At 60.7% G+C, this 113,663-nt stretch carries 105 protein-coding genes and 2 pseudogenes (1 of these 107 running past the window's edge); 49 read left to right on the top strand and 58 right to left on the bottom strand.

Translation table 11 applies throughout. From position 1 onward, the window contains the following. From BFP92_RS11640 to BFP92_RS11630, 3 genes are all read right to left on the bottom strand, one after another. On the bottom strand, positions 1–207 hold the 5' portion of the coding sequence (locus tag BFP92_RS11640; RefSeq protein WP_065929598.1) for a hypothetical protein. Its footprint begins 195 nt before the window's first position; the window shows 207 of its 402 coding nt (coding positions 1–207); it begins with the start codon at positions 205–207; its stop codon lies off the left edge, out of view. A gap of 79 nt (positions 208–286) precedes the next feature. Further along, entirely contained in the window at positions 287–664 is a 378-nt protein-coding gene (locus BFP92_RS11635; protein WP_065929597.1) for a DUF6678 family protein, read from the bottom strand. A 167-nt stretch (positions 665–831) separates the two neighbouring features. Beyond that, on the bottom strand, positions 832–1,719 hold the full coding sequence (locus tag BFP92_RS11630) for a LysR substrate-binding domain-containing protein (RefSeq protein WP_065929596.1): 888 nt from the start codon (positions 1,717–1,719) through the stop codon (positions 832–834). A 110-nt stretch (positions 1,720–1,829) separates the two neighbouring features. Between BFP92_RS11630 and BFP92_RS11625 the strand changes: the two genes are divergently transcribed. Together BFP92_RS11625 and BFP92_RS11620 are read left to right on the top strand one after the other, a co-directional pair. Beyond that, a complete protein-coding gene (locus tag BFP92_RS11625; protein ID WP_065929595.1) occupies positions 1,830–2,165 on the top strand; it encodes a carboxymuconolactone decarboxylase family protein in 336 nt (111 codons plus the stop codon). Positions 2,166–2,171: 6 nt separating this feature from the next. Continuing rightward, positions 2,172–2,546: a tautomerase family protein gene (locus BFP92_RS11620; RefSeq protein WP_065929594.1), complete on the top strand. Its 375-nt coding sequence runs from the start codon at positions 2,172–2,174 to the stop codon at positions 2,544–2,546. Positions 2,547–2,598: 52 nt separating this feature from the next. Here BFP92_RS11620 and BFP92_RS11615 read toward each other — a convergent pair whose 3' ends face one another. From BFP92_RS11615 to BFP92_RS11605, 3 genes are all read right to left on the bottom strand, one after another. Then, positions 2,599–2,814: a hypothetical protein gene (locus tag BFP92_RS11615; RefSeq protein ID WP_139114055.1), complete on the bottom strand. Its 216-nt coding sequence runs from the start codon at positions 2,812–2,814 to the stop codon at positions 2,599–2,601. 103 nt (positions 2,815–2,917) lie between these two features. Beyond that, a complete protein-coding gene (locus BFP92_RS11610) occupies positions 2,918–4,309 on the bottom strand; it encodes an MFS transporter (RefSeq protein ID WP_065929592.1) in 1,392 nt (463 codons plus the stop codon). 108 nt (positions 4,310–4,417) lie between these two features. Next, complete coding sequence (locus tag BFP92_RS11605; protein ID WP_065929591.1) at positions 4,418–5,470, bottom strand: Gfo/Idh/MocA family protein; 1,053 nt, start codon at positions 5,468–5,470, stop codon at positions 4,418–4,420. A gap of 110 nt (positions 5,471–5,580) precedes the next feature. On the opposite strand from BFP92_RS11605, the gene BFP92_RS11600 reads away from it, so the two are divergent. Together BFP92_RS11600 and BFP92_RS11595 are read left to right on the top strand one after the other, a co-directional pair. Continuing rightward, entirely contained in the window at positions 5,581–6,522 is a 942-nt protein-coding gene (locus BFP92_RS11600; RefSeq protein WP_065929590.1) for a LysR substrate-binding domain-containing protein, read from the top strand. Positions 6,523–6,737: 215 nt separating this feature from the next. Beyond that, positions 6,738–7,338, top strand: a pseudogene (locus BFP92_RS11595) (IS3 family transposase); the annotation flags it as partial. A gap of 109 nt (positions 7,339–7,447) precedes the next feature. Here the strand turns inward: BFP92_RS11595 and BFP92_RS11590 are convergent. Beyond that, complete coding sequence (locus BFP92_RS11590) at positions 7,448–7,654, bottom strand: hypothetical protein (protein WP_065929589.1); 207 nt, start codon at positions 7,652–7,654, stop codon at positions 7,448–7,450. Positions 7,655–8,145: 491 nt separating this feature from the next. Between BFP92_RS11590 and BFP92_RS11585 the strand changes: the two genes are divergently transcribed. Next, positions 8,146–9,120 carry a hypothetical protein gene (locus tag BFP92_RS11585; RefSeq protein WP_065929588.1) on the top strand — a complete coding sequence of 325 codons (975 nt, stop codon included), beginning with the start codon at positions 8,146–8,148 and terminating at the stop codon, positions 9,118–9,120. 434 nt (positions 9,121–9,554) lie between these two features. After that, positions 9,555–10,035: pseudogene (locus BFP92_RS11575) on the top strand (GNAT family N-acetyltransferase). On the opposite strand, the gene BFP92_RS11570 reads toward BFP92_RS11575, so the two are convergent. After that, complete coding sequence (locus BFP92_RS11570; RefSeq protein WP_065929586.1) at positions 10,032–11,213, bottom strand: MFS transporter; 1,182 nt, start codon at positions 11,211–11,213, stop codon at positions 10,032–10,034. The pseudogene BFP92_RS11575 and the gene BFP92_RS11570 overlap by 4 nt on opposite strands. A gap of 94 nt (positions 11,214–11,307) precedes the next feature. Between BFP92_RS11570 and BFP92_RS11565 the strand changes: the two genes are divergently transcribed. The 3 genes from BFP92_RS11565 (at position 11,308) to BFP92_RS11555 (ending at position 14,565) form a co-directional block, all read left to right on the top strand. Continuing rightward, positions 11,308–12,201, top strand: a complete 894-nt coding sequence (locus tag BFP92_RS11565) for a LysR family transcriptional regulator (protein WP_170875834.1) — start codon at positions 11,308–11,310, stop codon at positions 12,199–12,201. 181 nt (positions 12,202–12,382) lie between these two features. Then, entirely contained in the window at positions 12,383–13,888 is a 1,506-nt protein-coding gene (locus BFP92_RS11560) for a sensor domain-containing diguanylate cyclase (protein ID WP_065929605.1), read from the top strand. A 332-nt stretch (positions 13,889–14,220) separates the two neighbouring features. After that, positions 14,221–14,565 carry a hypothetical protein gene (locus tag BFP92_RS11555; RefSeq protein ID WP_065929585.1) on the top strand — a complete coding sequence of 115 codons (345 nt, stop codon included), beginning with the start codon at positions 14,221–14,223 and terminating at the stop codon, positions 14,563–14,565. Between the two features lie 124 nt (positions 14,566–14,689). Here the strand turns inward: BFP92_RS11555 and BFP92_RS11550 are convergent, their stop codons facing one another. Further along, positions 14,690–16,105, bottom strand: a complete 1,416-nt coding sequence (locus BFP92_RS11550) for a purine-cytosine permease family protein (protein ID WP_065929584.1) — start codon at positions 16,103–16,105, stop codon at positions 14,690–14,692. A gap of 250 nt (positions 16,106–16,355) precedes the next feature. Here BFP92_RS11550 and BFP92_RS11545 point away from each other — a divergent pair, with 250 nt between their 5' ends. Next, entirely contained in the window at positions 16,356–17,267 is a 912-nt protein-coding gene (locus tag BFP92_RS11545) for a LysR substrate-binding domain-containing protein (RefSeq protein ID WP_065929583.1), read from the top strand. Positions 17,268–17,507: 240 nt separating this feature from the next. On the opposite strand, the gene BFP92_RS11540 is transcribed toward BFP92_RS11545, so the two are convergent. Next, the gene (locus BFP92_RS11540; protein ID WP_239694255.1) at positions 17,508–18,233 is read right to left on the bottom strand and encodes a type III effector; all 726 of its coding nucleotides are present in this window, start codon (positions 18,231–18,233) and stop codon (positions 17,508–17,510) included. 389 nt (positions 18,234–18,622) lie between these two features. Between BFP92_RS11540 and BFP92_RS11535 the strand changes: the two genes are divergently transcribed. Beyond that, on the top strand, positions 18,623–19,849 hold the full coding sequence (locus BFP92_RS11535) for a hypothetical protein (protein ID WP_065929582.1): 1,227 nt from the start codon (positions 18,623–18,625) through the stop codon (positions 19,847–19,849). A gap of 115 nt (positions 19,850–19,964) precedes the next feature. Here BFP92_RS11535 and argE read toward each other — a convergent pair whose 3' ends face one another. Genes argE through BFP92_RS11515 form a run of 4 tightly spaced genes read right to left on the bottom strand, consistent with a single transcriptional unit; the run spans position 19,965 to position 23,537 of the window. Continuing rightward, entirely contained in the window at positions 19,965–21,110 is a 1,146-nt protein-coding gene (gene argE, locus BFP92_RS11530; RefSeq protein ID WP_065929581.1) for an acetylornithine deacetylase, read from the bottom strand. A 14-nt stretch (positions 21,111–21,124) separates the two neighbouring features. Then, positions 21,125–21,802 carry a DUF1028 domain-containing protein gene (locus BFP92_RS11525; protein ID WP_058421955.1) on the bottom strand — a complete coding sequence of 226 codons (678 nt, stop codon included), beginning with the start codon at positions 21,800–21,802 and terminating at the stop codon, positions 21,125–21,127. Positions 21,803–21,812: 10 nt separating this feature from the next. Further along, positions 21,813–22,223, bottom strand: a complete 411-nt coding sequence (locus tag BFP92_RS11520; protein WP_003207327.1) for a RidA family protein — start codon at positions 22,221–22,223, stop codon at positions 21,813–21,815. A gap of 24 nt (positions 22,224–22,247) precedes the next feature. After that, positions 22,248–23,537 (bottom strand): flavin-containing monooxygenase, encoded by a 1,290-nt coding sequence (locus BFP92_RS11515; RefSeq protein WP_065929580.1) that lies wholly within the window; start codon positions 23,535–23,537, stop codon positions 22,248–22,250. A gap of 265 nt (positions 23,538–23,802) precedes the next feature. Here BFP92_RS11515 and BFP92_RS11510 point away from each other — a divergent pair, with 265 nt between their 5' ends. Beyond that, positions 23,803–24,237: a GNAT family N-acetyltransferase gene (locus BFP92_RS11510; protein WP_065929603.1), complete on the top strand. Its 435-nt coding sequence runs from the start codon at positions 23,803–23,805 to the stop codon at positions 24,235–24,237. On the opposite strand, the gene BFP92_RS11505 is transcribed toward BFP92_RS11510, so the two are convergent. Continuing rightward, on the bottom strand, positions 24,234–24,836 hold the full coding sequence (locus tag BFP92_RS11505) for a response regulator transcription factor (RefSeq protein ID WP_065929579.1): 603 nt from the start codon (positions 24,834–24,836) through the stop codon (positions 24,234–24,236). The two genes, BFP92_RS11510 and BFP92_RS11505, sit on opposite strands and share 4 nt — an antisense overlap. Positions 24,837–24,932: 96 nt before the next feature. Here BFP92_RS11505 and BFP92_RS11500 point away from each other — a divergent pair, with 96 nt between their 5' ends. After that, entirely contained in the window at positions 24,933–26,546 is a 1,614-nt protein-coding gene (locus BFP92_RS11500) for an ATP-binding response regulator (protein WP_065929578.1), read from the top strand. Here BFP92_RS11500 and BFP92_RS11495 read toward each other — a convergent pair. Then, a complete protein-coding gene (locus tag BFP92_RS11495) occupies positions 26,536–26,871 on the bottom strand; it encodes a hypothetical protein (protein ID WP_065929577.1) in 336 nt (111 codons plus the stop codon). The genes BFP92_RS11500 and BFP92_RS11495 overlap by 11 nt on opposite strands. A 179-nt stretch (positions 26,872–27,050) precedes the next feature. On the opposite strand from BFP92_RS11495, the gene BFP92_RS11490 reads away from it, so the two are divergent. Next, positions 27,051–27,515 (top strand): GNAT family N-acetyltransferase, encoded by a 465-nt coding sequence (locus BFP92_RS11490; protein ID WP_065929576.1) that lies wholly within the window; start codon positions 27,051–27,053, stop codon positions 27,513–27,515. Between the two features lie 109 nt (positions 27,516–27,624). On the opposite strand, the gene BFP92_RS11485 is transcribed toward BFP92_RS11490, so the two are convergent. The 5 genes from BFP92_RS11485 to BFP92_RS11465 form a co-directional block, all read right to left on the bottom strand. Beyond that, positions 27,625–28,173, bottom strand: coding sequence for an HIT family protein (locus BFP92_RS11485; RefSeq protein ID WP_239694254.1), 549 nt, complete (start codon positions 28,171–28,173; stop codon positions 27,625–27,627). A gap of 43 nt (positions 28,174–28,216) precedes the next feature. Then, positions 28,217–29,131 carry a LysR family transcriptional regulator gene (locus tag BFP92_RS11480; RefSeq protein ID WP_065929575.1) on the bottom strand — a complete coding sequence of 305 codons (915 nt, stop codon included), beginning with the start codon at positions 29,129–29,131 and terminating at the stop codon, positions 28,217–28,219. A gap of 91 nt (positions 29,132–29,222) precedes the next feature. Next, positions 29,223–30,851, bottom strand: a complete 1,629-nt coding sequence (locus tag BFP92_RS11475; RefSeq protein ID WP_239694253.1) for an argininosuccinate lyase — start codon at positions 30,849–30,851, stop codon at positions 29,223–29,225. 280 nt (positions 30,852–31,131) lie between these two features. Continuing rightward, on the bottom strand, positions 31,132–31,608 hold the full coding sequence (locus BFP92_RS11470) for a copper chaperone PCu(A)C (protein WP_065929574.1): 477 nt from the start codon (positions 31,606–31,608) through the stop codon (positions 31,132–31,134). Beyond that, the gene (locus BFP92_RS11465) at positions 31,608–32,216 is read right to left on the bottom strand and encodes an SCO family protein (protein WP_017134494.1); all 609 of its coding nucleotides are present in this window, start codon (positions 32,214–32,216) and stop codon (positions 31,608–31,610) included. The genes BFP92_RS11470 and BFP92_RS11465 overlap by 1 nt, the downstream gene beginning before the upstream one ends. A gap of 180 nt (positions 32,217–32,396) precedes the next feature. On the opposite strand from BFP92_RS11465, the gene BFP92_RS11460 reads away from it, so the two are divergent. Further along, positions 32,397–32,780 carry a DUF2946 domain-containing protein gene (locus BFP92_RS11460; protein ID WP_065929573.1) on the top strand — a complete coding sequence of 128 codons (384 nt, stop codon included), beginning with the start codon at positions 32,397–32,399 and terminating at the stop codon, positions 32,778–32,780. Between the two features lie 62 nt (positions 32,781–32,842). Next, the gene (locus BFP92_RS11455) at positions 32,843–33,385 is read left to right on the top strand and encodes a putative natural product biosynthesis protein (protein WP_065929572.1); all 543 of its coding nucleotides are present in this window, start codon (positions 32,843–32,845) and stop codon (positions 33,383–33,385) included. Between the two features lie 96 nt (positions 33,386–33,481). On the opposite strand, the gene BFP92_RS11450 is transcribed toward BFP92_RS11455, so the two are convergent. After that, the gene (locus tag BFP92_RS11450; protein ID WP_065929571.1) at positions 33,482–33,736 is read right to left on the bottom strand and encodes a hypothetical protein; all 255 of its coding nucleotides are present in this window, start codon (positions 33,734–33,736) and stop codon (positions 33,482–33,484) included. A gap of 201 nt (positions 33,737–33,937) precedes the next feature. Here BFP92_RS11450 and BFP92_RS11445 point away from each other — a divergent pair, with 201 nt between their 5' ends. Continuing rightward, entirely contained in the window at positions 33,938–34,141 is a 204-nt protein-coding gene (locus tag BFP92_RS11445) for a hypothetical protein (protein ID WP_056859555.1), read from the top strand. 78 nt (positions 34,142–34,219) lie between these two features. Here the strand turns inward: BFP92_RS11445 and BFP92_RS11440 are convergent, their stop codons facing one another. Beyond that, the gene (locus BFP92_RS11440; protein WP_065929570.1) at positions 34,220–34,780 is read right to left on the bottom strand and encodes a type 1 glutamine amidotransferase domain-containing protein; all 561 of its coding nucleotides are present in this window, start codon (positions 34,778–34,780) and stop codon (positions 34,220–34,222) included. Positions 34,781–34,993: 213 nt separating this feature from the next. Here BFP92_RS11440 and BFP92_RS11435 point away from each other — a divergent pair, with 213 nt between their 5' ends. From BFP92_RS11435 to BFP92_RS11425, 3 genes are read left to right on the top strand one after another with little or no spacing between them, the layout of a single operon-like run. Next, positions 34,994–35,218: a hypothetical protein gene (locus BFP92_RS11435; RefSeq protein WP_065929569.1), complete on the top strand. Its 225-nt coding sequence runs from the start codon at positions 34,994–34,996 to the stop codon at positions 35,216–35,218. A 2-nt stretch (positions 35,219–35,220) separates the two neighbouring features. Further along, positions 35,221–35,652 carry a DNA methylase gene (locus BFP92_RS11430; RefSeq protein WP_065929568.1) on the top strand — a complete coding sequence of 144 codons (432 nt, stop codon included), beginning with the start codon at positions 35,221–35,223 and terminating at the stop codon, positions 35,650–35,652. Further along, a complete protein-coding gene (locus tag BFP92_RS11425) occupies positions 35,652–36,377 on the top strand; it encodes a DUF72 domain-containing protein (protein WP_065929567.1) in 726 nt (241 codons plus the stop codon). Before BFP92_RS11430 ends, BFP92_RS11425 begins: the two co-directional genes overlap by 1 nt. Here the strand turns inward: BFP92_RS11425 and BFP92_RS11420 are convergent. Then, positions 36,342–37,127 (bottom strand): DeoR/GlpR family DNA-binding transcription regulator, encoded by a 786-nt coding sequence (locus BFP92_RS11420; protein ID WP_065929566.1) that lies wholly within the window; start codon positions 37,125–37,127, stop codon positions 36,342–36,344. The genes BFP92_RS11425 and BFP92_RS11420 overlap by 36 nt on opposite strands. A gap of 121 nt (positions 37,128–37,248) precedes the next feature. On the opposite strand from BFP92_RS11420, the gene BFP92_RS11415 reads away from it, so the two are divergent. Then, positions 37,249–38,409, top strand: a complete 1,161-nt coding sequence (locus BFP92_RS11415) for an alpha-hydroxy acid oxidase (protein WP_065929565.1) — start codon at positions 37,249–37,251, stop codon at positions 38,407–38,409. 192 nt (positions 38,410–38,601) lie between these two features. On the opposite strand, the gene BFP92_RS11410 is transcribed toward BFP92_RS11415, so the two are convergent. After that, on the bottom strand, positions 38,602–39,540 hold the full coding sequence (locus BFP92_RS11410) for an alpha/beta hydrolase (RefSeq protein ID WP_065929564.1): 939 nt from the start codon (positions 39,538–39,540) through the stop codon (positions 38,602–38,604). A 162-nt stretch (positions 39,541–39,702) separates the two neighbouring features. Between BFP92_RS11410 and BFP92_RS11405 the strand changes: the two genes are divergently transcribed. The 8 genes from BFP92_RS11405 to uvrA all read left to right on the top strand — a co-directional run bounded on the left by BFP92_RS11405 (position 39,703) and on the right by uvrA (position 51,801). Next, a complete protein-coding gene (locus BFP92_RS11405; RefSeq protein ID WP_065929563.1) occupies positions 39,703–40,554 on the top strand; it encodes an SDR family NAD(P)-dependent oxidoreductase in 852 nt (283 codons plus the stop codon). 67 nt (positions 40,555–40,621) lie between these two features. Beyond that, on the top strand, positions 40,622–41,209 hold the full coding sequence (locus BFP92_RS11400) for an NUDIX domain-containing protein (RefSeq protein WP_065929601.1): 588 nt from the start codon (positions 40,622–40,624) through the stop codon (positions 41,207–41,209). Between the two features lie 533 nt (positions 41,210–41,742). Then, a complete protein-coding gene (lexA, locus tag BFP92_RS11395) occupies positions 41,743–42,360 on the top strand; it encodes a transcriptional repressor LexA (RefSeq protein ID WP_058422526.1) in 618 nt (205 codons plus the stop codon). Further along, positions 42,360–42,974, top strand: coding sequence for a translesion DNA synthesis-associated protein ImuA (gene imuA / locus BFP92_RS11390; protein WP_065929562.1), 615 nt, complete (start codon positions 42,360–42,362; stop codon positions 42,972–42,974). Before lexA ends, imuA begins: the two co-directional genes overlap by 1 nt. A 7-nt stretch (positions 42,975–42,981) precedes the next feature. Continuing rightward, complete coding sequence (locus BFP92_RS11385; protein WP_065929561.1) at positions 42,982–44,394, top strand: Y-family DNA polymerase; 1,413 nt, start codon at positions 42,982–42,984, stop codon at positions 44,392–44,394. After that, positions 44,391–47,462, top strand: coding sequence for an error-prone DNA polymerase (locus BFP92_RS11380; protein ID WP_065929560.1), 3,072 nt, complete (start codon positions 44,391–44,393; stop codon positions 47,460–47,462). The genes BFP92_RS11385 and BFP92_RS11380 overlap by 4 nt, the downstream gene beginning before the upstream one ends. 110 nt (positions 47,463–47,572) lie before the next feature. Continuing rightward, complete coding sequence (locus tag BFP92_RS11375) at positions 47,573–49,285, top strand: ATP-binding protein (RefSeq protein ID WP_065929559.1); 1,713 nt, start codon at positions 47,573–47,575, stop codon at positions 49,283–49,285. Next, positions 49,282–51,801 carry an excinuclease ABC subunit UvrA gene (gene uvrA / locus BFP92_RS11370; protein ID WP_065929558.1) on the top strand — a complete coding sequence of 840 codons (2,520 nt, stop codon included), beginning with the start codon at positions 49,282–49,284 and terminating at the stop codon, positions 51,799–51,801. The genes BFP92_RS11375 and uvrA overlap by 4 nt, the downstream gene beginning before the upstream one ends. A 212-nt stretch (positions 51,802–52,013) precedes the next feature. Here uvrA and tkt read toward each other — a convergent pair whose 3' ends face one another. Continuing rightward, positions 52,014–54,077, bottom strand: coding sequence for a transketolase (gene tkt / locus BFP92_RS11365; protein WP_065929557.1), 2,064 nt, complete (start codon positions 54,075–54,077; stop codon positions 52,014–52,016). Positions 54,078–54,251: 174 nt separating this feature from the next. Here tkt and BFP92_RS11360 point away from each other — a divergent pair, with 174 nt between their 5' ends. Then, positions 54,252–54,476, top strand: a complete 225-nt coding sequence (locus BFP92_RS11360; RefSeq protein WP_056860349.1) for a DUF465 domain-containing protein — start codon at positions 54,252–54,254, stop codon at positions 54,474–54,476. Positions 54,477–54,622: 146 nt separating this feature from the next. Here BFP92_RS11360 and BFP92_RS11355 read toward each other — a convergent pair whose 3' ends face one another. Beyond that, positions 54,623–55,999, bottom strand: coding sequence for a 2-oxoadipate dioxygenase/decarboxylase HglS (locus BFP92_RS11355; protein ID WP_065929556.1), 1,377 nt, complete (start codon positions 55,997–55,999; stop codon positions 54,623–54,625). Positions 56,000–56,287: 288 nt separating this feature from the next. Between BFP92_RS11355 and BFP92_RS11350 the strand changes: the two genes are divergently transcribed. The 3 genes from BFP92_RS11350 (at position 56,288) to BFP92_RS11340 (ending at position 61,252) form a co-directional block, all read left to right on the top strand. Continuing rightward, on the top strand, positions 56,288–57,697 hold the full coding sequence (locus BFP92_RS11350; RefSeq protein ID WP_065929555.1) for an OprD family outer membrane porin: 1,410 nt from the start codon (positions 56,288–56,290) through the stop codon (positions 57,695–57,697). 131 nt (positions 57,698–57,828) lie between these two features. After that, on the top strand, positions 57,829–60,465 hold the full coding sequence (locus BFP92_RS11345; RefSeq protein WP_065929554.1) for an MGH1-like glycoside hydrolase domain-containing protein: 2,637 nt from the start codon (positions 57,829–57,831) through the stop codon (positions 60,463–60,465). Positions 60,466–60,658: 193 nt separating this feature from the next. Further along, the gene (locus BFP92_RS11340; protein WP_065929553.1) at positions 60,659–61,252 is read left to right on the top strand and encodes a hypothetical protein; all 594 of its coding nucleotides are present in this window, start codon (positions 60,659–60,661) and stop codon (positions 61,250–61,252) included. 62 nt (positions 61,253–61,314) lie between these two features. Here BFP92_RS11340 and BFP92_RS11335 read toward each other — a convergent pair whose 3' ends face one another. After that, positions 61,315–61,629, bottom strand: a complete 315-nt coding sequence (locus BFP92_RS11335; RefSeq protein WP_010210990.1) for an SCP2 sterol-binding domain-containing protein — start codon at positions 61,627–61,629, stop codon at positions 61,315–61,317. A 56-nt stretch (positions 61,630–61,685) separates the two neighbouring features. Then, on the bottom strand, positions 61,686–62,396 hold the full coding sequence (locus BFP92_RS11330) for a histidine phosphatase family protein (RefSeq protein ID WP_065929552.1): 711 nt from the start codon (positions 62,394–62,396) through the stop codon (positions 61,686–61,688). 192 nt (positions 62,397–62,588) lie between these two features. On the opposite strand from BFP92_RS11330, the gene sohB reads away from it, so the two are divergent. After that, entirely contained in the window at positions 62,589–63,614 is a 1,026-nt protein-coding gene (gene sohB, locus BFP92_RS11325) for a protease SohB (protein WP_065929551.1), read from the top strand. 114 nt (positions 63,615–63,728) lie between these two features. On the opposite strand, the gene BFP92_RS11320 is transcribed toward sohB, so the two are convergent. After that, on the bottom strand, positions 63,729–65,243 hold the full coding sequence (locus BFP92_RS11320) for an MFS transporter (RefSeq protein WP_065929550.1): 1,515 nt from the start codon (positions 65,241–65,243) through the stop codon (positions 63,729–63,731). Positions 65,244–65,393: 150 nt separating this feature from the next. Here BFP92_RS11320 and BFP92_RS11315 point away from each other — a divergent pair, with 150 nt between their 5' ends. Further along, the gene (locus BFP92_RS11315) at positions 65,394–66,290 is read left to right on the top strand and encodes a LysR family transcriptional regulator (RefSeq protein WP_065929549.1); all 897 of its coding nucleotides are present in this window, start codon (positions 65,394–65,396) and stop codon (positions 66,288–66,290) included. Here the strand turns inward: BFP92_RS11315 and dhaL are convergent. From dhaL to BFP92_RS11280, 7 genes are all read right to left on the bottom strand, one after another. After that, a complete protein-coding gene (gene dhaL, locus BFP92_RS11310) occupies positions 66,247–66,894 on the bottom strand; it encodes a dihydroxyacetone kinase subunit DhaL (protein ID WP_056860357.1) in 648 nt (215 codons plus the stop codon). The two genes, BFP92_RS11315 and dhaL, sit on opposite strands and share 44 nt — an antisense overlap. A 3-nt stretch (positions 66,895–66,897) precedes the next feature. Continuing rightward, positions 66,898–67,899: a dihydroxyacetone kinase subunit DhaK gene (locus BFP92_RS11305; protein WP_065929548.1), complete on the bottom strand. Its 1,002-nt coding sequence runs from the start codon at positions 67,897–67,899 to the stop codon at positions 66,898–66,900. 58 nt (positions 67,900–67,957) lie between these two features. Next, positions 67,958–69,073: an MDR/zinc-dependent alcohol dehydrogenase-like family protein gene (locus BFP92_RS11300; RefSeq protein ID WP_065929547.1), complete on the bottom strand. Its 1,116-nt coding sequence runs from the start codon at positions 69,071–69,073 to the stop codon at positions 67,958–67,960. A 27-nt stretch (positions 69,074–69,100) separates the two neighbouring features. Then, on the bottom strand, positions 69,101–69,856 hold the full coding sequence (locus tag BFP92_RS11295; protein ID WP_065929546.1) for an SDR family oxidoreductase: 756 nt from the start codon (positions 69,854–69,856) through the stop codon (positions 69,101–69,103). Positions 69,857–69,994: 138 nt separating this feature from the next. Next, positions 69,995–71,002 carry a substrate-binding domain-containing protein gene (locus BFP92_RS11290; protein WP_065929545.1) on the bottom strand — a complete coding sequence of 336 codons (1,008 nt, stop codon included), beginning with the start codon at positions 71,000–71,002 and terminating at the stop codon, positions 69,995–69,997. Between the two features lie 34 nt (positions 71,003–71,036). After that, positions 71,037–72,014, bottom strand: a complete 978-nt coding sequence (locus BFP92_RS11285) for an ABC transporter permease (protein ID WP_065929544.1) — start codon at positions 72,012–72,014, stop codon at positions 71,037–71,039. Next, positions 72,011–73,498 (bottom strand): sugar ABC transporter ATP-binding protein, encoded by a 1,488-nt coding sequence (locus tag BFP92_RS11280; RefSeq protein ID WP_065929543.1) that lies wholly within the window; start codon positions 73,496–73,498, stop codon positions 72,011–72,013. Before BFP92_RS11280 ends, BFP92_RS11285 begins: the two co-directional genes overlap by 4 nt. A 283-nt stretch (positions 73,499–73,781) precedes the next feature. Between BFP92_RS11280 and rpiB the strand changes: the two genes are divergently transcribed. The 3 genes from rpiB to BFP92_RS11265 all read left to right on the top strand — a co-directional run bounded on the left by rpiB (position 73,782) and on the right by BFP92_RS11265 (position 77,223). Then, the gene (gene rpiB, locus BFP92_RS11275) at positions 73,782–74,243 is read left to right on the top strand and encodes a ribose 5-phosphate isomerase B (protein ID WP_016969738.1); all 462 of its coding nucleotides are present in this window, start codon (positions 73,782–73,784) and stop codon (positions 74,241–74,243) included. Between the two features lie 63 nt (positions 74,244–74,306). After that, positions 74,307–75,287, top strand: coding sequence for a sugar-binding transcriptional regulator (locus BFP92_RS11270; protein WP_017135920.1), 981 nt, complete (start codon positions 74,307–74,309; stop codon positions 75,285–75,287). Between the two features lie 370 nt (positions 75,288–75,657). Continuing rightward, a complete protein-coding gene (locus BFP92_RS11265; RefSeq protein ID WP_065929542.1) occupies positions 75,658–77,223 on the top strand; it encodes a TerC family protein in 1,566 nt (521 codons plus the stop codon). Here BFP92_RS11265 and BFP92_RS11260 read toward each other — a convergent pair. Together BFP92_RS11260 and BFP92_RS11255 are read right to left on the bottom strand one after the other, a co-directional pair. Further along, the gene (locus BFP92_RS11260) at positions 77,204–77,536 is read right to left on the bottom strand and encodes a thioredoxin family protein (RefSeq protein ID WP_065929541.1); all 333 of its coding nucleotides are present in this window, start codon (positions 77,534–77,536) and stop codon (positions 77,204–77,206) included. The two genes, BFP92_RS11265 and BFP92_RS11260, sit on opposite strands and share 20 nt — an antisense overlap. A gap of 93 nt (positions 77,537–77,629) precedes the next feature. After that, positions 77,630–77,878, bottom strand: coding sequence for a hypothetical protein (locus BFP92_RS11255; RefSeq protein WP_065929540.1), 249 nt, complete (start codon positions 77,876–77,878; stop codon positions 77,630–77,632). Between the two features lie 334 nt (positions 77,879–78,212). Here BFP92_RS11255 and BFP92_RS11250 point away from each other — a divergent pair, with 334 nt between their 5' ends. The 8 genes from BFP92_RS11250 (at position 78,213) to BFP92_RS11215 (ending at position 84,764) form a co-directional block, all read left to right on the top strand. Next, positions 78,213–79,061, top strand: a complete 849-nt coding sequence (locus tag BFP92_RS11250) for a transporter substrate-binding domain-containing protein (protein ID WP_065929539.1) — start codon at positions 78,213–78,215, stop codon at positions 79,059–79,061. 52 nt (positions 79,062–79,113) lie between these two features. After that, positions 79,114–79,776: an amino acid ABC transporter permease gene (locus BFP92_RS11245; RefSeq protein ID WP_056859510.1), complete on the top strand. Its 663-nt coding sequence runs from the start codon at positions 79,114–79,116 to the stop codon at positions 79,774–79,776. Positions 79,777–79,787: 11 nt separating this feature from the next. Continuing rightward, positions 79,788–80,450 (top strand): amino acid ABC transporter permease, encoded by a 663-nt coding sequence (locus BFP92_RS11240; protein WP_056859509.1) that lies wholly within the window; start codon positions 79,788–79,790, stop codon positions 80,448–80,450. Beyond that, positions 80,447–81,229, top strand: a complete 783-nt coding sequence (locus tag BFP92_RS11235) for an amino acid ABC transporter ATP-binding protein (RefSeq protein WP_065929538.1) — start codon at positions 80,447–80,449, stop codon at positions 81,227–81,229. The genes BFP92_RS11240 and BFP92_RS11235 overlap by 4 nt, the downstream gene beginning before the upstream one ends. 15 nt (positions 81,230–81,244) lie before the next feature. Continuing rightward, positions 81,245–81,634, top strand: a complete 390-nt coding sequence (locus tag BFP92_RS11230) for a RidA family protein (RefSeq protein WP_010210958.1) — start codon at positions 81,245–81,247, stop codon at positions 81,632–81,634. A gap of 129 nt (positions 81,635–81,763) precedes the next feature. Next, positions 81,764–82,528 carry an IclR family transcriptional regulator gene (locus BFP92_RS11225; RefSeq protein WP_056859507.1) on the top strand — a complete coding sequence of 255 codons (765 nt, stop codon included), beginning with the start codon at positions 81,764–81,766 and terminating at the stop codon, positions 82,526–82,528. Between the two features lie 9 nt (positions 82,529–82,537). Further along, positions 82,538–83,746 carry an amino acid deaminase gene (locus BFP92_RS11220; RefSeq protein ID WP_065929537.1) on the top strand — a complete coding sequence of 403 codons (1,209 nt, stop codon included), beginning with the start codon at positions 82,538–82,540 and terminating at the stop codon, positions 83,744–83,746. A gap of 112 nt (positions 83,747–83,858) precedes the next feature. After that, a complete protein-coding gene (locus BFP92_RS11215) occupies positions 83,859–84,764 on the top strand; it encodes a sugar kinase (protein WP_065929536.1) in 906 nt (301 codons plus the stop codon). A 91-nt stretch (positions 84,765–84,855) separates the two neighbouring features. On the opposite strand, the gene BFP92_RS11210 is transcribed toward BFP92_RS11215, so the two are convergent. From BFP92_RS11210 to gloB, 18 genes are all read right to left on the bottom strand, one after another. After that, complete coding sequence (locus tag BFP92_RS11210) at positions 84,856–85,131, bottom strand: peptidylprolyl isomerase (RefSeq protein ID WP_003174397.1); 276 nt, start codon at positions 85,129–85,131, stop codon at positions 84,856–84,858. Between the two features lie 43 nt (positions 85,132–85,174). Next, a complete protein-coding gene (locus BFP92_RS11205; protein ID WP_065929535.1) occupies positions 85,175–87,712 on the bottom strand; it encodes a PAS domain-containing hybrid sensor histidine kinase/response regulator in 2,538 nt (845 codons plus the stop codon). 137 nt (positions 87,713–87,849) lie between these two features. Next, positions 87,850–89,808: an acetoacetate--CoA ligase gene (locus tag BFP92_RS11200; protein WP_065929534.1), complete on the bottom strand. Its 1,959-nt coding sequence runs from the start codon at positions 89,806–89,808 to the stop codon at positions 87,850–87,852. Positions 89,809–89,937: 129 nt separating this feature from the next. Then, positions 89,938–90,711, bottom strand: a complete 774-nt coding sequence (gene hbdH, locus BFP92_RS11195) for a 3-hydroxybutyrate dehydrogenase (RefSeq protein ID WP_065929533.1) — start codon at positions 90,709–90,711, stop codon at positions 89,938–89,940. Positions 90,712–90,718: 7 nt separating this feature from the next. Continuing rightward, the gene (locus BFP92_RS11190; RefSeq protein WP_058421914.1) at positions 90,719–92,110 is read right to left on the bottom strand and encodes a GntP family permease; all 1,392 of its coding nucleotides are present in this window, start codon (positions 92,108–92,110) and stop codon (positions 90,719–90,721) included. A 289-nt stretch (positions 92,111–92,399) separates the two neighbouring features. Continuing rightward, a complete protein-coding gene (locus BFP92_RS11185) occupies positions 92,400–93,806 on the bottom strand; it encodes a sigma-54 interaction domain-containing protein (protein ID WP_065929532.1) in 1,407 nt (468 codons plus the stop codon). Between the two features lie 132 nt (positions 93,807–93,938). Continuing rightward, positions 93,939–95,510 carry an ABC transporter ATP-binding protein gene (locus BFP92_RS11180; RefSeq protein WP_065929531.1) on the bottom strand — a complete coding sequence of 524 codons (1,572 nt, stop codon included), beginning with the start codon at positions 95,508–95,510 and terminating at the stop codon, positions 93,939–93,941. Positions 95,511–95,520: 10 nt separating this feature from the next. Next, the gene (locus BFP92_RS11175) at positions 95,521–96,543 is read right to left on the bottom strand and encodes an ABC transporter permease (protein WP_065929530.1); all 1,023 of its coding nucleotides are present in this window, start codon (positions 96,541–96,543) and stop codon (positions 95,521–95,523) included. Further along, complete coding sequence (locus BFP92_RS11170) at positions 96,543–97,601, bottom strand: microcin C ABC transporter permease YejB (protein WP_065929529.1); 1,059 nt, start codon at positions 97,599–97,601, stop codon at positions 96,543–96,545. Before BFP92_RS11170 ends, BFP92_RS11175 begins: the two co-directional genes overlap by 1 nt. After that, entirely contained in the window at positions 97,601–99,463 is a 1,863-nt protein-coding gene (locus tag BFP92_RS11165) for an extracellular solute-binding protein (RefSeq protein WP_065929528.1), read from the bottom strand. The genes BFP92_RS11170 and BFP92_RS11165 overlap by 1 nt, the downstream gene beginning before the upstream one ends. A 130-nt stretch (positions 99,464–99,593) precedes the next feature. After that, entirely contained in the window at positions 99,594–99,875 is a 282-nt protein-coding gene (locus tag BFP92_RS11160; protein WP_005788801.1) for a peptidylprolyl isomerase, read from the bottom strand. Positions 99,876–100,013: 138 nt separating this feature from the next. Further along, positions 100,014–101,624, bottom strand: coding sequence for an ABC transporter ATP-binding protein (locus BFP92_RS11155; RefSeq protein WP_065929527.1), 1,611 nt, complete (start codon positions 101,622–101,624; stop codon positions 100,014–100,016). A gap of 1 nt (position 101,625) precedes the next feature. Then, complete coding sequence (locus BFP92_RS11150) at positions 101,626–102,645, bottom strand: ABC transporter permease (RefSeq protein ID WP_065929526.1); 1,020 nt, start codon at positions 102,643–102,645, stop codon at positions 101,626–101,628. Between the two features lies 1 nt (position 102,646). Beyond that, positions 102,647–103,720, bottom strand: coding sequence for a microcin C ABC transporter permease YejB (locus tag BFP92_RS11145; RefSeq protein WP_017136937.1), 1,074 nt, complete (start codon positions 103,718–103,720; stop codon positions 102,647–102,649). Next, entirely contained in the window at positions 103,721–105,553 is a 1,833-nt protein-coding gene (locus BFP92_RS11140) for an extracellular solute-binding protein (protein ID WP_065929525.1), read from the bottom strand. Beyond that, positions 105,550–107,379, bottom strand: a complete 1,830-nt coding sequence (locus BFP92_RS11135; RefSeq protein ID WP_065929524.1) for an extracellular solute-binding protein — start codon at positions 107,377–107,379, stop codon at positions 105,550–105,552. The genes BFP92_RS11140 and BFP92_RS11135 overlap by 4 nt, the downstream gene beginning before the upstream one ends. Positions 107,380–107,590: 211 nt before the next feature. Continuing rightward, entirely contained in the window at positions 107,591–108,997 is a 1,407-nt protein-coding gene (locus tag BFP92_RS11130) for a transglycosylase SLT domain-containing protein (RefSeq protein WP_056859491.1), read from the bottom strand. Between the two features lie 98 nt (positions 108,998–109,095). Further along, complete coding sequence (gene gloB, locus BFP92_RS11125; RefSeq protein ID WP_065929523.1) at positions 109,096–109,863, bottom strand: hydroxyacylglutathione hydrolase; 768 nt, start codon at positions 109,861–109,863, stop codon at positions 109,096–109,098. 65 nt (positions 109,864–109,928) lie between these two features. On the opposite strand from gloB, the gene BFP92_RS11120 reads away from it, so the two are divergent. The 3 genes from BFP92_RS11120 (at position 109,929) to dnaQ (ending at position 111,992) form a co-directional block, all read left to right on the top strand. Next, entirely contained in the window at positions 109,929–110,687 is a 759-nt protein-coding gene (locus BFP92_RS11120) for a class I SAM-dependent methyltransferase (RefSeq protein WP_017136933.1), read from the top strand. Positions 110,688–110,719: 32 nt separating this feature from the next. After that, positions 110,720–111,172, top strand: coding sequence for a ribonuclease HI (gene rnhA / locus BFP92_RS11115; RefSeq protein WP_003207474.1), 453 nt, complete (start codon positions 110,720–110,722; stop codon positions 111,170–111,172). 79 nt (positions 111,173–111,251) lie between these two features. After that, positions 111,252–111,992: a DNA polymerase III subunit epsilon gene (gene dnaQ / locus BFP92_RS11110; protein ID WP_163005484.1), complete on the top strand. Its 741-nt coding sequence runs from the start codon at positions 111,252–111,254 to the stop codon at positions 111,990–111,992. An 87-nt stretch (positions 111,993–112,079) separates the two neighbouring features. Here the strand turns inward: dnaQ and BFP92_RS11105 are convergent, their stop codons facing one another. Beyond that, on the bottom strand, positions 112,080–113,411 hold the full coding sequence (locus tag BFP92_RS11105) for an IS110 family RNA-guided transposase (RefSeq protein ID WP_065911656.1): 1,332 nt from the start codon (positions 113,409–113,411) through the stop codon (positions 112,080–112,082). Between the last annotated feature and the right edge of the window lie 252 nt (positions 113,412–113,663).

Raw genomic sequence — 113,663 nt, 5'->3', positions numbered from 1 at the left:
CAACGCGTGTACATCATTGCAATCGGTGAGCGATTCGGCACATCGGCCCAGCCACACATCAGGCTTCACGCGAATGGCGGATTCAAGTTCGTACCAGTCAGACGCGGTGAATTCAGAGACCTGAGCACCGGCAACATCAATGCCTTCATCCGACCAGTAGTCTTCTGAGTCGAATGAATGCAGAAACAACTCATACTCTTTGAACATCGCTCACCTATCAGGATTTTGAATGCGTCCGGCAAAGTCATCTAGCATAAGTTTACTGCCTGGGCGAAACCTCAGGAACTCAATCCCAAAGATGCTGCATGCCAGGTCTGGTATAACCCCAAACGCGTGGCACCCCATCCTCTAGAGAGAAGGGAAGGTTGTGCTTTCTTAGCGTGGAAAGTAGCCAATCGAGTGAAACCGCTCTGAGTTCGATCCACTCAATTTCTGCTACCGGATGGATGTGGTAATGCCATTCTCGATCCCAATCTGTGCAGTAATCGCTTGGAGCTAAGACACTGTGCAATCTGAACTCTGGCTTCATTTGCGGGGTGTTAATCATTGCTTTGATCAGCTCAGCCCATTTGGTGTAGTTCATGACGGGATAAATCATGCCCGCAGTCAGCAGCCTGCGAATTTTCGCTTTTGTAACCTCGTCGAGTTCAGGCAGTTGATGCATAAGATTCGCGTAATTGTATGAAGTGAGTACAGTCTAACCCAACACACCTTCCGCGATTAAACAGGCGCCCACCTGTGTGGCAGCAACTCAGTAATCTTGCTCGCCCGCTACGTCGGTAGGCGTGTAAGAACGTCCTTCAAGCACGCAAATGGATTACGCATTTTCAATTATGTCGCAACCGTAAAACGAAACGCCTGTTCCCGCAGGCCCGCTTCGATCAAAGCAGCCAATTGCTGGGCCGCCGCAGTGGGCTCGCCGCCACCGCTGTGCAGCACATAACCAAGACTCGGCACGACGGGTAAACCAGAAACAACACTGAGATGGCTCGGCAACCCAATGCGGGTACGCAGCGTCACGCCCAGCCCGGCGGCGACGGCTGCCCAGATTCCCGCCACGCTGGGGCTGGTGAGGGCGATGCGCCAAGGGATTTGCGCGGCGTCCAGCGCCTGGGTGGCGGCGCTGCGAAGTACGCAAGGCGCGTCGAACATTATCAAGGGCAGTGGTGAGTCATCGGCGGCCGTCAGCAATGGCGTATCGCGCGGCCCGATCCAGTGCATCTGTGTTTCGCCCAGGCGCGTGGCATAGGGCGATATAAGCCCGGTGTCCCAGGTCAGGGCCAGGTCCAGGGCTGCACTTTCGACCAGCGTCAGCAGTTCCGCATTACGGGCGATCCTGACTTCGAGGCTCACCCTCGGGTACGTCTGTACGAAGCGTCGCAGGATATCGCTCAGGAAATGTTCCCCAAAGTCCTCTTGAAGCCCGAAGCGTAAGGTCCCGGCGGTCTGGCTTTGATGCACGCTGTGGAAAATGCTGTCGTTCAACTCCAGTAACCGACGGGCATGGCTCAGCAGTGATTCCCCTGTGGGGGTCAAGACCAGGCCGCGACCGGATTTAGCCAGTACCGGCGTGCCTATCTGCTCCTCAAGTTTCTTTAACTGAGCACTCACGGCAGACGTCGACCGGCCGAGACGATCCGCAGCTTTGGCAAAGCTGTTGAACTCCACGCCCGTGACGAAGGTGCGCAATACATCAAGGTCGAAGGTGGGGCGGCGCATTCAATAGTCCACTAATTCCGGATGGTCGAAGCTATTAAATCTGATATTCGGAAGGGTTGCGACTTGATAATTTTCATCCTTCAGATCGGGACATCGGAGGGGAAAACATCATGAATACAGCTATGGCCACTGGGGGAGAGCCCCAGGGCAACTATCCGCAGAAGTTTGCCGAGTTGACCGACAACGTATTGTTCGGCGACATGTGGGCGCGCACGCAACTCAAGCCCCGTGAACGCAGTTTGGTGACGGTGGCAGCGCTGGTGGCGATGTACCGTCTTGAGCAACTGCCGTTTCATTTGCAACGTGCGCTGGATAACGGCGTGAGTGCTGACGAACTGGCCGAAGTCATCACCCATCTGGCGTTTTATTCAGGTTGGCCGACGGCTGCTTCGGCGCTGAAGGTGCTGAGCGAATTACAGCTTTGCCTTTCAGAACGTGAGGAGTAAGCGCTGATGCCGTTTGCACGAATTTCACTGCACCGAGGCAAGTCGGCCGAGTATTTACAGGCGTTGTCTCAGGGGTTGCACGACGCCTTGGTCGAGAGCTTCGAAGTACCGAAGACAGATCGATTCCAGGTCATTCACCAACATGAGGTCGGCGAGCTGATATTCGATCCCCACTACCTGGGTGGGCCGCGTAGCCATGACTTTGTGCTGATCGCGATTACTGCCGGCCGTGCTCGAAGTGTTACGACGAAACAGCATTTTTACCGTGATCTGGTCGAGAAACTGGGGCGGGCGCCGGGGCTGAACGCAGAAGACGTGATGGTGGTGATCACCACCACGGCCGGTGATGAGTGGTCGTTTGGGGGAGGGCGGGGCAACTAGGCTTTGAGTAAAACGGGGTCATACCCCAGTTAAATATGATCCCGTTTTTACACTACAGCGCCGGCAGCCGATCCAACGCACAAGGACGTTCTATTTTCGGTTCTTTCGCCGTAGGCACGCGCACCCCCGAGTCGACATTGAATATGTCGATGTAACAGCGGCTCAACGAGCCCGGGACGTCGGCAATCCCGCCTTTGATCACGTAACGTGCGCCCGGCATAAATTCGCTGATAAACGATACGCTGCACGAGCGATTGGCATCGGCCATGCCGCGCATTTCCAAATGCATAGGCTTGCCGGCTTCAAATTGGCTAAGTCCACCCAAATTAGGTGGACAGCATCGCCTTTGGCGTCGGGTTCAAGAATGTGAGTTAGCCGGACGTACGAATAGCATCCAGCCTGGACTCGCGGTATTCGGCTTCAGCCGTTGGCAAGGCACCGCGTCTTCCAAGATTCACCATCGGAATCCGTGAGGTCTCCGGGGCGCTCCACGCAGCGATACCTGCCAGTAGCGTGCAGACGCACGTAATACAACCGACTATCAAAGGAATGTTGTCGGTACCAGGGCCCGCGACCAAGGCGAAAAGTGCCGGCAACATCGCGGTGATGAAGAGGCCGGTATTTTGCGCAATCGCCATGGCAGATACGCGGTAACGGGTCTCGAATTGCTCAGGAAAAAACGATGGGAATACCGCGTTGTAACCCTGATAGATCATGCCCCACATCACTATCGACGTACCGAAGGCGAGCGGCAAACTGTGGATGCTTATTGCATACAGGTACAGGAAAGACATCAGCCCGCTCCCCACTGCGCTTCCCATGATCAATGGACGACGCCCGATGCGGTCGGACAGGTTTCCTACGAAGGGAATAAGCAGGACGGCTACGATATTGCCGACGACGGGAATCCAAAGGTAAACGCTTTTGTTGAAGCCAATACCGTAAGCGGGCTGCACCGCGTAAGCCGCCCCGAACACGGTGGTGATCACCGGAATGACATTCATGAGGGAAACACCCACCACCACAAGCATGCCACGCCAGCTGTACTTAAACGCTTCAAGCACAGGCGAACGGGGTATGGCCGTCTTCGTCGTTTCGGCGACGAACGCAGGTGGTTCTTCTACTTCACGACGAATGATGAAACCAGCGATCAGCACCACGGCGCTCAGAAGGAACGGGATACGCCAGCCCCAGCTACTAAATGCTTCATCCGACATGAAATAGGCCAATGGCAGGAAGATTGCGGCAGCAAGCACCTGGCCAGCCTGAACGCCTTGCAACGTGAAGCTGCCGAAATATCCGCGTCGGCCGGTAGGCGCATGTTCGAGGATCATGGAGCTGGCTCCCGAGATTTCTCCGGCAACGGCAAACCCCTGGATAAGCCTCAACACTACCAGAAGAATGGGGGCGAGAATTCCGACCTGATGGTAGGTGGGCAGCAGCCCAACCGCCATGGTGGCAAACCCCATCAGGAACATGCAGAGCAGGAGGACATTTTTGCGCCCTCGTGTGTCACCCCAATGTCCGAGAAAGAAAGCCCCGATGGGGCGTGCGATGTAGCCCACACCGTACGTCGCCATCGAAGCCACGATCGCTATCTTGGGATCGGTAGACGGGAAGAAAAGCTGAGGAAAAATGAGCGCCGCCGCCTGGGCGTAAATGAAGAAGTCGTAGTATTCGAGCGCCGAACCGATCCAGCCGCTCGCCGTCGCCTTTTTTGCCTGTCGCGAGCGATGCTGCTTGCTGTCCAATGACGTAGTCATATCTGTTTCCTATTGTTTTTGTTATTGATCTGGCAGAGCCGAGCCGGACCGCCACTGTCTGGCGATATACAGGACAGGGAAAATCCCACCCACCTCGGATGGTGTGGATCAGGTAAGGTCAGTGCAGACAATCGCTCCGGTTTTTGCAGCTTCGGCGATGGCCTCTGTGATGATCAGATTTCTCAGGCCGTCTTGCACTGTGACCAGAGGCTCTTCAAGCCCTCGAATAACCCGGCAGAAATGCTCAAGCTGAATTTCCAGTGGATCCCGACGTTCAACGTCGGCAGTCGCCGCTTGGAAAGGCTTCCACCACGAACGATCTTCAACTCGTGCGAAATATTTGAGCCGCATGGTCGGCACTGAAAGCGACCCATTTTTTCCGCTGATTACGTAGCAATCCTCATCGTCGTAAGAGGGATAGCTTGCGTTCTCCTGGGACGTCTGCTCCCAGCTGCGCGCGCAGCCCGCAGAATCCGATAGAAGAAACGAGCCCAATGCTCCGTTTTCAAAGCGCAGGCCAATGCACACCGTGTCTTCGACAGGAAAGCCGCGCGCGGAGCTCGATTGCATGGCTTGGACGGCAACGATTTCGCCGCACAAGGAGCGCAAGTTGCCAATCTCGTGAATCATGTTGATCAGGATGGGGCCACCACCCTCCTGTCGGCGCCATACGGCGGCATCGAAATAGTCATCCGGCTTGTAGAACATGGCGCTCCCTTGCACCGCGACAATATCGCCGAGTACGCCTTCGCCGATTATCTCTCGCGCCTTGGCGAGGATAGGACTGTGTGCTCTATGGTGTCCTACCAGCAGACGCGCGCCCTTTGATTTCGAGGCGGCAAGCAGACGCTTTCCTTCTTCTACGCTATGGGCAACAGGTTTTTCGATCAAAGCGGCTACGTCTGCGTCAATGCACTGCAAGGTCTGGGCAACATGCAGAGCGTTGGGCGTGGCAAGTATCACGCCGTCCGGTTTGATTTTGTTGAAAAGGGATGCCAGATCAGGGTACTGAGCAACGCCAAGGGATGTCAGGTGGTCGGCCGGGATCGTCATTGGATCAACGACTGCAACCAGTTCGCAAGACTGACTCGCTTGCACCAGTTCGATGTGGCGGCGACCGATCAGGCCAACACCGGCCACGGCGATTCGGATTTTGGACATTGTTTGATCTTCACAGGTTTTATTTTTGTGTTTCTGATGAGCATCACTGCCTCGTCAGATACTGTTAGGATCAAGACTACTATCCCCTCCGAAGGTCATAATTGGCTCAAATGGAATATCAGAATTCTCTATTACTGAACAATGATCCCTTCCTTCGGGACCTTCTGCTCTTCACAACGATTGCCCGGCGTTCGAGCTTTGTAAGCGCGGGCGCCGATTTGGGAATCTCGCCAGCTCACGTCAGTAAACGGGTCGCGACACTTGAGGAAAGCCTCAACTGTAAGCTTTTCAACCGGACGACTCGCCGGGTCACCATTACCCGTGAAGGCGAGACAATGCTGGTCTGGGCGAAACAGATTCTGGAAAACGTGCATGGCATGCTGGAGACGTCCCACGGTGATAGGGTGGAGCCCAGAGGCCTGTTGAGGATCAGTACCAGTCAAAGATTAGGCCGTTTCCATATAGCCCCGATTCTCGCGTTACTACGCAAGCGATACCCAAAACTTGAAGTCTGGCTCGAGTTGATGGACAGGCGCACGGACCTGACGAGTGAGCAATTCGATATTGATATTCGCGTTGGCGATGTGACAGAGCAGAATTTGATTGCCCGCAAAATCGTCAGCAGTCAGAGAATTCTGTGCGCCGCCCCCAGCTATTTGGCCGAGCGAGGTTACCCAGCTTCGTTGCCAGACCTGGCACACCACGACTGCCTGCTATTTCGCGACAGGGACAGCAGTTTTGGCATATGGCGCCTTGAAGGTCCTATTGGAATGGAAACAGTGAAGGTTACGGGGCCTATGGCTTCGAACAACAGCGATATCGTTCGCGAATGGGCGCATGACGGTTTGGGGGTCATCATGGCGTCCATATGGGACGTTGCCCCCAGTTTCGAGGAGGGCAAACTCACACGGCTGTTACCTGCCTACCATCAATCTGCCGATGTTTCAGCTGTCACTACGGTGCGCGCATCACAGTCCGAAAAAATAAAAGTGTGCCTCGAATTTCTAAGTGAGCAGTTGACTACTGGCCCTTACGCCCTCGGACGGATATGAAGAAGGGATGTTTGAACAATCGCGGAAAACCGACGTGATCGACTGGGCACTGGGTGACTCAACGTCGCCTCAGAGTAAGCGTCGTTAAACCTATAGAACGATGGGAACGAGCCGAGCGCTTACGAGCCTTCATAAAAGCGGTAGAAGATCGGCTGAAAATTGCCCCCGACCGCAGATCAAGAAATGGCAAATCCTTGGATCGACTGGGCTCCCTGCGGCGCCGCTCACCCGATGTTGCACGGCTTCAATTGCGTAGTCGTGTCAGTGAGCTGTTCTCACAAAGTCGCAGTGCTGCGGGCAGTCGCAGCATTTTGTCGCTGATGCGTGAAGACGGCGAGCAGATCGGTCGATTCAAAGTGCGCAGCTTGATGCGCGAGCTTGATTTAGTCAGCAAACAACCCGGCTCCCATGCCTACAAACGAGCAACAGTAGAAAGACTGGATATCCCGAACACATTGAACCGCGAGTTCGACGTGCCAACGTCCAATCAAGTCTGGTGCGGCGATATCACCTACATTTGGGCGCAAGGAAAGTGGCATTACCTGGCTGTCGTCCTGGATCTTTGTACGCGTCGGATCGTGGGCTGGGCGATGTCGGAAAAACCAGACGCTGAGCTGGTGATCAAAGCGCTGGAAAGGCTTACGAGCAGCGTGGCAAGCCTTCGCATCTGCTATTCCACTCGGACCAGGGATCGCAAGCCGACTCTTTCGCCAGCGTTTGTGGCGATACCGCATGCGCCAGAGCATGAGTCGACGAGGGACCTGCTGGGGTAACGCACCGATGGAGCGCGTATTTCGCAGCTTGAAAACAGAATGGATTCGGCTCCAGCGCGGGCCGTTTAACGTCGTGCCCGGGATTAGTTGACCACTACACTGGGCCTTCATGCAGGTCCATGTCCTGCAGCGCGTACGGGCCGCGAGGTTGCTTACATAATGAAAGTGATAGCCGAATACTGCAGGGTTTCTGGACTGCTTGCGGTTGGCCTTTCGATCACTACGGAATCAGCGTTGATTTCGACAATTTTTTCCTCCCTCTCTGTCTGTTTGTTGGGAAAGTCAAAGTATCCAGTCAGATTAACCAGCTGCCCAACTCCGAATTTATTCAGCTTGGTTTGTGCTTCTTTATTGTCCATTTCGGAAGACCTCAAAAGTGTGTCGTTAAGGTACAGGTGCCCCCAAAGGTTAAACGCTTTAAATTCAAGGGTGAGCTGTAAGAAATGACAGTTTTTTAGACGGTTTTGGAATTGAGGTCGTACGTGTCAGTTGGTTTCGGAAATCGGGGTCACGGAAATCGGGGTCAGACCCTGAGGGATCCCTGAGGGGCTGACCTCGTTTTACTTCAGGCACATATGACCCGCTTTTACGCTAGAACGCCGGCAGCCGATCCAACGTACAAGTACGTTCTATTTTCGGCTCTTTGGCCGTGGGCACGCGCACGCCCGTATCGACATTGAATATGCCGATGTAACAACGGCTCAGCGAGCCCCAGAGCGTCCAGTGCGTAGGCATGCACTTAGAGTGAAGTAGTCCGTTTCTGAAACGTTAAAACCACCCCTCTTCACGTCTTACCTCCGCTGTGGCGCCTTCTTATAGTCGTGCGCCTCAGTCACTTGGAGGTGCACGCATGCAGGGACCCTACGCATTTATCAATGAACATCCCCAGCCTTATCCATTGCTTAAACTAAGCCTGGCGCTTGATCCGCATACGCAGACCAAATTCGACATCCTCAACCAGCACATCCGCAACACGGTGGTGTTGCCGGGGCAATTGGTGATCATTGGAGATAGCCGGACCGACGCTTGCACCGCTGAAGAGGCACAGCTTATGCGCTCGGCGCTGAATATAAAGCTCGCCCTGTTGGCGTACTCGGCAACCGACTCATTCCTGATCAAAAACTATGATCAGTTGCAGGCCATCTTGACCTATTCGTCCCTTGGCATCGGCAGTGCCAGCAGTGCATGGAGCAAGCATTTGGCGCAAGTCGAGAAGACCCTTATCGAAATCGAGAGTTTGCACAAGCAGTACTTGAGCAAAGGCACCACGGGGGCAAGGGAGGAGTTTTTGGTTAAGCGAAGAGCGCTGTTTGCCACGTTGGATAGCCAAATCTCGGGCATGGCGCGCTTTGGTACGGGGTTGAGAAACGAAGGTTCGATTAAAAAGGTGTTGGGGATTTCCAGTAAAAGCTATTGGCACCATGGAGACATTCGTGGGTATGAGGAAAGGGTCAAGCGTTTGGCCAAGGCCTCGCAAATATTGAAGAAGGGGACTTACATTGGCATAGCGCTGGATGTTGGGGCGACGGCGCTGGAGATAACGGAGGCGTGTTCCACAGGGCGTGAGCAAGAGTGTACGCAGGCGAAGTATGTTGAAGGGGGTAAATTGGTGTTGGGGGTGGGTGGTGCATCTGTGGGCGCGGCGTTTGGGGCGCCTATCGGTGTCGGCGCCTGCATGATTGTTTTTGGCATACCCACAGCGGGTGCCGGAGCGTTGGCATGTGCCATTGTCGGCGGTGCCGCAGGTGGATTTGCCGCAGGTAAAGCCGGAAGCGTCTTGGGAGAAGGCACAGGGAAATTTCTCTATAGGACGGCGGGGGATTAAATGGTCTTTGAATATATCGGCATGTGCGCTGGGGTCGTCATGATATTGAGCTTACCTCTGGTTTTTTGTGCCATGTTCAAAAAGCTCGACGCTGCAGAACGTTACGTGGAGAGCAGTGCTTACATTACTGTGCACAGGGATATTTTTCGTCATGCGCCCTTTGATGGAAGGCCCCAGCGGCTGGTGGCTATGGCTATCATCATTCTTATTCCAAGCATATTTCAGTGGAGGCGTTTAGTACGGGTTGAGGACGTTGAAAAAATCCCACGACATCTCAAGTACTGGATGGTCATTCCGACACTGATTGCTTTCACATCCGTTACCGTCATGTGTATCAGTTGGCTATTGATATCACGCTAATTCCCCTGGGATGTGGCGGCTCATGCCAGGCTCTCTATACTGGCCGTCCCAGGATGCTAGTTCGAGAGCAAACTATGCCCGCCACACCCAATCAAAACTCCCCAATCATTTTGGTCCAGGCTCAAGAACGTGACTTGGATGGTCTGGTAGCCATTCGAATCGAGGCCATGCGTGAAAGCCTGGAGCGTGTTGGGCGATTTGATCCAGTGCGCGCGCGAGCGGTTTCTTGGGGGGTTTGAAGCTCGCAACACACGCTACATCGAGGCATCTGGCGAGCGGGTTGGTTTTGTAGTGGTCAAGCATCACCACAATGAGCTCTTGCGTGACCATTTGTATGCGAGACCGGGCGCGCAAGGATCAGGTGTAGGGTCTGCGGTGCTCATTCAAATTTTCAAAGAGGCGGATGCAGCTGCGCTCCCCATTAAAGTGGGTGCTCTCAAAGACAGCGCTTCGAATCGCTTTTATATCCGCCATGGTTTCCAATTCATCGAAAGCAGTGAATTCGACCATTATTATGTTCGCCGGAGTGTTCCGGCGATTGGCCCAGCTGGCTAGCTGGACGCCTGATTGACGGCTAACACTCCTCTCGCCCTCGACCGCCAAGCAAACCCCACCACCATCAACAACCCCAACCCCGCCATCCCAGCCCCCGCCAGCGAAATCGCCGGATACCCCCAGCCCGCGTTAATCACCACACCGCCCAGCGCTGCCCCAATCGCATTGCCAAAATTAAACGCCCCGATATTCACCGCCGATGCCAGGTTAGGCGCGTCCTTGGCCGCCTCCATCACCCGCATCTGCAACGGCGGCACCAGGGCAAAACTGGCCACACCCCATATCAGGATCGCCACCGCGGCCGGCAACGGCCAGCGCATCAGCACGGTAAACGCCAGCAACACCACAATCAGCACGCTTAGCGACACGATCAAGGTGCGGTCTATCGAGCGATCCGCAGCCTTGCCGCCCCACAGGTTGCCGAGGGTCAGGCCCACGCCGAACAGCACGAGCATGGCGGTGATGTAGGCAGTTGAGGCGTGGGTTTCGCTGCTGAGAATGGGCGCGATGTAGGTGAACACGGTAAACATGGCGCCCGAGCCGATGACGGTGAGGGCCAATGCGCCCAGCACCGGGCCGCGGCCCAGTACGCGAATTTCGGCCATCACGCTGACGTGTGGCGGCGCCTTGAGGTTGGGCAGGGCGAACCACAGCGCGGCCATGGCGATGACGCCGAGGCCGGTAATGCCCCAGAACGCGGTGCGCCAGCCGAACAGTTCGCCGAACCAGGCGGCCAGCGGCACGCCGCCGATGGTCGCGAGGGTGAGGCCCATAAACATCGCGGCCACCGCGCCGGCGCGTTTCTCCGGGGCGACCACGCTGGCGGCGACCACGGAGCCCACGCCAAAGAACGCGCCGTGGTTCAGTGAGGTTACGACCCTGGCGACCATCAGGCTGTAGTAGTCGGTGGCCAGGGCGGACATCAGGTTGCCCAGGGTAAAAATCGCCATCAGCCCGATCAGCAGGTAGCGCCGAGGGATCTTGCCGGTGGTCAGGGTCATCAGTGGCGCGCCGAGCAGCACGCCCATGGCGTATGCACTGACCAACAGCCCGGCGGAAGGAATCGAGACGCCGAGGTCGGCGGCGATGCCCGGCAACATGCCCATGGGGGCGAATTCGGTGACGCCGATGCCAAAGGCACCCATGGCGAGTGCAACTAAAGGTGGATTGATACGCATGGAAAGCTCCTTATCTATGCCGCCAATGCTACGATCCGGCGTTTAAAGGCGGTAGATGGCGTTTTTGGCAATCACCTTTGCGTAAGAGGCACAAATGGATTTCAACGGCAGGTCGGGTGAGATGTTGGTGTTCGCCAGCGTGGCGCAGGAAGGCAGCCTGTCGGCGGCGGCGCGTGCGTTGGGGCTTACGCCGTCGGCGGTCAGCCGGATCATCGCGCGCGCCGAGCAACGCCTTGGCACTCGGCTGCTGTTGCGCACCACTCGCGCGCTCACCTTTACTGCCGAGGGCGAGGCGTTCCTGCGCGGGGCGCGGCGTATCCTGGCCGATATGGACGAGGTGGAAGAAGCGATTGCCGACCAGGGCGTGCCGAGGGGCCGGTTGCGGGTCAGTGCCGCCCTGGGCCACGGGCGTATGACGATCGTGCCCTTGGTGGCCGCCTTCAGTGCGCGCTACCCGAACATCGTGGTCGACCTCGCCCTGGGCGACGAAGTAGTCGATATCCTCGGCGGCCAGGCCGATGTGGCGATACGTTTTGGCCTTCTGCCCGACAGCCCACTGACCGCGCGCAGGCTCGGCGAAACCGGCCAGGTGGTGGTGGCCTCGCCCGAGTACCTGCAACGCCACGGCACCCCGCAGCAACCCGAAGACCTGCTGCGGCACAATTGCTTGCGCTTCAACTTTCGGCGTGCCGAACCCAACTGGCCGTTTATGCGCGACGGCCAGGGGTTTTCCCTCAAGGTCAGCGGCAACATCGAATGCAGCAGTGGTGAAGCGCTGGCACAGCTTGCGCGTGTGGGGGCCGGTATTGCGCGTATCGGTGAGTTCACCGTCAGCGAGGATTTGCGCCGCGGCGAGCTGATACCGCTGCTGCAAGCCTGGAACCCCGGCGACGTTGAGCCGATTCACGCGGTGTTCGTCGGCGGCGCGGCGATGCCGGCGCGGGTGCGTTTGTTTGTGGACTTTTTGCTCGAACATCATCAGTTGTAAGCGTCTGCGTGGGGCCACCGTGAGGCGCGGAAATATGAACCGTTCTCGTGCGCATAATCTGTTGCTGCGCCGGTTTATAACTACTTGTATCCTTGCTCGCGAAACAGGGCGAATGGCTGCCGCCGGTGCCCAGGTCCACTGTCCGCTGTTATGGAAAACCCTGCTTGCCAAAGGTAGCAATGTGAAGCGTGATACCCACCTGGTTGTGCTTTTGCTGGCTGTTATCGGTTGCTCCCTGGGGTCATTGACGGTCTGGAAGGTGTTTGCCTCTCGAGATCGCGCCCTGCAGGAGGTGGACGTCCATGGCCTGAACCTTACCCAGGCGCTGTCGACTTATTCCGAAGGCATCGTGCGCCAAAGTGCGCTGCTGTTGCTCGGGCTGGTCGAGCGTCTGGAAACCGAAGGCAGCGGGCCGGCGCAGATTCAGCGGCTGAGTATCTTGGTCAACCGCCAGCAGCCGATGATGCCGCAGCTCAGTGGGATCACGATCTACGATAGTCATGGGCACTGGTTGATGTCCTCCAACCGGCCGATTCCTGCGGGCGCCAACAGCACAGACCGTGCCTATTTCATCCATCACCGTGACGATCCTTCCCGCGAGATCTTTATCGGCCCGCCGATTGTCAGCCGGTCGAATCAGGAATGGGTGATGACCATCAGCCGGCGTTTCAATGATGCGCAGGGTGATTTTGCCGGTGTTGTGGCGGTGACCTTAGGCATCGAAAACTTCCTGCGCTTGTTTGGCAAGATCGATGTCGGGCAGGACGGCGCAATTGGCTTGTCGCATACCGACGGTACGCTGCTGGCGCGTTATCCGTTTCGCGAACAGGACATGGGGCGCAACTTTTCCACGTCGCCCATCTATGCCAAGTACCTGGTTGATCAGTCGGTCGGCACTGCCTCGTTTACCTCCAGCCTGGACGGCGTGGAGCGACTCTACGCGTTCCGCCAGAGTGACCGGCTGCCGCTGATCACCACGGTGGCGCTGGGCAAGCGCGAAGCCCTTGCCGCGTGGCGCACCGAGGCACTGTTGTCGGCGGTGGTGGTGGCGGGGCTGCTGGGCCTTACCGGCCTTATCGGCTGGTTTTTGATCCTGGATATCCGTCGGCGCACCGAGGCGGAAGATCAGTTGCGTGAAACCCAGCAGCAGTTGCTCACCTCCAACGGGCAGCTTGAGTTGCTGGCGATGAAGGATGCCCTCACGGGGCTGGCAAACCGTCGCTGCTTTGATGAGAGCCTCGCCAGGGAGGCGCTGCGCGCCAAGCGGGAGGGCACGACGCTGGCATTGCTGATGATCGATATCGACTACTTCAAGCGCTTTAACGACGCCTACGGACATGTGGCAGGGGACGCATGCCTGCAGACGGTGGGCAGAATCTTCGAGGCGTGCGTAAGGCGGCCGTCAGACCTGGTGGCGCGCTATGGTGGCGAGGAGATGGGCATCATCATGCCGGACACCGACAGTGACGGCGCCGCCGTGGTGGCCCAGCTGATTCTTGATCGGTTGAAGCAAGAGCACATCGTGCACGGCACCAGCCCGTTCGCGCGGCTGACAGCGAGCATCGGCATTGCGACAGCCACAGGGGCTCAGCTGGAGGATTTGCAAGGTTTGGTTGAGGTGGCGGATCAGGCGTTGTACAGCGCCAAGGCGGCGGGGCGTAACCAGTGTGTGACGGCGGGCCGGTGAGGGAGGTGGCACAACCCCGCCCATGCACGACTTTACGTTACCAGTTATGTAGCCGTTAAAAGCCGGTCAACGATCACCCGCTCTTTAACGGGTAGACCCCTCGGATTTGCTTGCGATTATGGCCGTTACAACCGCTTTCCCACACGCGTTTCAGGATTACTCCTACAGTCACGCGAGGCACGCTCTGAGCCCAGCCCGCCGGGGTTTAAAGCGGTTACATCTGCCCAGATGCCCCTGATTGAATGGCTTTATCCGCGCGCTGTAATCTGGAAAACGACCTGTCGGGATCCCATCCGGCGACGGGTTATTTCCAGCTATCAAGAGGTGTATCGATGTCTTCAATCAATGGTTTCAGTTCAGGCATACCCTTGCCTCAGTTTGATACAAGCAGAACCGTCAAGGACACGTTCAATAAAGCCACAAACGACGTGGACCCTGGCTTCCACTCAGGTTTCGGTCAGCGCGGCGCTGGCAGAGAAATCGGTTTCGCCGACGAGTACAACACGGCCAAGTATGACGCAAATGATCTGGACCCTGGCTTCAACGCTGGTTTCGGTCAGCGCGGCGCTCGCAGCGAGCTCGACGCTGGCGGCCCGTACAAAAAAGCCGGGCATGGCGCAGGCGAGCTGGATTCGGGGTTCAACGCAGGGTTTTCACGCCGGCGCAGTTGGGCGTAAGCGCAACCCTGCCGTTATCCGAGGGGAGGGCTGATTCGCCCTTGAAGGTGCCGATACCGCCGTACCCGCGACGGTATTGGCACCCTGTCAGAATGTGACCTTTGGCTTAAGCCGGGGCGCGGTATCAAACCCCGCTCAGCAGCTTCCCGCCGTCCATCCGGCGCTTGTAGGCACTGTCCCGACTCGCCAGCCAGAAGTACAACGGCGACGTCACCACCAACCCCACCACCCAGGACAAATCCGCCCCGTTGATGTGCTCGGAAATCGGCCCCACATACAGCGGCGTGTTCATAAACGGAATCTGCACTGCAATCCCGATCGCATACGCCAGCAGCGCCTGCGGGTTGTACTTGCCGTAGATGCCGCCATCGACGCGGAAGATCGAAGCGATGTCGTACTTGCCTTTGTGAATCGCGTAGAAGTCGATCAGGTTGATTGCCGTCCACGGCACCAGCACCACCAGCAGCACCAGCACCATGTCGACGAAGTGGCCGATAAAATCTTTGGAGGCGAACACGGCGGCGATGGCACAGGCGGCCAGCACCAGCGTGGAGATCACCGCACGGCTTTTGGCGGTGGGGATCCAGCGGTAGGCGAAGGTCTGGATCAGGGTGATGATCGACAGCACGGCGCCGTAGAGGTTGAGGGCGTTGTGGCTGATCACACTGAGCAAAAACAGCACCAGCATCAGCGGGCCGATGGCACCGGTGGCGAGTTTTACCGCCTCCATGGTGTCCATGCCGACCGGGGTGGCGAGCACGGCGACGGCGCCGAAGATAAAGGCCAGGCTGGATCCGAGGGCCGAGCCCAGGTAGGTGGTCCAGAAGGTCGACGCCACCGGCACGTCGGCCGGCAGGTAGCGGGAGTAGTCCGACACGTAGGGCGCAAAGGCGATCTGCCACAGCGCAGCCAGGGACACAGTCGCCAGCCAGCCAGAGATATTGAAGCTGCCACGGGTCAGAAAATCGGTGGTCTGCACGTGAGTGAAGATGTAGCCGAAGCCCAGCACGATACCGGCGCCGAGCACCCAGGTGCCGATGCGGTTGAGCACGTGGATAAAGCGGTAACCGATGATGCCGATGATGCCGGAGCCGATGGCGCCGATCACGATGCCCACGGGCACGGGCACGCTGTCGACCACACCGTGCAGGGATTTACCTGCCAGCACGATGTTGGAGGCGAAAAAGCCGATGTACATGACGCCGGCGATCACCACCACCAACAGGGCGCCGAGGGAACCGAACTGCGCCCGGCTCTGGATCATTTGCGGGATGCCCATTTGCGGGCCCTGGGCCGAGTGCAGCGCCATCAGCACGCCGCCGACCAGGTGGCCCACCAGGATGGCGACGATGCCCCATACCAGGTTCAAGTGGAACAATTGCACACCCAGTGCGCCGGTCACGATCGGCAACGGCGCGATGTTGCCGCCAAACCACAGGGTGAACAGGTCTCTTACCTTTCCATGGCGGTCTTCGGGGGGCACGTATCCGATCGTGTGTTTTTCGATAAGCGGGGCGGAGGATGTTGCAGTGGTGACCATGACGAACTCCAAGGCAAGGTGAGTACGTTGACGTACTTCGCTGTGCGCAGCGTGGGCGGCGCTTTGTTGTTGGAGTGATCATCAGCAATGGGCGCGGGGAGGTAAATTAGTAAGTTTGTTGCTATAGACCTTAAAAAATATAGCTCACCGGATTTTTTGCTCCGGTATGTTGCATGGTCTTGAATCAGTGTGAAAAAGCCGATTTTTACGCACTTGTTTGGGGCGAAGTCCCACGTTTCTGGAGGTCCCGATGGCTGCCTATAACCTGCGCCAGCTCAGATATTTTGTCACCACGGCCGAGTGTGGCAGCGTCGCCGAGGCATCGCGCAAGCTGTATATCGCCCAGCCGTCAGTTTCCACGGCGATCAAGCAGTTGGAAGACAGCTTTGGCGTGCAGCTGTTTATCCGCCATCACGCCCAGGGCGTTTCGTTGACGCCCAGCGGCGCAAGGTTTTATCGCAAGGCGCTGGAGTTGTTGCGGGTGGCCCATGAGTTCGAGCAAAACGCCCTGGCCGACAATGACGTGGTGGCGGGGCAGATCGATATCGGTTGCTTTGAGACGGTGGCGCCCTTGTATTTGCCGCGCTTGATCGCGGGGTTCAAGGCGCTGTGGCCTGGGGTGGAAATCCGCATTCGCGACGGTGAGCAGCAAGAGCTGGTGCAGGCGCTGACGGCCGGCAGCATTGATGTGGCGATGCTGTTTGAGCACGACCTGGGCGGCACCATCGAAACCACGCCGTTGATGCCGCCGCAGCAGCCGTACGCGCTGTTGCCGGCCGATCACCGCTTTGCGCAACAGGCCAAGGTGTCGCTGGCGGACCTGGTGCTGGAGCCGATGATTTTGCTGGATGTGCTGCCGAGCCGGACGTACTTCGTGAGCATTTTTGAAGAGCGCGGGTTGACGCCGAATATCGTGTTCAGCTCGCCGTCCATCGAGATGGTGCGCGGCATGGTCGGGCGCGGGTTTGGCTTTTCGATTCTGGTGACCAAGCCGTTTACCGAGTACACCTACGACGGGCAGAAGGTGGTGTGTGTGCCATTGGTGGAAACGGTCACCGGTTCAGGATTATCCGCCGTCTGGTTGCGACGGGCACCGTTGACCAAACCGGTGCAGTTGTTTGTGGATTACTGCCGCGAAGAACTCGCAAGACTCCTTGGCTGAATACCTTCCAGATCGTTCCCATGCGCAGCAAAGGCATGCATCCGGTGACGCTCCGCGTCACGCTTGCGCTGAGGCTTGAAGGCGGGACGCGGAGCGTCCCGGGCGGCATTCCCACGCAGAGCGTGGGAACGATCATCAAAGTGTGGTTGAGGTTGAGCTTGGATGGAGGATTTGAACGGGGCAGTTCCCGGCGCTTGATCGGCAAGTGCGTCGAAATTTGTCATGCCCCGAAGGGAAAGCTTAGGCGGTGGCGCCGACCAGTTTGAAAAAGGGCTCGTTGCGCAAGAGGGCGCTCTGCTCCTCGGAGCCGTGTCGGTCGCTTCTGATTTCATTGCGATAAGACACATATCCCCACTCTGGTGCCGCTACATCAGAGTCGGGCTTGTGGTCGCTGGGCTGGACGCCTTCTGCGTGCAATTCCTGCTCAATGGTTTTGATCAGTGCCTGGATTTTACCCATGTACTCTGGACTGTAGGTGCCGTCGGAGCGATCCGGCTTGGGGTACAGCGTAAACTGACCGCCCAACGATAGCCGCTCGCCTTTTATTCGATCTAAATCGGAGGTTTTCCAACTGTTGATTGGGCTTTCTTCTGAGTTGATCAACCGACTGATAATTTCAAAGGCCTTGGGCAGGTCTTTAGGTGCCACACTGATATGGAATTTGTCGCCCACAGAGGGTGATTCATCCCTGGGGGGTACACGGTTGAATTTGATAAAAGGAAAATTTGCCTTTTTCAACCCATGATTTTCCACCTTCCAGCCACCGTAAATCTCACCTGACGCCTGCTGTGCTACCTGATAGGTCGGTGCGCCGTAGTTGGAGGTAAAGCGCACGTTGGTATGGCGCGCAATGTCCGCCTGGCTCATGTTTTCCAAGCCGCCGGTATCGAATGGGTTTTTTGCATTCAGCAACGCATATCTGGTGCCTGAGCTTATGTAAGGTATGTGGGTGGTCTCTACTCGCACGGGGATTACCTTCTTCAAAAAGAACGAGTAGTCAGCGGACTACTCAATGTCTGGACTTTTCGCACAGTCGAAAAGCCGACACCTGTGTGGCTCCCATTACGAAAGCAGTTCCGCGAATCATGCGTAGGTTGTCATAACGTTGTCAGCACCCTAAGTTCATGGCAGGAGGTGATGGACGCTTGTGAGGGGGCACGGGAACAGAATTTTGGCTATTGCATTTGTCCGAAGCGTTGGGCTAACTTCCTTAATGCGCCAGTGCGGCGCATCCAAACCCGAGAGGGACGCACTGCTGAACTGAAAGCTCATGGCTCAAACCGCCTGAATCGTATTTCGGGCCGAGTCATATTTTAATGACCGTAAGGCGCTCTCAACGCGTCAAGAGGCAATAAATGGCGATTTCATTGATTCGTAGTCTAACTGCGTCTGTCGTTCGTAACGTCTCGGCTCTCAAACGAGATGCCAAGCGTCTTCAAAAGCACTCCAAGCTCGTATTTGGGACCGAATATCCACTCAAGGTCTGCCAGCACGCTGTTTCAGTCTCTCGCGGGTTTCGTTCGCTCGCGGACGTCGAAAATTTGGCTCAACGTCTTGGCCTGGATAAAGAGGCGCCTTTTTGGACCATTGTTGGTCGCAACGATACCCATCAAGACGCTCTTAATGCCCTTTATCGGTTAAGTCTTGAATACACGGAGAACGGGCCTGTCGTTTTCCTGGGTGAGCAGACGCACTCAATAGTGCCGGCCCTGGTTCTGTTTATCGAGCAGATGAGCCTCAGGAAGCTGCCAGGTGTGATTCTGGTGGAAACAGAGGCTTCATCCATCCAGGACACGCTTGTTTTGGAGGCCGTTGAAAAGCTTGGATATGAAGAAATATTTGATGGCTTTCGCTGCCTTGATTTGCGCGACCAGAATTTGCCTGTGTCTCTGAGCACAGAAGCCAGGTGCTGGGTCAGTGCAATCACTGATGTCTTGCCGAAGGAAGTCCAAAAAGAGCTTCTGAATACAGACTGGGCGATGGCATTGGAAATGAGCGCCAGGGAAAGTGCCAGGTCTCGCAATCAAATTCACCAGAAAATAGACTTTTCAACCATCCCGTTCTACTCGGTCAAGGAAGCAGCCTACCAACTGGTATCGTCGCGATCTTGGCCTTCGTGGATCGGTGACGATGCTTCGCAGCAAGCTCGCGTTATTGGTGAGTGTCCTCCTGATCTTCAAAAGGGTTCAAAGGAAAGCGTACTTGACCTCATCCGAGATTTGGACAACCGCAGTTTCGAACTGGGGATATCAAGTGAACATGAGAGTCGGTGGCGCCCGTACGTCGTTCTTTTTTCCAGGCATGATCCAGCCAGCGAAGTGTTGGCCGGTGTCGTCAACTCTTACTTTACGTGGAGGCCGAGTCGGGATGAGCGTCCACCGGTACTCTATGTGTCTGATTCAACCTTTCCTTATGCGCCTGGTTTCTTGAGTTTCGGTGGGCATACGGCCGTTGTGAACGGTTTGGAAAAGGTCCCTTCCGGCGATGGAAACGGCGAGTTTTTCGGCTATAAAACGGCGCTCAAAGTGACAGGGTCACCTGAAGGGCTTCAGTTCATGGGCAAGCGGGTGGCATTGGCTTAGGCCCGGATTTGCTCGCGAATACGGTGGGCCACTCAGCACGTGTGGGGCTGACAGGTTGCATTCGCGGGCAAGCCCGCTCCCACAGTTGATCTGTGGTGTTTGGTGGGGACGTGGTTCAGGCGCGGATTGAGTCGAGCATGCGCTCCAGCATGGCATCACAACCCGCCAACTGTTCAATACTCACAAACTCATCCGGCTTATGCCCCTGGTCCATACTCCCAGGCCCACACACCACCGTGGGAATACCCACCGCATCAAACAATCCGCCTTCGGTGCCAAACGCCACAGTACCGAAATCCCGCGAGCCACTGAACGCGGCAATCAACTCCGCCGCCTGGCTGCGTTCATCGGTCACCAACCCCGGATACGCCGACAACTCGGTAAACCGAATCGCGCTGTGTTTACTCACGGCCTGCATACGCGGCAGCACCTGTTGCATGGCATAGGCTTGCAGCTCCTCAGCCACTTCACCCGGGTCCATCGAGGGCAGGGCGCGCACTTCAAAATCAAAGCGGCAATCGGCCGGCACGATATTCAACACCTTGCCGCCCGAAATCACGCCGGTCTGCACCGTGCTGAACGGCGGATCAAACCGCGGGTCCTGCTGCTCGCGCAGGCGCTGGCCGATGCGCCCCAGCTCGCCAATCAACTCGGCAGCATGCTCAATCGCGTTCACACCATAGGGTGCATACGCCGAATGGCAGGCCTCGCCATGCACATCGCAACGCATCGCCAGTTTGCCCTTGTGGCCGAGCACCGGTTTCAGCTCGGTTGGCTCGCCGATAATGCACAGCATCGGTTTCACCGGCCGCTGCTCCAGCACCGCGAGCAGCGAGCGTACACCGAGGCAGCCGACTTCTTCGTCGTAAGACAGGGCGATATGCACCGGGATACGCAAGTTGGCTTTCACTAAAGCAGGCACCAACGCCAGCACACAGGCGATGTAACCCTTCATATCCGCCGTGCCGCGGCCAAACAGCTTGCCGTCGCCCTCGGTCAATTCAAACGGCGGCACCGTCCACGGCTGGCCGTCCACCGGCACCACGTCGGTGTGCCCCGACAGCACAATGCCCGGCAATTGCGCCGGGCCGAGGCTGGCGAACAGGTTGGCCTTGCTGCGTTCCTCGTTATAGACCAACTCGCAAGCCACGCCGAAGCCTGCGAGGTAATCGCGCACAAACTCGATCAGCAGCAAGTTGGACTCGCGACTGGTGGTATCAAACCCCACCAGCGTCTGCAGCAGTTCGCGGCTGTGGCTCATCGCTCGGCTGCAGCTCATCGCTCGTCCCCGGCCACGCCGTAGCCCGGTGAGCGGTCGGGGGCGAGGGCGCGGTCGATGTAGTCCTGCACTTGCGGGCGGTAGGCGTCCCAGAGCTTTTGCAGCTCGGCGATGGGTTGCTCATCGGCCCAGTCCACGCGCAGGTTGATGATCGGCCAGGTCAGCTCGCCCACCACCACCAGCGCGGCGGAATGCACCGGTCCGGCTTCGCCACCGGCGTTGATGGCGGCATGCATCGCCGCCAGCAGTCGATCGGCGAGCTGGCCTTCGCCGTGTTCGAAGGCGTGCACCATCGCCTCGATCACCGCGCGGTCGGCAAGCATATTGCCCGCCGCCACACACTGTTCGCCCGACACGGCATGGTGGGTGCCAAGGGTTTCGCTGCCGCTGAAATGCACGCTGCGGCCCAGATGATCAATCGCCGTCAGTTGCCGGTATTGGCTGTAGCCGTTGCTCGTCAGGGCTTTGTCGACGGCGGCCGCAGGGTCGAGGCCTTGTTCCAGCAGGTCGAGCACGTCCGGGCCCAGAGCCGGCAACGTGATGTTCTGGGTCGACACTGCGCCCACACCGGGCCGCAGCCATGGGCAGCGGGCGCCTACGGCGATGCTCGAGGAGCTGATGGCGATGCCGAGCTGGCCGGTGTCTGCGCATCGGGCGACGATTGAAAAGGTCATGGGCAGCTCCTTATTCGGGGATCACGGCGATCACATCAATTTCCATCAGCCACTGTGGCTGGCCCAGGGCCGACACCACCAGCCCGGTGGAGATCGGGAACACGCCCTTGAGCCACTTGCCGACTTCCTGGTACACCGGCTCACGGTAGCGCGGGTCGATCAGGTAAGTGGTGGTTTTGACGATATGGCTCAGGTCGGAACCGGCCTCTTCGAGCAGTTGCTTGACGTTTTTCATCGCTTGCTCAGCCTGGGCGCGCGGGTCGCCAAGGCCAATCAGGTTGCCGTCGAAATCGGTGCCCACCTGGCCGCGCACATACACGGTGTTGCCGGCACGCACGGCCTGGCACAGGTCGTTGTCCAGGCTCTGGTTAGGGTAGGTTTCCTTGGTGTTGAACATGCGGATGCGAGTGTGAGTAGGCATCAAATAAACTCCGGAAAAAAGTGCTCAGGCAATGACAGGCGATGGGCGGGCAACCGGTGCGGGCTCACGGTATTCAAGGTATTGGCGCTGGATGGCGATGTGGTCGGCCACGTATTTGGCGTCATGCCAAACGCCCCAGATAAACGACGAGCCCCGGCGCGACTGCCATGGCAAACCGAGGAAGTAGATGCCCGACTCGCTGGCCACACCGCGCTGATGCTGCGGCTTGCCGGCGGCGTCAAACGCATCGACTTTCAGCCAGCTGTAATCCACGGCAAAACCGGTGGCCCAGATGATGGACGTGATACCGGCCTTGGCCAGGTCCAGTTCCAGGATCGGGTTTTTGATGCACTCGGCATCCGGGAATACGCGCCGCGCTTCGGGTTCCAGTGGCAGGTCGAGGCCGTTGCGCTCGATGTAGGCGTCTGCCGCATCCAGCAGCGCCAGGTAGTTCTCGTCGCCACGGGCCAGGTTTTCAACCAGGTTGGCCTGGAAGCGCGCGACGTTGCCGTCGAAGGCTTGGGTGAGGCCGACCAGGGTCATGCCTTGCTGGGCCAGCTCACGAAAATCGATGGTCTTGCCGCCGTGGGCGCCGCTCACGGCAATGGTCACGTGCTCGCGCCCGGGTTTCATCGCGGCCTGGTCCCACTCGCCCAACACGCCCAGCCACCAGCAGAAGTCGCGGTTGCGATAGGCACGCGGCGGGCGGTCGTGGGCGCCGACCGACAGGTACACCTGGCGCCCGGAGCGCTGCAGCTCATCGGCGATTTGCACCCCGGATGAACCGGCGCCCACCACCAGCACTGCGCCGGCGGGCAGTTGTGCGGGGTTGCGGTAGTCGGCGGAGTGGATCTGGTGCAGCGCGCTGTCTTTGGGCGCGATGGCCGGAATCACCGGCTTCTGGAACGGCCCGGTGGCGGCGACCACGCGGTTGGCTTCGATCACGCCTTCGCTGGTGTGCACGGTAAAGCCTGGGCGGCCCACGTTGCGCACCACAGAGGTCACGTCCACGCCGGTGCGGATCGGCGCGTTGAACTTGCGGGCATAGGCTTCGAAGTAATCGGCCACGCGCTCTTTTGGCGCAAAACCGTCGGCGGCGACGTCATCAAATGCCAGGCCAGGGAAGCGGTCATGCCAGGCCGGGCCGTTGGCGACCAGCGAATCCCAGCGCCCGGTGCGCCAGCGCTCGGCAATACGGCTGCGCTCCAGCACCAGGTGCGGCACGCCTTGCTTGCTCAGGTGCTCGCTCATGGCCACACCGGCCTGACCGGCTCCCACTACCAGCGTGTCTGTTTTTGTTATGGCTTGAGTCATGTGTCTGTCCTTGCGTAATGCAGTTGGATTCAGCTTGGGCATGGCTTCAAGGCTAGGGGGAGGGCGATTTTTAATAAAATATTATTAAGCTTGGGAGTGAGCATAAATATCGGATGCAAGCTCACAGCGGCGACCCGTACACGCTGCTGCAAAGCACCTGGTTTGCGCTGCGACAGCTGAAGCGGTGATCCGCTCGTGTATTCATGGGTGCACGGCGGGTACTGATGCAGGCAGACTTGTGCGCAACTCAGAGGGTTTTATCACCATGCTCAACTTCCGCGTCATGCAGGCTGGCGACTACGACGCCGTACTCGAGCTGATGCAAAACACCCCCGGCATTTCCCTGCGCGATGCCGACTCCCGCGAGGCCACCGAGCGTTACCTGGCCCGCAACCCGCAGATGAGTTTTGTCGCCCAAGCCCAAGGCCGCGTGATCGCTTGCGTGATGTGCGGCCATGACGGCCGGCGCGGCTACCTGCAACACCTGCTGGTGCTGCCGGACTATCGCCGCCAGGGCATCGCCCAGGCGCTGGTCGAGCGTTGCCTCAACGCGCTTGAGCAACTGGGCATCCACAAATGCCACCTCGACGTGTTCAAAACCAACACCCATGCCGCTGCGTATTGGCAAGGGCAGGGGTGGACATTACGCACGGATATCGACCGTTATTCCTTCACCCGCCCAGGCCATGAAAATGCCTAGAACTCCCCGGAATACTTGACCGCCGCGGCCGCGCGCGAGGGCACTTTCAAGCTGCGCAGCAGCGACGACACATGGATGCGCACGGTAAACGGCGAGATCGCCAGGGCCTTGGCGATTTCCTTGTTGGTCTTGCCTTGGGCGATCAGGCGCAGCACTTCCTGCTGGCGCGCGGTGAGGGTGTGGGTGCCCAGTGGCAGCAGGCCGGAGGGAGAAAACTTGACCAGCACTTCGCCTTCGCGGATCGCCAACAAGGCCTGGCCGATTTCATCGGGGCTGATGTTCTTGCCGATAAAACCATCGGCGCCCAGGGCCATGACCTGATCGATCAGCGCCGGATCGTCGACCATCGACACCACGATCAAGGTGGTGCGTCGCAGTTGCTGGCGCAGGTCGGCCAGTTGGCTCATACAGGTCAGGCCGGGGAAGCGCAGGTCGAGGATCAGCGTGTCGATGTCGCCACCCTCGCGGATCAGCGCCTGCACCGCGTCGAGGTCGCCGGCTTCTTGTACCACGGCCTCGGGCAACAGGCGCTGCACGGTGCGCAGCATGCCTTCGCGAAACATCGGGTGGTCGTCGGCTATGATGATTCGGCCGGTCATGGCGTGCTCCTTCCTGGGGCATGGGTGTGCGTTGACATGCTACTTTAGCCTCTGGCGCGTAAAGGATAGACCGAATGCCGCACAAGGACGTCACCCATGAGTCATGAGACCAATTCCGAACTCGACCAGGCCAACCTGCGCATCGTGGTGGCCGCCATCGCCATTGTCTACATCGGCGCACTGGGCTTTTTGCCGGGCCAGTCGGTCGACACCTACTTGCCGGTGATCCTGTATATCGTCGCGTTCCTGCTGGTCTCCATTGCGTTGCGCCAGGTGATCGCGCGCTGGCCCGGGCATTACCCGGCGCGGCGGATTTTCGGCATGATCCACGACTACACCGGCACCTCGTTCGGGCTGGTGGTGGGCGGCGAACCGGCGTTGCCACTCTATGCGGTGATGGTGTGGGTCAACCTGGGCAATGGCATGCGCTACGGTTCGCGCTACCTGGCGATTGCCACCGGCCTGGCGTTGCTCGCGCTGCTGATCGTGTACCGGCTAACGCCCCTGTGGCAGGCGCAGCCGTTCATGGTGCTGATGCTGATGATCACCAGCACGGTGATCCCGGTGTACGCGCATATTTTGCTTGAGCGCACGCGCAAGGCTTCCGAAGAAGCCATCGCCGCCAACCTGGAAAAGTCGCGCTTCCTGGCTCAGGCCAGCCACGACCTGCGCCAGCCCATTCACTCCATCGGTCTGTTCACCGCCTGTTTGCGTGAAGCGCAGCTGGGCGAGGCTGAGCAGCGCTTGGTGGACAACATCGACCGCTCGTTGCTTAACGTGTCGCAACTGTTCCGTTCGATTCTCGACCTTTACACCCTCGACAACGGCAGGCTGTTGCCCAAGTACCAGGTGATTCACCTGGGCGAATTCCTCGCCGACCTGGTGCGCCAACACGCCGAGGCGGCGCATTGGGCCGGGGTGGAACTGCGCCTGCGCCGGTGTACGCATTGGGTGCAGGTCGACCCCGCGATGCTGGCGACGATGGTGCAGAACCTGCTCTCCAATTGCTTTAAATACGGCGCACAACGGCCCGTGCTGATCGGCGTGCGCGTGCGCGACGGCGGCTTGTCGGTGGAGGTGCATGACCAGGGGCGCGGTATTGCCGAGGAGCATCAGGTGAAGGTCTTTGAGGAGTTTTATCGGGTCCGCCAACTGCGCGACAAGGACGTCGAAGGCGTGGGCCTGGGGTTGTCCATCGTCAAGCGGCTGGGGCAATTGATGGGGGTGCAGGTGAGCCTGCGGTCACGGGTGGGCCATGGCACCTGCGTGAGCCTGCATGGCCTGGCATTGGCAACAGCGCCACGCCAACCGACTGCGCGCGACGACGCGCGCCAGGCCGGCCTGCTGACGGGTTTGAAAGTCTGCCTGGTGGAAGATGACCACAACGTGCTGCTGGCCACCCAGGCCTTGCTGGAGCGCTGGGGCTGCGAGGTGCAGGCCGAATCCAGCGGGCAGGGCCTGGCCAGCGACTGCGACATTATCGTCGCCGACTACGACCTGGGCAACCACGCCACCGGCATCGAATGCATCGACGCGTTGCGCCAGCAACGCGGCTGGGCGGTGCCGGCGCTGATCCTCACCGGCCACGACGTGGAGAAAATCCAGGCGGCCTTGCACGACCGCCAGATCGCGATTCTCTCCAAACCGGTGCGGCCTGCAGAACTGCGCGGCACGCTGCGTGACCTCAGCCAATCGAGTGTTACGGGTTAAACGGCGTCAAGCCATTGCCCCGCGCGCCCTTGGGCTGGCAGTAGGCGGCAGGCTTCATCAGGCCAAAGCTGGCCACGGCAAACATGCCACCGCTGGCACCGCTGGGCACGGAGCAGTTGTAATCACCGGAGGCGGCGCTGGCGATGTAGTAGGTGGTCATGGAGTCGCTGCGGACATTGGAGATACGCTTGACCGGTTCACCGAGGTTGGTTTCCGACAGCGTCTTGAGATGGTCTTCGCTGGGTTTGACGTTGCTGCAACCGGCGACGCCGATGATCAGGGCGCCGAGCAGGGCGAGACGGGTAACGGGGGCATGCAGGTTCATGATGCTTCTTCCTTGGGGTTATCAGGGTTTTTCCAACGCGCGACGCACCCTCACGCAACAGGTGGTGTGCGGTGCCGGGGAGAGCGTTGGAAGTGCCGTGGAATATAGCGCCGCCGGGTAAAGGGGTCGATTAGCACACGTGTGCTAGTGGCACGATGAGGTCATGGACGGAGAGAGCAATGCTAGAGATAAAACGCGCCACTTCAGCGCACGCCCAGGCGGCGTTCGACATTCGCCTGTTGGCCATCCGCAGCCAATGCATCGGCGCCTACACTGCCGAGCAAATGGCGCTGTGGACACGCGGCAAGGCTGAAGACGGCTACGACACACTGATGGACAAGCCGTTTTACCTGGGCTGGGTGAACGATGAGCCCGTCGTGACCGGAATGCTCGACCTCGACAACAATGAAGTGGGTGCGTTGTTTGTGCTGCCGGAGTTCGCGGGGCATGGGTATGGCAAGGCGATGCTTGATCACCTGGAAAAACTCGCGCGGGAACTGGCGATTGAAGCGCTCGTGCTGGACGCGACGTTGAATGCGGCGAGCTTCTACCGGGCCTGCGGGTATGTGGGTGAGGAGCAGGCGGTGTATCACTCGCCGTCGGGCTTGGCGTTGGCGTGTATCCCAATGGTAAAACGGCTGTGACCCTTCCCACATTGGATCTTTGTCGCTGGGGGGATTTGTGTCTGTCGCGATGCCCCTGCGAACTGAGATCTAACCAACACAACCGATCCCCTGTGGGAGCTGTCGAGCTTTAGCGAGGCTGCGAAAGCGGTGGGTCAGGCAACTTATGTGTCGCCAGTGCCGCCGCCTTCGCAGCCTCGCCGGCGCCGAAGGCTGTGCGCAGTGTTTGAACAACCTGTTCCACGGTGGGACCTTGGATGGCCGGCGGCGTGGGGCTTTCGCCAAATTCGCGCCACACGAACAGCGTCAGCTCAGCCCCATCGGTCAGCCCTTGGTCCTTTGAGCCAAAACCTTGCAGCAGCCGATAGCGCTCATCCCGCCAAAAGGCCTGCTCCACCCAGTCATACACCGGGATGAAGTGAAAGTGCAGCGCGAAGCCCGGCATGTGTCCGTAGCGGCTGATGTACAGCCACTTCGGTCGCAGCTGCGTCTCCATCACCTGTTGGGTTTTGGCGAGCAGGCCACCCAACTCGGCCAACGCGGCCTCGGGCATAGCAGCCAGGGAGTCGATCGGCGCTTTGGCGCCCAGCATGAGGTAGCCCGGCAGCTTTGAGGTCAGATGATGGTTGAGCAACCAGTGTTCGGTTTCATGAAGGATGAAGGTAGGGTCGATCTGCATAAACACTGTCCTTGTGGGCAAGGCGGGCAGGGTAACAAGCCCTTCAGCCCTTGCGATACACCGCCCCCAACTCCCGCGCCAATCCAATAAAGTTCTGCAACGGCGCCGACGGATTAAACGTGCGCCGCACCAGGGTAATCGGCGCCAGCAGCTTGGGCCTGGCGTCTTTGATTCGGCAATACACCACGCTGTCACGGTGTACATCGCGCATCGACGCCGGCACCACGGAGATGCCTTCACCAGCCGCGACCAGGCTGACGTTGGTCAGCATGCGTTCCACTTCAAAGGCGATTTTGGGTTCGAAACCGGCGTTCTGGCAGGCGGTGATCAGGTTGGCGTACATGCCCGGCGCGCCGGGGCGGCGTACCAGGATAAAGCGTTCGTCCTTGAGTGCGGCAATGGGGATGGCGCTGTCGGCGTTGGCCAGCAACGGATGGCCGGTGGGCAGGACCAGCAGCATTTCTTCGTTGAGCAGGCGGTGGAAGGCCAGGCTTGGATGGGTGCTGACCGGGGCGCGCAGGATGCCGACGTCGATGCGTTTTTCGATGGCGTTTTCAGTCAATTCCCGGGCGCTGCCTTCATTGATCGAAAGCTCTACGGCCGGGTAGCGCTCGCGGTAGGCGCGGATGATGCGCGGGATCAGCGCGTGGGCGGCGGCCGAACTGGTGAAGCCGATGGCCAGGGTGCCCTCGATGCCCTGGGCCACACGGGAGGCCTTGAGCGCGCCATGCTCGACGCGGGCCAGAATGGCTTGCGCTTCTTCAAGAAACACCCGGCCACCGGCCGTCAGGTCCACGCCCTTGGGGTGGCGCTTGAACAGGTCGAACCCCAGTTCCTGTTCCAGGGCGCGAATCTGCTGGCTCAGGGGCGGTTGTTGCATGTTCAGGCGTGCGGCGGCGCGGGTGAAATGTCGTTCTTCGGCCACCCTAATGAAATAGCGTAAATGGCGTAGTTCCATGGTGGCCTATCCCGTGACAAGACGCAGTGGTGGGCGGCCGCACGCGGCCCGGCCGTCAATATGCCCAAAGCCCGCGACCACCACAATCGGTTCAGCGCTTGCTGTCGGCCAGCTTATCGAAGGCCTGGTCGAGATGGGTTTCGGCGCTTTTGAGCTTTTCACGCCGCTCCTTGAGCCACTGCTGATCAACCTGCAGCGTCTTGCGCGCCTCCACCAGCATGCGCTTGACCTCTTGCGGCTGCGGGCCGCCGGTGCCCTTGCGGGTCTGGACCATGTTGGTCGGCGACAGCGCCGCTCTAAAACCGGCCTCATCCAGCGGCAGGGTAGTGGGCGTCCATTTGTACTTGTCCGCCGCCTGGCTATACAGCTTCTGCGCGTCGGCGTAGGCGAAGGTCTTCGGCGTGGTGCCGTTGCTGCGCGCTTGGGTGACGATCAACGAGGCAAAGCTGTGGCCGATGCGGAACGGCACTTTGTACTGACGCTCCAGCGTGTCGGCCAGCTCCATCGAGGTGGTCCATTCCGACTCCAGTTCTTCGAGCGCGCGCTGCGGGTTGATCTGCAGCGCGTCGAGCACCGCGTCGAGGCTGTGGAACATTTCCTGGGTCGAGCGGAACACGCCCAGCGAGTCGAAGGCGAACTTGTAGTCGGTCATGCCGGTGGTGACGTTGTGAGCGCGCAAGGTCACGGCCTGGGCCAGGCCGACCACGTCCGAGGCACTCTCACGCGCGCGCATCAGCAAGCCCGGGTTGCGTTTTTGCGGCATGGCGCTGCTGGTGTAGGTGGCTTCTTCATCGAGCAGCAACCAGGGGCGGATCTGATGGTATTGGGTGTGGATATCGCCAATCATTGCGCCCACGCGGATGGCGGACGATGACGCCATATTGGCCGCTTCGATGGGGATGTCATAGGTCGAGACCTGGCTGGAATCCAGCGAGTTCTCGCGCACGCCATCAAAGCCCAGCAGCTCAGCCAGACGCTCGCGGTTCAGCGGGTACGCCGAGTTCGCCAGCACGGCGGTGCCCATCGGGCTCTGGTTCAAGCGTGTGTACAGCTCGCGGATGCGCTGGCCGTCGCGGTCGAAAGCGGCTTCAAACGCCAGCAGGTAATGCGCATAGCTGATGGGCATGGCCTGCACGCCGTTGGTGTAGGCGGGCACCAGGGTGTCGACGTTTTTGTCGGCAATGTTCAGCAGGCGCTGGCGTGTGGCGTTGAGCGCTTCGCTGTAGGCCAGCACCTGGCTGCGCAGGGCGGCCAGGCGGTAGGTGGCAAGCATGTCCTGGCGGCTGCGGCCGGAGTGGATCAACGAGGCTTCGGGACCGATCTTGTCGGTCATGATTTTTTCCAGTTGCAGTACATCACTGGGGCGCGTGCCGCCGGGCTGGTCGGCCTGGGCAATGGCGTAGCGCACACCGCCGGCGATCTTCTGGCCCATCTCGGGTTTGACGATGCCTTCTTCGGTGAGCATCACGATCGAGGCTTTGTTGATGCGGTTGAGCCAGGCGAACTGGGTCTGGGTGGGGTCGCCCTTGGCTTTGTGCTCGGTTTGCGAGCTGTCGGGCGTGGCGCCGACCCTGGCCGCCTGGGCCGCGCATTGTTCGGTGGTGGTGCAGGGCAGTTCGCCGGTGTTGGCGGCATAGGCGTTGAGGCTGTTAAACAGGGCAAGGGTCACGGCGAGGGAAAGCAGGCTTTTCAGCGCACGTTGGGGGGATATGTTGTTCACGCAGACACCTGATTTATTGTTGGCGTTATGGGCCGTCGTTGCGGCGCAATCAGGCTAGCGGGTGTGCGGGTAGATTGAAAATATATAGAAAGTGTTGACGGCAGAGGTTTTGGATATGGCTGATGGTGCTTGCCAGATCAAGGTCAAAAGCAAATTTGTGCGCGCCGCGAACTGCTTTCTGTGGGAGCTGGCTTGCCTGCGATGGCATCAACGCGGTCTACCTGACACACCGAGGTGTTTGCATCGCAGGCGAGCCAGCGCCCACCTTCATCAGCGGTTTTCAGTGCATCTTGCTGTGGTCCATGTCACCCATGTCGGTCAGCGCGCGGGCCGGGGCATCTACTTCAATCGTCTGCTTCTCGCCCTTGGCGTTTTCCACGGTCAGGGTCAGCGGCACCACGTCGCCTTGCTTGATCTGGCCGGTGAGGCCCATGAGCATCACGTGGTAGCCCTCCGGGTCGAGCTTGACCGCTTTGCCGGCAGGCAGGGTCACCGAATCCACCGGGCCCATGCGCATCACGTCGTCCTTCATGCTCATCTCATGAATCTGCACGTCCTTGGCCGCAGGCGACTTCACGCTCAGCAATTTGCTGTCGCTGTCGGCGGTGACGGTCATGAACGCGCCGCTGGAGGTCTGGCCCGCCACGGTTGCGCGTACCCATGCATCGCTGACCTGTACCTGAGCGCTGGCGTGCGCCGCGAGGCCCAGCAGGGTGAGGCCGAATGTCAGGCGCTTGAGGGTTTGAACGGCAGTCATTAGCAGACCTCCATGACGGTGAGCAGGTCTTCTGCGCACTCTTTAGCGGTAAGGGATGCCGACAGGCCCAGGCGCAGGTTGCCACGGGTGTCGAACACGAAACTGGTGGAGGTGTGGGACAGGGTGTAGGTGTCCCCGGCCGGGATCTTTTCATAAAAGATTCCGAACTCCTTGGCGGCCACGGCGATTTCTTCCGGGGTGCCGTACAGCGCTTCAAAGCTGGGGTCGAAGGCCTTGACGTAGCGGTCGAGCAATTCGGGCGTGTCGCGCTCGGGGTCGAGGGTGATAAACACCACCTGCATGATCTTGCCATCGCGGCCCATCAGCTTCTTGGCCTGGGCGGCGCGGGCCAGGGTGGTGGGGCACACGGCCGGGCATTGGGTGAAGCCGAAGAACACCACCGGCATCAGGCCACGGTACGAGCTGAGGGTGACGGTTTCGCCGTCGGTGTTCTTGAGCTTGAAGGTGCGGCCCATGATCTTGTCACTGAGGTCCTTGCCGTACTTGAAGTTCAGCTTGGGGCTGTAGTCACAGCCGCCCAGCAGGCTGCCCAGGCCCAGCAGGCCCATACCGGTCAGCACTTTGCGGCGGGTGAATAACGTACTCATCAACTGTGCATCCTGTGAAGCGCCTGCATTGCTCTGGATCGACAGTTCAGGCTTTGAAAAGGAGTAATGATGCGGGCGCACAGTCTACCAACCCCGGCCAGCCCACGTAATCTGCGACGTTCTGCCGCAGGGGCGCGCGGCGCTTCATCCTTTTGCGGCTTCGGTGGTAGAGTCGCCGCCATGAAATTGAGCCACCCCGACCGTTCACTGATCGCCTGGGCCCTGTACTTCTGCGTGCTGATGAACCTGTTCGTCTGCGGTTTGGGGCATGGGCAGATGATGGGCCTGCAGCTCAATGGTATCGGCGGGGCGTTCTGTTCAGTGGACGGCAGCCAGGCGCCGCTTTCCGACAAAGGGTTGGAAAACACGGCCTCCAGCAACATCTCGAACTACTTTGCCTGCCCGGTGTGCGCGGCCGTGACCGTGGCCATCGTGTTCATGATCGGCCTGGCCTGGCTGCTCGGCCTTGGGCAAACCCCGCGCCCGGCCCATGAACGGCGCAACAAAGCCCCTCCACGCTATTCCTGGCCGTCGGCCAACCCTCGCGCTTCCCCCACTTTCTGACGTGTGCCTTGGGCTTCCTGTGATCAGGAGGCGTTCTATCGTCACGACTGTGAGTGCGTTTCATGAACCCACCATTGCCAGCAGGCGCCAGCCGCCTGGTCAGCAAGGCATCCCGGCGTTTGCACGCCGAACCCTCGCGCCCTGAATACCCCAGCAATTCGCGCTGCTTCGTGCACCTGGATGCACGTCTGTTGCCGTATTGGCACACCTTGTTCGATATCTGCCCCGCGCTGCTCAAGCTCGACCCGCCGGAGGGCCTGAACCTGTTTCGCAGCTTCATGACCTGGGCCTATCGCAACCAGGTCGCCCAGGATTGGACCTACCACCTGAATGTGTGCCGCTGGCTGTTGGCGTCTTCCTATCGGGCGCGCATCGATGTGGAACCGATCGAGGCCTTTATGGCGGCTGCGGCGGCACGTTGGATCAGTGCCGATGAAAGCCAGGCACAGGGCGTGGTCCTGGCCTGGCGAAACGCAAGGGTGTTCGACTGGAAGGGCGACGCCTTGACGGGCATTGAGCATCAGGTACTGCCGGACCCGGCAGGCGACTTTGCCTGGTGCCCGCTGGCCAAAAACGGTTTCAGCGGCTGGTTGCCGGTGCCTTGAGGTTCTGGCGAATCCATGGCGTGACACTGTGGCTCCAGGACGATCACCATCACTGTGGCGAGCAGATTTGCCCTGAGCAGCAGCCCCCGCTCTTTATCAACGGTCTTTTTTGGGGGCTTTTTTCTGGGTTTTCTTCCCGCCTTGCTGCTGAGTTGACGAGCCGCTGGAGGAAGTTTTTTCCTTCGGCGGCGTTTGAGCTTTTTTGTTGCTGTCCGACGGGGTGCTGGGGTAGGTGCCCGGAGGCAGGGCCGAGCCGGGTATGGCATCGCCAAAGGCTGCGTAGGCGGGTGCTGCCAAGCATCCAGCCAGGCAAATGACTAACACGATCTTGCAGGAAATACCGGTCTTCATGAAGAGAATCCTTTTCCATGCTTCACCTGTCACAAGCGTCCCTTGCTCTGAATCCAAAGGGAGGCATTAATTGGGAGTGCAGGGGATCTGGCAAAGTTTGGATTTTTTTCGCCGCCACGACGAAAGGCCCCGCACCGATAATTTTAATGAACCCTCACGCCGATCCCTTGACCTAATGCATACGACCTCAGGAGGTGATGCATGCAAATAGACTATATCTGGATCGTGCTGGCGGTGATTTTGCTGGTGTTGGAACTGTGGGCGATCAACATCGTGTTGCGCAGCACCGGCGGCTGGGAGACCAAGGGGTTGTGGTTGATCATTCTGATTTTTGTGCCGCTGTTCGGGCTGATTGCCTGGGCCATGTTCGGGCCAAAACGTGAGATGGCCCAGCACCGTAAATAAATAGCACCGTAAACACTCAACACAAGCCACACAGCAAACAGGCGCCCATGGGCGCCTGTTTGCGTTCAAGCGTGGCGGTTAACCCGTGACCGCCTTGGCAATCGCCTCGTTGAATGCCGGCAAATCATCCGGTGTGCGCGAGGTGATCAAGGTCCAGCCATTGGCCTTGCACTCTTTGACTTGGGCATCGACCACACCTGCGGCGCCTGCGTTTTCAAGGTCGATGCGCACGCTTTTATACGCGGTAAGGGTCTTGCCCTTGATCACGCCGGCATCGATCAGTGCCCATGGCCCGTGGCAGATCGCTGCGACGGTTTTGCCGGCTTTGGCGAAGTCGCTGATCAACTTCAGCGCAGCCGCGTCCTGGCGCAGGGTGTCGGCATTCACGGTACCGCCGGGAATCACCAGCGCGTCGAAGTCGCTGCTCAGCACCTGCGACAGCTTGACCTCCGATTCCACGGTCTGGTCCTTCTCGGTGTCGCCGACGAACGTCTGCACGGTGCCGCCTTTGCTGGATCCGTGTGTCACCGTCGCGCCATAGCCACGCAGTGCTTGCAGAGGCTTGAGCAGCTCGTCGCGCTCGATGCCGGTGTTGGAGGTGATGATGAGGATGTTCTTGCCGTTGAGTTGTGAGCTCATGGTCGAGTCTCTCCTGCTGGATGGATTAATCATGCTGTGTGGGAGAGTGGATCGAGCGTGGGCGGCAAAGGTTTAAATTAATTTGGAGTTTTTTCGTGGGTGGTTTTCGATAAAGCCCGGCCTGCAAAAATCCTGAACTATCGAAAAGCGCCGGCCTCTGCTGCATAGGTGCCTGCTGCTTTTTGCGGGCGTTCAATAGCCAGGAGATTGACCATGACCGACCCCAAGACTGTCGACAAAACCCCGGAACCCATCAGCTCCGAAGACGCCCAGAAAGGCCGCCAACAACCTGCCAAGGGGCAGACGCTGGAACAACCAAACCCGAAGACCAAAAGCGTGGACAAGGTGCTCACGCCCACCTCGATCAAGGACACCGAACGCCAGACTGACGCCATCAACGAGCAGGCCGCCAAGGCCGAGCGCAAGCTGGGCCACTGAGCATGGCCCGGTCGATCACGGCGGCTGAACTGGGTATTGAACTGGCGCCCGATGATGACGCCAGCCTGTTCAAATGGTTTATCGCCAGCTTCCTGATGGGCAAGCGTATTCAGGCGCCCATTGCGGCGCAGGCTTACAAGGTGATCGTGGAGGAGGAGGGCCGCGACACTGCACGCAAGTTGCAACACTGCACGTCGCGTGAACTGGTTTCGATGCTCGGGCGGGCCCATTACGTGCGTTACGACGAAAGCACGGCGCAGCGTCTGCTCGACCTCAGCGCCAAGTTGAATGCCGAGTACGCGGGCAAGATCAGCTATATCCGCAGCGCCAGCCCTGACCGCAAGGCATTCGAAAAACGCCTGGCCGAATTCGACGGCGTGGGCCCCAAGACCGTTGAAATTTTCATGCGTGACGCGGCCAAGGTCTTGTTTTGATGGCGCCGCTCTACGTGGGCTGTGCCGGCTGGAGTTTGCCGCGCGCGCACTGGCCGGATTTTGCGGGTGAGGGCACGCATTTACAGCGCTATGCATCGCGTTTCAACGCGGTGGAAATCAACAGCTCCTTTTATCGGCCGCACCAGCCCAACACCTACAAGCGCTGGGCGCAGTCGGTGCCGCCGCAGTTTCGGTTTTCGCTCAAGGCGCCCAAGCTCATCACCCATGAACTGCGCTTGCAGCACTGCGAGACGGCACTGGATGAGTTCCTTGAACAGTGCTTGCACTTGGGCGAAAAACTCGGCTGCCTGCTGATTCAATTGCCGCCTTCGCTGCGTTATGAACCCAGCGTGGCGTTGGATTTTTTCAGCGCATTGCGCCAGCGTTTTGCCGGTGCCGTGGTGCTTGAACCACGGCACGCCAGTTGGCTTGAGGCGCAGGCATTGCTGGTGGACCTGCAGATAGGCCGCGTGACTGCCGACCCCGCGGTGCTCGATGCCGGCGCAGGTTGGCAGGGCGTGCAGTACTGGCGCCTGCATGGCTCGCCGCGTATCTACCACAGTGCCTATGGTCCGCAACGGGTGCAGGCGCTGGCTGAACAGCTGCGTCAATGTGCCGAATCAGGCATGCCTGCCTGGTGCATCTTCGACAACACCGCCAGCGGCCACGCCGTGACCGATGGCTTGTTGCTACTCGACCTCTACCCGCAGCACTTCCAAGCCTAATTGCTCATACGCCTCGACACTCGGCACATGCCATTCGGTAATCAGCGTATGAATGCGGTTACACGGCGCCACCACAAAGGGTTCCACCGCGCCGAGCTTGTCCGCCATAGTCACGGCCACTACGTGGGAGGCGCTGTCGAGCAAGGCTTGCTTGACCGCCACTTCATCGAAATGCAGCGAGCTGATACCCACTTGCGGGTGCAGCGCGCACACGCCGGTAAACAGCAAATCGGCCTTGATGCTCTGGATCAGGCGCACGGCCTCCTGGCCGCTGGTGGACAAGGTGGCGGGGTTGAGTTGGCCGCCGGCGAGAATCACCTTGACCTCGGGATGATCGGCCAAGGCGATGGCGATCATCGGCGATGGGGTGACGACGGTCAGGCGGATCGAACGCGGCAAAGACTGGGCAATCTGCAGCGTGGTCGAGCCGGAATCGAACAGCACGATCTGGCCGTCCTGCACCCGGTCGGCGGCCAGTCGGGCAAGGTGACGCTTGATCTCGTTGGTTTCGCCGACGCGGGTGAAAAAATCCTTGCCGGTGTCTTTGGGCCGGGGCAGGGCGCCGCCGTGCACGCGTTGCAGCAGCCCGGCGGCGGCGAGTTCGCCGAGGTCGCGGCGGATGGTGTCCTGGGACACGGCAAAGTGTTCGACCAATTCGGATGCGGTTACTTTGCCATCGCGCTCCAGCAGCAGCAGAATCTTCTGTTTGCGCAACGAAGGCAGGTCAATGGCTTGATGAGTGTTGTGCATGGTTATGCGTCTTTCTGCGGGTTTGTGCGAGATTAGTCGCCCGCCAATCTAAACGCAATGGCTGGTTGCCAGGCCGATGGGCGGTTACTCTCCAGGCTCAGTTCAGGGAGAGGTGACCTAGATGCCGTTGATCACAACCATCGAAGATTTACGCAAGCTCGCGCAAAAACGTGTCCCGCGGATGTTCTACGATTACGCCGACTCCGGCTCCTGGACTGAAAGCACCTACCGGGCCAATCAAAGCGATTTCGCCCGCATCCAGTTTCGCCAGCGGGTGGCGCGCAATATCGATGAGCGTTCAATCCGTGCCACCATGATCGGCCAGGACATGGCCATGCCCGTGGCCCTGGCGCCCACCGGGCTGGCGGGCATGCAGCACGCCGACGGCGAGATCCTCACCGCCCGCGCCGCCGCCGCGTTCGGCCTGCGTTATACCTTGTCGACCATGAGCATTTGTTCGCTGGAAGACATTGCCGCCCACGTCGGCAAACCGTTCTGGTTCCAGTTGTATGTGATGCGTGATCGCGCGTTTATGCAGCAGTTGATCGAGCGCGCCAAGGCTGCCGGTGTGGACGCGCTGGTGCTGACCCTGGATTTGCAGATTCTTGGCCAGCGCCACAAGGACTTGATCAACGGCTTGTCGGCGCCGCCCAAGCTGACCGTGCCGAATATCCTCAATATGCTGACCAAGCCGCGTTGGGTAGCAGGCATGCTTGGCACCAAGCGCCATGGCTTCGGCAATATCGTCGGGCATGTCAAAGGTGTGGCCGATATCACCTCGCTGTCATCCTGGATCGGCCAGCAATTCGACCCGCGCTTGAGCTGGGACGATGTGGAGTGGATCAAAAAAAGCTGGGGCGGCAAGCTGATTATCAAGGGCATCCTGGATGTGGAAGATGCGCGGCTGGCCGCCAATTGCGGTGCGGATGCGCTGGTGGTGAGCAACCACGGTGGCCGCCAGCTCGATGGCGCACCGTCGAGCATCAGCCAATTGGCGGCGATTGCAGAGGCTGTGGGCGAGCAGATTGAAGTGTGGCTCGATGGCGGCATTCGCTCCGGCCAGGACGTGCTCAAGGCCGTGGCTCTCGGCGCCAAAGGCACCATGATCGGCCGCGCGCATTTGTATGGGTTGGGCGCGCTGGGTGAAGACGGTGTGACCAAGGCCCTTGACATCATCGCCCGCGAGTTGGATGTGTCGATGGCACTGTGTGGCTATAACGATATACGCGATGTGAATCGCGAGATTTTGCTGCCGGGTAGCTTTCCCACAGGGGTTTGCTGAGCAAAAAAATCGTAAAAAAGTAAAAAGAGTTGTCCACGAAAACCGTGGGTATCTCTGTGGATAACTTTGCGAAGGCCCGGCAGGGTTGGCGATTTAACCTTCGGTTAATATTTGATCAGAATTGGTTTTGGGCCAGTATGAGCAGGGTTGGCGCTTGACAGCCAAGCGCGAACCCAGTGCCGAAAAGTGCGGTTACGACTCGCCGTCTCGACCTGTGGAGTGCTTGGCTATTGTTGCTGGCGTTGTTGCTGGCATCTTCGCCTGCAGCAGTTTTTCCAATGCCTGGCCATAACTGCGACCCGCCAGGCTCATGCTGTTGTTATGGGTGGCGCCAGGTACGAGTAACAACCGCTTGGGTTCCTGGGCGGCTTCAAACAACTGCTGGCTGAAGCGCGGTGGCACGTACTGGTCGGCCAGGCCGTGCACCACCAGCAACGGCATGTGCACGTCGGCAATCTTGTCGATGGAATCGAATTTCTGCGACAGCAGCCAACGCACCGGCAACGAGGTATTGGCCACGGCGGTGGCTGCATCCCCTAGGGAAGTAAAGGTGGACTCGATCACCAGCCCGCGCACCGGCACAGGCGTTTGCCTGCTCAGCTCAGCGGCGAGGTCGATAGCCACGGCGCCGCCCAGCGAATGCCCATAGAGCAGGCGTTTGGCGGGGTCAGGCTGCAATATCTGGAAACGTTCCCAGGCAATGCGCGCGTCCTCATACACACTGGTTTCCGACGGCAAATCACCATGGCTTTGGCCAAACCCACGATAGTCGATGGCCAGCACCGAGAAGCCCAGCGCGTGCAGCTGTTCAATGCGAAACAACTGCCCGGTGAGGTTCCAGCGCACGCCGTGCAGGTAGAGGATGGCCGGCGCGTCTTTGTTGGCGGCCGGGTACCACCAGCCGTGCAGGTTCTGCCCCGATTTAAAACTGGGCGGCTTGATATCGAATGCCTGCACCGCCTTGGGCAGGCCGGTGTACCAGCCGGCGGTGCCCGGCTCGATGCGAAACACCAGTTCGCGCTCCTTGTGTTGCAGCACGGCGCACCCCACCGGCAGGCCGACAATCAGGATGGCCATGCACAGCAGGGGAAACCAGCGCAGGCCCAGGCGGGACAGAAAACGAGCGGACATGAAGGTTCCAGAACAAAGGCGAAGCAGGCGTTTTACCAGATGGCGCGAGCAGGCAGGCATTAATTCGACGGCCGTAGACGGGGATTGCTTGCAAAGTGTTGCAGCCTTGAACACCCCCTGCTCGGATTGTTAGGGTGGGCGGCCGAACAGGAGAACATGCAAATGGATTTCACCGGCAAAACGGCAATCATCACCGGCGGCGCGCGCGGGCTGGGCCTCAGTTATGCACGAGCGCTGGCCCAAGGCGGCGCGCAGGTGGTGATCAGCGATATCGGCGCCGACAAGCTGGGCGCCGGCACCGATGCGTCGGTGGTGCACGCGGCGGCCGCAGCCTTGCAGGCCGAAGGGCTGGCGGTACTCGGGCATGGCGGTGACCTGTCTACGGACGAGGCCTGCCGACAACTGATCAGCTTCACCCTCGAGGCTTACGGCCAGCTCGATATCCTGATCCATAATGCCGGTTGGGTCGGTTACCAGAACATCGCCGACCTTGACGCCGGCTTCCTTCAGCGTGCCATGGACATCAACCTCTACGCGCCGCTCTGGCTGTGCAAGCACGCCTGGCCGCACCTGCTGCGCTCGGCGGCGCCGCGCATCATCCTGACTACCTCCGACCGCGCCATGTACGTGCAATACGAGCAAACCGGGCTGGTGGCCTACAGCGCCGGCAAGATGGCGCAATTGGGCATCATGAACGCACTGAGCCATGAAGGCGCCGAGGCCGGCATCAAGGTCAACGCGATCTCGCCGGTGGCCAAGACGCGCATGTGGGGCGTGACCGACGAACCGGATGAACTCAAGCCTGAGTGGGTGACGCCGGGCGTGGTGTTCCTGGCCTCTGGGCAGTGCCAGGACACCGGCTATATCCTGCGTGCCAGCAATGGTCAATTCACCGCCACGCGCTTTACGGAAAACCCCGGAGTGGAGTACCCGCGTAATCTTGCGCGCATCAAGGCGGCCAGTGCGCAAGAAGTCGCCGCCGCGTGGTTGCGCATCAAGCAGCCGCCTCTGTAAGCGGGCCGCTTGACGCTGACATTGCTGGCGCGACATGCTCCCGGCTTCTATGAGCAAAGGCCCGACCATGGACAACAGCCCTATTCGCATCACCGCCGAAGAAACCCTTTCAGACAGCTGGTACAACTTGAAAAAGTACAGCTTCGACCTGCGCCGCCAGGATGGCAGCTGGCAGGCTCAGACCCGTGAGGTGTATGACCGGGGTAATGGCGCGACCATCCTGTTGTACAACCGTGAGCAGCGCACGGTGCTGTTGATCCGGCAGTTTCGCATGCCTACGTTTGTCAACGATTACCCTGGCTACTTGATCGAAACGGCTGCCGGGTTGCTGGACAATGCCAGTCCTGAAGAACGTATTCGTCTGGAGGCTGAGGAAGAGACCGGGTATCGCGTGGGTCATGTGGAAAAAATCTATGCGGCGTTTATGAGTCCAGGGTCGGTGACAGAGCGGATTCACTTTTTTATCGGTGAGTATTCGCAGGCGGATCAGATTGGTAAGGGGGGCGGGCTAGCGGAGGAGGGCGAGGATATCGAAGTGCTGGAGCTGGGGTTTGAGCAGGCGCTTGCGATGGTGCGCAGTGGGGAGATTGTTGATGGCAAGACCATCATGCTGTTGCAGCATCTGGAGTTGCGGATGCTTAAAGATGGCTGGTAATTGAGTGGGGTGATTGAGTACATCGCCCACCACTCGGTGCCTCGCCTAGGCTCGGCATGCCAGAACGAAGGCTTGAATCCGTGGGCCGCCGCGATGGGCCATCCCTGGCCCAGCGCGGCTAACCCGGCGTCCTGCCGGGTTGCCCACGGATTCAAGCCTGCGTTCGGCCAGCGTGGTTGACGGGGCGATTCTCAGATCAAAAGCAGATCAAGATCAAAAACAGAGCACGGCGGCCTGAAAGCCGACCTGAGTGGTTGAAGCAAGAGCCGGATCACGTGCAAATCCAAAGCGTATCTACTTGATGCAACACGGTCTAAATGTGGGAGCGGGCTTGCTCGCGAAAGCGGTGGGTCAGTCAATTTATCTGTCACTGACCCACCGCATTCGCGAGCAAGCCCGCTCCCACCTTTGACCGAGTATTGCTCTGCTGTTGCTGTTGCTCCGGCGCCGGCCCTTACATCCTTAATGGATAGGTATCCAATCCAACCCTCCCGACTACCGGCTATTGTCAGAAATTTCCCACAAGAGTACAAATGTACTCCATGACAACCCTGACCCCCCGCCGCACCGCCATCCTGACCTTTATCCGCGACCGCATCGCGCAACAAGGCCAGCCTCCAAGCCTCGCCGAGATCGCCGAGGCGTTCGGTTTTGCCTCGCGCAGCGTCGCACGCAAACATGTGGTGGCCTTGACCGAAGCCGGCTTTATCGAGGTCAACCCCAACCAGGCCCGTGGCATCCGCCTGCTCAACCAGCCGGCGCGCCCTGAGTGGCTGGACGTGCCGGTACTCGGCCGTGTCGCCGCCGGTCTGCCCATCGGCGCCGATGCCGAAGTGCACAACCGTCTGCAACTCGACCCTGCCACTTTCGCCAAAACCCCGGATTACCTGCTGCGTGTTCAGGGCGATTCGATGATCGAAGACGGCATCCTCGACGGTGATCTGGTGGGCGTACGCCGCAGCGTCGAAGCCTTGAACGGGCAGATTGTGGTGGCGCGCCTGGACGGCGAAGTCACCATCAAACGCTTTGAGCGCCACGGCGAGCAGGTGCGCCTGCTGCCGCGCAACCCCGCGTATCAACCGATTGTGGTCGGGCCGGATCAGGACCTGGCCATCGAAGGGGTGTTCTGCGGCCTGGTGAGGCAAGGTTGATGGGCGCCGTCGTTGCTCTGGACACGCTGTTCAATGGCGGCCGCGTCTGGAAAGGCCGGCCCGCCGCGCCACCCGCCAGCGTGCACCCCACTGGGCTGGCGGCGCTGGACGCGGTGTTGCCCACGGGCGGTTGGCCGGAGTCGGCGCTGAGTGAAATCCTGATGGCGAAGGAGGGCGTTGGTGAGCTGCAATTGGTGTTGCCCACCCTGGCCCGCTTATCAACGGCGGGCGAGCGCATTGTGCTGGTGGCGCCGCCTTACACGCCGTACCCCCACGCCTGGCAGAATGCCGGGGTGGATCTGCGTCAGCTTTCGGTGATACAGGCCGAGGCGCATGACGTGTTGTGGGCGGTGGAGCAGTGCCTGCGTTCCGGCAGTTGCGGCGCGGTGTTGTGCTGGCCGCGCAAGGCCGATGACCGTGCCTTGCGGCGCTTGCAGGTGGCGGCCGAGACCGGCCAGACCCTGGCGTTTGCCTGGCGCGCTTTGAGCGAGTCGGTCAATTCATCGCCCGCCGCCTTGCGCCTGGCCGTCGAGGCAAAACCTGCGCAAGTGCGGGTGCTCAAGTGCCGGGGCGGTTTGGCCCACCCGGCGCCGATTGCCCTGGCGGGGCACTGAGGTTGCCATGCGCTGGGTGTGTATTGTCTTCCCGCAATTGGCGCTGGACGGGGTGCAGCGTGTGCACCCCGAGCCGGACCAACCCTTGGTACTGCTGGCCGGCACGCCGCAGCGGCGCGTGCTGCAAACCGTCAATGCCGCTGCCCGGGCCTTGGGGCTGCGACCAGGTCAATCGCTGACGGCCGCGCATGCCCTGGCCAAGACCTTTGCCAGCGCCGAATACGACCCCGCCGAAATCGAGCGCTGGCAGCAGTTCCTCGCCGCCTGGGCCTACCGTTTCAGCTCCCAGGTCAGCGTGTATTACCCGCGTGCGTTGCTGTTTGAGATCGAGTCAAGCCTGGGTCTGTTCGGGCCGTGGCCGCAGTTCGAGGCGCGCTTGCGTCAGGAGTTGAGCGAATTGGGCTTTCGCCACCGTATCGTCGCCGCGCCCAACCCGGCGGCGGCGCGGGTGCTGGCCAATCTCTACGATGGCCTGGCGATCGGCGAGGACGCCTTGCAGCAGGCGCTGGCGCCACTGCCCATCGACCGCGCCGGCCTTGACCCGCAGGCGGCCACGGCCTTGTCGCGTATGGGCTTGCGCACTTTGGCCCAAGTGCAGGCGTTGCCTCGGCATACGCTGGCGCGGCGCTTTGACGCCGGCTTGCTCAAGCACCTGGATGCCCTGAGCGGGCAGCGCCCACTGGCCCTGGCGTTTTACCAGCCGCCGGATCAGTTCGACGTGCGCATCGAGCTGAATTTCGACGTGCAGTCACACCAGGCGTTGCTGTTCCCGTTACGGCGCCTGACCGGTGATTTGTCCGCCTTTCTCTGCGGGCGCGACAGTGGCGTGCAGCGCTTCGACTTGCACCTGGAACACGCCCAGGCGCCCGACAGCGTGATCAAGGTCGGCCTGCTCAGCGCCGAGCGTGAACCGTCGATGCTGTTCGAACTGGCCCGTGGCCGCCTGGAGCAGGTGCAAGTCACCTCACCGGTGCGCGGTTTTCGCCTGGTGGCCCAGGACCTGCCGGTGTTTGTGCCGCAACGCCAGGACCTGTTCGACGATCGCCCGCAACAAACCTTGCCTTGGGAGCAACTGCGCGAACGCCTGCGCGCACGGCTGGGCGATGAGGCCGTCCAAAGCCTGCGCTTTCACGCCGACCACCGCCCCGAATGTGCCTGGCAGGCGAGCGCCGACAGCCGTGCGTGCCCGACCTTGCACAAGGTGCAGCGCCCCGGCTGGCTGCTGACTGAACCGACCTTGCTGGCCGAGCAGGGCGTGCAGATCCTGATGGGCCCGGAACGTATTGAATCCGGCTGGTGGGACGGCGCCGATATCCGCCGCGACTATTACCTGATCCGCACCCGTGCCGGCCAGCAAGGCTGGGCCTATCGCCATGTAGGGCAAAACGACGGGCTGTGGCTGCAAGGCTGGTTCGCATGAGCTACGCCGAGCTGCATTGCCTGTCCAATTTCAGTTTCCAGCGCGGCGCGTCCAGTGCGCTGGAGCTGTTCGAACGTGCCAAGCGCCAAGGCTACAGCGCCCTGGCAATCACCGACGAATGCACCTTGGCGGGCATCGTGCGGGCCTGGCAGGCGGCGAAGGCGGTGGGTTTGCCGCTGATTATCGGCAGCGAGATGCGCATCGAAAACGGTCCGAAACTGGTATTGCTGGTCGAAGACCTCAGCGGCTATCAACACCTGTGCCGGCTGATTACCCTGGCTCGCCGCCGCGCCGAAAAAGGCCGTTACCGCCTGCTGCACGCCGACTTCGAACAACCGATGCCCGGCCTGCTGGCGCTGTGGGTGGCCGAAGACAGCGACACCCAGGCCACCCTCCAATGGCTGCAACACACCTTCGCCGAACGCCTGTGGCTGGCGGTGCACCTGCACTGCGGCCAGGACGATGCGCGCCATTTGCAGCAGCGCCTGGCCCTGGCCGCCAGCCTGCAGATTCCGGCGGTGGCTTGCGGCGATGTGCACATGCACGCCCGGGGTCGCCGCGCCTTGCAAGACACCATGACCGCGATCCGCCATCACGTGCCGGTGGCCGAAGCCGGCACGCGCCTGCACCCCAATGGCGAGCGGCATTTGCGCAGCCTCGAGGCGTTGGCCGCGCTGTACCCGCAAGCGCTGCGTGATGAAACCCTGGCCATCGCGAAACGTTGCACCTTTGACCTCAGCCAGTTGCGCTACCACTACCCACGCGAGCTGGTGCCCGCAGGCCATGATGCCCAATCCTGGCTGCGCGCGGTGACTGAAGAAGGCATTGCTCAACGCTGGCCCCACGGTGTCGACGCCAAGACCTTGCAGCAGATCAACAAGGAGCTGGTGCTGATCAGCGAGCTGGGCTACGAAAGCTACTTTTTGACGGTGCATGACATCGTGCGCTTTGCCCGCAGCCGTTCGATCCTGTGCCAGGGCCGGGGTTCGGCGGCCAACTCGGCGGTGTGTTTTGCCTTGGGCATCACCGAAATCGACCCGAGCCTGACGAGCATGCTGTTCGAGCGTTTCCTGTCCAGGGAGCGCAATGAACCGCCGGATATCGACGTGGACTTCGAACATGAACGCCGTGAAGAGGTGCTGCAGTACGTATTCCAGCGCTACGGCCGCACCCGCGCGGCCTTGACGGCAGTGGTCAGCAGTTATCACGCGTCCGGCGCGGTGCGTGATGTGGCCAAGGCCCTCGGTTTGCCGCCGGACCAGATCAACGCGCTGGCCGACTGTTGCGGACGCTGGAGTGAAGATGCGCCGCCGCTTGCGCGCCTGCGCGAAGGCGGCTTCGACCCGCAAAGCCCGATCCTGCGGCGTGTGCTGACATTGACTCAACAACTGATCGGCTTCCCCCGGCACTTGTCCCAGCACCCTGGCGGCTTTGTGATTTCCGAATACCCGCTGGACACCCTGGTGCCGGTGGAAAATGCCGCCATGGCCGAGCGCACCATTATCCAGTGGGACAAGGACGACCTCGACGCCGTGGGCCTGCTCAAGGTGGATATCCTCGCGTTGGGCATGCTCAGCGCGATCCGCCGCTGCTTCGACTTGCTGCGCCGCCATCGCGATCGCGATATGTCTCTGGCAGGCATACCCAAGGAAGACCCGGCCACCTACGCAATGATCAGCAAGGCTGACACCATCGGCGTGTTCCAGATCGAGTCGCGGGCACAGATGTCGATGCTGCCCAGGCTCAAACCGAAGAATTTCTACGACCTGGTGATCGAGGTGGCGATTGTGCGGCCTGGGCCGATCCAGGGCGGCATGGTGCATCCGTACCTGCGGCGCCGGAATAACGAAGAGCCCACCACTTATCCGTCACCTCAACTCAAAGCCGTCCTTGAACGTACTTTGGGTATACCGCTGTTCCAGGAACAGGTGATGCAGATCGCCATGGTCGCCGCCGACTATGGCCCCGGCGAAGCCGACCAGTTGCGCCGCTCCATGGCCGCGTGGAAACGCCATGGCGGCCTCGAACCGCATCAGCAGCGCCTGCGCACCGGCATGCTCAAGAACGGCTACAGCGAGGAATTTGCTGCGCAGATCTTCGAGCAGATCAAAGGCTTTGGCAGCTATGGTTTCCCCGAGTCCCATGCGGCCAGTTTTGCCTTGCTGACCTACGCCAGTTGCTGGCTCAAGTGCCATGAACCGGCGGCGTTCGCCTGCGCCTTGATCAACAGCTGGCCCATGGGTTTCTACAGCCCGGATCAGATCCTGCAGGATGCGCGGCGCCACCGCTTGCAGATCCGCCCGGTGGACGTGTTGGCCAGTGACTGGGATTGCAGCCTGGAGCCTGTCGACGGCCAGCAACCGGCAATTCGCATGGGCTTGCGCATGATCTCGGGTTTTCGTGAGGAGGATGGGCGGCGTATCGAGGCGGCGCGCCAGCGTCGGGTATTCAGCGACATTGCCGACCTGGACGAGCGTGCCGGGCTGGATGCGCGGGCCCAGGCGTTGCTGGCGGATGCCGGGGCCTTGCGTGCGTTGGCGGGCAACCGGCACAGGGCACGCTGGGAAGTGGCAGGCGTGCATAAACAGTTGGGCTTGTTCGCGGGCCTGCCGAGCCCCGAAGAAGCGGCGGTGCAATTGCCGGCGCCGACGGTTGGCGAAGACTTGCAGGCTGATTACGCCACGGTTGGCACCACCCTGGGCCCGCACCCGCTGGCGTTGCTGCGTGATGAGTTGCGTAGACGCCGCTGCCGCAGCTCTTTGGAGCTGATGACGGTGGAGCATGGGCGCAATGTCAGTGTGGCCGGTCTGGTGACCGGGCGTCAGCGCCCTGGCACCGCCAGTGGCGTGACCTTTGTGACGTTGGAGGATGAATTCGGCAACCTTAATGTGGTGGTGTGGCGCGACCTGGCAGAACGCCAGCGCCCAGCATTAGTGGGGTCGCGGTTGCTCAAAGTCGACGGGCGCTGGGAGGCGGTGGGTGAGGTGCGGCACCTGATTGCCGGGCGTCTCACCGACCTGACGCCACTGCTGGAAGGCATCCCTGTGCGCAGCCGGGATTTTCATTGAAGGCAGTGGTTTTTGCCGCCATTACCTCCTAACTTATAACAAGTGAAACCATCCGCCGCTGGCGCGCTCCAAAACGTTGCAAATACCCTCTCTTTGCACAGAGCCAACCGATGCAATTTTTATCCAACCCTTATGGCTGTGAAGGCTGGTCCGGTGAAATGGCCCAGCGTATCCGTGCCTTCGATTGGTCGACGACCGACCTGGGGCCGATCGACACCTGGAGCGCCAGCCTGGCCTGCAACGTGCAGATGATGCTGGCCTCGCCCGTGCCGATGGTGATGCTGTGGGGGCGGTCGGGCTATATGATCTACAACGACAGCTATTCGGTGTTTGCCGGCGGCCGGCACCCGTATTTGCTCGGCACGCCGGTGGAGCTGGGCTGGCCGGAAGTGGCCGAGTTCAATCGCCACGTGGTCGACACCTGCCTGGCGGGCGGCACCTTGACGTTTAACAACAAAGACCTGGTGTTGTTGCGTAATGGCAAGCCGGAAACCGTCTGGCTGGACCTCTATTACAGCCCCGTCGCCGGGGATAACCAACAGCCGGCCGGGGTGTTGGCGATTGTGGTGGAAACCACCGAGCATGTGCATTCCGAGCGCCTGCGCCAGGAACTCACCCATAACCTGGAGCAACGCGTCGCCGCCGAAGTGCAAGCGCGTTCCGCCGCCGAAGACCAGTTGCGCCAATCCCAGAAGCTTGAAGCCATCGGCGGCCTGACCGGCGGCGTGGCCCATGACTTCAATAACCTGCTGCAAGTGATCGCCGGCAACCTGCACCTGCTGGCCCGCAACGAGCCGGACAACCCCCAGGTGCAGCGCCGGGTCACGGCGGCCATTGCGGCGGTGGAGCGCGGCGCCAAGCTGTCCTCGCAACTGTTGGCGTTTGCGCGTCGCCAGCCGTTGTCGCCGGCGGTGTACAACCCACAACGTATCTACGCCGGTTTAGGCGAACTGCTGCAACGGGCGTTGGGTGAGACCATTCATATCGATGTGCAACTGCCCCAGGACTCCTGGTGCATCAATGTCGACCGCAACCAATTGGAGAACGCGCTGCTCAACCTGGCGATCAATGCCCGTGATGCCATGCAAGGCGAGGGCGTGATTCGCATCAGTGGGGAAAACATCATCCTCAACCCGGGCGATTGCATCGGTAAAAGCATCAAGCCCGGTGAATACGTGCGTTTGGCGGTGACCGACACCGGTGTCGGCATGCCCCAGGAGGTGCTCAAGCGTGCGTTCGAGCCGTTTTTTACCACCAAGCGCGAAGGGCATGGCACCGGCCTGGGCTTGAGCATGGTGTTTGGTTTTGTGCGCCAAAGCGGCGGGCATGTGGAGGTGTGGAGCGAGGAGGGTAAAGGCTCGGTGGTGCAGATGTATTTCCCCCACAGCCTGGAACCCGAATGTGGTGAGGTCGACACCGAGCAGGCGACTCACAGCGGCGGCCAGGAAACCATCCTGGTGGTCGAGGACAACGAAGGCGTGCGCCTGACCGTGGTCGAGTTGCTGCAGCAATCGGGCTACACCGTACTGACCGCCGAAGACGGCGACCGGGCCATGCAGGCCCTGCAAAACGACGTGCGCCCGGACCTGATCTTTACCGACGTGGTGATGCCCGGCCGGGTCAAAAGCACCGACCTGGCCGACTGGGCCCGCGTGCAGCACCCGCCGGTGGCGGTACTGTTCACGTCCGGCCACACCCGCGACATTCTTTCCAGCACGCATTTGCTGAGCCCCGACATTCATCTGCTGAGCAAGCCCTACAGCCCCGAAGCCCTCACGCAACGGGTGCGCAGCGTGCTCACCGCCAGACAAGGTTGCCCATGACGTCACAGCGCGACATCCCCCCGATCACTGCCCAGCGCCCAGGCTTTGTGCGTGTGCGCGGCGCCCGCGAACACAACCTGCGTAACGTCGATGTGGACATTCCCCGGGATGCCCTGGTGGTGTTTACCGGCGTATCGGGTTCGGGCAAATCATCCCTGGCGTTTTCCACGGTGTATGCCGAGGCTCAGCGCCGCTATTTTGAATCGGTGGCGCCCTATGCGCGGCGCCTGATTGACCAGGTCGGCGTGCCCGATGTGGACGCTATCGAAGGCTTGCCACCGGCCGTGGCCCTGCAACAACAGCGCGGCACGCCAAGTGCACGCTCGTCGGTGGGCAGTGTCACCACCTTGTCGAGCCTGATCCGCATGCTGTATTCGCGTGCCGGCAGTTATCCGCCGGGGCAGGCGATGCTGTACGCCGAGGATTTTTCACCGAACCTGCCCCAGGGCGCTTGCCCGCACTGCCACGGTTTGGGCCGCGTGTATGAGGTGACCGAGGCGCTGATGGTGCCCGATCCGTCCTTGACCATTCGCCAGCGTGCGGTGGCGTCCTGGCCCTTGGCGTGGCAGGGGCAGAACCTGCGTGACATCCTTGTGACCCTGGGCTATGACGTGGACATCCCGTGGCGCGACCTGCCGAAAAAGCAGCGCGACTGGATTCTGTTTACCGAAGAAACCCCGACCGTGCCGGTGTACGCAGGCTTCACCCCGCAGCAGACCCGCGACGCGCTGAAACGCAAGCTGGAGCCCAGCTACCAGGGCACGTTCAGTGGCGCGCGGCGCTATATCCTGCACACCTTCAGCCACACCCAAAGCGCCCTGATGAAAAAGCGCGTGTCGCAGTTTATGCAGGGCAGCGCCTGCCCGGCGTGTGAGGGCAAGCGCTTGAACAAGGCGGCGCTGTCGGTGAAGTTTGCCGGGGTGGACATCGGCGCGCTGTCGCAGCTGTCGCTGGCGCAGTTGGCCGAGTTGCTGCGCCCGGTGGCGGCGGGGCAGGACACGATGAAACTGTCGGTGGAAAAACGCCTGGCGGCCCAGCGTATCGGCCAGGACTTGCTGGAGCGGGTCAGCACCCTTACCGAGTTGGGCCTGGGCTATCTGTCCCTGGAGCGCAGCACGCCCACATTATCGTCCGGGGAATTGCAGCGCCTGCGCCTGGCCACCCAATTGGGTTCGCAATTGTTCGGCGTGATCTATGTGCTGGACGAACCCTCGGCGGGCCTGCACCCGGCGGATGGCGAAGCCTTGTTCACTGCGCTTGAACGCTTGAAAGCCGCCGGCAATTCGTTGTTTGTGGTGGAACATGACCTGGAAACCATGCGCCGCGCCGACTGGTTGATCGACGTGGGCCCGGCTGCCGGTGAGCACGGCGGGCAAGTGCTGTACAGCGGCCCGCCCGCCGGGTTGGCGGATGTGCAGGCGTCGCAGACGCGCGAGTATTTGTTCGCCGAGCGGCGCACTTGCAGCCGTACGCGACGTGAGCCGTCCGGCTGGCTGAAGCTTGAAGGCGTGACGCGTAATAACCTCAAGGACCTGAGCGTGGATTTCCCGCTGGGTTGCTTTACGGCGGTGACGGGTATTTCCGGTTCGGGCAAATCCAGCCTGGTCAGCCAGGCACTGTTGGAACTGGTGGGGACAGGGCTGGGACGTGTGCTGGAAAGCGACGAGGAACCGAGCCTTGAAGACGCTGCCCCGCAAAGCAGTGGCGGGCGGATCAGCAGCGGTTTGGAACAGATTCGACGTTTGGTGCAGGTGGACCAGAAACCCATCGGCCGCACGCCGCGTTCCAACCTTGCGACTTACACCGGGTTGTTCGATAACGTGCGCAAATTGTTTGCGGCAACGCCGGCGGCCAGGAAGCGTCATTTCGATGCCGGGCAGTTCTCGTTCAACGTCGCCAAGGGCCGTTGCCCCCATTGCGAGGGGGAAGGGTTTGTCAGTGTCGAGTTGCTGTTTATGCCCAGTGTGTATGCGCCGTGTCCGACCTGTCATGGGGCGCGTTATAACCCTGAAACGTTGGCGATCAAGTGGCAAGGCTTGAGCATTGCCCAGGTGCTGGAGTTGACGGTGGAGCAGGCGGTCGAGGTGTTTGCCGAGCAGCCTGGGGTGTTGCGTTCGTTGCAAGTGTTGCGGGATATCGGTTTGGGGTATCTGCGTCTGGGGCAGCCGGCGACCGAGCTGTCCGGCGGTGAGGCGCAGCGGATCAAGTTGGCGACCGAGTTGCAACGTAATGCCAGAGGCGCGACGTTGTATGTGTTGGATGAGCCGACTACGGGTTTGCATCCTCGGGATGTGGACCGTTTGCTGAGTCAGCTTAATCATCTGGTGGATGCGGGGCACACGGTGGTCGTGGTGGAGCATGAGATGCGCGTGGTGGCCCAGGGGGACTGGGTGATTGATATTGGGCCGGGGGCTGGGGATTTGGGCGGGAAGGTGGTGGCTCGTGGTACGCCGCAGAAGGTGGCCAAGAGCAAGGCCAGTCGCACTGCACCGTTTTTGGCGCGGGAGTTGGTGTAAGTTTCAACGCCGATTAACTGTGGGAGCTGGCTTGCCTGTGATGGCGGTTTGTCGGTGTACATATCCGTTGCTGCGGTAACGGCGGCCTATGGTTCCGCTCTTACAGCGGGTCACTTTTGGCAAACGCCCGGAATGCCGGCCCAGCTGCAAAAGTGACCCGCCGTCAGGGCGGAACCATAAGCCGCCGTTACCTAAATAACGGATATGCCCCCTCAACGCCCAGCCAGGCGGATCTGCTCCTTGGCCTGCTTCACCACATTCTCCACCGTAAACCCAAACTTCTCCTGCAACTTGGCCAACGGTGCCGACGCGCCAAAGCTGTTCATCACCACTTTAGCGCCAGTCTGCCCGACATAGCGGTCCCAACCCAGGGGCCCAGCTTGTTCCACTACCACACGGGCTTTTACCGCGGGCGGCAAGACACTGTCGCGATACGCCTGATCCTGGTCTTCAAACAATTCCCAGCTGGGCATCGATACAACCTGAGCGGCAATGCCTTCAGCTTGCAACTGCTCATAAGCCGCCACCGCCAGGCTCACCTCACTGCCCGTCGCCAACAGCAGCACCTCAGGTTTATCAGCACCCGCCAACACATAAGCGCCCTTGGCCGCCCCAGACGCCGCCGCATACTTTGTGCGATCCAAGGTCGGCAGCGCCTGGCGCGACAACACCACGCAGCTCGGCCGATGGGTTTGCGCCAGGGCCACCTTCCACAGTTCCAGCGTTTCGTTGGCATCGCCTGGGCGCAGGGTCAGCAACCCTGGCGTGGCGCGCAGTTGTGTCAGGTGTTCGATGGGCTGGTGCGTGGGGCCGTCTTCACCCACGCCAATCGAGTCATGGGTAAACACAAACACCACCGGCAATTCCATGATTGCCGCCAGGCGGATCGGCGGCTTCATGTAGTCGCTGAACACCAGGAAGGTCGAGGTGTACGGCCGCAGGTAGGACAGCGCCATGCCATTGGCAATCGCGCCCATGGCGTGTTCGCGGATGCCGAAGTGCAGGTTGCGCCCGCTGTAGTCATCGGCACTGAAACGCCCGGCGCCGTCGAAGGTGAGGTTGGTCTTGGTCGACGGCGACAAGTCCGCCGAGCCGCCCAGCAGCCAGGGGATTTGTTGCGCGAAGGCATTCAGCACCTCGCCGCCGGCGGCGCGGCTGGCCACGCCCTTGGCGTCGGTGTCGAAGTGGGGCAATTCGGCCTGCCAATGCTCCGGCATTTCGCCGGCGCGCATGCGGCGCAATTCATCGGCCAGCTCCGGTTCGTACTGCTCCAGCTGCGCCAAGTGTTGCTGCCAGGTTTCATACAGCGGCTGGCTGCGTTCCAGCAGCGCATCGCGCAGCACCGTGCGCGCGTCGTCTGGCACCAGGAAGCTGGAATCCTGCGGCCAGCCGTAGGCCTCTTTGGTCAAACGGATTTCTTCCTCGCCCAATGGCTCGCCATGGGCGGCGGCGGTGTTGTGTTTGTGCGGTGAGCCGTAGCCGATCACGCTGTCGACCACAATCAGGGTCGGCGCGCCGGTGTTGGCCTGGAAGGTCTCCAACGCTGCGCTCAGGGCTTGCAGGTCGTTGGCATCGGTAACGTGCAAGGTGTGCCAGCCATAGGCCTGGAAGCGCTTGATCACGTCTTCGCTGAACGCCAGCTCGGTGTGGCCTTCGATGCTGATGGTGTTGTTGTCGTAGATCCAGCACAGGTTATCGAGCTTCAAGTGCCCGGCCATCGAGGCCGCTTCGCTGCTGATGCCTTCCATCATGTCGCCATCACCGCACAGGGTGTAGACGTTGTAGTCGAACAGCACCTGGCCGTCGCGGTTAAAGCGCTTGCCCAGCCAGCGTTCGGCCATGGCCATGCCGACGCTGTTGGCGCAGCCCTGGCCCAGCGGGCCAGTGGTGGTTTCCACGCCGGTGGTCATGCGGTACTCGGGGTGACCGGGGGTTTTGGAGCTCATCTGCCGGAAATGCTTGATGTCGTCCAGGCTGATCGCCGGCTGGCCGGAGCGCTTGCCGTGGGCATCAATCTCAACCACACCGGCCAGGTGCAGCAGCGAATACAACAGCATCGAAGCGTGCCCCACCGACAACACAAAGCGGTCGCGGTTAGGCCAATCCGGGTGTTCGGGGTGGTAACGCAGGAAGCGGCTCCACAGCGTGTAGCCCACCGGTGCCAGTCCCATGGGCGTGCCGGGGTGGCCGGAGTTGGCCTTTTGCACGGCGTCCATGGCCAGGGTGCGAATGGTGTTGATGCATTGGGTGTCGACAGCAGTGGCAGCGTGAGTCATGAAACCGTTCTCCCTCGGGTGGCGATCTACAGTGGAGGGCAGGGCACGGCAAAGGTTTGATCCCATCGTGGGCATTACGACGAACGGGACCGCCTTGACCCAAGACATGACAAGACCCCTTGGAATGGGCTAGTTTCAAGGCGTAGGCCATTGATCAACTTGCGGAGGTACTCCATGCCAGTGAAACACGACCTGTATCAGGATTTGGGTTTGAGCAAGGAAGAGGTCGACGGGCGTCGGGCGAAAAATCCCCATTTGAACGCGCTGTTTGATAAGTACAACACCGTCGATGAGCAGGTGGTGAGCGCCGAAAAGGCATCCGGCAGTGATGAGGCGTTGAAGAAGCTGAAGGATAAACGCCTGTTGGTTAAAGACGAAATCAGGGACTTGCTGCAATAAAGCGTCCTACAGGACGCGGACATATTTGTTCAGAATTGTCTGAGCGACAGCCGGCGTTTCACTGCTTATGATGCCGGCCGTCCACCCGGCTCTGGGGACTGTCGCGGCGCAAGGATTGCGCTGCTGAGCCGGGCGGGCATCCTTTCTTATGCACGCAGCGCCTGGATGCATTCATCCATGGAGCGCTGCTGCGTCTCGGCATACAGCTTCAATTCATCAATCGTCCGACGGCCCAGTGCCTGCTCGAATTGAGCCTGGTTCGAATGGGCTGCGTAGTGACTTTGCGCGGCATCGCCCAGGTTCGACTGGAAAATCCCCGCCGCACTCACCGGCAGAAAATCCTCATACACCAAAGGCTCCGCCGCCACGTGCCCGGCCGCCATCAAGGCCTCCAACGTTTGCGGCTGACCAGCCTGGCCGCGTGCCGCCAAGCCTTGCTCGGTGACGAAGTAGCGGAAATACGCCAGGCCCTGTTCACGCATCTGCGCGTGGTTATCGGGGAAGGCCTGGAAGTGTCGCTCCATCAATTCGACGTAACGTGCAGCGTTGCCCTCATTCGGGAAGGCGCCCAGTTCGTCGCGCGCCGCGTTCAGCAACTGGTCGTACAGGGCGCGACCCTTTGGCGTCAACGCCACACCCCGTTGTTCTATTTCGCCGAAGCGCGCGCTGTGGCTGCCTTTGGCGTCGGTAAACGCGATGGGCTCGTCGAGGGCCTTGAAGCTGGTCTGACGCAGCAGGATCGGGCACTGGCGACGGGGCGGACCTTCGATCACGGCTTTGGGCGTGATGCCTTTGCCGGGCATCGCGGCCTGCACCTGGTCGATGTCCAGGGTGCGGGGTGTCAGGTGATTAATGTGTGGGCCTTTGAACGCCACCACGTCGGCGATCAGGCGATGCTGGTCGCTCAATTGCTGGTACTGGGCGTCGGTCACGGTGGCGGTGTGGTGCCAGCGAAAGGTTTCCAGAGCCTCGCGGACAAACGCTTGGGCATCCGCGACGTTGAGGCCGCCATTGCGTTCGGCTTGCTCGATCAGCGCCAAGGCGCCAGGGGTGAAAATCGAGCGTTTGGCCAGGGCGCTTTCGGCGAAGGCGCGCAGCTCGAGGTTTTCGATCAGTTCCAGGCGTAGCAAGGAGGTAAAGACGCGGAACGGGCTGGCCTGCAGTGCCTGTTCATGCACGGCGCGAAAGGCGGTGGAATGCACCGGCACACCGGCGGGTGTGAGGTCGTAATAGCCCACCGGCTGCATGCCCATCACCGCAAACAGACGGCCGATGGTGGCCAGCTCATGGGCGGTGCCCAGGCGGATGGCGCCGTGGCGCTCCATGGCCAGGCGATCCATTTCACCGGTGCGTTGCAAGTGTTTGGCCAGCCCGGAATCACCCTCCAGCACCCGCGTATTGGTCTCGGCCACCAGCTCCATCAGCGCGCCGTAAAGCGGAACTTCATCTCGGTACATGTCGGACATGGCCCTGGAAAAGTCTTTGCGAATCTCGTCGGGGCTGACATACGCGGCGCCTGGCATAGAAAAATTCCTGAACACGGTGGTGAGGGTGCGGCCTTTCTCTGGATTCTGTTGGGCTTTAAGGGGGCTGGCAAACGAAGAATCCTCAGGACTTCATTCTGCAAATGAATGAAATGACGCAAATATGACAAAAATCAGCGCCAGGAAAATTTCATTTTCGCGGCGACTTTCCTAACTAATTCTTCACGAGGCGCGCCCCGGTCCTCATGAAACAATCGTTACGTTTGTAGGGATGAAAACGCCGTTTGCACACAACGCACATAAAAAAATGTTTAGGGGCCGTTACACATGAAAATTTCTACACTGGCGTTATCCATCACCGCAGCGTTGCTCGCGCAACACGCGTGCGCTGATGACTTCGGGCTCGGTTCTCTGGGCACCGGCACGGGGCACAGCGGTTTTCTTGAAGACAGCCATGCGGCTGTCAGTTCGCGGACCATGTATTACAGCGCCGACAACCGTTCGGGCACCAACAACGATCTGCGCGAAGCTGCGACCTTGCTGCGTTTTGACTACAAATCCGGTTACACCCAAGGCACCCTCGGCGTCGGTTTCGACGTGATGGCGTTCGGCGCCTTGCGTCTGGACGGTGGCGACGGCCACGCCGCAGGCCCGGGCCTGGCGGGTAACGGCAACAGCTTTTTCCCGACCAAAAACAACGGCACCGAACCCGCCGACAGTTTCGGTCGCGCTGCGGGTAACGTGAAATTCCGCATTTCCCAGACCGAGTTGCACGTCGGTGGCGGTTTGGCCCCGGTGTTGCCTATCCTGGTCTCCAACGACAGCCGTGTGGCGCCGCAGACCTTTGACGGCGGCATCCTGACCTCCAACGACATCCCTAACGTGACCTTCACCGGTGGTGAGCTCAACCGTGCCGAAGGCCGTGCTTCCAGCAACGCCACGGGCTTGAGCGTTGCCGGCGGTACCCGCGACAGCGACAGCTTCAAGTTCGGCGGTGTGGACTACAAACCGTTTGGCTCGTCCGACAACGCCATCGCTAAAAACCTGACGTTGCAGTACTACTACGCCGACCTGCAAGACTTCTACAAACAGAACTACTTCGGCCTGGTTCACGTGCTGCCATTGGGCAACGACCAGTCGTTCAAGACTGACCTGCGTTACTTCGACAGCACCAGCGACGGCAAAAATGGTGACGCCGGCTACCAGTTCAACAACAACGGCGGCTACGCCAAGCACGCCGGCGAAGTGGACAACAAAACCTACAGCGCCGCGTTCACCTACCAGTTGGGCGGCAGCAGCCTGATGCTCGGTCACATCGGTGTGAGCGATGACGGCGGCTTCGTCTGGGTCAACCAGGGCAGCATCGCTGATCCAAACGCACAAGGCGCGGGCGGCAGCGACTTCTACCTGTTCACCGACGCGGTGGTGGGCCAGTTCTCCCGCGCGGGTGAGCAGGTCAATTTTGGCCAGTACTCCTATGACTTCAAGGCCTTTGTACCAGGTTTGAAAGCCTCCGTGGCGTACCTGGACGGCACAGGGATCAAGTCCAAAGTGGCCGGTGGGTCGGATCAGAAAGAAAACGAAACCGACTTCCGCCTCGACTACGTGGTGCAGCAAGGCCCGCTCAAAGGCTTCGGCACCACCTTCCGTACCGGTACCTATAAAGGTCACAACACCGGCACCGCAGACCAGGACCAGACGCGCCTGATCTTCAACTACACCTACGCGATCTTCTAAGCTCGCGCCGCGACAAACGGAGGCCGCCTGAACAGCGGCCTCTTTTTTTGCGCGCGCGAACACGACTTCATGTGCATCCGCCCACGGATGGGTTCTACACTGCCCCCACTGTGTCAGTGATGGAGGACCCAATGACGGCCACGCCCGCAACCAACATCCTTGCAACTATTGAAGGCCAGCGCCTGGCCGCCCAGGACGCCGAGCATTGGCGCGAGTGGGGCCCGTATTTAAGTGAACGCCAATGGGGCACGGTGCGCGAAGACTACAGCGCCGATGGCGATGCCTGGGCCTACTTCCCCCACGAACACGCCCGCAGCCGCGCCTACCGTTGGGGCGAGGACGGCCTGGCGGGTTTCAGCGACAAGGCGCAGCGCTGGTGCCTGGGTCTGGCACTGTGGAACGAGCGTGACAGCATCCTCAAGGAGCGCCTGTTCGGCCTCAACAACGCCGAGGGCAACCACGGCGAAGACGTCAAGGAGCTGTACTTTTTTGTCGACGGCGTGCCCAGCCATGCCTATATGCGCATGCTCTACAAATACCCGCATGCGCCTTTTCCCTATGCCGACCTGCTCGCCGAAAACGCCCGCCGCGGGCTTGAGAATGCCGAGTACGAAGTGCTCGACACCGGCGTGTTCGAAGACAACCGCTACTGTGATGTAACGGTCGAATACGCCAAGCATCAGCCCGACGATATTTTTATGCGCGTCACCGTGCACAACCGCGCGGACCAGCCGACGCGTGTGCAGGTGCTGCCCCAACTGTGGGCGCGTAATGACTGGAGCTGGACCTTTGACGCGCCCAAGCCGCAGTTGCGCATGGACGGTGAGCGGGTACTGGCCCGGCACCATGAGCTGACCGATCGCCACCTCAGCGCCTGGGGCCAGGACGGCCTGGAGTGGCTGTTCTGCGAAAACGAAAGCAACTTCCCCAAGCTCGATGGGCAACCGGCGCCGGGGCCATTCAAGGATGGCATCAACGATTACGTGGTGGGTGGCGCAGACTCGGCAATCCGCCGGGACGTGGGCACCAAGGTCGCCGCGCGTTTCATCCTCGAACTGGCGGGCCAGGAGAGCAAAACCCTGTACCTGCGGTTCGCGCCGGTGGACGCGCCCCAGGTCAATGCACGCAAGCTGTTCGCGCTGCGCCGCCAAGAGGCGGACGACTTCTACGCCGCCTTGCAGCAAGGCATTGCCGATGATGACGCGCGCAATGTGCAGCGCCAGGCCCTGGCCGGGCTGCTGTGGTCCAAGCAGCTCTACTACTTTGATGTAAACCAGTGGCTCGACGGCGACCCGGCCCAACCCGCGCCGCCGCCCGAACGCCTGCATATCCGCAATACCCATTGGCGGCACCTGTCGAACTTCGACATTTTGTCCATGCCCGACACCTGGGAATACCCGTGGTACGCATCCTGGGACCAGGGCTTCCAGGCCGTGGCGATGGCGTTGATTGATCCGGGGTATGCCAAGCAACAGTTGTTGTTGCTGGTCAAAGATCGCTTTATGCACCCCAATGGCCAGCTGCCGGCGTATGAATGGCGCTTCGACGACGCCAACCCGCCGGTACACGCCTGGGCCAGTTGGCGCGTGTATCAGCAGGAAAAGGCGCTGACCGGCGTGGGCGACATGGACTTTCTCGAGCGGATTTTCCACAAGCTGCTGCTGAATTTTTCCTGGTGGGTCAACCGCAAGGACGCCGAGGGCCGCAACCTGTTCCAGGGCGGCTTCCTGGGCCTGGACAACATCGCCTTGTTCGACCGCTCGGCCACCTTGCCGCCGGGCTACCAGCTGGATCAGGCCGACGGCACCGCGTGGGTCGCGGCGTATGCCCTGGACCTGATGCGCATCGGCCTGGAACTGGCCAAGCGCAATGTTGTGTACGTGGATATCGCGGTGAAGTTTTTCGAGCACTTCCTCTACATCGCCGGCGCGATCAACCGCGTCGACGACAGCGCCGAAGGCTTGTGGGATGAGCAGGACCAGTTCTTCTACGATGTGCTGCACCGCCCGGACGGCCAGAGCGAGCCGGTGCGCCTGCGCTCCATCGTCGGCCTGATGCCGCTGTTTGCCGTGTTGGTACTGGAGCAACGCGAGCATGAAGGGCTGCAAGGCTTGCGTGAGCGACTGCTGGGCTTTATGAAACACCGGCCGGACCTGGCCAAGCTGGTGTCGCGCTGGAACGAACCGGGGCAGGGCAACCGCCTGTTGCTCGCCTTGCTGCGTGGCGAGCGCACCAAGGACCTGCTGCGGCGCATGCTCGATGACCAGGAGTTTCTGTCGACGTTTGGCGTGCGCTCGTTATCCAAGGCCTTTGCCGAACAGCCATTGGCGCTGAAAATGAATGGCGACACCCTGTGTGCGCGCTACCAGCCCGGCGAGTCCGACTCACGCTTGTACGGCGGCAACTCCAATTGGCGCGGGCCGTTGTGGATGCCGGTGAACTACATGCTGATCGAATCGTTGCGCGAGTTTCACCGCTACTACGCGGATAATTTCTCGGTGGAGTACCCGACGGGCAGTGGTTATCTGGCGTCCCTTGAAGAAGTGGCCGACAGCCTCAGCCAGCGCCTCACGCGCTTGTTTTTACGCGATGAAAATGACCTGCGCCCATCGATGGCAGGCTATGCGCAATTGGAAGCAGACCCGGCCAGTCGCGATCTGGTGTTGTTTCATGAGTATTTCCATGGCGAAACCGGGCGTGGCCTGGGGGCGTCGCATCAGACGGGGTGGAGTGCGTTGGTGGCGTTGTTGCTGCAGCCCAAAAGCTAAGCCGCACCACTGACGAGCTTTTCTGTGGGAGCTGGCTTGCCTGCGATGGCGTCGGCACTGTCTGCATCAATGTCGTCGGGTTCACCGCTATCGCAGCGATGCGGCGACCCGACAAGCCAGCTCCCACATTAAAACTACATTGTTTGCGAAATTGCAGGTAAATTCGCCGCCCCTCCAGACAAGGATGTAGACGATGGCGAATGTTATCGCGCGAGTTGGCAGTGCAGGCCTATTGTGGGCATTGCTGATCACCTTCGGTGTGTCCATCACTTCATTGTATTCCCGAGAAAGCACCGCGGCCCCGCTGATGATGCATTGCCGCGAATGCGAGAAAGGTGACGACACCTTCGATGCAACAAAATGGTTCAGCAGCGGCATGTACCGCCTTGAAACGGATATTGTTCCCAACCCGATGCGGTCGATGACTCGCACGCATCCGGTGGTCTTCAAGGCCAAGGACAATGACCAACTGGTCGAGGCTGCGCTGCGTGGAATCAGCGATGTGCTCCCATCCTTCGATTCCCGCACGTTTGAAGCACAGTGGCCCGTGTTAACCAGGCGCGTACGTTACAGCTACAGCTTTTTTATGGCGCCCGATGAACCCCGGGACCTCTATGACATGTACTTGCAAGTGGGCAAATACAAGCTGGTGATCGTGGTTGGGCTTGACGTCAATACCGGTGAAATCACCGCCGAGTATGAAGGGCGTGTGATTCGTGAAAACGACGGTAATGACCCTGCGTACATGGACACGTTCGAAGAAATGGATAATGCCAATACCCGCTGACCGGGAAGCCGGCTGAACGAAAAATCCCGCCGGAAGGCGGGATTTTTTTGAGCGCGGCGTTATCAGGCCGGGAACAGCTCGCTCAGTTTCATGGCCAGCATCATGTCGCCTTCGGTGCGCAGCTTGCCGCCCATGAAGGCCTGCATGCCATCGGTCTCGCCGCTGACGATGCCTTTCATGGTCTCGGCGTCCATCACCAGAGTGACTTGGGCGTCAGGGTTTTCGCCTTCCAGCAGTTCGCAGGTGTTGTTTTTCACCACCAGCGAGAAGTTCTGGGTGTCGTCGATACGGAAACCGAACACCAGGTCCAGGCCGTCGGCAGCGGCCGGGTTGAATTTGGCTTTCATTGCTTCTACAGCTTTGGCTACGTCAGTCATGGTTTCGATCCTTTAAGGTAGAGTCCAGTGACCTTGGGGTCACGGTTGGCCGCAATTCATCGGAAGGTGATGAGCTGCGGCGCCTTCAACAGTTGCAAGTGGGTATGACTGTTGAAGGAAGCCAGTGCCACCTCGCGACCACGGAATTTCAGCTGGTTGAGCGAGGTGTTAACAATTTGCCAGTTCAGTTCGAAGGCCTGCGCGGCAGGCATTCGGGTAATCAGGTGGAGCAGGGCGGTGATGGTGCCGCCGGAAGTAAACACGGCGATCTTGTCGCGGTTGTCGGCCGCTTCCAGAATGCGTTGCAGGCCACCCTGTACACGCTCCACGAAGCCCAGCCAGCTTTCCAGCCCAGGCGGGTCGTAGGTGCCGGCCAGCCAGCGCTCGATGATCAGGGCGAAAATGCGCTGGAACTCACTGCGGTTTTGCGCAGCGTTGCGCAGGATATCCACGGCGTGGGGCTCGGTGCTCAGCAGGTCGGGGAGCAGGGCGCGGATGATCGCTTCGCCGTCGAACTCGTTGAAGGCCGTGTCGATTTCCAGCGTTGGGGCTGGCAGGCCGAGGGTGCGGTATTGATCGAATGTGGCGGTGGCGGTGTGTTGCTGGCGACGCAGGTCGCCCGAGACACAACGGTCGAACCTGAGGCCCAGGTCGGCCAGGTGGCGACCGAGTACCTGTGCTTGCTCCACGCCGACGGGCGACAGGACGTCATAGTCGTCTGCACCGAAGGAGGCCTGGCCATGTCGAATCAGGTAGATGCTGCCCACGTCCGTTTTCCCGGTACGTTGAAAGTCAGGCGAGGTTATGAGGATGGCAGGGAGCTGTCAATGAAAAAACATACGCTTGTTTTAAAAGCGCGTTAGAGGCCGACTGCTGGCGGTTTGAGCACTGGTCCGAAGGCGGTGCCGTCGGTATGCTGGGCCATCCGCGCCTGGCGCCGTGCTTTTTTAAGGAGACATATGGATTTTTTGGCCGAATACGCGAGCTTTCTGGCGAAGACCGTCACCCTGGTGATCGCTATTGTGGTGGTACTGATCAGTTTCGCCGCGCTGCGCAGCAAGGGGCGGCGCAAATCCGCCGGCCAATTGCAGGTCAGCAAGCTTAATGATTTCTACAAAGGCCTGCGTGAACGCCTCGAATCGAGCCTGCTCGACAAGGACCAGCTCAAGGCCCTGCGCAAGTCCGAAAGCAAGACCGAAAAGAAGAACAGCAAGAAGAAGCCCGAGGCCAAGCCACGGGTGTTTGTGCTGGATTTTGACGGCGACATCAAGGCCTCGGCCACCGAGAGCCTGCGCCATGAAATCACCGCGCTGTTGAGCCTGGCCACGCCGAAAGACGAAGTGGTGCTGCGCCTGGAAAGCGGCGGCGGCATGGTGCACAGCTATGGCCTGGCCTCATCGCAGCTGGCGCGTATCCGTCAGGCCGGCGTGCCGCTGACCGTGTGCATCGACAAGGTGGCGGCCAGCGGCGGCTACATGATGGCGTGCATTGGCGAGAAGATCATCAGCGCACCCTTTGCCATCCTCGGCTCCATTGGTGTGGTGGCGCAGCTGCCCAACGTCAACCGCCTGCTGAAAAAGCACGACATCGACTTTGAAGTGCTGACCGCCGGTGAATACAAACGCACCCTCACCGTGTTTGGCGAAAACACCGAGAAGGGCCGGGAGAAGTTCCAGGAAGACCTGGACATCACCCATCAGTTGTTCAAGAACTTTGTGTCGCGCTATCGCCCGCAGCTGGCCATCGATGACGTCGCGACCGGAGAAGTGTGGCTGGGTGTTGCAGCGCTCGATAAACAACTGGTCGACGAACTGCAAACCAGCGACGAATACCTGGCGACCAAGGCCAAGACGGCCGAGGTGTTCCACCTGCACTACGCCGAGCGTAAAAGCCTGCAGGAACGCGTGGGCCTGGCGGCCAGCGGCTCGGTGGACCGTGTGTTGCTGACCTGGTGGAGCCGATTGACCCAGCAGCGGTTCTGGTAACTACAGACGGTAGGTGATCCCAGTGTGGGAGCGGGCTTGCTTGCGAATGCGGTGGTTCAGTTGATACACGTGGTGACTGACACACTGCTTTCGCGAGCAAGCCCGCTCCCACATTTAGTTGTTGGTGGGGGCGGGAATCGGCTTTCGCATCAGCGTCCCCACCACCAAAGCCCCCAGCAAACCCAACAGCCCCGCCACCCACAACACCCCGCTGAACCCACCCACAAACGCCTGCTGCGCCAACGGTTGCACCACCCTTCGTGCCGGTTCCGGCAGCATGCCCATCGCCGCCGGCATATCCCCGGCCACCACTCGCGATGCAATCCCCGCCACCTGCGCCTGCCATTGCGGGTCGATACTCGTGCTCAGCAACTGCTCGCCATGGCTGCTGAGCAGCGCCCCATACACGCCGATGGCCAGCATGATCGCGCTGAAGCGCATGGTGGTACTCATGCCCGACGCCATGCCCGCACGGTCACGCGGCACACAGGCCATGATGTTTTTCTGCGTGTCGCCATTGAGCAGGCCCGCACCGGCACCGGTCACGGCAATCGCCAGCGCGAAGGGCAGATAACCGCCCGCATTCACCGCCCATGCGCTTAACAGGTTGCCGCAGCCCACCAGGGTCAAACCGGTTGCCATCATCGTTGCTGGCGCAAAACGCCCGGCCAGCCGTGCACCGATGCGTGGGCAAATAAGCATGGTCAGGGCAAATGGCAACATACCCAGGCCCGAGGCGACAGCGGAGAAACCCAGCCCGTTTTGCAGATAAAACGGCAGCAACGTCATCATCACCTGGGCGCACCCGGCGTAGGCAAACATCCCCAGCAGCGCGCCGATAAAACGCGGGTGCCGGAACAGTTGCAAGTCGACCATGGGCCGCTGTTGCACACGTTCGACCAGCACAAACACCCCCAGCAACATTGCGCCGCCAATCAGGCGCGCGTAGGTCAGCGGGCTGTCCCAGCCGATGCGATTGGCCTCGATCAAACCCCAGATCAGGCACAGCAAGCTGGCACTGAAGGCCAGGCTGCCCCACGGGTCCAGGCGTGCCGATTGAGTGTCGCGTGATTCGGGAATCGCCCGCAGCACCAGCGCCATCAATCCCAGGCCCACCGGCAGGTTGAGGTAGAAGATCCAGCGCCAGCCCAGGTACTGGGTGATCACGCCGCCCAGTGTCGGCGCGGCGGTCATCGCCACGCCCATGCACGCGCCCCAGAACGCCCAGGCTTTGGCACGCTCGACTTCATCGTGAAAGGTGTGGCCGATGGAGGCCAGGGCAGCGGTCAGCAGCAAGGCTGCGCCGACGCCTTTTACAGCGCGGGCAATGTCCAGGAGCAACGCATTCGGTGCAGCGCCGCAGCCCAGTGAGGCGAGGATAAAAATGCTCAAGCCCCAGATCAGCGACCGCTTGCGGCCAAAGCGGTCGGCGATGCTGCCGGCGGGCAGCAATAACGCGGCGAACGCCAGCATGTAGGCGCTGACCACCCACTCGATATCGGCGAAGTTCGCCCCCAGGTCGCGCGCAATGCTCGGCAGGGTGACGGCGACGATATTGGTGTCGAGCACGATCAGCGAGCAGACGCCGGAGGCGGTCAGCAGGGTGAGGCGCGGGCTGACCCGGCTCATGGCTTGATTGCCTTACAGGTAATACGGGAAAGACAGTTGACGTGCATCGTAAGGGCTCTCTAGTGTTGGAGTACGTTGAGCTTATCTCCGGCCATGCTCGGTTTTATTAGCTGGAACCTTGAACTTCATTACCTTTGAGCTAATGCAATAATGGAAATCCGCCATTTCCGCTACTTCCTCGCCGTCGCCAGGCAGCGCAATTTCACCCGCGCGGCTGAGCAACTGGGCATCGCGCCGCCGACCTTGAGTCGCCAGATCCAGGACATGGAAGCCTCACTGGGCACGCGCCTGTTTATCCGTCAGCAACGGGAAGTCAGCCTTACCGAAGCCGGCGCGGCGTTGTTGATTGAGGCCGAAGCCACCGTGCGCCAGTTCGAGTTCGCCCAACGCAACGCCCAGCGCGCCGGGCGGGGAGACATCGGGCATATCGAATTGGGCTATGTGGCGTCGGCGGTGTATTCGGGGCTGCTGCAAAAACAGATGCAGGCGTTCAGCCAGGCGTTTCCCGATGTGAGCGTGAATGTGCGCGAATGCGCCATGGCGTCCTTGCCCGGTGCGGTGGCCGACGGGCGTTATGACATCGGCTATATCCGCTCGCCCATGACCTTGCCCGACGGTGTGGAGGCGGTGCGCCTGGACAGCGAAGGCTTTGTGTTGGCGCTGCCTCAGGATTCCTGGTTGTTGGGGCTAAGGGCCATCGGCTGCGAACACCTGCAAAACGAGACGTTTATATTGCCGGAACAAATCAACGGCACCTTGCAGGTGGCGGCGCAGGGTGGTTTCGCGCCGAGCCTGGGGCCGCAGCCCGGTGGGTTGGTCGCAGTGGTGGCATTGGTGTCGTTAGGGCAGGGCGTGGCGGTGGTGCCGGCGTCTATGGTCGGGCACGTGAGTTTGCCAGGCGTGGTGTACCGTACGATTCAGGGTAACGAGGCTTCATCGTGGCTGTCGCTGATTCACCGGCGCTTTGAAAAAGCGCCGGCGGTGGCGCGGTATATCCAGCAGGTCAGGCAGTCAGCCGTGGCTGCACGGAGTCGGCCAGGCGCGTAAGTATCAGACAGCACGACACCGCCCCGGCATCCAGTACCCCCAGCGAGCGCTCGCCCAGGCGGCTGGCGCGGCCGATTTTGGCGATCAGGTCTTTGGTCGAATCACGCCCCTGTGACGCTGCGGTTTTCATCGCCTCCAGTGCATCACTGAAGGACGCGCCACTGGCCTGCGCACGCTCAAAGGCTTCAACCGCCGGGATCAGCGTGTCCATCAGACACTTGTCGCCCACGCCCGCTTCGGTGATGTCCTGCAACGAGGTCAAACCGCCGCGCAACAGGTGAGCAAAGGTTGCCGCGTCGATCGCCTCGCTGCTGCGCACTTCGTCGGCCATGCCGATAAACAGGCTGCCATACAGCGGCCCCATGGAACCGCCGATGCCTTCCATCAGGCTCAGGGTCAGTTCATCCAGGGCTTCGGCCAGGGTCAGTTGGCGGCCTTCGAGGCTGCGCCCGCAATGGGCAAAGCCCTTGGCCATGTTGATGCCGTGGTCGCCGTCGCCAATGGCGCCGTCGATTTCACTGAGGTATTCGCGGTTGGCCACGATCACGCTGACCAGGTCAGCGACAATGGCGCTGCCGTCGCGGGTGGAAAAGTGCTGGCTCATGGTTCACTCCGCCTGGGTCATGCCGATGGAACGGCAGGGTTGGTCGATCAGGGTTTTAAGCTCGGCGTCGAGGCCGAGCAGGGTCAGGGTCACGCCCATCATTTCCAGGGAGGTGAAGTAGTTGCCGACGTAGCAACGGTGAATCTTCAAACCCTTGGCCTTGAGTTGGCTTTCGACCTCGGCGTAGAACACATACAGCTCCATCACCGGCGTGGCGCCCAGGCCCGAGACCAGCACCACTACGCTGTCGTCCTGGCTGAAATCGCGGTCGGCCAGGATCGGCGCGAGCATGCGCTCGGCCATGGCGGCGGCCGGTTCGATGGCGATCACTTCAATGCCCGGTTCGCCGTGATGGCCGATGCCCAGTTCCATCTGCCCGTCGGGAATCTGGAAGTTCGGCTTGCCCACGGCGGCGATGGTGCAGGGCGTGAGGCCGATGCCGATGGAGCGGCAGTTATCCACGGTTTTCTGCGCGACGCGAATCACGCCGTCCAGGTCGTAATGCTGGGCGGCCGCAGCGCCGCCGATCTTCCACATGAAGATTTCGCCGGCCACGCCACGGCGCTTGGCGATATCGGTCTTGGGCGCGGAAGCCACGTCGTCATTGGCGACCACGGTGCGGATGCGCATGTCTTTGCTGGCGGCCATTTTCATCGCCAGCTTTACGTTCATGTTGTCGCCGGCGTAATTGCCGTACAGGCAGGCCACGCCCGCGCCATGGTCGGCGGCGCGGAAGGCGTCAAAAAAGCTCTTGGCGGTGGGCGAGGAGAAAATCTCGCCGACGGCCACGGCGTCCACCAGGCCCGGGCCGACGTAGCCGAGGAACGCCGGTTCATGGCCGGAGCCGCCGCCGGTGACAATGCCGACATGGTCGGCTGCCGAGGGCCTGGCCTTGGTGATGACCCGTGGGTTGGTTTCGAATTGGCGCAGCTCGGGGTGCGCGACCAGGATGCCGCGCAGCATGTCCTCGACCACTTGGTCCGGATCGTTGATGACTCGGTTCATAACGCGGGTTCCTGTTCTTGTTCTTGAAGGGCAACAACAATCTAATGTGGGAGTGTTCTTAAGGTTCGAGGACGACTTTGAGCGACTTGTCCCCACGCTCCATCACCGCAAACGCTTCCTTGAAGTCCGCCAACGCAAACTTGTGAGTCACCACATCGCGCATGTCGATCTTGCGGTTGCCGATAAAGTCGATGGCGCGCGGGTACATGTACGGCCCCAGGTGTGAACCCAAAATATCCAATTCCTTGCGGTCGCCGATGATCGACCAATCTACCGTGGCCTCGTCATTGAACACGCTGAATTCGACGAAACGCCCCAACTTGCGCAGCATCGCCAGGCCCTGATTCACCGCCTTGTGGTGCCCGGTGGCTTCGATATAAATGTCGCAACCATAGCCGTCGGTGATCGCGCGGATCTTGGCCATCACGTCGACTTCAGCCGGGTTCCACACTTCGTCGGCGCCCATGCGCAGGGCGAGGGCGGCGCGCTCGGGTTTCATGTCCAGCACGATGAGTTTTTTCGGGTTGCGCAGGCGCACCGCACCAATGATGCCCAGGCCCAAGGTGCCGGCGCCGGCGACTACCACCACATCGTCATGGTCGACATTCGCGCGTTCGGCCGCGTGCAGCGAGCAGGCCAGCGGCTCGATCAGAATCGCCTCATCCGGGGCGATGGATTCCGGCACTTTGTGGATGATGCCTTCCTTGGTGAAGATCATGTACTGGGCCATGGCGCCCTGCACGTTGTTCTGGAAGCCATACAGGTCGTGCTTCTGGCACATCCAGTACTGGCCGTGGTTGCAGAAACGGCAGCCCCAGCACGGCACGATCTGCTCGGAGATCACTCGGTCGCCGACCGTCACGCCACGTTTTTCTGCACCCGGGCCGAGGGCAACCACGCGGCAGACGAACTCATGCCCCGGAATCATCGGCGGCTTCACATAGCGCGGTTGCTCGGCATCACCCCAGAACGACGGTGCGCCGCGATAGGTCTTGATGTCACCCATGCAGATGCCGCACAGCTCGACTTTGGTGAGAATCTCGTCTGGGCCGGGCGTGGGCACGTCGACGGTTTCCAGGCGATAGTCTTCCGGCCCGTGGCAGACCACGGCCTGCATGGTTTTCGGGATGACCGGGGACAATTGTTCAGGTGTGCGTTCGGTGACGGTGGACATGACAAAAACCTCACGACAAAAGATGAATTACTGAATGCTGTAGCCGCCATCGACCACCATGTTGGCGCCGGTGATCATCTGCGCGGCGTCGCTGAGCAGGTACAGCGCCAGCCCGGCGATTTCTTCCGGCAGGGCAAAGCGGCCGGCCGGGATCTGCAATTTGGCCTTTTCGCCCACTTCACCGGCCCAGGCTTTTTTGCCCAGGGCGGTCTCGACGATGGTCGGCGAGATGGCATTGACGTTGATCTGTGGCGCCCACTCCATGGCCAGCACTTTGGTCATGCCGACGATGGCGGCCTTGCTCGCGCAGTAGGCGACGTGGCGGTCCAGGCCAATGACGGCGGCCTGGGAGGCCAGGTTGACGATGCGCCCGCCGCCCTGCGCCAGCATGTGTCTGGCGCAGGCCTGGGCCACAAAGAAGCTGGCCTTGAGGTTGATGTCCAGGGTGGTGTCCCAGGCGCTTTCGCTGACGTCGACGGCCTTGTCCAGCAGCACCACGCCGGCGCTGTTGATCAGGTAATCCAGGCGCTGGAAGTGTTCGAATACGCTGTCGATGGTGCGCTGTATCTGGCCGATCTGGCCGAGGTCGACGGCAATCCCCAAATGCCCGTCGCCCAGGCCGGCCGCGACCTGCACCACCGCCGGGTCGCGGTCGAGCAAGGCCACGCGCGCGCCGCGTTCCACCAGCAGGTGGGCGCAGGCCAGGCCGATACCGGCGGCGCCGCCGGTGATCACCGCGCAACGGCCGGTGAGGTCGAAGGCTTGGTTCCAGAATCCAGACATGAATGACTCCTCTCTCGATCGTCTCGATCGTTCCCACGCTCTGCGTGGGAATGCCGCCAGGGACGCTCTGCGTCCCGATGTTGGGTGACGCGGAGCGTCACGGGATGCATTCCCACGCGGAGCGTGGGAACGATCACACTACTTGCCGCCGCTGACCTGCTGGTACAGCGCATCCGCATTCGCGTTAGTGACGGGCACCCACGGCAGGATGTAATTCCTGGCAGTGCCATCGCCCCATTTCACGTCTTTTCCGTAGCGCTCCCAGATCACCGATTGCGGCTTGTAGTCCTTGCCCGCCAGGGCGCGTAGCGCCACATCCAGCGCGCCCTGGGATTGGGCCTGGGCGTCTTGCAGGAAGGTGGTGACTTCGTCTTTTTTCGCCGCCTGAATCGCATCCGGCATGCCGTCGATGGACGTCACCGGCACGTCCTTGGAGGTCAGCCCGTGGGACTTCAGTGCCTGCACGGCGCCAAGGGCCATGTCGTCGTTTTGCGCGATCACGCCGTTGATGCCTTTGGGGTGCGCGTTCAACCAGTCTTCGGTGAGGGTCAGGGCCTGGGCGCGGTCCCAGTTGGCGGTCTTTTTCTCGATGATCTTGATGCCAGGGTGCTTGCTCAGCACTTCCAGTTCGCCTTTTTCCCGGTCGATCTGCGCCGACTGGCCAATCGGGCCCTGGATGATCACCACATTGCCCTTGCCATTGAGCTTGTCGACCATGGCCTGGGCCTGCAGGCGGCCGCCTTCTACGTCGTCGTTGCCCACATAAGGCACGGAGGCATCGGCTACTTTCGTATTGGAGGCGATGACCACTACGTCGTTGCTCATGGCGGCTTTCACTGTGCCGACCCCGGCCTTGGTGTCGATGGGCACGAACAGGATGGCGTCGTAGTGCTGGGTCACCATGTTTTCGATCTGGTTGTTCTGGGTCAGGGCATCGTAGTTGCCGTCGAACACGGTCAGTTGCACGGTGCCGTCCTTGACCGCCGGGTGTTCCTTGAGCTCGCGGACCCAGTTCTGCATGAACTGGCCCTTGAGGCCGTAGACGGCCGCGCCGATCTTGTAGGTCTTGCCGTCGGCGGCAAAGGCAATGCTGCTGGCGAGCAGAGTGAGGGTCGCCGCGGCGGCCAAAGTGGTACCAAGTTTCATGAGTAGAACTCCGGTTATTGTTGTGGGTCGTTCTCTAGCGTTTTTTCTTGCGCCACACGTCGATCAGTACTGCGAACACGATGATCAGGCCCTTGGCGACCTGCTGGTAATAGGAGGACACGCCGAGCAGGTTCAGCCCGTTGTTGATCACGCCGATCAGCAGGGCACCAAACAGTGTGCCGACAATGCTGCCGGTGCCGCCCGACAGGCTGGTGCCGCCGATCACCACGGCGGCAATCGCGTCCAGCTCATAGGACACCCCGGCCTGGGGCAGGGCGGAGGTGGTGCGTGCCGAGAGCACTACGCCGGCCAACCCGGCGAGCAAACCCGAGACCACGTACACCGAAAACATCACCTTGCGCACGCCGATACCCGAGGTGCGCGCGCTCTTTTCATTGCCGCCCACCGCGTACACGTAGCGCCCGTACGTGGTGTAGTGCAGCACCATCCAAAAGATCAGCGCGACCACCGCGAAGATCACGATGGGCACGCCGATCGGGCCGATCTTGCCGATGCCCAGCGCCAGGTAGGCGTCGGGCAGGTCGGTGATCGGGCTGCCGTCATTGAGAATGAAGGTCATGCCACGCGCGATGCTGAGCATGCCGAGGGTGGCCACGAACGGCGGGATCGACAGGTTGGCAACCATAAAGCCATTGACCACGCCGAGCATTGCGCCGGCAAACATCCCCGCACTGACGGCCGCCAGCAGGCCGTAGCCCTGGGTCGCGACCATGGCGCTGCACAACCCGGCAAAGGCCAGGATCGAGCCCACCGACAGGTCGATGCCTTTGGTGAGAATCACGTAGGTCATGCCCACGGCCAGGATGCCGTTGATCGAGGTCTGACGCAGGATGTCCATCCAGTTGCGCCAGGTCATGAAGTATTCGCTGGAAAACGCCATCACCACGCACAGCAGGATAAACACCAGCGGCAGGCCGAAGCGGTCGAGGGACAAGCGCAGGCGATTGCGCGGCGCGGTGGTCATGGGCGGTGCGATGGTTTTGGCATTCATGAGGCAAGACTCAACAAGGCTTCCTGGGAAAGGGCGGTGTCGGTGCTGATGGTCACCAGCCGGCCGCCCTTGAATACGGCGATGCGATCACTCAAATGCAGCAGTTCCGGGGCTTCGGATGACACCACGATGGCAGCGCCACCGGCGCGTACGAACTGGTCGAGCAGGTGATAGATCTCCTGCTTGGCGCCTTCATCGATGCCACGGGTCGGCTCGTCGCAGAGCATGCACACCGGCTCGGTCGACAGGCATTTGGCGAGCACGACTTTCTGCTGGTTGCCGCCGCTCATGGACGCCACCGGCAACTCCAGGGAACTGGTCTTGATCTGCAGGCGCTTGACCATGGTTTCGGCCAGTTGGGTTTCCTTGCGCGCATTGATCAGCGACCAACTCGACAGACGCTTGTAGGCCGACAGCGCAATATTGGAAAGAACGCTGCCGGTAAGCACCAGGCCACTGTCTTTACGATCTTCGGTGACCAGCGACATGCCGGCGTCGATCGTGGCTTTGGGTTGGCCGATGGGCATGGGTTTGCCTTGCAGGGTCACGCTGCCGGAGTCCGCGACGGTCAGCCCATAAATGCAGTTGAGAAACTCGCTGCGCCCCGAACCCATCAGCCCATAGATGCCGAGGATTTCGCCCTGGCGCAGTTGCAGGCTGATGTCGTGGAACTCGCCATTGCGGCTCAGGTTGTCGACTTGCAGGCAGGTGGTGGCGGCGCATTCGCGGCCGACCTTGTGGTCGATGCGTGTCAGCTCCTGGCCGACAATCCCGCGCACCAGATGGTTGCGGTCGATATCGGCCATGCGCCCGCTTTCCACAAAAGCGCCGTCACGGAAGATGCTGTACTCGTCGGCGATCTGCGCCAGCTCGCTCAAGCGGTGCGACACATAAACGATGCCGGCGCCGCGCGCGGTGAGGCGGCGGATGGCCTTGAACAGGGTTTGCGCTTCGCGCTCGCCGATCGCCGAAGTCGGCTCGTCCATGATCATCACCTGGCAGTCATGGCTGAACGCCTTGGCGATTTCCACCAGTTGGATCTGCGCCACGCTCAGGCGGTGCATGGGGCTGCTGGCGTCGACCTCGAATTCGAGGCTTTCGAGCAGCTCGCGGGTGCGGCGGTTGAGGGTCTTGCTGTCGACAATGCAACCGGCGCGGCGCGGTTCGCGGCCCAGCCAGATGTTTTCGGCGACGGTCATATAAGGGATGGGCTCCAGCTCCTGGGTGATCATCGCGATCCCCGCCGCCAGCGCTTCACTTGGGCGGTTGAACTGTACGGGCGTGCCCTTGAGCAGGATGGTCCCGGCGTCACGCGGGGTGATGCCCATCAGGATGCTCAGGAAGGTCGACTTGCCGGCGCCATTGCCGCCGCACAGCGCATGCACGCTGCCGGCCCGCAGAGAAAGGCGCCCGTCACGCAGGGCAGGCACCCCGGCGTAGGCCTTGGCGACGTGTTCAGCCTGGAGCAGTAATGGCGTGGCCATCGGCGTGTCCTCGTGCTGTGAATTCTTATTAGGTCGCACAGTCATGTTTTGCTGTGATCATATGTGTACCAAATGAAATTCTGATCAGTCAATCGCTTTCATTAAAAAGTTATAAATACGTCTGTTTGCGCGAAGTACGCCTGTTTAGACGGCTTTGACTATGAGGTCAGCTAAAACTCGCTTGACAGAAGGGGCGGAATACCCGAGAAATAACTGAACGAAATTTCATTGAGTGATCATATGATCAGTCTAAAGCACCTAAACGGCAGCGGAGCCAGACGCCATGAACACACCTTTCCCGGTGGCTATCGGATGCGATGAAGCGGGTTTTGAGCTCAAAGAGCTGTTAAAGCGCCATATCGAGGCGCTGGGTTACCCGGTGACCGACTTCGGCACCCATTCCACCGCGCCGGTGCTGTACCCGGACATCGCGCTGGCGGTGGCCACCGCCATCAATGCCGGGCAGCAGCGCCTCGGCGTGCTGGTGTGCGGCACCGGGATCGGTATGGCCATCTCGGCCAATAAAGTGCTGGGCATTCGTGCGGCCCAGGCCCACGACACCTACTCGGCCGAACGCGCACGCAAGAGCAACGATGCGCAAATCCTGTCTATTGGCGCGCGGGTGATCGGCGCCGAGCTGGCCAAAAGCATCGTCAAATCGTTTCTGGAGTCGGAGTTCGAGGCGGCGCGTTCCGGGGCCAAGGTCGAGCGTATCAATGCGATCGAGCGCGATGGGCATCAGTAGTGGACGGGACGGGGCAAGAGTCGGGAGAATGGGTTTTTGACGCCGAAACGGAAGCCCGTCCCCATGAGTGACAGTACCCAGCGCATCGCCAGCGATATCGATCAGATGACCGAAGTGGCGATGCTCTATTACCTTGAGAACGTCACTCAGGAGGCGATTGCCAAGCGCTTCGACCTGTCGCGGGCCAAAGTCAGCCGCTTGCTCAAACGTGCGCGCGATGAAGGGATTGTCGAGGTGCGGGTGTTGCAGCACCCGGCAATGAACAACGAGCTGGAGCGTGCGCTGGTGGAGCGCTTCAAGCTCGACCGTGCGTTGATTGCGGTCGACCACAGCGAACCCGACACCCAGCGCTCGGCCGTCGCCAGCCTGGTGGCCAATTACCTGAACAAAACCTTGAGCGATGGCATGATCGTCGCCGTCGGCATGGGCCGTAACGTCGGCGCGGTGGCCGACAATGTGTTTTTGCCGGTGACGCGCAACTGCACATTTGTCTGTGCGATCGGCGGCTCGCTCAAGGCGGGCGAATACATGAACCCTGACCATATCTGCCGGCGCCTGGCCCTGCGTTTTGGTGGCGAGAGTGAAAGTCTGTATGCGCCGGCACTGGTGGCCAACCCGGAATTGCGTGGCGTGCTGATCAACAATGACACCGTGCGCTCAACCCTTGATCGCGCGCGGCGCGCAGACATTGCGCTGATCGGCATTGGTGACATGAGCGAGAACAGCAACATGGTGCGCATGGGCTGGTTCTCGCCGCAGGAGATTGCCCAGGCGCGGCTGTCCGGCACGGTGGGCGACATGATGGGGTATGACTTTATCGACATTCATGGGCAGCCGGCGGTCAACGCGATTCAAGGACGGGTGATCGGGTTGACCGTGCAGGAGTTGTTTCGTATCCCGGATGTGGTGGCGATAGCCAGCGAGAACACCAAGGCGGCGGCGACCTTGGGTGCGTTGCGCTCGGGGGTGATCAATACGTTGGCGACCACGGTGACGAATGCGCACACGATTCTGGCGCTGGATGATGCGACGCGTAAGTCCTGAATGGACAAAGGTCAAAAAACTGTGGGAGCTGGCTTGCCTGCGATAGCATCACCTCGGTTTCACTGAAGGACCGAGTTGCCTGTATCGCGGGCAAGCCAGCTCCCACAGGGGTTATGGGTTGGGCTTACAGATTTTGTAATAGTTTTGCAGTGTGGGAAATTTGAGTTTCGACTGTACGATTCAAGTCCTTTTCTCACTGCAGGACTTGCATGAACACCCTCTCGGAGCCTCCCAGTCGTCTTTCCCCAAGACATTCGCTGTCGCCGTTCCTGCTCAAGCACCCCGTATTCCGATTGCTAACCTTGTCCCGGTCCACTGACCGCGCCTTGCCGTGCCCGGCATTCTGAAATCAATTACGAGACGTTTATAAATGGAATGGTTAGCGGATCCAACGGCCTGGCTCGGCCTGTTGACCTTGATTGTGCTGGAACTGGTGCTGGGTATCGACAACCTGGTGTTTATCGCGATTTTGGCCGACAAGTTGCCACCGGAGCAGCGCGACCGCGCGCGGTTGATCGGGCTGTCCCTGGCATTGCTGATGCGCCTGGGCTTGCTGGCGAGTATTTCGTGGATGGTGACGCTCACCCAGCCCCTGTTCGAAGTGTTCGGCAAAGGCTTCTCCGGGCGTGACCTGATCATGCTGTTTGGCGGTGTGTTCCTGCTGTTCAAAGCCACCATGGAATTGCATGAACGCCTTGAGGGGCATGTGGCGCAACGCACCGGCAACGCCACTTACGCGATGTTCTGGCCGATCGTCGCGCAGATCGTGGTGCTCGACGCGGTGTTCTCTCTGGATGCGGTGGTGACGGCCGTGGGCATGGTCGATGAGCTGGCGGTGATGATGATCGCCGTGGTCTTCTCCATCGGCCTGATGATCGTGGCGAGCAAGCCGCTGACCCGTTTCGTCAACTCGCATCCGACCGTAATCATGCTGTGCCTGAGCTTTTTGATGATGATCGGCCTGGTGCTGACCGCCGAAGGCTTGGGCTTCCATGTGCCTAAAGGCTACCTGTATGCGGCCATGGGCTTCTCGATTGTGGTGGAGCTGTTCAACCAGTTGGCGCGTGCGCGTCGCAAGAAGTCGGCGCAAGGCACCTTGCCGGTGCGCCAGCGCACCGCCCATGCGGTGATGCGTTTGCTCGGTGGTCGCAGTCTGGCGGTGGAAGGCGTGGATGATGACGTGGCTGACCTGCTCGGCGAGCCGGATGCCGGCCAAGGCCCGCTGTTTGATCGACGTGAACGCGTGATGATCAGCGGCGTGCTGCAATTGGCCGAGCGGCCGATCCGCACCTTGATGACGCCAAGGGCGAAAGTCGACTGTATTGATCTGGCGGACGATGCCGACACCATCCGGCAAACGCTGATGCAATCGTCCTATTCGCGCCTGCCGTTGATCCGCAACGGCGCGGTGGATGAGCCATTGGGTTTTGTGCACAAAAAGGAATTGCTCAAGGAATACCTGGCCGGTAATGAGCCGAACCTTGAGCACCTGGCGCGCCGGGCGGTCAATTTGCTGGAGAGTTTTTCGATCCTCAATGCGTTGGAACAGATGCGCCAGGAGTCGACCCATATTGCCTTCGTGATCAACGAATTCGGTGACTTCATGGGGGTGTTGAGCATGACCGACATTCTCGAGTCCATCGCCGGTGAATTGCCTGATGCGAGTGAAATCGAAGGGCCGGATGTTATTGAGGAAGGCGAGGGGTATCGCGTCAATGGGGCCGTGAACCTTAATCTTGTGCGTCAGCGTACCGGCTTCAAGGCTGCCGCAACCCAGGACTATCAAACCCTGGCGGGGTTGGTGATGAGCCTGCTCGATCGCCTGCCCGTGGTAGGTGATAGCCTGGAGCATGAAGGCTGGCGCCTGACGGTTGCCGCGGTAGAGGAGCGCCGGGTGACGCAGGTTTTGTTGGTTTCTAGGGCGCGTAGTCGCTGAACACGCACTCCAGAAGATTTTGCTGTTCGTCGGGGGCGCCGATGCCATGGAGGATTTCCACTCTATCGCCTTTTTCGTAGACCAAAAGGGTCGGTGTTCCATCGACCTCGTCGATCCTCGGGGTTTGGGATGGGTCAAGCAGCAGGCTTTTCACGCGACCGGCGTATTTTTCGGCAACGGCGTTGAATTTTTTGTCAGCCCCTAAACACGCAGAGCAACTAGGAGAGGTAAACAGCACGATAACCAGCGGGTGCTCTTTGAGGATCCGTTGGTATTCATTAAGGTCATGAATAACTGTGTTTGCAACGCCCATGATGATCTCCTTGTGCATCCGGCCAAAAGGTTTCGGGTACGCTAAATCGGGAGATCACCGCCGTCTACTGTCAACCTTCACAGGTAGACATGCTCACGCATCCTTGCCGCGCTCCACGCGCTCGCGGGCCTTGCGCGCCTGACTTGCACACTTCCTGTACTCCTCGTTATCCCTTGAGGCCTTGGCCCGCCGGTATCCGTGGTGGTTCTGGCTGGTGTAGTCAGTGCCGAAGGCTTCCTTGAGCTTTTGCAGTTCTTCCTTGCATTGGTGCCGATCGTTGGCGGCCGAAGCGCTGCCGGCAGCCAGCAATGAAAGCAAAACCAGAGCGAGACTGAGCTTCATGGGGAAGGGCGTCCTTGTTGGCGTGGATGTGCAAAGGCTAGTCCAGTGTGAGGATTTAGCCATGGCGCGCGCGCACTGCAAGGGGGCGCGGTAACACCGATGTGGCGCACTCGATTGGGGCCTGTCACCGGTGTATGGGGCCTTGGGTAGCAAGCTGATTCGAAATGCTGGCGTAGCGCCGCATCCTGATCTGTTAACGATCTATATGATTTAAAACGAATTTATTCCTGTCGTGTTTTTCTGTTACTGCGTGTGGCACACTTTCTGCTGTCTATTCCGTTGTTACATACTAAGTTCCGGTATAGCGGAATACACAACTCCTGGAGTGCTTGTCATGCATCACCGACCTTCCGTGTTTAAAGCGTGTGTTTTTCTCTTCGCCGCATCGGCTTCCCTCGCAAGCGTTGTGCACGCGGCGGACAGCAAGCTCGATGATGTGCTCAAGCGTGGGCATCTCATCGTGGGTACAGGCAGTACCAATGCGCCGTGGCACTTCCAGGGAGCGGATGGCAAGTTGCAGGGTTTTGATATCGACATCGGCCGCATCGTGGCTAAAGGATTGTTCAACGACCCGAGCAAGGTCGAGTTTGTGGTGCAGTCGTCCGACGCACGTATTCCCAACCTGCTGACCGACAAGGTCGATATGAGTTGCCAGTTCATTACCGTCACCGCCAGCCGTGCGCAGCAGGTTGCCTTTACCCTGCCGTACTACCGAGAAGGCGTAGGCCTGTTGCTGCCGAACAACAGCAAATACAAAGAAATCGAAGACCTGCAGGCAGCCGGCGATGGCGTGACCGTGGCCGTGCTGCAAAACGTGTACGCCGAAGAGCTGGTGCACCAGGCCCTGCCTAAAGCCAAGGTCGACCAGTACGACAGCGTTGACCTGATGTACCAGGCCGTGAACTCCGGCCGTGCCGATGCCGCCGCCACCGACCAGTCCTCGGTCAAGTACTTGATGGTGCAAAACCCGGGCCGCTACCGCAGCCCGACCTACGCGTGGAGCCCGCAAACCTACGCGTGCGCGGTCAAGCGTGGCGACCAGGACTGGCTGAACTTCGTCAACACCGCGTTGCATGAAGCCATGACCGGCGTGGAATTCCCGACCTACAAAGCCTCGTTCAAACAATGGTTCGGTGTGGATTTGCCGGAACCTGCGATCGGTTTCCCGGTTGAGTTCAAGTAAATCGTAAATCCTGGGGCGTCGCTGACGGCGCCCCGATCAGGTACTGCCGACCATGAACTATCAGTTGAACTTTGCCGCCGTGTGGCGTGATTTCCCCAGCTTGCTGGCGGGGCTCGGCCTGGGCCTTGAACTGGCCTTGCTGTCGATCGCCATTGGTTGCGTGATCGGCCTGATGATGGCGTTTGCGATGCTGTCCAAACACCGGGCGTTGCGAATCTTCGCCTCGGTGTATGTGACGGTGATCCGCAATACGCCGATCCTCGTGCTGATCCTGTTGATCTACTTTGCCCTGCCTTCGCTTGGGATTCGGCTCGACAAGATCCCCTCGTTCATCATCACCCTGTCGCTGTATGCCGGTGCTTACCTGACCGAAGTGTTCCGCGCCGGGCTGTTGAATATTCCCAAGGGCTTGCGTGAAGCCGGCTTGGCCATCGGTTTGGGCGAGTGGCGGATCCGCGCCTACATCACCGTGCCGGTGATGCTGCGCAACGTGTTGCCGGCGCTGTCGAACAACTTTATTTCGCTGTTCAAGGACACGTCGCTGGCGGCCGCGATTGCGGTGCCGGAGCTGACCTATTACGCCCGCAAGATCAACGTCGAGAGCTACCGGGTGATTGAAACCTGGATGGTCACGACCGCGCTCTATGTGGCGGCCTGTTACTTCATTGCCATGCTGCTCCGTTACCTGGAACAGCGTCTGGCGATCCGTCGTTAAGGAGGGTTTGCATGTACGAGTCCCCAAGCTGGCTGCATGAATTGTGGATCGCCCGGGATACCCTCTGGGCGGGGTTTCAAACCAGTATTTATTGCTCGGTGCTGGCGATTATTTTTGGCACGCTGATCGGCATTTTTGCCGGGTTGATCCTCACCTACGGCAAGTTCTGGATGCGCGCGCCGTTTCGTCTGTATGTCGACCTGGTGCGCGGTACGCCGGTGTTTGTGCTGGTGCTGGCGTGTTTTTACATGCTGCCGGCGCTGGGTTGGCAGATCAGCGCGTTCCAGGCCGGTGCGGTCGGGTTGACGTTGTTCTGCGGCTCCCACGTGGCAGAAATCGTGCGCGGTGCGCTGCAAGCCATTCCCCGTGGGCAACTGGAAGCGGGCCGGGCGATTGGCCTGACGTTCAAACAGTCGCTGACCTACGTGCTGTTGCCCCAGGCGTTGCGCCAGATCCTGCCGACCTGGGTCAATTCCTCCACCGAAATCGTCAAGGCCTCGACCTTGCTCTCGGTGATCGGTGTGGCCGAATTGCTGCTCAGCACTCAGCAAGTCATCGCACGTACCTTCATGACCCTGGAATTCTACCTGTTCGCCGGGTTTCTGTTCTTTGTCATCAACTACGCCATCGAGTTATTCGGGCGCTACATTGAAAAGCGGGTGGCCTTGCCATGAACCAACCTCAAACCAACCAACCGCTGCTGAACATTCGTGGCCTGCGCAAACAATATGGCCAGGTCGAAGTGCTCAAGGGCGTCGACCTGTCCATGCAGCGCGGCAACGTGGTGACATTGATCGGCTCCAGCGGCTCGGGCAAGACCACCTTGCTGCGTTGCGTCAACCTGCTCGAAGAGTTCCAGGGCGGACAGATCAGCCTGGACGGCGAGTCCATCGGCTACAGCGAAATCGCCGGCAAGCGCGTGCGTCACCCCGAACGGGTGATTGCCCAACACCGCGCTATGACTGGCATGGCCTTCCAGCAATTCAACCTGTTCCCGCATCTGAGCGCGTTGCAAAATGTCACCCTCGGCCTGCTCAAGGTCAAGAAAATGGGCAAGGACGAGGCTGTGGCCCTGGCCGAAAAATGGCTGGACCGCGTGGGCTTGCTGGAGCGGCGCAACCACTTCCCCGGTCAACTTTCCGGCGGTCAGCAACAGCGCGTGGCGATTGCCCGCGCCATTGCCATGAATCCCAGCCTGATGCTCTTTGATGAAGTCACCTCGGCCCTCGACCCGGAATTGGTGGGGGAGGTGCTCAGTGTGATCAAGGGCCTGGCGGAAGAGGGCATGACCATGTTGCTGGTCACCCACGAAATGCGCTTTGCCTATGAAGTGTCGGACAAGATCGTCTTCATGAATCAGGGCCGCATCGAAGAGCAGGGCGCGCCGAAGGAGATCTTCGAACGCCCGCAATCGCCGCGCCTGGCGGAATTTTTGAAGAATATTCGTTTTTAATCAGGAGCAATTTTTATGAGCATTACTCGTTACGGTGCCGGTAGCACTGCCGGCGGCGGTCAGCCGCGTCCTTTCGCCCGTGCCGTGGAAGCCGACGGCTGGCTCTACGTGTCGGGCCAGGTACCGGCGGTGGACGGTGAAATCATCACCGGCGGCATCATCGAGCAAACCCGCCAGACCATGCGCAATGTGGTGGCGATTCTGGAAGAGGCCGGTTACGAACTCAAAGACGTGGTGCGCGTTGGCGTATGGCTGGAAGACCCACGGGACTTCTGGAGTTTCAACAAGGTATTCGGCGAGTACTTCACCCCCGAACACGCCCCGGCACGCGCCTGTGTGCAGGCCAACATGATGGTGGACTGCAAGGTCGAGATCGATTGCGTGGCCTACAAGAAAAAAGGCTAAATGATCGTTCCCACGCTCCGCGTGGGAACGCCGCCCTGGACGCTCTGCGTCCGCTTGTGTGACGCAGAGCGTCACGGTATGCATTCCCACGCAGAGCGTGGGAACGATCAATAGAGACCGACGACTGCCATGACCGAAGACACCATCAAGCGCCGCGCCAAAGGATTGGACCGTGCATTCGATATCCTCGATTTTCTCAAGGAGATCGGCCAGCCCCTGCGCCCGAATGATATTGCCAGCGGCATCGGCAGCCCCAAGTCCACGGTCTATGAACTGGTTGCGTCGTTGCTGGAGCGGCGCATTCTGGAGACGGTGGGCAAGGACGGTCACGTCTACCTCGGCCGCCAGCTGTACTTTCTCGGCCAGGCGCACCTGCGCCATTTCGACCTGACCCGCGAGGCCGACCACGCCTTGCAGGAGATCGTCAGCCAGACCCACGAAACCGCGCAGATGTGCCTGCTCAACGGGCGCAAATACACGGTGGCGCTGATGCGTGAAGGCGAGCGGCATTTTCGGATTTCCTCGGACATCGGCGAAAACGCGCCAATCCCCTGGACCGCTTCCGGGCGCTTGTTGCTGGGGCACTTGAGCGACCAGCAGATCATCGACCTGATCGACCACGACGACTTCATCCTGCCGGACGGCCAGCGCCTGCCACTGGAAACCTTCCTGGCACAAATTCGTCAGGCCACCCTCGATGGGTTTTTCTCCTTCGACAGCGTGGCCGACACCTTCACCCATTGCTTTGCCGCCCCGGTGCGGGACGCGCAGGGCATCAGCATCGCGACCTTGTGCATCGTTGCACCGCGCGCCGATGCGATCAAAAACTACAACGACTATCGCCGGGTATTGATCGACAGCGCCAATAACCTGGCCCGGCGTATCAACGAATAGGAGTACTTCATGTCTGCCCTCAATGCCGTTGAAAAAGGCGCCGCCGCCGTCGGTGCCCACTTGGTCCGTGACGTCAGCCTGCCGGCCCTGGTGCTGCACCGTGACGCGCTGGAACACAACATCCGCTGGATGCAGGCATTTGTCAGCAACAGCGGTGCAGAGCTCGCGCCCCATGGCAAAACCAGCATGATGCCGGCGCTGTTCCAGCGCCAGATCGAGGCGGGCGCCTGGGGCATCACCCTGGCCAATGCCGTGCAGACCCGCGCCGCCTATGCCGGCGGCGTGCGCCGCGTGTTGATGGCCAACCAGCTGGTGGGCGCGCCGAACATGGCGCTGATCGCCGACCTGCTGGCCGACCCGGAGTTTGATTTTCACTGCATGGTCGATCACCCGGACAACGTCGCCGACCTGGGCCTGTTCTTCGCCGCCCGTGGCCTGCGCCTGAACGTGATGATCGAATACGGCGTGGTCGGCGGCCGTTGCGGGTGCCGCAGCGAGCAGCAAGTGCGCGAGCTGGCCCAGGCGATCAAAGCCCAACCGGCCCTGGCCCTGACCGGTATTGAAGGCTACGAAGGTGTGATCCACGGCGAACACGCCGTCAGCGGCATCCGTGACTTTGCCGCCAGCCTGGTACGCCTGGCCGTGGACCTGCAAAACAATGGCGCGTTCGACTGGCCCAAGCCGATCATCACCGCCTCGGGTTCGGCCTGGTACGACCTGATTGCCGAGTCATTTGAAGCGCAAAACGCCGCCGGCCGCTTCCTCAGTGTGTTGCGCCCCGGCAGCTATGTGGCCCACGACCATGGCATCTACAAAGAGGCGCAGTGCTGCGTGCTCGACCGCCGCAGCGACCTCAACGAAGGCCTGCGCCCGGCCCTGGAAGTCTGGGCGCACGTGCAATCGATGCCCGAGCCTGGCTTTGCGGTAGTTGCCCTGGGCAAGCGTGACGTGGCCTACGACGCCGGTTTGCCGGTGCCGCTCAAGCGCTACAAGGCCGGGATTGTGCCGGCCGAAGGCGATGATGTGACCGCGTGCAAAGTCACGGCGGTGATGGACCAGCATGCATTCATGACGGTGGCACCGGGGGTTGAGTTGCGTATCGGCGACATCATCTCCTTTGGCACTTCGCACCCGTGCCTGACGTTCGACAAGTGGCAGGTGGGCTGCCTGGTGGATGAGCGGTTGCAGGTCGTTGAATCCTTGCATACCTGCTTCTAGACCGCGTCGTGGTCATCGCAGGCAAGCCAGCTCCCAGAGGTTGAAATGCAATAAAATGTGGGCGCTGGCTTGCCTGCGATGAGGCCCTCCAACACACCCAGAGTCCCCAGGCATGAACACAACTCCCCGCGTCGCCCTGATCGGCGAATGCATGATCGAACTGCAACACCGCGCCGATGGCAGCCTGCAACAGAGCTTCGGCGGCGACACCTTGAACGCGGCGGTGTACCTGCGCCGCGAGTTGGGCACCGTCGGCACGGTCGACTACGTGACCGCCCTGGGCGATGACAGTTTCAGCAATGCCATGTGCCAGCAATGGACCGCCGAAGGCCTCGGGCTGGGCATGGTTCAGCGCCTGCCCGGGCGTCTACCGGGGCTTTACTGCATCCAGACCGACGCCAACGGCGAGCGAAAATTCCTCTACTGGCGCAACGAAGCCGCGGTGCGCGACTGCTTCACCACGCCGGCAGCCGAGCCGATCCTGGCGGCGTTGCCGCACTACGACGTGGTGTATTTCAGCGGCATCACCCTGGCGGTACTGGGTGAAGTCGGGCGTGAGCGCTTGATGCAAACCCTGATCGAAACCCGCCGGCGCGGTGGCAAGGTGGTGTTCGACAACAACTATCGTCCGCGCCTGTGGGCGAGTGTCGACGCGGCGCGCGCGGCGTATCACCGGGTGCTGGCCGAGGTGGATATCGCCTTGCTGACCGAGGATGACGAACGCGCATTGTTTGGTTATGCCGACAGCGAGCAGGTGTTCGCGGCGTACCCGGCGATTGCAGAAGTGGTGCTCAAGCGTGGCGCGGACGCGTGTTTGATCCGCTGTGATGGCGAGCGTTTTGCGGTGCCGGCGCTGAAGGTCGAGAAGGTGGTGGACACCACGGCGGCCGGGGATTCGTTCAGTGCGGCGTATTTGGCCAGTCGGCTCACGGGCGGCTCGCCTGAACAAGCGGCGTTGGCGGGGCATCGGTTGGCGAGCCGGGTGATTCAGGTGCCGGGGGCTTTGATTGCGCGGTGAATGGCCGCCTGCGGCGGTTCGCAGGCAAGCCAGCTCCCACACTGATCGTTCCCACGCTCTGCGTGGGAATGCCTCACCGGACGCTCTGTGGTCAGTCGCGGTAAAACACCTGAACCAGGTGATAGCCAAACTTGCTCTTGATCGGCCCGTGCACCACCTTCACCGGCTTCTTGAAGATCACCGCATCAATCGCCCCCACCATCTGCCCAGGCCGCACTTCACCCAAATCACCGCCGCGCTTGCCGGACGGGCAGGTGGAGTACTTTTTGGCCAGCACATCAAACGCTTCGCCCTTGGCAATGCGCTGTTTGAGCTGTTCGGCTTCTTCACTGGTTTTCACCAGAATATGACGGGCTTGGGCTTTCATAACGTTCTACCAGGTGTGCGACGGCGCGCGATTATGCCTGAACTCATTCGTCAACGTTGATCATGCTGCGGATTTTAGTCGCCAGCACGTCAATGGAAAACGGCTTGGCCACCATGTCCATGCCGTCCTCCAGGAAGCCCTGGCGCTCGGCGGCCTGTTCGGCGTAACCGGTCATGAACAATACGCGCAGGCCCGGCCGGTGCTGACGGGCGATTTCCGCCAACTGTCGGCCGTTCATGCCCGGCAGGCCGACATCGGTGACCAGCAGGTCCACGCGCAGGTCCGACTCCAGCAGCGGCAGCGCGGTGCGCGCATCCGCCGCCTGATGGGCGGTGTAGCCCAGTTCACCGAGCACGTTGACCACCAGCATGCGCACCGCTGGGTCATCCTCGACCACCACCACCGCTTCACCGGCTTGTGCCAGCGGCGCCTCGCCCAAGTGCGGCGGCAAGCTGCTTTCCAGTGCGGTGCCATGCAGGCGCGGCAAGTACAGGCGCACGCAGGTGCCCTGGCCGGGTTCGCTTTGAATGGTCACATGGCCGCCGGATTGCTGGGCAAAGCCGTAGATCATCGACAACCCCAGGCCGGTGCCCTGGCCGATGGGCTTGGTGGTGAAGAACGGGTCGAACGCCTTGGCCAGAATCTTCGGCGCCATGCCGGTGCCGTTGTCGCAGACGCCGAGCATCACGTAGTCACCGGCCTTGACCGGCTCCAGGGTGGTGATATCGGTACCGTCCAGGTAACTGTTGGCGGTTTCGATGCGCAATTGGCCGCCGTCGGGCATCGCGTCGCGGGCGTTGATCACCAGGTTGAGCAAGGCGTTTTCCAGTTGGCTGGCATCGGTGTTGACCGGCCAGATATCCTTGCCCAGTTGCACCTTGAGCTCGATATGTGCGCCTTTGGTGCGGCGGAACAAATCTTCCAGGGACGCCACCAGCTCGTTCGGGTCCAGTGGCCGGCGGTCCAGCGACTGGCGGCGGGAGAACGCCAGCAGCCGGTGGGTGAGGGCGGCCGCGCGGTGGGCGGACGACACCGCCGCGTCGGTAAAGCGGCCGATTTCGTCGCTGCGCCCGGCGGCGATATAGCGCTGCATCAAGTCCAGGCTGCCGATAATGCCGGTGAGCATATTGTTGAAGTCATGGGCGATGCCCCCCGTGAGCTGGCCGACCGCTTCCATTTTTTGTGCATGGCGCAGTGCGTCTTCGGCGCGCTCACGCTCGAACATCTCGTTTTGCAGGCGCTGGTTGGCCTCGGCCAGCGCCTGGGTGCGCTGGGCCACGCGTTCTTCAAGGTTTTCGTTGAGGTGGCGCAGGGCTTCTTCGGTGAGTTTGCGTTCGGTCTCATCGATCACAAAAATGTAGAAACCATTCACCGAGCCGTCATTGCTGAAGCGCGGCAAGTACTTCATCAGCGCATGGCGCGGCCGGCCGTCGCGGTGCGGGGTGATGGTCATGAAGCTGCAGGCCTTGCCGCGCAGCGCGGCGTCGATCTTGTCCACGCGCCCGGCATACACCTCGTCGCCGAGCACTTCGCGGATGCTCTTGCCGTACAGTTCCTGGGGCGTCATGCCGTACCAATCGAGGTAGGCGCTGTTGTTGAGGCGAAAGCGCTGCTCGTGGTCGACGTAGCCGATCAGCACCGGCATGGCGTTGATGATCAGTTGCAGCTCGGTCTGGCTTTGGCGCAGCGCCTGTTCGGTCTGCTTGCGCTCGGTCAGGTCCAGCGCGGCCCCCAGGAACCGTGCCGGGCGGCCTTGATGGTCTTTGTAGCAGCGGCCGCGGGCAAACACCCAGCGCAGCTGGCCGTCGGCTTGCAGCAGGCGGTATTCCTCGGCGTATTCGGTGCCGAAGGTGATGCAATGCTTGATGCTGCGCGCGACCATGCCACGGTCTTCCGGGTGTACGCCTTGCAGGTAGTCGCTGATCGGCAGCAGGCCGGCGTCTTGCGGGTCGACACCGTGCAAGTGGGCAAAGTGGGCGTCGGCGATAAAGCGGTCTTCGCCGATATCCCAGTCCCAGGTGCCCACCGCGTCGGTTGCCGCCAGGGCCAGTTGCAGGCGCTGTTCGCTGTTGTGCTGGGCCTTGAGGCTGTCTTCGGAGCGCTGCTGCAGTTCGAGGGTTTTGCTGCGCCGCTCGTTGGTCTCGATGGCGGTGACCAGGATCCCGGCCACGCTGCCGCCTTCGTCGCGCACCGGGCTGTAGGTGAGGTCTAGCCAGATGTCGGCGTCGCGGTTATTGCGTTGCAGCACAAAGCGCTGTTCGCTGAAGGTGCGCACCTGGCCGCCGAGCACCGCGTCGTAGATCGGCGCCGTAAAACTCTCAAGCTCCGGCCAGGTGTCATGGGCCGGTTGGCCCAGCGCCTCGGGGTGTTTGTTGCCCGCGAGCACCGCGAAGCTGTCGTTGTAAAGCTGGGTGAGCTGGCGGCCCCACAACAGCAGCATCGGCATCGGTGAATGGACGACGATATCGACGGCTGTGCGCAGGCTCTGCGGCCAGTCACCGGCCTCACCGAGCGGGCTTTGCGCCCAGTCCAGCCGCGCAATCAATGCGGCGGCTTCGCTACCGGTGGATGTTCCATTCATGTAAAAGCCCTGCACCTGACACTTTGAAATACGACCACAGCCGATTATCCCGCGAGACGGGAACGGCTGACTACCCCTCGAAAAATAGCATGCATTGAGGGTTTGTCTTCAATTGCGTGCGTCAGCGCTGAAACCTTTCATCCGTCCGCCAGTTCAGGCCGGTTGCGAAACTGCTCCAGTGCCTGCGGATTGGCCAGGGCATCGGTGTTTTTGACCGGCTCACCATGCACCACATTGCGCACCGCCAGTTCTACGATCTTGCCGCTGATGGTGCGTGGTATATCGCTGACCGCGAGGATCTTCGCCGGAACATGGCGCGGCGTGGTGTTGGCGCGGATCACCTGGCGAATCTGCTGCTCCAGGGCGTCATCCAGCGTGATGCCGTCATTGAGCCGCACAAACAGCACCACCCGCACATCGTCCTGCCAGCGTTGGCCGATGGCCAGGCTTTCCAGCACCTGCGGGACTTTTTCCACCTGGCGATAGATCTCTGCCGTACCGATGCGCACACCGCCGGGGTTGAGCACCGCGTCGGAGCGCCCGTGAATCAGCAGGCTGCCGTTGGCCCGCTGCTCGGCGTAGTCGCCCTGGGCCCACACGCCGGGAAACTGGCTGAAATACGAGGCGCGCAGTTTTTGCCGGTCGGGGTCATTCCACAGGCCAATCGGCAGGGCCGGAAAATGCCGGGTACACACCAGCTCGCCTTTTTCCCCGATCAGCGGCCGGCCCTGGTCGTCCCACACTTCGATGGCCATGGCCAGGCTCTTGCACTGCATTTCGCCGCGCCGCACCGGCAACACCGGGTTGCCGATCACAAAGCAGGAGACGATATCGGTGCCGCCCGACATTGACGACAGGCACAGCTCGGCCTTGATCTCGCGGTACACATAGTCGTAACTCTGCGGCGACAGCGGCGAGCCGGTTGAAATCAGGCCTTTGAGGCTGCCCAGATCGTGGCTCAGGCGCGGTTGCAGGCCGGCCTTTTCCAGGGTGGCGAGAAACTTGGGGCTGGTGCCAAAGACGCTGATTTTTTCCGCGTCGATCAGGTCGATCAGCCGTTCGGGGCCGGGGTGAAACGGCGAGCCGTCATACAGCACTGCCGTGGCACCCAGGGCCAGCACCGACACCAGCCAGTTCCACATCATCCAGCCGCAGGTGGTGTAGTAGAACAGGCAATCTTCGCGCGAGAGGTCGGCGTGCAGGCCGTGCTCCTTGAGGTGGGTGAGCAGCACGCCGCCGGTGCAGTGGATGATGCACTTGGGCACGCCGGTGGTGCCGCTGGAATAGAGGATATACAGCGGATGATCGAACGGCACCGCGACAAATTCAGGCTCGCCGCCGGGTGAGTAGAAGTCGTTCCACAGTGCGACCCTGGCGTGGGTGCGGTAGTCCTCGCTGCGCGCCTGGGGCCGGGCATACGGCACGATGATCAACTGCTCCAGGGACGGCAGGCGTTCGAGGATTTCATTGAGTTTGGCGCTTTGGTCGATGTCCTTGCCGGCATAGCGGTAGCCCGCGCAGGTGATCAACACCTTGGGTTCTATCTGGCCGAAACGGTCGATCACGCCTTGGGTGCCGAAGTCCGGCGAGGAGCACGACCAGATCGCGCCCAGGCTGGTGGTGGCAAGCATGCCGACCAGGGTTTGCCAGGTGTTGGGCATGCACGCGGCCACGCGGTCGCCCCGGGTTACACCCGCCGCCCGCAAGCTACGCTGCAAGCCTGCGACATGCCGGGCCAGTTCGGCATAGGTCAGCTGTTCGCGCTGGCCGTCTTCACTGACCGCCACCACTGCCGGGTGATCATCCCGGCGGCGCAGCAGGTGTTCGGCAAAGTTCAGGGTCGCGCCGGGGAACCACTCGGCGCTGGGCATTGCCGCGCCTTCGATCAGCGTGGTGCTGGGCGGGCTGCGAAACTGCACCTCAAAAAAGGCGACGATCGCCTGCCAGAAGTCGGCGCGCTGGTCGATGCTCCATTGGTGCAGGGCGGGGTAGTCACCCAGCTGCAGGCGGTAGCGTTGGTTGATGTAGCGCCGGAACTGGTCCATTCGCGTGTTGGCGATGCGTTCGGGGGAGGGTTGCCAGAGGATCTCGGACATACAGTTGCCTCTTCTCGTTCCCATGCTCTGCGTGGGAATGCCTCTATGGACGCTCTGCGTCCGCTCTTGGGACGCGGAGCGTCCTGGGCTGCATTCCCACGCAGAGCGTGGGAACGATCATTACGACCATTACTGGGCCAGCCAGCCACCATCGATGTTCCACGCGGCGCCGCGCACTTGGGCGCCAGCTTCACTGCACAGGAACAACACCAACTCACCCAGCTGCGGCGGCGTCACAAACTCCAGCGACGGCTGTTTTTCCGCGAGCAAATCATGCTGGGCCTGCTGCGGATCAATGCCCTTGGCCGCGCGATCATCAATCTGCTTTTGCACCAGCGGCGTCAACACCCAGCCGGGGCAGATGGCATTGCAAGTGACGTTACCGGTGGCGGTCTCCAGGCCCACCACTTTGGTCAGGCCGATGACACCGTGTTTGGCCGCCACATACGCCGCCTTGCCCACCGAGCCGACCAAACCATGCACCGACGCGATATTGACGATACGCCCCCAGCCCTTGGCCTTCATGCCCGGCAAACTCAAACGTGTGCTGTGGAACACCGACGACAGGTTGATCGCGATGATCGAATCCCAGCGCTCCACCGGGAAGTCTTCCACGGCCGCCACATGCTGAATGCCGGCGTTGTTGACCAGAATGTCGACGCCGCCGAACTCGCGCTCGGCGTAGGCAAACATGTCGGCAATTTGCGCCGGGTCGCTGACGTCGGCCGGGTGATGCCCGACCTTGCCGCCAAACGCCTGCACCTGGGCGATCACCGCGCGGGCATCGCCGAAACCGTTGAGGATCAGGTTGGCACCGGCCTTGGCCAGGCTCAGCGCGATGCCCAAGCCAATGCCGCTGGTGGAGCCGGTAACCAGGGCGGTCTTGCCATTCAAAGTCGTCATGAAAACCTCACACAATGCCGGTGGCGTAGAAAGTACCGATCACCACAAACACCGCGAGGGTCTTGATGATCGTGATGCCGAAAATGTCCTTGTAGGCTTCGCGGTGGGTCAGCCCGGTGACCGCCAGCAGGGTGATCACCGCGCCGTTGTGGGGCAGAGTGTCCATGCCGCCGCTGGCCATGGCCGCGACCCGGTGCAGCACTTCAAGGGGGATATTGGCCGCATGGGCCGCCGAAATAAAGCTCTCGGACATCGCCGCCAGGGCGATGCTCATGCCGCCTGAGGCGGAGCCGGTGATGCCGGCCAGCAGGGTCACGGTAATTGCTTCGTTGACCAGCGGGTTGGGGATGCCCTTGAGCCAGTCCGCCAGCACCAGAAAGCCTGGCAACGAGGCGATCACCGCGCCGAAGCCGTATTCCGAGGCGGTGTTCATGGCCGCCAGCAGCGCGCCGCTGACCGCGCTTTTACTGCCTTCGGCGAGCTTGCTTTTGATCGCCGACCAGCCGAACACCAGCACCATGACGATGCCCACCAGCAACGCCGCCTGCACCGCCCAAATCGCCGTGAGCTTGGCGATGTCGGTGGTCACCGGCGTGCTCATGCCCGGCAGGCTGAGGCTGTGGGTCTTGCCATACCACTGCGGGATCCAGTGGGTGAACAGCAGGTTCATCACGCCCACCAGAATCAGCGGCGACAGCGCCACCCACGGGTTGGGCAGCGCCAGGTTGTCGGCGGTTTCCGGCTCGTTGCGCAGCTCGGTGCCATAACCTTCACCGGCGCGTTGTGCCTTGTTGCGCTGGCGCGCCAGGTAGAGCATGCCGGTGCAGAACACGAAGACCGTGCCGATCAAGCCCAGCCACGGCGCCGCCCAGGCGGTGGTGTTGAAGAAGGTGCTGGGGATGATGTTCTGGATCTGCGGCGTGCCGGGCAGGGCGTCCATGGTGAACGAGAATGCACCGAGGGCGATGGTCGCCGGGATCAGGCGCTTGGGAATGTTGCTCTGGCGGAACATCTCCGCCGCAAACGGGTACACCGCAAACACCACCACGAACAGCGACACGCCGCCGTAGGTGAGCAGGGCGCAGACCAGCACAATCACCAGCATCGCCTGGCGCGTGCCGAGCAAGCGGATGGCGGCGGCCACAATCGAGCGCGAAAAGCCCGACAGCTCGATCAGCTTGCCGAACACCGCGCCGAGCAGGAACACCGGGAAGTACAGTTTGATGAAGCCGACCATTTTTTCCATGAACACCCCGGTAAACGCAGGGGCGACGGCGGACGGATCGGTGAGCAGCACGGCGCCGAGGGCGGCGATGGGGGCAAACAGGATTACGCTGTAGCCACGGTAGGCGGCCAGCATCAGCAGCGCGAGGGCTGCCAGGGCAATGATCACACTCATGGTGTGTCTCCAGATCGAATTGTTATTTTTGTGGGGGTAGTGCGTTGGAGAGGGGCTATAGCGAGATGTGTGCCAAGTGTCTAATCTGTTGAAATATATGGATATTTATAATTTTTATAACTGAGGTTTTGCATTTTGTCTCGGTTATGAGACAAGTACATATCCAATGTGGGAGCGGGCTTGCTCGCGAATGTGGTCTATCAGCCAGCAAATTTGTTGCTGAACCACCGTATTCGCGAGCAAGCCAGCTCCCACATTAGATTGTCTTTATAATGAGATGTTTGTCTCTTTATTGGGATTCGCTGATGCCCAGCGCGACCATCTTCTTGTACAGCGTCGATCTACCCAGCCCCAGCCGCTTGGCGGCTTCCACCACATTGCCTTCACAGGCCTTGAGCGCCGCCGCAATCACCTGCCGATCAAACCGCTCCCGCGCCGCCGCAAATGTCTCGCCCTCGACCGTCTCCACTCGCCCGCGCGCCACCGGGCTGAACGTGCCGATCGCCGCGCGAATTTCGTCGGCATCCAGCACCAGGTCATCACTCAACAATGCCGCGCGTTCCAGTACGTTGCGCAGTTCACGGATATTGCCTGGCCACGCATGCTGCGCCAGCAACGCCAGGGCTTCCCGGTCCAGCTCATGCTGGCTGCGCAGCTCCTCAAGAATCGCTTCGCTCAACGCCGGAATATCTTCCAGGCGCTCACGCAGCGGTGGCACCTGGATCGGCAGCACGTTCAGTCGGTAATACAAATCCGCCCTGAATTCGCCGCGCTTGATCGCCGCTTCCAGGTCCATGGACGTGGCGGCGATCACCCGCACATCGCTGTGCACCATCTCGTTGGAGCCTACCGGTTCGTATTCCTTTTCCTGCAACACGCGCAGCAGTTTGCTTTGCAGTGGCAACGGCATGTCGCCGATTTCATCGAGGAACAGCGTGCCGCCCTGGGCGATCTGCAACTTGCCGGGGCGGCCCTTGCGGTCGGCACCGGTGAAGGCGCCTGGTGCGGTGCCGAAGAACTCGGCTTCGAGCAGGTCGCCGGGAATGGCCGCGCTGTTGATGCTGACAAACGCCTTATGGGCGCGCGTGGAGGCGCCGTGGATGGCCTGGGCCAGCAACTCTTTACCGGTGCCGGTTTCGCCCAGCAGCAACACGGGCGACTCGGCACTCGCACTGCGCCGCGCCCGGCGTTTGACTTCCAGGCTGGCCGCGCTGGTGCCTATAAAATGCGCGAAGTTGTATTTGCTCTGGCGTGAACGCAGCAGCGAGCGGGTGGAGGCCAGTTCCTGCTGCATGCTCAGGTAGCGCTCGATCAGCGGCGACAAGTTGCGCAGCTCATCAAACAGCGCAAACCCGATCGCGCCGATCACCGCGCCTGCGTCATCGTGGATCGGCAGGCGCATCACCACCAGCGGGCCTTTGGGCGTGTCCTGGATATCCAGCAGAATCGGCTGGTCGTTGCGCACCACCTGGCGTAGCAGGCTGTTGGAAATCACCTGCTCGCACGGCTGGCCGATGGCTTCATCGGCGCTTTTAAGGCCGAAACGCTTGGCATAGCGCTCGTTCATCCACACGATATTCGCGTCGCGATCGACAATCACCGTGCCTTCGCTGGACTGCTCGATGATCTCGAACAGCGACTGGATGGCCAGGCCGCGAACCTGCTGGTAGTCCTTGAGGCTGTCGCTGATGTTCATGTGTGCCGAATCCTGTGATGTGATCGTTCCCACGCTCTGCGTGGGAATGCCTCCCGTGACGCTCCGCGTCACTTGGCGAGCGGGACGCGGAGCGTCCCAGGCTGTGTTCCCACGCGGAGCGTGGGAACAATCTCATAAAGGGATGTGCGCCGCCGCCAGCAGCTCTTTGGTATAGGGATGTTGCGGCGCATCGAACACCACATGGCTCGCGCCGCGCTCCACCACCTTGCCGTCCTTGATCACGATCATGTCATGGGCCATGGCCCGCACCACCGCCAGGTCGTGGCTGATAAACAGGTAGGTCAGGCCGTATTTTTCCTGCAGTTCACGCAACAGCGCCACCACTTGTTTCTGCACGGTGCGGTCGAGGGCCGAGGTGGGTTCATCCAGCAGCATCAGCGCCGGCTTGAGCACCAGGGCGCGGGCGATGGCGATGCGTTGGCGCTGGCCGCCGGAAAATTCATGGGGGTAACGGTGGCGGCTTTCGGGGTCGAGCCCCACGTCCTTGAGCACCTGGATCACTTGCGCATCACGCTCGGCCAGGCTGCACGGCGCATGCACTTCCAGGCCCTCGCTGATGATCTGTTGCACCGACATGCGCGGGCTGAGGCTGCCGAACGGGTCCTGGAATACCACCTGCATCTGTTTGCGCCACGGGCGCATCTGCTGGTTGTTCAGCGGGTCGAGGGCTTCACCCTGAAAACGGATGCTGCCGGTGGAGTCGAGCAAGCGCAGGATCGCTTGGCCGAGGGTGGATTTGCCTGAGCCGGACTCGCCGACAATCCCCAGGGTCTTGCCACGTTGCACCCTAAGGCTGATGCCGTCGACTGCGCGCAACCAGGTTTTGCGCCTGAACAGCCCGCCGCCGAGGGGGAATTGCACGCTCAGGTCGTCAACTTGCAATACGGTTTCGCGTTCATCACTGCACAGCGCATCACCGGCCGGCTCGGCATCCAGCAGCAGTCGGCTGTAGGGGTGTTGCGGCGCGGTGAACAGCGTCTCGCAGTCGGCCTGCTCGACAATCTCGCCGGCGCGCATCACGCACACGCGCTGGGCAATGCTGCGCACCAGGTTGAGGTCGTGGCTGATCAGCAGCAGCGACATGCCCAGGCGCTGCTGCAAGGACTTGAGCAGCAGCAGGATCTTGCGCTGCACGGTCACGTCCAGCGCAGTGGTGGGTTCGTCGGCAATCAGCAGTTCCGGCTCGCAGGCCAGGGCCATGGCGATCATCACCCGCTGACGCTGGCCGCCGGAGAGTTGATGCGGGTAAGCCTTGAGGCGCTCCTGGGGGTTCTGGATGCCCACCAGTTCGAGCAGTTCCAGAATACGCGCCTGCGCGGCCTTGCCGCCCAGGCCCTTGTGCAGCAGCAGGGTTTCGCCGATCTGCTTTTCGATGCTGTGCAGCGGGTTGAGTGAGGTCATCGGCTCCTGGAAAATCATCGCAATGCGGTTGCCGCGCAGCTTTTGCAAGGTGGCCGCCGAGGCGCCGATCAGCTCCTGGCCGCGATACTTCACCGAGCCTGTGGTGTGCGTGCCGGCCTCAGGCAGCAGTTGCAGAATGGAGTGGGCGGTGACCGACTTGCCCGAGCCCGACTCGCCGACCAATGCCAGGCATTCGCCGAGGCGCACGTCCAGGCACAGGTTGCTCACCACGGTCTGGCCGTTGAAGGCGACGCTGAGGTCGCGGATCTCGATCAGGTTCATACGCAATTACTCATGAGCGTGGGTCGAAGGCATCACGCAATGCCTCGCCGATAAAGACCAGCAGCGACAGGATCAGCGCCAGTGTGAAAAACGCCGTCAGGCCCAGCCAGGGTGCTTGCAGGTTCTGCTTGCCCTGGGCGATCAGCTCGCCCAGAGAGGCACTGCCGGCGGGCATGCCGAAACCGAGAAAGTCCAGGGCGCTCAAGGTCGAAATCGCCCCGGTCAGGATAAACGGCAGGTAGCTCAAGGTGGCGGTCATGGCATTGGGCAGGATATGCCGGCGAATGATCTTGCCGTCGCCCAGACCCAGGGCACGTGCGGCCTTGACGTATTCCAGGTTGCGCCCGCGCAGGAACTCGGCGCGCACCACGTCCACCAGGGCCAGCCAGGAAAACAGCGCCATGATCCCCAGCAGCCACCAGAAATTGGGCTCGACAAAACCGGACAGAATGATCAGCAGGTACAGCACCGGCAACCCCGACCACACTTCCAGAATGCGCTGGCCGAGCAGGTCGCCCCAGCCGCCGTAATAACCCTGCAAGGCGCCGGCGGCAATGCCGATGGCGGCGCTGATGGCCGTGAGCGCCAGGGCAAACAGGATCGACACCCGCGCGCCAAAGATCACGCGCGCCAGCACATCGCGGGATTGATCATCAGTGCCCAGCCAGTTCACCGTCGAGGGCGGGCTGGGGGCAGGGCGGGTCAGTTCGTAGTTGGGCGTGTCGTCGCTGAACGGGATCGGCGGGAACAACATCCAGCCGCCGTCCTGCTTGATCAGCTTTTGCACGTAATCACTGCGGTAGTCGGCCTGGAACGGCAACTGGCCGCCGAACTGCTGCTCGGTGTAGCGCTTGAACACCGGGAAATACAGTTCGTTCTTGAAGCTGAGCACCAAGGGTTTGTCATTGGCGATCAACTCGCCGCCCAGGGTCAGGATAAACAGGCCGATAAACAGCCACAGCGACCACCAGCCGCGGCGGTTCTTCTTGAAACGCTCGAAACGTCGACGGGCCACCGGAGACAGATTAAGCATCAGGCGTTCCTCGCGGCGAAGTCGATACGCGGGTCCACCAGGGTGTAGCAGAGGTCACCGATGAGTTTTATCAAGAGTCCGAACAGGGTGAAGATAAACAATGAGCCGAACACTACCGGGTAGTCGCGGGACACGGCGGCTTCGTAGCTCATGCGGCCCAGGCCATCGAGGGAGAAGATCACCTCGATCAGCAGGGAGCCGGCAAAAAACACGCTGATAAAGGCCTGGGGAATCCCCGAGATTACCAGCAGCATGGCGTTGCGAAACACATGGCCGTAGAGCACACGCCGTTCACTCAAGCCCTTGGCGCGGGCGGTGACCACGTATTGGCGCGTAATTTCATTGAGGAATGAGTTTTTGGTCAGGATGGTCAGCGTGGCGAAACCGCCGATCACCAACGCGCTGACGGGCAACACCAGGTGCCAGAAATAGTCGGCAATTTTACCGATTGTGCTCAGTTCGTCGAAGTTCTCCGAAACCAATCCGCGCACCGGGAACCAGTTCAGCGAGGTGCCACCGGCGAACAGCACGATCAGGAACATCGCAAACAGGAAGGCCGGTATGGCGTAACCGATGACAATCGCGGTGCTGCTCCATACGTCAAAACTGCTGCCGTGGCGCACCGCCTTGCGAATCCCCAAGGGGATCGACACCAGGTAGGTGATCAAGGTGGCCCATAAACCAAGGGAAATGGTCACCGGCATTTTTTCCAGGATCAGGTCGATCACGCTTTTGCCACGAAAGAAACTGTTGCCGAAGTCCAGCTGGGCGTAGTTCTTGAGCATTAGCCACAGGCGTTCCGGCGCGGGTTTGTCGAAACCGTATTGCTTTTCGATGTCCTTGATCAATTTGGGGTCCAGGCCACGGCTGGCGCGCGAGCCGTTGACGGCTTCGCCGCCGCCACCACCAATGCCGCCGCCACCGATGCCTTGCAGGTGGGCAATGGCCTGTTCCACCGGGCCGCCGGGCGCGGCCTGCACGATCACGAAATTGACCAGCAGGATGATCACCAGCGTCGGAATAATCAGCAGCAGGCGCCGCACGATATAGGCAAACATCAGCGCGTTCCCCCGCGTTTTTTCAGCTCGGCGTTCATTTGTTCATTGGTCAGCGGTGTGGGGCTGATTTCCCACCAGGTTTCCAGCGCCTCGTCGTTCTTGGCCTCGATGGCCGGGCGACCGAAGCGGTTCCACCACGCGGCCGAAGTGCCGGGCGGGTAGTAGTTGGGGATCCACAGGTAGTTCCATTGCAGCACGCGGTCCAGGGCATGGGCATAGGTGAGCATCTGCGCCTGGGTGTTGGCTTTGACCAGCCCGCTGATCAGGCTGTCGACGGCGGGGTCTTTAAGCACCATGTAGTTGTTCGCGCCTGGGTCGTAGGCGGCCTGTGAGCCGAAATAGTTGTACAGCTCCATGCCCGGCGAGGTGGTGACCGGGAAGCCGATCACGATCATGTCGTAATCGCGTGCCATCAAGCGGTTCACGTACTGCGAAGAGTCGATGCGGCGGATATTGAGGGTGATGCCGATCTGGGCCAGGTTGCGCTTGTACGGCAGCAACAGGCGTTCCAGGCCGGCCTGGGCATTGAGGAAGGTGAACTCCAGCGGTTCGCCGTCGGCGTTGACCAGCTTGTCGCCCTTGGGTGTCCAGCCGGCCTCTTCGAGCAGTGCCAGGGCTTGCAGCTGTTTGTCACGGATCATGCCGCTGCCGTCGGTGACCGGCGCCTTGAATACCTGGGTGAACACTTCGTCCGGCACCTGGCCGCGCAGTGGCTCAAGAATCGCCAGTTCCTCTGGGGTCGGTGGTTGGCTGGCGGCCAGCGGGCTGTTGGAGAAAAAGCTCTGCTGGCGGATGTACATATTGCGCATCATCTGCCGGTTGGCCCATTCGAAATCCCACAACATGGCCAGGGCCTGGCGCACGCGGCGGTCCTTGAACATCGGTTTTTGCACGTTGAACACATAGCCCTGGGCCGGTTGCGGCATCTCCTTGGCCAAGTGCGCACGTTGCAGGCGGCCATCGTCGAGGGCCGGGCCGTTGTAGCCGATGGAGTAGCCGGTGGCGGAGAACTCGCGGTTGAAGTCATAGGCGCCGCCGCGCAGCACCTGGCGGGCCACCTCGGTGTCGCCGAAGTACTCCAGGCTCAGGTGATCGAAGTTGTACAGGCCACGGCTGACGGGCAAGTCCTTGCCCCACCAGTCGGGGTCGCGGGTGAAGGTGATGGTGCTGCCGGAGTCGATCTTGCTGATTTTATACGGGCCGCTGCCCAGCGGTGCTTCGTAGCCGCCACCGTTGGCGAAGTCGCGGGTTTTCCACCAGTGCTCGGGGAACACCGGCAGGGTGGCGATATCCAGCGCCAGGGTGCGGTTTTCATTGCTGGAAAAGTCGAAGCGCACTTGGCGCTCGCCTTCGACTTCGACGTGTTTGACGTCGGCGAACAGCGTGCGAAAGCGCAGGCTGCCCTGGGTCATCAGCAGGTCGAAGCTGTAGCGCACGTCTTCAGCGGTGATCGGCGTGCCATCGGCGAAACGTGCCTTGGGGTTGAGGTAGAAGCGCAACGACAGGCCGTCGTCGGGGCGTTCCATTTTTTCGGCGACCAGGCCGTAAACCGTGTAGGGCTCATCCAGGGAACGCTGGGCCAGCGGGGCGTAGAGCCAGCCGTCGACCTGGGACACGCCGATGCCTTTGTCTATGTATGGCAATACATGGTCGAAGCGGCCGATTTCGATGGCCGAGCGTCGCAGGCTGCCGCCTTTGGGCGCGCTGGGGTTGGCGTAGTCGAAATGGGTGAAGCCGGTGGGGTATTTGGCCGGTTCGCCGTAGACCGTGAGGTAGGTTTGCGGGGCCGCGATCACGGCGGTGCTGGCCACTAGCAGGGCCAGGGTGGAGCTGAAGAGTTTTGTGAAAAAAACCAATCGCATTATCAGCCTTGAGCGCCGGGTGAGCAGTAATAGGGATTTGTACGTTAACGGCTTATGGGTTGCCAGTCACTTGATGCACAACGGCCCACCAAAAGGCGGGCCGTTGTTTATAGCATCAGCGCGGAGGGGATCAGTCCTGGCGGCTGGTGACTTCCAGCAGGTGGTAGCCGAACTGGGTTTTTACCGGGCCTTGCACGGTGTTGACGGGGGCGCTGAAGACGACGGTGTCGAATTCCTTGACCATCTGGCCTGGGCCGAACGAACCCAGGTCACCGCCTTGACGGCTGGACGGGCAGCTGGAGTTGGCTTTGGCGATTTCTGCGAAATCGGCGCCGCCTTCGATCTGGGCCTTGAGTTCGTTGCACTTGTCTTCGGTGGAAACGAGGATGTGGCGGGCGGTGGCTTTGGCCATGGGGGTAACTCCTTGAAGTAAAAAGGGTGAGCCTACCGGATTCAGGTGGTTTTTTGTTGGCAAAGTTCCATCTTGTGGTGGGGGTGGGTTGGGTTGATTGAGTACATATCCGTTACCTAATAACGGATATGTACACGATCAAACCACACCAGCAGGCACCAAAAACGCAGCTTCCAACAACTGCCGCGTATAAGCATGCTGCGGATCCGCAAAGATCCCCGCCGCGTCGCCCTGTTCCACCACTTGCCCCTGCTTGACCACCATCAACTGGTGACTCAACGCCTTCACCACCGCCAAATCATGGCTGATAAACAGGTAGGTCAGGTTGTATTTGGCCTGCAAGCCCCGCAGCAACTCCACCACTTGCCGCTGCACCGTGCGGTCCAGCGCGGATGTCGGTTCATCGAGCAGTATCAAGCGGGGCTTGAGCACCAAGGCACGGGCGATGGCGATGCGTTGACGTTGCCCGCCGGAAAACTCATGGGGGTAACGATGCCGCGACTCCGGGTCCAGGCCCACTTCCTTGAGCGCTGCAATAATCGCCACTTCCTGCTCGGCCGGCGTACCCATCTTATGAATACGTAAGCCTTCACCCACAATCTCACTCACACACATCCGCGGGCTCAAGCTGCCGAACGGGTCTTGAAACACCACCTGCATTTCCCGACGCAGCGGGCGCACCTGTTGCTGAGTCAGGCGGTCAAGTTGCTGGCCTTCAAAGCGAATCCCGCCTTTGCTGGCGATCAAACGCAAAATCGCCAGGCCCAGGGTGGATTTGCCCGAGCCGCTTTCACCGACGATGCCCAGCGTCTGGCCCTGGGGCAGGCTGAAGTTGATGCCGTCCACCGCCTTGACGTAATCGACGGTGTTGCGCAAAAAGCCCTTTTTGATCGGAAACCAGACCTTCAGGTCGTCGACTTCCAAGAGGGGCGGCCCGACCTCGTTACTGGCTGGCCCGCCGCTGGGTTCCGCCGCCAACAGTTCCTGGGTGTAGGGGTGCTGGGGCGACTGAAACAGTGTCTCGCAATCAGCCTGTTCAACGATGCAACCCTGCTGCATCACACACACGCGGTGGGCAATGCGCCGCACCAGGTTCAGGTCATGGCTGATCAGCAGCAATGCCATGCCCAGCCGGGCCTGCAGCTCTTTGAGCAGTTCCAGGATCTTCAATTGCACGGTGACGTCGAGGGCCGTGGTCGGCTCGTCGGCGATCAGCAGTTCGGGCTCGTTGGCCAGGGCCATGGCGATCATCACCCGCTGGCGCTGGCCGCCGGAGAGTTCGTGGGGCAGGGCTTTGAGGCGTTTGTGCGGCTCGGGGATGCCCACCAGTTCAAGCAGTTCCAGGGTGCGTCGGGTCGCGACTTTGCCGGTGAGGCCCTTGTGCAGGCCGAGCACTTCGTTGATCTGCTTTTCGATGGAGTGCAGCGGGTTCAGCGAGGTCATCGGCTCCTGAAAGATCATCGCAATGCGGTTGCCGCGAATATGCCGGATGGTTTTCTCTTTGAGGGTCAGCAGATCATGCCCGGAGTAACTGATGGTGCCGGCCGGGTGCCGAGCCAGCGGGTAGGGCAGCAGACGCAGGATCGAGTGGGCGGTCACCGATTTGCCCGAGCCGCTTTCACCCACCAGCGCCAGGGTTTCGCCGCGCTTGATATCGAAGCTGACGTGGTTGACCACGCGGTGGTGATTTTCGCCGGTGACGAATTCGACGCAGAGGTCGCGGACTTCGATCAGATTGTCCTGGTTCATCTCATTTCCTCGGGTCGAAGGCATCGCGAGCGGACTCGCCGATAAACACCAGCAAACTCAACATGATCGCCAGCACGGCAAAGGCACTCATGCCCAGCCACGGCGCTTGCAGGTTGGATTTGCCCTGGGCCACCAGTTCGCCCAGGGACGGCGAACCGGCTGGCAGGCCAAAGCCAAGGAAGTCCAGGGCGGTGAGGGTGCCGATGGCGCCGGTAAGGATGAACGGCATGAAGGTCATGGTCGAGACCATGGCATTGGGCAGGATATGCCGGAACATGATCGCGCCGTTCTGCATGCCCAGGGCTCGGGCGGCGCGCACGTATTCCAGGTTGCGCCCGCGCAGGAACTCGGCGCGCACCACGTCCACCAGGCTCATCCACGAAAACAGCAACATGATGCCCAGCAGCCACCAGAAGTTGGGCTGCACAAAGCTGGCGAGGATGATCAGCAGGTACAGCACCGGCAGGCCCGACCAGATCTCCAGGAAACGCTGGCCGGCCAGGTCGACCCAGCCGCCATAGAAACCCTGCAAGGCGCCGGCGATGACGCCGATGATCGAGCTGAGCACGGTCAGCGTCAGGGCAAACAGCACCGACACGCGAAAGCCGTAGATCACCCGCGCCAGCACATCGCGGCCCTGGTCATCGGTGCCCAGCAGGTTCACCGAAGACGGCGGCGCTGGCGCAGGGACTTTCAGGTCGTAGTTGATGCTCTGGTAGCTGAACGGGATGGGCGCCCACAGCGTCCAGGCATCCTTGGCCTTGAGCAGTTCCCGGATATACGGGCTCTTGTAGTTGGCTTCCAGCGGGAATTCGCCGCCGAAGGTGGTCTCCGGGTAGCGCTTGAGCGCCGGGAAATACCAGCCACCGTCGTAATGGACTGCCAGCGGTTTGTCGTTGGCGATCAACTCGGCGCCCAGGCTCAGCACGAACAGAATCAGGAACAGCCACAGCGACCACCAGCCACGTTTGTTGGCCTTGAAGCGCTCGAACCGGCGGCGATTGAGGGGGGACAGGTTCATCTCAATGCTCCCGGCTGGCGAAGTCGATACGCGGATCGACCAGGGTGTAGGTGAGGTCACCGATCAGTTTTACGATCAGCCCCAGCAGGGTGAAGATAAACAACGTGCCGAACACCACCGGGTAATCGCGGTTGATTGCCGCTTCAAAGCTCATCAGGCCCAGGCCGTCGAGGGAAAAGATCACTTCCACCAGCAACGAGCCGGTGAAGAAGATCCCGATAAACGCCGAGGGGAAACCGGCAATCACCAGCAGCATGGCGTTACGAAACACATGGCCGTAAAGCACGCGGTGGTTGGTCAGGCCCTTGGCTTTGGCGGTGACCACATACTGTTTGTTGATTTCGTCGAGGAAGCTGTTTTTGGTCAGCAGGGTCATGGTTGCGAAGTTACCGATCACCAACGCCGTGACGGGCAGGGCCAGGTGCCAGAAATAATCGAGGATCTTGCCGCCTAAGCTCAGTTCCTCGAAGTTGTTGGAGGTCAGCCCGCGCAAGGGGAACCAGTCCAGGTAACTGCCGCCGGCAAACACCACGATCAGCAGGATCGCGAACAAAAACGCCGGGATGGCATAGCCGACGATGATCGCCGAACTGGTCCACACGTCAAAGTGGCTGCCGTGCCGCGTGGCCTTGGCGATGCCCAGCGGGATCGACACCAGGTACATGATCAGCGTGCTCCATAACCCGAGGGAGATGGACACCGGCATCTTTTCCTTGATCAGGTCGATGACCTTGGCGTCGCGAAAGAAGCTGTCGCCAAAATCCAGTCGTGCATAGTTCTTGACCATGATCCACAAGCGTTCCGGCGCCGACTTGTCGAAGCCGTACATCTTTTCGATTTCCTTGATCAGCGCCGGGTCCAGGCCCTGGGCGCCGCGGTAGCTGGAACCGGCCACCGAGACCTCGGCGCCGCCACCGGCAATACGGCTGGTGGCGCCGTCGAACCCTTCGAGTTTGGCGATCATCTGCTCGACCGGGCCACCGGGGGCGGCCTGGATGATGATGAAGTTGATCAGCAGGATCCCGAACAGTGTGGGGATGATCAGCAACAGGCGGCGAACAATATAGGCCAGCATTTAATCGCCTCCGCTCGCCGGATCGGCGCTCTGGACAGTGTCGACGGCAGGTTTGACTTCAGGTTTGGCCCACCAGGTGGCCGTGCCGACGTCGTAACGTGGCGGGACTTTGGGGTGGCCCAAGTGATCCCAGTACGCCACGCGGTAAGTCTTGATGTGCCAGTTGGGAATCACGTAGTAGCCAAACTGCAAGACCCGATCCAGCGCCCTGGCATGGTCGACCAGACTTTGGCGCGAGTCGGCGTTGATCAGTTCTTCGACGAGCTGGTCGACCACCGGGTCCTTGAGGCCCATGTAGTTGCGGCTGCCGGATTTGTCGGCGGCGGCGGACGACCAGAATTCGCGCTGCTCGTTACCTGGCGAGGTGGACTGCGGAAAGCTGCCCACCAGCATGTCGAAGTCCCGTGAACGCAGGCGGTTGATGTATTGCGAAACGTCAACGCGGCGGATCACCAGGTTGATCCCAAGGTCTGCCAGGTTGCGCTTGAAGGGCAGCAGTACCCGTTCGAAATCGGTCTGGGTCAACAGAAACTCGATGTTTACCGGCTTGCCGGTGGTGTCGACCATCTTGTCGTCGACGATCTTCCAGCCAGCCTCCTGCAACAGCTGGTAAGCCTCACGCTGCTGGGTGCGGATCATGCCGCTGCCGTCGGTTTTGGCCGGCTCGAAGGCTTGGGTAAAGACTTCGGCGGGGAGCTTGTCGCGAAACGGCGCCAGGATGGCGGTTTCCGCCGGGCCGGGCAGTCCGGTGGCAGCCATCTCCGAGTTTTCGAAGTAGCTGCGGGTGCGGGTGTAGGCGCCATTGAACAGCTGTTTGTTGCTCCACTCGAAATCCAGCAGCAGGCTGATGGCCTTGCGTACCCGCACATCCTGGAACATCGGTTTGCGCGTATTGAACACAAACCCCTGCATGCCGGTGGGGTTGCCGTTGGGAATTTCTTCCTTGATCAACCGGCCCTGGGCCACGGCCGGAATGTTGTAGGCGTTGGCCCAGTTTTTGGCGCTGAACTCCAGCCAATAGTCGAACTGCCCGGCTTTCAAGGCTTCCAGGGCCACGGTGCTGTCACGGTAGTAGTCGGTGATGCGGTTATCGAAGTTGTAGAACCCCTTGGCCACCGGTAAGTCCTTGGCCCAGTAATCCTTGACCCGCTCATAGCGCACCATGCGCCCCGGTTTGACCTCGGCGACCTTGTACGGGCCGCTGCCCAGCGGTATTTCCAGGTTGCCCTTGGCAAAGTCGCGCGTTGCCCACCAATGCTTGGGCAATACCGGCAGTTGGCCGAGGATCAGCGGTAGTTCACGGTTATTGGTGCGCTTGAACTTGAACAGCACGCGCAGCGGGTCTTCGGCGACCACTTCGTCGACGTCGGCGTAGTAGTTGCGGTAGAGCGGCGAACCGTCCTTGATCAGCGCCTGGAAGGTAAACACCACGTCTTCGGCACGGATCGGGTGGCCATCATGAAAGCGCGCTTCGGGGCGCAGGTAGAAGCGCACCCAACTGTTATCCGGAGCCTTTTCGATCTTGCCGGCCACCAGGCCGTACTCGGTGACGGGCTCGTCCAGGCTTTGCATGGCCAGGGTGTCGTAGATCAGCGGCAGGTTGTCCGCAGGTACGCCCTTGCTGATGTAGGGGTTGAGGCTGTCGAAGCCGCCCATGCTCGATTCACGGAAGGTGCCGCCCTTGGGCGCATCGGGGTTTACATAGTCGAAATGCTTGAAGTCGGCGGGGTACTTGGGTGGCTCGCTGTACAGGGTCAGCGCATGTTGCGGCGCGGCGTTGGCCGCGCCGCACGCTAACAGCGCGCCAAACAGGGCGGTGCGCAAATTCATCATTGGGCTTTCTCCGAAGCTTTCAGCCACCATGCGCTCAGGCCCAGGCTGTAGGGCGGCGTGGTGACAAAGGCGAACCGGTTGCGGTACGCCAAGCGATGATAGTTGAGGTACCAGTTGGGAATACTGTAGTGCTGCCACAGCAGCACCCGGTCGAGGGCGCGGCCGGCGGCCAATTGTTCTTCGCGGGTCTGCGCCGCCAGCAGTTGGTCGAGCAGGTGATCGACCACCGGGTTGGTGATGCCGGCGTAGTTTTTGCTGCCCTTGATGGCCGCCTGGCTGGAGTGGAAGTACTGCCACTGCTCAAGGCCGGGGCTCAAGGTCTGGTTGAGGGTGATCAGGACCATGTCGTAGTCGAACTGATCCAGACGCTGTTTGTATTGCGCGCGGTCAACGGTGCGCAGTCGCGCGTCGATGCCGATGCTTTTGAGGTTCTCGACGTAGGGCTGCAGGATGCGTTCAAGGTTCGGGTTGACCAGCAGGATCTCGAAGCGCAGCGGTTGGCCCTTACTGTCCAGCAGGCGCTGGTCGGAGAGTTTCCAGCCGGCTTCGCCGAGCAACCCCAGGGCGCGGCGCATGGTCTCGCGCGGAATGCCCCGCCCGTCGGTCTGCGGCAGGCTGAAGGCTTGAGTGAACAGGTTGGGCGGCAACTGATCGCGGTAGGGCGAGAGCATCAGCCATTCATGCCCCACCGGCACACCCGTCGCAGCAAACTCGCTGTTGGGGTAGTAACTGAGCGTGCGTTTATAGGCGTTGCTGAACAGCGTGCGGTTGGTCCATTCAAAATCGAACATCAGCCCCAGCGCCTCACGCACCTTGGTCTGGCTGAAGGTCGGCCGCCGCGTGTTCATGAACAGGCCCTGGCTCTGGGTCGGGATCTGGTGGGCGATCTGCGCCTTGATCACGTCGCCGCGGTTGACCGCCGGAAAGTTGTAGCCGGTGGCCCAGTTCTTGGCCTGGTGTTCGATATAGATATCGAATTCACCGGCCTTGAAGGCTTCGAAGGCCACATCGCTGTCGCGGTAGAACTCCACTTCGACCTTGTCGTAGTTGTAGAAACCCTGGTTGACCGGCAGGTCTTTGCCCCAGTAATCCTTGACCCGCTCGAACACCAGTTGGCGGCCTGGGGTGACTTTGGTGATGCGATACGGCCCGCTGCCCAGGGGCGGCTCGAAGGTGGTGGCCTTGAAATCGCGGTTCTTCCAGTAATGCTGGGGCAGTACCGGCAGTTCGCCCAGACGCAGGATCAGCAGTGGGTTGCCGGCGCGCTTGAACACAAAACGGATGCGATGGCGGTTGAGGATGTCGACCCGTGCGACTTCCTGCAGGTTGGTGCGGTACTGCGGGTGGCCTTCGGTGAGCAGAGTGCGATAGGAAAACGCCACGTCATAGGCGGTGATCGGCTTGCCATCATGGAAACGCGCTTCGGGGCGCAGGTTGAACACCACCCAGCTGCGGTCCTCGCTGTACTCCACCGATTGGGCAATCAGCCCGTAGCTGGAGGTGGGTTCGTCACCGGACGGCGCATACTGGCCGGTGCCGACCATCAGCGGCTCGTTCAGCTCGTTGACGCCGTATTGCAGGAAATTGGGCGTGGAAACCGGGCTGGTGCCCTTGAAGGTGTAGGGGTTGAGGGTGTCGAAGGTGCCAAATGCCATGACCCGCAAGGTCCCACCTTTGGGCGCTGCAGGGTTTACCCAATCGAAGTGGGTGAATTTGGCCGGGTACTTGAGCGTGCCGAACTGCGTGTAACCGTGGCTCTCGGTAATCGTCGCGTTCGCAGCAAAGCTCAAGGCCAGACTTATTAGTAGAAGGAGGGGACGCTTCAAGTCAGAGATCCGATCCAGGCGGCTTGGGCTTTATGATCGGTACAGTAACAGCTTGTTCCGGTTGGAAAAAGGTGGCTGAAACCACTGGAGATCCAATGTGGGAGCGGGCTTGCTCGCGAATGCAGTGTGTCAGTCAACAGAGACGTTGAATGTGCCACCGCTTTCGCGAGCAAGCCCGCTCCCACATTTGCTCCCCAATGTTCTTGAGGGGTTAGCGCGGCCCAGAAACCACCAGCATCTGCCCTGGCTTGAGTGCCTGGCCAGTACGCGGGTTCCAACGCTTGAGATGTTGCATCTCCACGTTGAAGCGCTTGGCGACGATGTACAGCGAGTCGCCTTTCTTGACCTTGTACTGCACCGGCTTCTTGCTGCTGGCCACCAGTTTGCGAGTGTCCTGCATCACCAGGGTCTGGCCGACCTTGAGGGCCTGGCCGTTGAGCTTGTTCCAGCGCTGCAGGTCATGCACATCGACCTTGTTCGCCTTGGCGATCAGCGTGAGGTTGTCGCCGCTGCGCACCTTGTAGTTGCGCGTACGCCCGGCCACCCGTGTGCTCTCAACTTCGTCGAACACCTGCTTTTTCGGGCGCATTGCCAGTAACTCTTCCGGCTTCATCGTCGAAAGGGTGCTGGTGAGCAACTGCGCCTTGGAGCTGGGCACGAGCAAATGCTGCGGGCCGTCCAGGGTGGTGCGTTGTTTCAGGGCCGGGTTGAGCTGGAACAGTTCGTCTTCGTCGATCTCGGCCAGCGCGGCAACCCGGGACAGGTCCATGCTTTGCTTGACTTCAACGACTTCGAAGTACGGCGTGTTGGCAATCGGGCTCAGGTTGACGCCGTAGGCCTCGGGGGCCAGCACCACCTGGGACAACGCGAGGAACTTGGGCACGTAGTCCTTGGTTTCCTGGGGCAGGGGCAGGTTCCAGTAATCGGTGGGCAGGCCAAGCTTTTCATTGCGCTCGATGGCCCGGCTGACCGTGCCTTCGCCGGCGTTGTAGGCCGCCAGGGCCAGCAGCCAGTCGCCGTTGAACATGTCATGCAGACGCGTCAGATAGTCCAGGGCGGCGGTGGTGGAGGCGGTGATATCGCGGCGGCCGTCGTAGGCGCGGGTCTGGCGCAGGTTGAAGTAGCGCCCGGTGGAGGGGATGAACTGCCACAAGCCGACCGCATCGCTGCGCGAATAGGCCATCGGGTTGTAGGCACTTTCGATCACTGGCAGCAGCGCCAGCTCCAGGGGCATATTGCGTTCTTCGAGGCGTTCGACGATGTAATGAATGTAGAGGCTGCCGCGTTCTCCGGCGTTCTCTAAAAAGGACGGGTTGCTGGCGAACCACAAGCGTTGTTGCTCGATGCGCGGGTTCACACCCAGGCCGTCCTGCAATTGAAAGCCCCGGCGCATGCGTTCCCAGACATCCTGGGGCACTTCGGGGCTAGGCTTCTCTGAGAGCCAAATAGGTTTTTGCTTGATCTTGGCAGCAAGATTGGGTTTGGGTTGCACGGTGGATTGTGCAGCGAAATTGGTCGATTGGCAGCCCGCCAGAGTCGCGGAAACGGCCACCGCCACGGCTTGAGCCAGGCGGGTCAATGCGTCTGAAGAAATGGATTTACGAATAGATGACGACATTGGCTGGAAGTAAGTTCCGGGCAAAAATGTCGGGCGATTCTAGAAAGCGCTTTGGTTCCGGTCAACCATTCAGAAATTCCGTATCAGATTGCATCCGCTTAGAACTTATCTTTCCAAGCCCTCAAGCTAGCAAACACCTCGGCCCCAGTGCGGTTGTCGCGACCATTCCGTTCGTCCGCTTTTTGTTTAACGGATGTTTCGGCGGTACGCAGAAAAGGGTTAGTACGTTTTTCCAGGGCCAGGTTGGACGGCAGCGTCATCTCGCCACGGGCGCGTAATTGCTTGACGCTTTCGACGCGTTCGGCAATATCGGCGTTGCCCGGCTCCACGGCCTGGGCAAATGTGAGGTTACTTTGCGTGTACTCGTGAGTGCAGTACACCAGCGTGTCGGCGGGCAGGGCCGCCAGGCGCTCAAGGGAGGTGTGCATTTGTTCCGGGGTGCCTTCGAACAGGCGCCCGCAGCCGGCGGCAAACAGGGTGTCGCCACAAAACAGCACGCCCTGGTGATAGTAGGCGATATGGCCGAGGGTATGGCCGGGCACGCTATAAACGTCGAAGTCCCAGCCGAGTGCGTTGATGCGCTCGTTATCGTGCAGGGCCACGTCGCGTGCCGGGATCTTCTCGTTCGCCGGGCCGTAGACCGTGGCGCCGGTGACCTGTTTGAGCTGTTCGACGCCGCCGACATGATCATGGTGGTGGTGGGTGATCAGGATGTCGCTGAGCCTGTACCCCGGGTTTTGCTGGAGCCAGGCCAGCACCGGCGCGGCATCGCCGGGGTCGACCACGGCGCAGCGTTGGGTATCAGGGTCTTGTAACAACCAGATGTAGTTATCGGTGAAGGCGGGCAGAGCACTGATCTGTATCATTCTTCGATTCGCCAAGCTGAACACATTGGTGCATCTTAGAACGTCTAGGCGAGTTGGAGAATGCAATGACTGATAAAGCGTTCGCCCAGGCTGATCCTGAATGGCTGGCCCTGATCAGCGCAGCCCGTGATTGGCTGTCCGGGCCGATCGGGCAATTTTTGCTGGATGAAGAGCGGCGCATGCTCGAAGACGAGCTGGGCCGGTTCTTTGGTGGCTACCTGGTGCACTACGGCCCGTCGGCCCAGACGCCGCCCGCTGCGCCGCAGGTGCAACGCAATGTGCGCCTGGGCGCGCCGTTGCCTGGGGTAGAGATCGTGTGCGAGGAACAGGCCTGGCCGCTGAGCGAACATGCCGCCGACGTGGTGGTGCTGCAGCATGGCCTGGATTTCTGCCTGTCGCCCCACGGTTTGCTGCGCGAGGCTGCCAGCAGCGTGCGCCCAGGTGGCCATTTGCTGATTATCGGCATCAACCCCTGGAGCAGTTGGGGCCTGCGCCATGTGTTCGCCCATGACGGCCTGCGCCAGGCGCGCTGCATCGCGCCGTCGCGGGTGGGCGACTGGTTGAACCTGCTGGGCTTCGCGCTGGAGAAACGCCGCTTCGGGTGCTATCGTCCGCCGCTTGCGTCTGCCAAGTGGCAAGGTCGTCTGGCCGGCTGGGAACGCCGGGCGGGTGCCTGGCAACTGTCGGGCGGCGGCTTCTATTTATTGGTGGCGCGCAAGATCGTGGTCGGGCTGCGGCCGGTGCGCCAGGTCGCGCGTCAGCCCATGGGCAAGCTGGTGCCGATGCCGATGGCCAAGGTCAACCGCAAGCAAAGCGAACCGTAAAACCCTCTTTTTGATTTAAGACCGAGCAACTGATGACCGATACCGTAGAACTCTTCACCGATGGCGCCTGCAAGGGCAACCCTGGCCCCGGCGGCTGGGGCGCGTTGCTGGTGTGCAAAGGCGTGGAGAAGGAACTGTGGGGCGGCGAAGCCAACACCACCAACAACCGCATGGAGCTGATGGGCGCCATTCGCGGCCTGGAAGAACTCAAGCGTCGCTGTGACGTGCTGTTGGTGACCGACTCGCAGTACGTGATGAAGGGCATCAACGAGTGGATGGTCAACTGGAAGAAGCGCGGCTGGAAAACCGCGGCCAAGGAGCCGGTAAAGAATGCCGACCTGTGGCAACTGCTCGATGAGCAATGCAATCGCCATAACATCACCTGGAAATGGGTACGCGGGCATATCGGCCACCCTGGCAACGAGCGCGCCGACCAGTTGGCCAATCGTGGCGTGGATGAAGTGCGGGGCTACAAACAGAGCTGAGCCGGCTGACGTGTTAACATCGCGCCCCTTGATTCACACCACACTGCACACCACCGTTGAGAGCTGAACCCTGATGGCCATCCGATCTGTTGTACTCGATACCGAAACCACCGGCATGCCGGTGACCGATGGTCACCGGATCATTGAAATCGGCTGTGTCGAATTGATGGGTCGCCGTCTCACCGGGCGTCACTTTCACGTCTACCTGCAACCGGATCGTGACAGTGACGAGGGCGCGATTGGCGTCCACGGTATCACTGATGAATTCCTCAAGGGCAAGCCGCGCTTTGCTGAAGTGGCGGACGAGTTTTTCGAGTTCATCAACGGCGCGCAGCTGATCATTCATAACGCGGCGTTCGACGTCGGCTTCATCAATAACGAGTTTGCCCTGATGGGGCAGACCGAGCGTGCGGATATCTCCCGGCACTGTTCGATCCTCGATACCTTGATGATGGCCCGTGAGCGTCACCCCGGCCAGCGCAACAGCCTGGATGCCTTGTGCAAACGTTATGGCGTCGACAACTCCGGCCGTGAACTGCACGGCGCCTTGCTCGACTCCGAGATTCTTGCCGACGTTTACCTGACCATGACCGGCGGCCAGACCAGCCTGTCCCTGGCCGGTAACGCTTCCGATGGCAGCGGCTCGGCGGAAGGCTCGGGCAACCGGCCTTCGGAAATTCGTCGTTTGGCGGCCGATCGCAAGCCGACCACCATCATCCGTGCCAGCGAGCAGGATCTGGCCGAGCATGCGGCGCGCTTGGAAGCGATTGCCAAGTCGGCGGGTGCGCCGGCGTTGTGGTCGCAACTGACCCAGCAATAATCACGGTCGAGCACGGTTGAACATGTGGGAGCAGGCAAGCCAGCTCTTATCAAACAAAAAATAACTCATTGTTTTTGCTCTTAAAAATCAAGCCGCTTTAACCAGCTGCAACCCCAACTTTCGCGCCTTGCGCTCCAAGGCGCGCAGTTGCCGGTCCCGGCTACGCTCTTCAAATTCCTCTATTCCTTTCTCAACATAAGGCTGACCTTTGGTCAGCATCGCGTAGATCAGTCGTGCCAGTTGATGCGCTGTCGCCTTAATCGCGCAACAGGTGTCCATCCGGGTCAGGCGCGCTCGGTGGCTGGCACCGATAAAACTTTTGTCGTTACGTGCAATAGAGGCGGCTTGCTTCAGCGCTTGAGCAGCTCGATTAATCACTTTCACCGTCTTTCCAGGAAGGGGTTTTCCTCCCGAAATTCTCGTCGGCGGTGCGAGGCCTAACCACGAACAGAAGTGCTGCGAAGTCGGAAAACGTGATAAATCCGCCCCCAATTCACTGGCCAAAACCAAAGCCGTGTCGATTCCTATGGTTGGGATTGCGGTCAAATCCACGCCCATGACCTTGTTCAGTGCGCGATGCAAAATCAGTTGCTGCTCATTTGAGCGGTGTGGGTTGCGCAGTGTTTTACTGGGCGGGACAACATCCGCCTGAAGCACTGGAAGTCGTTCCAGTGCGTGAGCAATGGCTTGGTCGCACTCACCAATTTGCTTTTCCAGAAAATCATAAGCCGCCAATTCCTGGCTCAGCGCATGCAAATGCTCGGCTCGCCAATTACCCCGCAAGCTACGGGCGACGGTGGCCTGGTCGGCTTTGACACGCTTGTCTCTGAGCATGGCGAGCACTTCTGGATCTCGTTCGCCCTCAACGATTGCTCGCAAAATGCTCATACCCGTCACCCCGGCAATGTTGCTGATGACCTGAGCCAGCTGGATGTTCATTTGGACCAGCGCCTTTTGCATCCGATTAAGCGCTTTGGCTTGGTCACGAACTTTATTACTACGCTGACGGACCAGTGAACGCAGTGAGCACACTTCGTCCGAGGGCCGAAAAGCGCCTCTCAGCAGGCCGTGCGTCATGAGCTGAAGGATCCACTGGCAATCAAGTACATCGGACTTTCGGCCGGTTATCTGCCGCGTTGCCCGCGAATTAACCAGATAGACCTTAAAACCTCTTCTATCCAATATTTCAAAAAGCGGGATCCAATAAACCCCGGTTGCTTCCATCGCCACCATCTTGACGCCCATGGATTCAAACCAGTCGGCCATGGCGTGCAAATCGTCGGTGAAGGTTGAAAACCTTTTAACCGGGTCAGCGCATTTGGTCGGATCAACGGCGGCCAAATGTTCACCGCCTCCAACATCAACGGCAGCGCAGTCAGGGTGGATGACCTCAAAACGTTTTTGGTTCTTGCGCGTCATGACAATTCCTCGCAGGATTGAATGACGCGGGCGGGGTACACGGTGGCGAGCGGATTCACTCTCTTATACGTGGTCACAGCTTGCTGTGCCGACAATGACTCCACGCCGATACCGTGCAGGCCACTCTCCCACTCGGGTGCTGACACACCAGTGCTGGTTACGGCCTTTGCCCCGCCCGCGTTCTTCAACCTTACGATGAACCAGTTTGATGCGCGACAGCGCTACATCGAAGAGGTGGCGGGTCCTCCCACA

The sequence above is a fragment of the Pseudomonas sp. 58 R 3 genome, assembly GCF_900006605.1.
GTDB lineage: Bacteria > Pseudomonadota > Gammaproteobacteria > Pseudomonadales > Pseudomonadaceae > Aquipseudomonas > Aquipseudomonas salomonii.
This window is presented reverse-complemented; position numbering and strand designations above follow the sequence as displayed.

Bases quoted from the DNA above. Each gene is read 5' to 3' on its own strand.
- BFP92_RS11635 (WP_065929597.1), bottom strand. From the start codon at position 664: ATGCATCAACTGCCTGAACTCGACGAGGTTACAAAAGCGAAAATTCGC.
- BFP92_RS11630 (WP_065929596.1), bottom strand. From the start codon at position 1,719: ATGCGCCGCCCCACCTTCGACCTTGATGTATTGCGCACCTTCGTCACG.
- BFP92_RS11625 (WP_065929595.1), top strand. From the start codon at position 1,830: ATGAATACAGCTATGGCCACTGGGGGAGAGCCCCAGGGCAACTATCCG.
- BFP92_RS11620 (WP_065929594.1), top strand. From the start codon at position 2,172: ATGCCGTTTGCACGAATTTCACTGCACCGAGGCAAGTCGGCCGAGTAT.
- BFP92_RS11615 (WP_139114055.1), bottom strand. From the start codon at position 2,814: ATGGCCGATGCCAATCGCTCGTGCAGCGTATCGTTTATCAGCGAATTT.
- BFP92_RS11610 (WP_065929592.1), bottom strand. From the start codon at position 4,309: ATGACTACGTCATTGGACAGCAAGCAGCATCGCTCGCGACAGGCAAAA.
- BFP92_RS11605 (WP_065929591.1), bottom strand. From the start codon at position 5,470: ATGTCCAAAATCCGAATCGCCGTGGCCGGTGTTGGCCTGATCGGTCGC.
- BFP92_RS11600 (WP_065929590.1), top strand. From the start codon at position 5,581: ATGGAATATCAGAATTCTCTATTACTGAACAATGATCCCTTCCTTCGG.
- BFP92_RS11590 (WP_065929589.1), bottom strand. From the start codon at position 7,654: ATGGACAATAAAGAAGCACAAACCAAGCTGAATAAATTCGGAGTTGGG.
- BFP92_RS11585 (WP_065929588.1), top strand. From the start codon at position 8,146: ATGCAGGGACCCTACGCATTTATCAATGAACATCCCCAGCCTTATCCA.
- BFP92_RS11570 (WP_065929586.1), bottom strand. From the start codon at position 11,213: ATGCGTATCAATCCACCTTTAGTTGCACTCGCCATGGGTGCCTTTGGC.
- BFP92_RS11565 (WP_170875834.1), top strand. From the start codon at position 11,308: ATGGATTTCAACGGCAGGTCGGGTGAGATGTTGGTGTTCGCCAGCGTG.
- BFP92_RS11555 (WP_065929585.1), top strand. From the start codon at position 14,221: ATGTCTTCAATCAATGGTTTCAGTTCAGGCATACCCTTGCCTCAGTTT.
- BFP92_RS11550 (WP_065929584.1), bottom strand. From the start codon at position 16,105: ATGGTCACCACTGCAACATCCTCCGCCCCGCTTATCGAAAAACACACG.
- BFP92_RS11545 (WP_065929583.1), top strand. From the start codon at position 16,356: ATGGCTGCCTATAACCTGCGCCAGCTCAGATATTTTGTCACCACGGCC.
- BFP92_RS11535 (WP_065929582.1), top strand. From the start codon at position 18,623: ATGGCGATTTCATTGATTCGTAGTCTAACTGCGTCTGTCGTTCGTAAC.
- argE (WP_065929581.1), bottom strand. From the start codon at position 21,110: ATGAGCCACAGCCGCGAACTGCTGCAGACGCTGGTGGGGTTTGATACC.
- BFP92_RS11525 (WP_058421955.1), bottom strand. From the start codon at position 21,802: ATGACCTTTTCAATCGTCGCCCGATGCGCAGACACCGGCCAGCTCGGC.
- BFP92_RS11520 (WP_003207327.1), bottom strand. From the start codon at position 22,223: ATGCCTACTCACACTCGCATCCGCATGTTCAACACCAAGGAAACCTAC.
- BFP92_RS11515 (WP_065929580.1), bottom strand. From the start codon at position 23,537: ATGACTCAAGCCATAACAAAAACAGACACGCTGGTAGTGGGAGCCGGT.
- BFP92_RS11510 (WP_065929603.1), top strand. From the start codon at position 23,803: ATGCTCAACTTCCGCGTCATGCAGGCTGGCGACTACGACGCCGTACTC.
- BFP92_RS11505 (WP_065929579.1), bottom strand. From the start codon at position 24,836: ATGACCGGCCGAATCATCATAGCCGACGACCACCCGATGTTTCGCGAA.
- BFP92_RS11500 (WP_065929578.1), top strand. From the start codon at position 24,933: ATGAGTCATGAGACCAATTCCGAACTCGACCAGGCCAACCTGCGCATC.
- BFP92_RS11495 (WP_065929577.1), bottom strand. From the start codon at position 26,871: ATGAACCTGCATGCCCCCGTTACCCGTCTCGCCCTGCTCGGCGCCCTG.
- BFP92_RS11490 (WP_065929576.1), top strand. From the start codon at position 27,051: ATGCTAGAGATAAAACGCGCCACTTCAGCGCACGCCCAGGCGGCGTTC.
- BFP92_RS11485 (WP_239694254.1), bottom strand. From the start codon at position 28,173: ATGCAGATCGACCCTACCTTCATCCTTCATGAAACCGAACACTGGTTG.
- BFP92_RS11480 (WP_065929575.1), bottom strand. From the start codon at position 29,131: ATGGAACTACGCCATTTACGCTATTTCATTAGGGTGGCCGAAGAACGA.
- BFP92_RS11470 (WP_065929574.1), bottom strand. From the start codon at position 31,608: ATGACTGCCGTTCAAACCCTCAAGCGCCTGACATTCGGCCTCACCCTG.
- BFP92_RS11465 (WP_017134494.1), bottom strand. From the start codon at position 32,216: ATGAGTACGTTATTCACCCGCCGCAAAGTGCTGACCGGTATGGGCCTG.
- BFP92_RS11460 (WP_065929573.1), top strand. From the start codon at position 32,397: ATGAAATTGAGCCACCCCGACCGTTCACTGATCGCCTGGGCCCTGTAC.
- BFP92_RS11455 (WP_065929572.1), top strand. From the start codon at position 32,843: ATGAACCCACCATTGCCAGCAGGCGCCAGCCGCCTGGTCAGCAAGGCA.
- BFP92_RS11450 (WP_065929571.1), bottom strand. From the start codon at position 33,736: ATGAAGACCGGTATTTCCTGCAAGATCGTGTTAGTCATTTGCCTGGCT.
- BFP92_RS11445 (WP_056859555.1), top strand. From the start codon at position 33,938: ATGCAAATAGACTATATCTGGATCGTGCTGGCGGTGATTTTGCTGGTG.
- BFP92_RS11440 (WP_065929570.1), bottom strand. From the start codon at position 34,780: ATGAGCTCACAACTCAACGGCAAGAACATCCTCATCATCACCTCCAAC.
- BFP92_RS11435 (WP_065929569.1), top strand. From the start codon at position 34,994: ATGACCGACCCCAAGACTGTCGACAAAACCCCGGAACCCATCAGCTCC.
- BFP92_RS11430 (WP_065929568.1), top strand. From the start codon at position 35,221: ATGGCCCGGTCGATCACGGCGGCTGAACTGGGTATTGAACTGGCGCCC.
- BFP92_RS11425 (WP_065929567.1), top strand. From the start codon at position 35,652: ATGGCGCCGCTCTACGTGGGCTGTGCCGGCTGGAGTTTGCCGCGCGCG.
- BFP92_RS11420 (WP_065929566.1), bottom strand. From the start codon at position 37,127: ATGCACAACACTCATCAAGCCATTGACCTGCCTTCGTTGCGCAAACAG.
- BFP92_RS11415 (WP_065929565.1), top strand. From the start codon at position 37,249: ATGCCGTTGATCACAACCATCGAAGATTTACGCAAGCTCGCGCAAAAA.
- BFP92_RS11410 (WP_065929564.1), bottom strand. From the start codon at position 39,540: ATGTCCGCTCGTTTTCTGTCCCGCCTGGGCCTGCGCTGGTTTCCCCTG.
- BFP92_RS11405 (WP_065929563.1), top strand. From the start codon at position 39,703: ATGGATTTCACCGGCAAAACGGCAATCATCACCGGCGGCGCGCGCGGG.
- BFP92_RS11400 (WP_065929601.1), top strand. From the start codon at position 40,622: ATGGACAACAGCCCTATTCGCATCACCGCCGAAGAAACCCTTTCAGAC.
- lexA (WP_058422526.1), top strand. From the start codon at position 41,743: ATGTACTCCATGACAACCCTGACCCCCCGCCGCACCGCCATCCTGACC.
- imuA (WP_065929562.1), top strand. From the start codon at position 42,360: ATGGGCGCCGTCGTTGCTCTGGACACGCTGTTCAATGGCGGCCGCGTC.
- BFP92_RS11385 (WP_065929561.1), top strand. From the start codon at position 42,982: ATGCGCTGGGTGTGTATTGTCTTCCCGCAATTGGCGCTGGACGGGGTG.
- BFP92_RS11380 (WP_065929560.1), top strand. From the start codon at position 44,391: ATGAGCTACGCCGAGCTGCATTGCCTGTCCAATTTCAGTTTCCAGCGC.
- BFP92_RS11375 (WP_065929559.1), top strand. From the start codon at position 47,573: ATGCAATTTTTATCCAACCCTTATGGCTGTGAAGGCTGGTCCGGTGAA.
- uvrA (WP_065929558.1), top strand. From the start codon at position 49,282: ATGACGTCACAGCGCGACATCCCCCCGATCACTGCCCAGCGCCCAGGC.
- tkt (WP_065929557.1), bottom strand. From the start codon at position 54,077: ATGACTCACGCTGCCACTGCTGTCGACACCCAATGCATCAACACCATT.
- BFP92_RS11360 (WP_056860349.1), top strand. From the start codon at position 54,252: ATGCCAGTGAAACACGACCTGTATCAGGATTTGGGTTTGAGCAAGGAA.
- BFP92_RS11355 (WP_065929556.1), bottom strand. From the start codon at position 55,999: ATGCCAGGCGCCGCGTATGTCAGCCCCGACGAGATTCGCAAAGACTTT.
- BFP92_RS11350 (WP_065929555.1), top strand. From the start codon at position 56,288: ATGAAAATTTCTACACTGGCGTTATCCATCACCGCAGCGTTGCTCGCG.
- BFP92_RS11345 (WP_065929554.1), top strand. From the start codon at position 57,829: ATGACGGCCACGCCCGCAACCAACATCCTTGCAACTATTGAAGGCCAG.
- BFP92_RS11340 (WP_065929553.1), top strand. From the start codon at position 60,659: ATGGCGAATGTTATCGCGCGAGTTGGCAGTGCAGGCCTATTGTGGGCA.
- BFP92_RS11335 (WP_010210990.1), bottom strand. From the start codon at position 61,629: ATGACTGACGTAGCCAAAGCTGTAGAAGCAATGAAAGCCAAATTCAAC.
- sohB (WP_065929551.1), top strand. From the start codon at position 62,589: ATGGATTTTTTGGCCGAATACGCGAGCTTTCTGGCGAAGACCGTCACC.
- BFP92_RS11320 (WP_065929550.1), bottom strand. From the start codon at position 65,243: ATGAGCCGGGTCAGCCCGCGCCTCACCCTGCTGACCGCCTCCGGCGTC.
- BFP92_RS11315 (WP_065929549.1), top strand. From the start codon at position 65,394: ATGGAAATCCGCCATTTCCGCTACTTCCTCGCCGTCGCCAGGCAGCGC.
- dhaL (WP_056860357.1), bottom strand. From the start codon at position 66,894: ATGAGCCAGCACTTTTCCACCCGCGACGGCAGCGCCATTGTCGCTGAC.
- BFP92_RS11305 (WP_065929548.1), bottom strand. From the start codon at position 67,899: ATGAACCGAGTCATCAACGATCCGGACCAAGTGGTCGAGGACATGCTG.
- BFP92_RS11300 (WP_065929547.1), bottom strand. From the start codon at position 69,073: ATGTCCACCGTCACCGAACGCACACCTGAACAATTGTCCCCGGTCATC.
- BFP92_RS11295 (WP_065929546.1), bottom strand. From the start codon at position 69,856: ATGTCTGGATTCTGGAACCAAGCCTTCGACCTCACCGGCCGTTGCGCG.
- BFP92_RS11290 (WP_065929545.1), bottom strand. From the start codon at position 71,002: ATGAAACTTGGTACCACTTTGGCCGCCGCGGCGACCCTCACTCTGCTC.
- BFP92_RS11285 (WP_065929544.1), bottom strand. From the start codon at position 72,014: ATGAATGCCAAAACCATCGCACCGCCCATGACCACCGCGCCGCGCAAT.
- BFP92_RS11280 (WP_065929543.1), bottom strand. From the start codon at position 73,498: ATGGCCACGCCATTACTGCTCCAGGCTGAACACGTCGCCAAGGCCTAC.
- rpiB (WP_016969738.1), top strand. From the start codon at position 73,782: ATGAACACACCTTTCCCGGTGGCTATCGGATGCGATGAAGCGGGTTTT.
- BFP92_RS11270 (WP_017135920.1), top strand. From the start codon at position 74,307: ATGAGTGACAGTACCCAGCGCATCGCCAGCGATATCGATCAGATGACC.
- BFP92_RS11265 (WP_065929542.1), top strand. From the start codon at position 75,658: ATGGAATGGTTAGCGGATCCAACGGCCTGGCTCGGCCTGTTGACCTTG.
- BFP92_RS11260 (WP_065929541.1), bottom strand. From the start codon at position 77,536: ATGGGCGTTGCAAACACAGTTATTCATGACCTTAATGAATACCAACGG.
- BFP92_RS11255 (WP_065929540.1), bottom strand. From the start codon at position 77,878: ATGAAGCTCAGTCTCGCTCTGGTTTTGCTTTCATTGCTGGCTGCCGGC.
- BFP92_RS11250 (WP_065929539.1), top strand. From the start codon at position 78,213: ATGCATCACCGACCTTCCGTGTTTAAAGCGTGTGTTTTTCTCTTCGCC.
- BFP92_RS11245 (WP_056859510.1), top strand. From the start codon at position 79,114: ATGAACTATCAGTTGAACTTTGCCGCCGTGTGGCGTGATTTCCCCAGC.
- BFP92_RS11240 (WP_056859509.1), top strand. From the start codon at position 79,788: ATGTACGAGTCCCCAAGCTGGCTGCATGAATTGTGGATCGCCCGGGAT.
- BFP92_RS11235 (WP_065929538.1), top strand. From the start codon at position 80,447: ATGAACCAACCTCAAACCAACCAACCGCTGCTGAACATTCGTGGCCTG.
- BFP92_RS11230 (WP_010210958.1), top strand. From the start codon at position 81,245: ATGAGCATTACTCGTTACGGTGCCGGTAGCACTGCCGGCGGCGGTCAG.
- BFP92_RS11225 (WP_056859507.1), top strand. From the start codon at position 81,764: ATGACCGAAGACACCATCAAGCGCCGCGCCAAAGGATTGGACCGTGCA.
- BFP92_RS11220 (WP_065929537.1), top strand. From the start codon at position 82,538: ATGTCTGCCCTCAATGCCGTTGAAAAAGGCGCCGCCGCCGTCGGTGCC.
- BFP92_RS11215 (WP_065929536.1), top strand. From the start codon at position 83,859: ATGAACACAACTCCCCGCGTCGCCCTGATCGGCGAATGCATGATCGAA.
- BFP92_RS11210 (WP_003174397.1), bottom strand. From the start codon at position 85,131: ATGAAAGCCCAAGCCCGTCATATTCTGGTGAAAACCAGTGAAGAAGCC.
- BFP92_RS11205 (WP_065929535.1), bottom strand. From the start codon at position 87,712: ATGAATGGAACATCCACCGGTAGCGAAGCCGCCGCATTGATTGCGCGG.
- BFP92_RS11200 (WP_065929534.1), bottom strand. From the start codon at position 89,808: ATGTCCGAGATCCTCTGGCAACCCTCCCCCGAACGCATCGCCAACACG.
- hbdH (WP_065929533.1), bottom strand. From the start codon at position 90,711: ATGACGACTTTGAATGGCAAGACCGCCCTGGTTACCGGCTCCACCAGC.
- BFP92_RS11190 (WP_058421914.1), bottom strand. From the start codon at position 92,110: ATGAGTGTGATCATTGCCCTGGCAGCCCTCGCGCTGCTGATGCTGGCC.
- BFP92_RS11185 (WP_065929532.1), bottom strand. From the start codon at position 93,806: ATGAACATCAGCGACAGCCTCAAGGACTACCAGCAGGTTCGCGGCCTG.
- BFP92_RS11180 (WP_065929531.1), bottom strand. From the start codon at position 95,510: ATGAACCTGATCGAGATCCGCGACCTCAGCGTCGCCTTCAACGGCCAG.
- BFP92_RS11175 (WP_065929530.1), bottom strand. From the start codon at position 96,543: ATGCTTAATCTGTCTCCGGTGGCCCGTCGACGTTTCGAGCGTTTCAAG.
- BFP92_RS11170 (WP_065929529.1), bottom strand. From the start codon at position 97,601: ATGTTTGCCTATATCGTGCGGCGCCTGCTGCTGATTATTCCGACGCTG.
- BFP92_RS11165 (WP_065929528.1), bottom strand. From the start codon at position 99,463: ATGCGATTGGTTTTTTTCACAAAACTCTTCAGCTCCACCCTGGCCCTG.
- BFP92_RS11160 (WP_005788801.1), bottom strand. From the start codon at position 99,875: ATGGCCAAAGCCACCGCCCGCCACATCCTCGTTTCCACCGAAGACAAG.
- BFP92_RS11155 (WP_065929527.1), bottom strand. From the start codon at position 101,624: ATGAACCAGGACAATCTGATCGAAGTCCGCGACCTCTGCGTCGAATTC.
- BFP92_RS11150 (WP_065929526.1), bottom strand. From the start codon at position 102,645: ATGAACCTGTCCCCCCTCAATCGCCGCCGGTTCGAGCGCTTCAAGGCC.
- BFP92_RS11145 (WP_017136937.1), bottom strand. From the start codon at position 103,720: ATGCTGGCCTATATTGTTCGCCGCCTGTTGCTGATCATCCCCACACTG.
- BFP92_RS11140 (WP_065929525.1), bottom strand. From the start codon at position 105,553: ATGATGAATTTGCGCACCGCCCTGTTTGGCGCGCTGTTAGCGTGCGGC.
- BFP92_RS11130 (WP_056859491.1), bottom strand. From the start codon at position 108,997: ATGTCGTCATCTATTCGTAAATCCATTTCTTCAGACGCATTGACCCGC.
- gloB (WP_065929523.1), bottom strand. From the start codon at position 109,863: ATGATACAGATCAGTGCTCTGCCCGCCTTCACCGATAACTACATCTGG.
- BFP92_RS11120 (WP_017136933.1), top strand. From the start codon at position 109,929: ATGACTGATAAAGCGTTCGCCCAGGCTGATCCTGAATGGCTGGCCCTG.
- rnhA (WP_003207474.1), top strand. From the start codon at position 110,720: ATGACCGATACCGTAGAACTCTTCACCGATGGCGCCTGCAAGGGCAAC.
- BFP92_RS11105 (WP_065911656.1), bottom strand. From the start codon at position 113,411: ATGACGCGCAAGAACCAAAAACGTTTTGAGGTCATCCACCCTGACTGC.